The 107,302-nt window shown below is 67.6% G+C and carries 94 protein-coding genes, 1 tRNA gene and 1 pseudogene; 29 read left to right on the top strand and 67 right to left on the bottom strand.

Annotated elements, in window-relative coordinates:
- Positions 1-157: 157 nt before the first annotated feature.
- Positions 158-919, top strand: a complete 762-nt coding sequence (locus QCD75_RS09300) for a DUF4191 domain-containing protein (protein WP_301227859.1) — start codon at positions 158-160, stop codon at positions 917-919.
- Positions 920-1,036: 117 nt separating this feature from the next.
- On the top strand, positions 1,037-1,411 hold the full coding sequence (locus QCD75_RS09295) for a DUF3817 domain-containing protein (protein ID WP_301227857.1): 375 nt from the start codon (positions 1,037-1,039) through the stop codon (positions 1,409-1,411).
- A 412-nt stretch (positions 1,412-1,823) separates the two neighbouring features.
- Here the strand turns inward: QCD75_RS09295 and QCD75_RS09290 are convergent, their stop codons facing one another.
- A complete protein-coding gene (locus tag QCD75_RS09290) occupies positions 1,824-2,261 on the bottom strand; it encodes an RDD family protein (RefSeq protein WP_301227856.1) in 438 nt (145 codons plus the stop codon).
- Between the two features lie 298 nt (positions 2,262-2,559).
- Here QCD75_RS09290 and glnA (QCD75_RS09285) point away from each other — a divergent pair, with 298 nt between their 5' ends.
- On the top strand, positions 2,560-3,984 hold the full coding sequence (gene glnA / locus QCD75_RS09285) for a type I glutamate--ammonia ligase (RefSeq protein ID WP_226759752.1): 1,425 nt from the start codon (positions 2,560-2,562) through the stop codon (positions 3,982-3,984).
- A gap of 256 nt (positions 3,985-4,240) precedes the next feature.
- Here the strand turns inward: glnA (QCD75_RS09285) and QCD75_RS09280 are convergent, their stop codons facing one another.
- From QCD75_RS09280 to glnA (QCD75_RS09265), 4 genes are all read right to left on the bottom strand, one after another.
- On the bottom strand, positions 4,241-4,756 hold the full coding sequence (locus QCD75_RS09280) for a GNAT family N-acetyltransferase (RefSeq protein WP_301227853.1): 516 nt from the start codon (positions 4,754-4,756) through the stop codon (positions 4,241-4,243).
- A gap of 56 nt (positions 4,757-4,812) precedes the next feature.
- On the bottom strand, positions 4,813-5,229 hold the full coding sequence (locus tag QCD75_RS09275; RefSeq protein ID WP_301227851.1) for a VOC family protein: 417 nt from the start codon (positions 5,227-5,229) through the stop codon (positions 4,813-4,815).
- Positions 5,230-5,311: 82 nt separating this feature from the next.
- Positions 5,312-8,323: a bifunctional [glutamine synthetase] adenylyltransferase/[glutamine synthetase]-adenylyl-L-tyrosine phosphorylase gene (locus tag QCD75_RS09270; protein ID WP_301227849.1), complete on the bottom strand. Its 3,012-nt coding sequence runs from the start codon at positions 8,321-8,323 to the stop codon at positions 5,312-5,314.
- 9 nt (positions 8,324-8,332) lie between these two features.
- Positions 8,333-9,673, bottom strand: a complete 1,341-nt coding sequence (gene glnA, locus QCD75_RS09265) for a type I glutamate--ammonia ligase (protein ID WP_069951320.1) — start codon at positions 9,671-9,673, stop codon at positions 8,333-8,335.
- A gap of 264 nt (positions 9,674-9,937) precedes the next feature.
- Here glnA (QCD75_RS09265) and panB point away from each other — a divergent pair, with 264 nt between their 5' ends.
- The 4 genes from panB to QCD75_RS09245 all read left to right on the top strand — a co-directional run bounded on the left by panB (position 9,938) and on the right by QCD75_RS09245 (position 12,683).
- Positions 9,938-10,843, top strand: coding sequence for a 3-methyl-2-oxobutanoate hydroxymethyltransferase (gene panB, locus QCD75_RS09260; RefSeq protein WP_301227845.1), 906 nt, complete (start codon positions 9,938-9,940; stop codon positions 10,841-10,843).
- 245 nt (positions 10,844-11,088) lie between these two features.
- Entirely contained in the window at positions 11,089-11,484 is a 396-nt protein-coding gene (locus QCD75_RS09255) for an SHOCT domain-containing protein (RefSeq protein WP_301227843.1), read from the top strand.
- A 109-nt stretch (positions 11,485-11,593) separates the two neighbouring features.
- A complete protein-coding gene (locus tag QCD75_RS09250; protein ID WP_301227841.1) occupies positions 11,594-11,911 on the top strand; it encodes a carboxymuconolactone decarboxylase in 318 nt (105 codons plus the stop codon).
- A gap of 13 nt (positions 11,912-11,924) precedes the next feature.
- Positions 11,925-12,683 (top strand): MBL fold metallo-hydrolase, encoded by a 759-nt coding sequence (locus QCD75_RS09245; protein WP_301227838.1) that lies wholly within the window; start codon positions 11,925-11,927, stop codon positions 12,681-12,683.
- Between the two features lie 52 nt (positions 12,684-12,735).
- Here the strand turns inward: QCD75_RS09245 and QCD75_RS09240 are convergent, their stop codons facing one another.
- Both QCD75_RS09240 and QCD75_RS09235 read right to left on the bottom strand, forming a co-directional pair.
- Positions 12,736-14,769, bottom strand: coding sequence for an alkaline phosphatase family protein (locus QCD75_RS09240; protein ID WP_301227836.1), 2,034 nt, complete (start codon positions 14,767-14,769; stop codon positions 12,736-12,738).
- Positions 14,770-14,950: 181 nt separating this feature from the next.
- Positions 14,951-15,118 (bottom strand): SPOR domain-containing protein, encoded by a 168-nt coding sequence (locus QCD75_RS09235; protein ID WP_301227834.1) that lies wholly within the window; start codon positions 15,116-15,118, stop codon positions 14,951-14,953.
- A gap of 128 nt (positions 15,119-15,246) precedes the next feature.
- On the opposite strand from QCD75_RS09235, the gene map reads away from it, so the two are divergent.
- From map to QCD75_RS09220, 3 genes are all read left to right on the top strand, one after another.
- A complete protein-coding gene (gene map, locus QCD75_RS09230; protein WP_301227832.1) occupies positions 15,247-16,125 on the top strand; it encodes a type I methionyl aminopeptidase in 879 nt (292 codons plus the stop codon).
- A 91-nt stretch (positions 16,126-16,216) separates the two neighbouring features.
- Positions 16,217-17,020: a polyphosphate--glucose phosphotransferase gene (gene ppgK / locus QCD75_RS09225; protein ID WP_226761039.1), complete on the top strand. Its 804-nt coding sequence runs from the start codon at positions 16,217-16,219 to the stop codon at positions 17,018-17,020.
- 4 nt (positions 17,021-17,024) lie between these two features.
- A complete protein-coding gene (locus QCD75_RS09220; RefSeq protein WP_301227829.1) occupies positions 17,025-17,783 on the top strand; it encodes an SDR family oxidoreductase in 759 nt (252 codons plus the stop codon).
- 124 nt (positions 17,784-17,907) lie between these two features.
- Here the strand turns inward: QCD75_RS09220 and nrdR are convergent, their stop codons facing one another.
- The 3 genes from nrdR to QCD75_RS09205 all read right to left on the bottom strand — a co-directional run bounded on the left by nrdR (position 17,908) and on the right by QCD75_RS09205 (position 20,753).
- On the bottom strand, positions 17,908-18,399 hold the full coding sequence (nrdR, locus tag QCD75_RS09215) for a transcriptional regulator NrdR (RefSeq protein ID WP_226761037.1): 492 nt from the start codon (positions 18,397-18,399) through the stop codon (positions 17,908-17,910).
- A gap of 147 nt (positions 18,400-18,546) precedes the next feature.
- Positions 18,547-19,938, bottom strand: coding sequence for a histidinol dehydrogenase (gene hisD, locus QCD75_RS09210; RefSeq protein ID WP_301227827.1), 1,392 nt, complete (start codon positions 19,936-19,938; stop codon positions 18,547-18,549).
- Positions 19,939-19,991: 53 nt separating this feature from the next.
- A complete protein-coding gene (locus QCD75_RS09205; protein WP_301227825.1) occupies positions 19,992-20,753 on the bottom strand; it encodes a hypothetical protein in 762 nt (253 codons plus the stop codon).
- A 211-nt stretch (positions 20,754-20,964) separates the two neighbouring features.
- Here QCD75_RS09205 and QCD75_RS09200 point away from each other — a divergent pair, with 211 nt between their 5' ends.
- Positions 20,965-21,423: a flavin reductase family protein gene (locus QCD75_RS09200; protein ID WP_301227874.1), complete on the top strand. Its 459-nt coding sequence runs from the start codon at positions 20,965-20,967 to the stop codon at positions 21,421-21,423.
- A 181-nt stretch (positions 21,424-21,604) separates the two neighbouring features.
- Here the strand turns inward: QCD75_RS09200 and dnaE are convergent, their stop codons facing one another.
- The 23 genes from dnaE to dinB form a co-directional block, all read right to left on the bottom strand.
- Complete coding sequence (gene dnaE / locus QCD75_RS09195; protein ID WP_301227823.1) at positions 21,605-25,162, bottom strand: DNA polymerase III subunit alpha; 3,558 nt, start codon at positions 25,160-25,162, stop codon at positions 21,605-21,607.
- Between the two features lie 111 nt (positions 25,163-25,273).
- Complete coding sequence (locus QCD75_RS09190) at positions 25,274-26,368, bottom strand: RluA family pseudouridine synthase (protein ID WP_301227822.1); 1,095 nt, start codon at positions 26,366-26,368, stop codon at positions 25,274-25,276.
- Positions 26,358-26,942 carry a signal peptidase II gene (gene lspA, locus QCD75_RS09185; protein ID WP_301227820.1) on the bottom strand — a complete coding sequence of 195 codons (585 nt, stop codon included), beginning with the start codon at positions 26,940-26,942 and terminating at the stop codon, positions 26,358-26,360. Before lspA ends, QCD75_RS09190 begins: the two co-directional genes overlap by 11 nt.
- A 138-nt stretch (positions 26,943-27,080) precedes the next feature.
- Positions 27,081-27,779, bottom strand: a complete 699-nt coding sequence (locus QCD75_RS09180) for a DivIVA domain-containing protein (protein ID WP_301227819.1) — start codon at positions 27,777-27,779, stop codon at positions 27,081-27,083.
- 149 nt (positions 27,780-27,928) lie between these two features.
- Positions 27,929-28,237, bottom strand: a complete 309-nt coding sequence (locus tag QCD75_RS09175; protein WP_301227817.1) for a YggT family protein — start codon at positions 28,235-28,237, stop codon at positions 27,929-27,931.
- Between the two features lie 138 nt (positions 28,238-28,375).
- Positions 28,376-28,906 (bottom strand): cell division protein SepF, encoded by a 531-nt coding sequence (locus tag QCD75_RS09170; RefSeq protein WP_024366221.1) that lies wholly within the window; start codon positions 28,904-28,906, stop codon positions 28,376-28,378.
- Positions 28,907-28,993: 87 nt separating this feature from the next.
- Complete coding sequence (locus tag QCD75_RS09165) at positions 28,994-29,740, bottom strand: YggS family pyridoxal phosphate-dependent enzyme (protein ID WP_301227872.1); 747 nt, start codon at positions 29,738-29,740, stop codon at positions 28,994-28,996.
- Positions 29,741-29,811: 71 nt separating this feature from the next.
- Positions 29,812-30,588 carry a polyphenol oxidase family protein gene (locus tag QCD75_RS09160; protein WP_301227815.1) on the bottom strand — a complete coding sequence of 259 codons (777 nt, stop codon included), beginning with the start codon at positions 30,586-30,588 and terminating at the stop codon, positions 29,812-29,814.
- 91 nt (positions 30,589-30,679) lie between these two features.
- On the bottom strand, positions 30,680-31,906 hold the full coding sequence (ftsZ, locus tag QCD75_RS09155) for a cell division protein FtsZ (protein ID WP_226761027.1): 1,227 nt from the start codon (positions 31,904-31,906) through the stop codon (positions 30,680-30,682).
- A gap of 331 nt (positions 31,907-32,237) precedes the next feature.
- Complete coding sequence (locus tag QCD75_RS09150; RefSeq protein ID WP_301227813.1) at positions 32,238-33,128, bottom strand: cell division protein FtsQ/DivIB; 891 nt, start codon at positions 33,126-33,128, stop codon at positions 32,238-32,240.
- Positions 33,121-34,536 carry a UDP-N-acetylmuramate--L-alanine ligase gene (gene murC, locus QCD75_RS09145; RefSeq protein WP_301227811.1) on the bottom strand — a complete coding sequence of 472 codons (1,416 nt, stop codon included), beginning with the start codon at positions 34,534-34,536 and terminating at the stop codon, positions 33,121-33,123. Before murC ends, QCD75_RS09150 begins: the two co-directional genes overlap by 8 nt.
- A 4-nt stretch (positions 34,537-34,540) precedes the next feature.
- Positions 34,541-35,680, bottom strand: coding sequence for an undecaprenyldiphospho-muramoylpentapeptide beta-N-acetylglucosaminyltransferase (gene murG / locus QCD75_RS09140; RefSeq protein ID WP_301227810.1), 1,140 nt, complete (start codon positions 35,678-35,680; stop codon positions 34,541-34,543).
- A 6-nt stretch (positions 35,681-35,686) separates the two neighbouring features.
- Positions 35,687-37,162, bottom strand: a complete 1,476-nt coding sequence (ftsW, locus tag QCD75_RS09135) for a putative lipid II flippase FtsW (RefSeq protein WP_301227809.1) — start codon at positions 37,160-37,162, stop codon at positions 35,687-35,689.
- 2 nt (positions 37,163-37,164) lie between these two features.
- Positions 37,165-38,766 (bottom strand): UDP-N-acetylmuramoyl-L-alanine--D-glutamate ligase, encoded by a 1,602-nt coding sequence (gene murD, locus QCD75_RS09130; protein ID WP_301227807.1) that lies wholly within the window; start codon positions 38,764-38,766, stop codon positions 37,165-37,167.
- On the bottom strand, positions 38,748-39,857 hold the full coding sequence (gene mraY / locus QCD75_RS09125; protein WP_226761021.1) for a phospho-N-acetylmuramoyl-pentapeptide-transferase: 1,110 nt from the start codon (positions 39,855-39,857) through the stop codon (positions 38,748-38,750). Before mraY ends, murD begins: the two co-directional genes overlap by 19 nt.
- Positions 39,854-41,422, bottom strand: coding sequence for a UDP-N-acetylmuramoyl-tripeptide--D-alanyl-D-alanine ligase (locus QCD75_RS09120; protein ID WP_301227804.1), 1,569 nt, complete (start codon positions 41,420-41,422; stop codon positions 39,854-39,856). Before QCD75_RS09120 ends, mraY begins: the two co-directional genes overlap by 4 nt.
- A gap of 6 nt (positions 41,423-41,428) precedes the next feature.
- Complete coding sequence (locus QCD75_RS09115) at positions 41,429-43,087, bottom strand: UDP-N-acetylmuramoyl-L-alanyl-D-glutamate--2,6-diaminopimelate ligase (protein ID WP_301227802.1); 1,659 nt, start codon at positions 43,085-43,087, stop codon at positions 41,429-41,431.
- 116 nt (positions 43,088-43,203) lie between these two features.
- Positions 43,204-45,000 carry a peptidoglycan D,D-transpeptidase FtsI family protein gene (locus tag QCD75_RS09110; protein ID WP_301227800.1) on the bottom strand — a complete coding sequence of 599 codons (1,797 nt, stop codon included), beginning with the start codon at positions 44,998-45,000 and terminating at the stop codon, positions 43,204-43,206.
- Between the two features lie 42 nt (positions 45,001-45,042).
- Positions 45,043-45,702, bottom strand: coding sequence for a hypothetical protein (locus QCD75_RS09105; RefSeq protein WP_301227798.1), 660 nt, complete (start codon positions 45,700-45,702; stop codon positions 45,043-45,045).
- Complete coding sequence (gene rsmH, locus QCD75_RS09100; RefSeq protein WP_301227796.1) at positions 45,699-46,697, bottom strand: 16S rRNA (cytosine(1402)-N(4))-methyltransferase RsmH; 999 nt, start codon at positions 46,695-46,697, stop codon at positions 45,699-45,701. The genes QCD75_RS09105 and rsmH overlap by 4 nt, the downstream gene beginning before the upstream one ends.
- 197 nt (positions 46,698-46,894) lie before the next feature.
- Entirely contained in the window at positions 46,895-47,323 is a 429-nt protein-coding gene (gene mraZ, locus QCD75_RS09095) for a division/cell wall cluster transcriptional repressor MraZ (protein ID WP_226761014.1), read from the bottom strand.
- Between the two features lie 481 nt (positions 47,324-47,804).
- Entirely contained in the window at positions 47,805-48,179 is a 375-nt protein-coding gene (locus QCD75_RS09090) for a DUF3040 domain-containing protein (protein ID WP_301227794.1), read from the bottom strand.
- A 277-nt stretch (positions 48,180-48,456) separates the two neighbouring features.
- Positions 48,457-49,617: a DNA polymerase IV gene (gene dinB / locus QCD75_RS09085; protein WP_226761049.1), complete on the bottom strand. Its 1,161-nt coding sequence runs from the start codon at positions 49,615-49,617 to the stop codon at positions 48,457-48,459.
- Positions 49,618-49,793: 176 nt separating this feature from the next.
- Here dinB and QCD75_RS09080 point away from each other — a divergent pair, with 176 nt between their 5' ends.
- Together QCD75_RS09080 and QCD75_RS09075 are read left to right on the top strand one after the other, a co-directional pair.
- Complete coding sequence (locus QCD75_RS09080; RefSeq protein ID WP_301227792.1) at positions 49,794-50,327, top strand: hypothetical protein; 534 nt, start codon at positions 49,794-49,796, stop codon at positions 50,325-50,327.
- Entirely contained in the window at positions 50,324-51,418 is a 1,095-nt protein-coding gene (locus QCD75_RS09075) for a polyprenyl synthetase family protein (protein WP_301227790.1), read from the top strand. The genes QCD75_RS09080 and QCD75_RS09075 overlap by 4 nt, the downstream gene beginning before the upstream one ends.
- Before the next feature lie 145 nt (positions 51,419-51,563).
- On the opposite strand, the gene QCD75_RS09070 is transcribed toward QCD75_RS09075, so the two are convergent.
- Positions 51,564-51,917, bottom strand: a complete 354-nt coding sequence (locus QCD75_RS09070; protein ID WP_226761685.1) for an Rv2175c family DNA-binding protein — start codon at positions 51,915-51,917, stop codon at positions 51,564-51,566.
- Between the two features lie 306 nt (positions 51,918-52,223).
- Between QCD75_RS09070 and QCD75_RS09065 the strand changes: the two genes are divergently transcribed.
- On the top strand, positions 52,224-53,609 hold the full coding sequence (locus QCD75_RS09065) for a lytic transglycosylase domain-containing protein (RefSeq protein ID WP_301227789.1): 1,386 nt from the start codon (positions 52,224-52,226) through the stop codon (positions 53,607-53,609).
- Between the two features lie 120 nt (positions 53,610-53,729).
- Entirely contained in the window at positions 53,730-55,868 is a 2,139-nt protein-coding gene (locus QCD75_RS09060; RefSeq protein WP_301227869.1) for a Stk1 family PASTA domain-containing Ser/Thr kinase, read from the top strand.
- Between the two features lie 166 nt (positions 55,869-56,034).
- Here QCD75_RS09060 and QCD75_RS09055 read toward each other — a convergent pair whose 3' ends face one another.
- The gene (locus tag QCD75_RS09055) at positions 56,035-57,456 is read right to left on the bottom strand and encodes a class II 3-deoxy-7-phosphoheptulonate synthase (RefSeq protein ID WP_441005457.1); all 1,422 of its coding nucleotides are present in this window, start codon (positions 57,454-57,456) and stop codon (positions 56,035-56,037) included.
- Positions 57,457-57,535: 79 nt separating this feature from the next.
- Positions 57,536-58,279: a lysophospholipid acyltransferase family protein gene (locus QCD75_RS09050; protein ID WP_301227787.1), complete on the bottom strand. Its 744-nt coding sequence runs from the start codon at positions 58,277-58,279 to the stop codon at positions 57,536-57,538.
- 111 nt (positions 58,280-58,390) lie between these two features.
- Here QCD75_RS09050 and QCD75_RS09045 point away from each other — a divergent pair, with 111 nt between their 5' ends.
- Genes QCD75_RS09045 through QCD75_RS09035 form a run of 3 tightly spaced genes read left to right on the top strand, consistent with a single transcriptional unit; the run spans position 58,391 to position 60,640 of the window.
- Positions 58,391-59,215 (top strand): alpha/beta hydrolase, encoded by an 825-nt coding sequence (locus QCD75_RS09045; protein WP_301227785.1) that lies wholly within the window; start codon positions 58,391-58,393, stop codon positions 59,213-59,215.
- Entirely contained in the window at positions 59,212-60,015 is an 804-nt protein-coding gene (locus tag QCD75_RS09040) for an alpha/beta hydrolase (protein WP_301227783.1), read from the top strand. The genes QCD75_RS09045 and QCD75_RS09040 overlap by 4 nt, the downstream gene beginning before the upstream one ends.
- Complete coding sequence (locus tag QCD75_RS09035) at positions 60,008-60,640, top strand: hypothetical protein (protein WP_301227781.1); 633 nt, start codon at positions 60,008-60,010, stop codon at positions 60,638-60,640. The genes QCD75_RS09040 and QCD75_RS09035 overlap by 8 nt, the downstream gene beginning before the upstream one ends.
- A 99-nt stretch (positions 60,641-60,739) precedes the next feature.
- Here QCD75_RS09035 and QCD75_RS09030 read toward each other — a convergent pair whose 3' ends face one another.
- Positions 60,740-61,831, bottom strand: coding sequence for an ROK family glucokinase (locus tag QCD75_RS09030; RefSeq protein WP_301227779.1), 1,092 nt, complete (start codon positions 61,829-61,831; stop codon positions 60,740-60,742).
- Between the two features lie 242 nt (positions 61,832-62,073).
- Here QCD75_RS09030 and QCD75_RS09025 point away from each other — a divergent pair, with 242 nt between their 5' ends.
- Positions 62,074-63,894 carry an AMP-dependent synthetase/ligase gene (locus QCD75_RS09025; RefSeq protein WP_301227777.1) on the top strand — a complete coding sequence of 607 codons (1,821 nt, stop codon included), beginning with the start codon at positions 62,074-62,076 and terminating at the stop codon, positions 63,892-63,894.
- Between the two features lie 212 nt (positions 63,895-64,106).
- Here the strand turns inward: QCD75_RS09025 and QCD75_RS09020 are convergent, their stop codons facing one another.
- Positions 64,107-67,502: a pyruvate carboxylase gene (locus QCD75_RS09020; protein WP_301227775.1), complete on the bottom strand. Its 3,396-nt coding sequence runs from the start codon at positions 67,500-67,502 to the stop codon at positions 64,107-64,109.
- A 335-nt stretch (positions 67,503-67,837) separates the two neighbouring features.
- On the opposite strand from QCD75_RS09020, the gene QCD75_RS09015 reads away from it, so the two are divergent.
- The gene (locus QCD75_RS09015) at positions 67,838-68,686 is read left to right on the top strand and encodes a ParA family protein (protein ID WP_301227773.1); all 849 of its coding nucleotides are present in this window, start codon (positions 67,838-67,840) and stop codon (positions 68,684-68,686) included.
- 149 nt (positions 68,687-68,835) lie between these two features.
- Here QCD75_RS09015 and QCD75_RS09010 read toward each other — a convergent pair whose 3' ends face one another.
- The 5 genes from QCD75_RS09010 to gcvH form a co-directional block, all read right to left on the bottom strand.
- Positions 68,836-69,432, bottom strand: coding sequence for a MerR family transcriptional regulator (locus QCD75_RS09010; RefSeq protein WP_301227771.1), 597 nt, complete (start codon positions 69,430-69,432; stop codon positions 68,836-68,838).
- 261 nt (positions 69,433-69,693) lie between these two features.
- Positions 69,694-70,197, bottom strand: coding sequence for a bifunctional nuclease family protein (locus tag QCD75_RS09005; protein ID WP_226762347.1), 504 nt, complete (start codon positions 70,195-70,197; stop codon positions 69,694-69,696).
- A complete protein-coding gene (gene ftsR / locus QCD75_RS09000) occupies positions 70,197-70,913 on the bottom strand; it encodes a transcriptional regulator FtsR (protein WP_226762348.1) in 717 nt (238 codons plus the stop codon). Before ftsR ends, QCD75_RS09005 begins: the two co-directional genes overlap by 1 nt.
- Positions 70,914-70,936: 23 nt before the next feature.
- A complete protein-coding gene (locus QCD75_RS08995; protein WP_301227768.1) occupies positions 70,937-71,413 on the bottom strand; it encodes an FHA domain-containing protein in 477 nt (158 codons plus the stop codon).
- A 152-nt stretch (positions 71,414-71,565) separates the two neighbouring features.
- A complete protein-coding gene (gcvH, locus tag QCD75_RS08990; protein ID WP_301227766.1) occupies positions 71,566-71,952 on the bottom strand; it encodes a glycine cleavage system protein GcvH in 387 nt (128 codons plus the stop codon).
- Positions 71,953-72,098: 146 nt separating this feature from the next.
- On the opposite strand from gcvH, the gene QCD75_RS08985 reads away from it, so the two are divergent.
- Complete coding sequence (locus tag QCD75_RS08985) at positions 72,099-72,968, top strand: Fpg/Nei family DNA glycosylase (RefSeq protein ID WP_301227764.1); 870 nt, start codon at positions 72,099-72,101, stop codon at positions 72,966-72,968.
- A 157-nt stretch (positions 72,969-73,125) separates the two neighbouring features.
- On the opposite strand, the gene QCD75_RS08980 is transcribed toward QCD75_RS08985, so the two are convergent.
- From QCD75_RS08980 to QCD75_RS08935, 10 genes are all read right to left on the bottom strand, one after another.
- Positions 73,126-73,202: transfer RNA gene (locus tag QCD75_RS08980), tRNA-Pro, on the bottom strand.
- A gap of 151 nt (positions 73,203-73,353) precedes the next feature.
- Positions 73,354-74,904, bottom strand: a complete 1,551-nt coding sequence (gene der / locus QCD75_RS08975; RefSeq protein WP_301227762.1) for a ribosome biogenesis GTPase Der — start codon at positions 74,902-74,904, stop codon at positions 73,354-73,356.
- Entirely contained in the window at positions 74,901-75,626 is a 726-nt protein-coding gene (locus tag QCD75_RS08970; RefSeq protein ID WP_301227865.1) for a lysophospholipid acyltransferase family protein, read from the bottom strand. The genes der and QCD75_RS08970 overlap by 4 nt, the downstream gene beginning before the upstream one ends.
- A gap of 28 nt (positions 75,627-75,654) precedes the next feature.
- Positions 75,655-76,383 carry a (d)CMP kinase gene (gene cmk, locus QCD75_RS08965; protein ID WP_301227760.1) on the bottom strand — a complete coding sequence of 243 codons (729 nt, stop codon included), beginning with the start codon at positions 76,381-76,383 and terminating at the stop codon, positions 75,655-75,657.
- On the bottom strand, positions 76,383-77,492 hold the full coding sequence (locus tag QCD75_RS08960; protein ID WP_301227758.1) for a prephenate dehydrogenase: 1,110 nt from the start codon (positions 77,490-77,492) through the stop codon (positions 76,383-76,385). Before QCD75_RS08960 ends, cmk begins: the two co-directional genes overlap by 1 nt.
- Positions 77,493-77,494: 2 nt before the next feature.
- The gene (locus QCD75_RS08955) at positions 77,495-78,784 is read right to left on the bottom strand and encodes a pseudouridine synthase (protein WP_301227756.1); all 1,290 of its coding nucleotides are present in this window, start codon (positions 78,782-78,784) and stop codon (positions 77,495-77,497) included.
- A gap of 111 nt (positions 78,785-78,895) precedes the next feature.
- Complete coding sequence (gene scpB / locus QCD75_RS08950; protein WP_301227755.1) at positions 78,896-79,597, bottom strand: SMC-Scp complex subunit ScpB; 702 nt, start codon at positions 79,595-79,597, stop codon at positions 78,896-78,898.
- The gene (locus tag QCD75_RS08945; protein WP_301227753.1) at positions 79,594-80,445 is read right to left on the bottom strand and encodes a segregation and condensation protein A; all 852 of its coding nucleotides are present in this window, start codon (positions 80,443-80,445) and stop codon (positions 79,594-79,596) included. Before QCD75_RS08945 ends, scpB begins: the two co-directional genes overlap by 4 nt.
- Positions 80,446-80,453: 8 nt before the next feature.
- On the bottom strand, positions 80,454-81,353 hold the full coding sequence (locus tag QCD75_RS08940; RefSeq protein WP_301227750.1) for a ParA family protein: 900 nt from the start codon (positions 81,351-81,353) through the stop codon (positions 80,454-80,456).
- 252 nt (positions 81,354-81,605) lie between these two features.
- On the bottom strand, positions 81,606-82,961 hold the full coding sequence (locus QCD75_RS08935; RefSeq protein WP_301227748.1) for a cation:dicarboxylate symporter family transporter: 1,356 nt from the start codon (positions 82,959-82,961) through the stop codon (positions 81,606-81,608).
- A 138-nt stretch (positions 82,962-83,099) separates the two neighbouring features.
- On the opposite strand from QCD75_RS08935, the gene QCD75_RS08930 reads away from it, so the two are divergent.
- Both QCD75_RS08930 and QCD75_RS08925 read left to right on the top strand, forming a co-directional pair.
- The gene (locus tag QCD75_RS08930; RefSeq protein ID WP_301227746.1) at positions 83,100-84,824 is read left to right on the top strand and encodes a sensor histidine kinase; all 1,725 of its coding nucleotides are present in this window, start codon (positions 83,100-83,102) and stop codon (positions 84,822-84,824) included.
- Positions 84,821-85,540 carry a response regulator gene (locus QCD75_RS08925; RefSeq protein WP_301227744.1) on the top strand — a complete coding sequence of 240 codons (720 nt, stop codon included), beginning with the start codon at positions 84,821-84,823 and terminating at the stop codon, positions 85,538-85,540. Before QCD75_RS08930 ends, QCD75_RS08925 begins: the two co-directional genes overlap by 4 nt.
- 6 nt (positions 85,541-85,546) lie before the next feature.
- On the opposite strand, the gene QCD75_RS08920 is transcribed toward QCD75_RS08925, so the two are convergent.
- On the bottom strand, positions 85,547-87,445 hold the full coding sequence (locus QCD75_RS08920) for a propionyl-CoA synthetase (protein WP_301227864.1): 1,899 nt from the start codon (positions 87,443-87,445) through the stop codon (positions 85,547-85,549).
- Positions 87,446-87,631: 186 nt separating this feature from the next.
- On the opposite strand from QCD75_RS08920, the gene QCD75_RS08915 reads away from it, so the two are divergent.
- The 4 genes from QCD75_RS08915 (at position 87,632) to QCD75_RS08900 (ending at position 91,912) form a co-directional block, all read left to right on the top strand.
- A complete protein-coding gene (locus QCD75_RS08915; protein WP_301227742.1) occupies positions 87,632-88,273 on the top strand; it encodes a GntR family transcriptional regulator in 642 nt (213 codons plus the stop codon).
- A gap of 12 nt (positions 88,274-88,285) precedes the next feature.
- Complete coding sequence (locus QCD75_RS08910; RefSeq protein ID WP_301227740.1) at positions 88,286-89,806, top strand: MmgE/PrpD family protein; 1,521 nt, start codon at positions 88,286-88,288, stop codon at positions 89,804-89,806.
- A complete protein-coding gene (gene prpB, locus QCD75_RS08905) occupies positions 89,806-90,708 on the top strand; it encodes a methylisocitrate lyase (RefSeq protein WP_301227738.1) in 903 nt (300 codons plus the stop codon). Before QCD75_RS08910 ends, prpB begins: the two co-directional genes overlap by 1 nt.
- A 64-nt stretch (positions 90,709-90,772) precedes the next feature.
- A complete protein-coding gene (locus QCD75_RS08900; RefSeq protein ID WP_301227736.1) occupies positions 90,773-91,912 on the top strand; it encodes a bifunctional 2-methylcitrate synthase/citrate synthase in 1,140 nt (379 codons plus the stop codon).
- A gap of 92 nt (positions 91,913-92,004) precedes the next feature.
- Here QCD75_RS08900 and QCD75_RS08895 read toward each other — a convergent pair whose 3' ends face one another.
- From QCD75_RS08895 to QCD75_RS08885, 3 genes are all read right to left on the bottom strand, one after another.
- Positions 92,005-93,489 carry a hypothetical protein gene (locus QCD75_RS08895; RefSeq protein ID WP_301227734.1) on the bottom strand — a complete coding sequence of 495 codons (1,485 nt, stop codon included), beginning with the start codon at positions 93,487-93,489 and terminating at the stop codon, positions 92,005-92,007.
- A gap of 1 nt (position 93,490) precedes the next feature.
- Positions 93,491-94,015, bottom strand: a complete 525-nt coding sequence (locus QCD75_RS08890) for an RNA polymerase sigma factor (RefSeq protein WP_301227732.1) — start codon at positions 94,013-94,015, stop codon at positions 93,491-93,493.
- Positions 94,016-94,085: 70 nt separating this feature from the next.
- Complete coding sequence (locus tag QCD75_RS08885; RefSeq protein WP_301227730.1) at positions 94,086-94,574, bottom strand: 8-oxo-dGTP diphosphatase; 489 nt, start codon at positions 94,572-94,574, stop codon at positions 94,086-94,088.
- Positions 94,575-94,608: 34 nt separating this feature from the next.
- On the opposite strand from QCD75_RS08885, the gene QCD75_RS22190 reads away from it, so the two are divergent.
- A complete protein-coding gene (locus QCD75_RS22190) occupies positions 94,609-95,187 on the top strand; it encodes a GNAT family N-acetyltransferase (protein ID WP_367400642.1) in 579 nt (192 codons plus the stop codon).
- 342 nt (positions 95,188-95,529) lie between these two features.
- On the opposite strand, the pseudogene QCD75_RS08875 reads toward QCD75_RS22190, so the two are convergent.
- From QCD75_RS08875 to QCD75_RS08830, 10 genes and pseudogenes are all read right to left on the bottom strand, one after another.
- A pseudogene (locus QCD75_RS08875) lies at positions 95,530-97,110 on the bottom strand (DUF222 domain-containing protein); the annotation flags it as partial.
- A gap of 160 nt (positions 97,111-97,270) precedes the next feature.
- Positions 97,271-98,329: a site-specific tyrosine recombinase XerD gene (gene xerD, locus QCD75_RS08870; protein ID WP_441005456.1), complete on the bottom strand. Its 1,059-nt coding sequence runs from the start codon at positions 98,327-98,329 to the stop codon at positions 97,271-97,273.
- Entirely contained in the window at positions 98,329-98,991 is a 663-nt protein-coding gene (locus QCD75_RS08865) for an NUDIX domain-containing protein (RefSeq protein WP_301227728.1), read from the bottom strand. The genes xerD and QCD75_RS08865 overlap by 1 nt, the downstream gene beginning before the upstream one ends.
- A gap of 27 nt (positions 98,992-99,018) precedes the next feature.
- On the bottom strand, positions 99,019-100,830 hold the full coding sequence (locus QCD75_RS08860) for a CTP synthase (protein WP_301227726.1): 1,812 nt from the start codon (positions 100,828-100,830) through the stop codon (positions 99,019-99,021).
- 76 nt (positions 100,831-100,906) lie between these two features.
- Entirely contained in the window at positions 100,907-102,646 is a 1,740-nt protein-coding gene (gene recN, locus QCD75_RS08855) for a DNA repair protein RecN (protein WP_301227724.1), read from the bottom strand.
- Between the two features lie 3 nt (positions 102,647-102,649).
- The gene (locus QCD75_RS08850; protein WP_301227722.1) at positions 102,650-103,690 is read right to left on the bottom strand and encodes an NAD kinase; all 1,041 of its coding nucleotides are present in this window, start codon (positions 103,688-103,690) and stop codon (positions 102,650-102,652) included.
- 22 nt (positions 103,691-103,712) lie between these two features.
- Positions 103,713-104,525: a TlyA family RNA methyltransferase gene (locus QCD75_RS08845; protein WP_301227720.1), complete on the bottom strand. Its 813-nt coding sequence runs from the start codon at positions 104,523-104,525 to the stop codon at positions 103,713-103,715.
- Positions 104,512-104,862: a hypothetical protein gene (locus QCD75_RS08840; protein ID WP_301227718.1), complete on the bottom strand. Its 351-nt coding sequence runs from the start codon at positions 104,860-104,862 to the stop codon at positions 104,512-104,514. Before QCD75_RS08840 ends, QCD75_RS08845 begins: the two co-directional genes overlap by 14 nt.
- Before the next feature lie 10 nt (positions 104,863-104,872).
- Entirely contained in the window at positions 104,873-105,862 is a 990-nt protein-coding gene (locus tag QCD75_RS08835) for an HAD-IIA family hydrolase (RefSeq protein ID WP_301227716.1), read from the bottom strand.
- Between the two features lie 6 nt (positions 105,863-105,868).
- Positions 105,869-106,822: a hypothetical protein gene (locus tag QCD75_RS08830; protein WP_301227713.1), complete on the bottom strand. Its 954-nt coding sequence runs from the start codon at positions 106,820-106,822 to the stop codon at positions 105,869-105,871.
- On the opposite strand from QCD75_RS08830, the gene QCD75_RS08825 reads away from it, so the two are divergent.
- A partial coding sequence (locus QCD75_RS08825; RefSeq protein WP_301227711.1) for a hypothetical protein occupies positions 106,811-107,302 on the top strand: 492 nt, incomplete at its 3' end. The two genes, QCD75_RS08830 and QCD75_RS08825, sit on opposite strands and share 12 nt — an antisense overlap.

The following is a 107,302-nucleotide window of genomic DNA, read 5'->3' as shown; positions in this document are numbered from 1 at the left end:
TCGCCCACATCGAGTCCTCCGGCACCACCCGCCAGGAAGCCAGCTCACTCCTCGCGGCGCACTCCTGAACCCAGTAGTAACGATCGCGGCGAAGGGCCGGCACCGGAGGAATTCGGCGTCCGGCCCTTCGCCGTCGATCACGTAGAATTAAGGCACTATGGCGAATTCCCCTGATTCCAGCAACTCCACTCCGGCTTCTGAAGCTCCGAAGCGTGGCCTCTTTTCCCGTAAGCCCAAGGTGGCCAAGGTCAAGAAGCCGAGCCGTCTGAAGCAGATTGGCGAGGTCTTCCAGATGACCCGCCAGCATGATCCGATGGTCACGTGGCTCATGCTGCTGGCGTTCGTTGGCGTTGTCGCTGTCAGCTTCGTCGTCGGATTCCTGCTGGACAACTGGATCACCGGCCTGATCATCGGCATCCCGCTGGGCCTCCTGGCGGCCACCCTGATCCTGTCCCGCCGTGCCGAGCGAGCAGCATTTGCGCGGATTGAAAACCAGCCCGGCGCCTCAGGCGCTGCGCTGGGGACACTCAAGCGCGGCTGGATCGTCGAAGAGCAGCCCGTCGCCGTGAACCCCCGGACCCAGGACGCGGTGTTCCGCGCCATCGGCCGTCCCGGCGTTGTCCTCGTCAGCGAGGGCCCCAGCCACCGGGTCAAGCCGCTGCTCGACGCCGAACGCAAGCGCCTCGCCCGCATCCTTCCTAACGTCACCATCCACGTGATCGAAAGCGGCCGCGGCGAGGGCCAGGTGCCGATCAGTCAGATCGCCAAGAAGATGACGAAACTGAAGAACGAACTCACCAAGCTTGAGGTCAGCACGGTCTCCAAGCGCATCTCCTCGCTGGGAAGCCGCCTGCCCATTCCCAAGGGCATCGATCCCTACAAGGCCCGCCCGGACCGCAAGGCAGCCCGCGGACGCTAGGCCAGACACGCCAGACCACAGGGACGCCCCGGTAACCGCCTTTTCCAGGCCGGCAGCCGGGGCGTTTCCTTTGCTCACCCCCTTCGTCCCGTCGGGACAGAATCCGGAGACTCCGCCATGAAACTGCCCTCCACGCCTGCCGTGATCCGAATCTTCAAGGTGCTCGCCGTCGCCGAGGCTTTCAGTTGGGCCGCCCTGCTGGTGGGTATGTTCCTCAAATGGGTCACCAGGACCACGGCGCTCGGGGTGGAGATCGCGGGCCCGATTCACGGGGCGTTTTTCATCGGCTACGGGGTCTCAGCTTTGACCTTGTGGAGTCTGCAGCGCTGGCCGTTCCGGGTGGCCTTGTTGGCAGGGCTTTCCGCGGTCTTCCCGTTCGCCACGGTCTGGTTCGAGCACTGGGCCGGCCGTCACGGCCACCTGACGGTCAAGGCCGGACAGGATTCTTCCCATCCGGCTCAGGACCCCGCCAGCGAAACGGCCATCGTATAAGTCCGTCTGGTCCGTTCGAGGGTTCCGGTCCGCGGGACTTCGGAATACGCGAGCCGAGTCCACGGCCATTTGACGCAAATGGCCGCTACGAGCACCACTCCCGCGTCCAGTTGACGCAAATGGCCGCTATATGTGGCGGTTTAGCGGCCATTCCTGGCAAATGGGCGGCACCACGACCACGCCCGCGACCCGTTGACGCAAATGGCGCTACGAGCACCACCTCGACGTCCAGTTGACGCAAATGGCCGCTACGAGCGCCACCTCGACGTCCAGCTGACGCATATGGCCGCTACGAGGGGCGGTTTAGCGGCCATTCCAGGCAAGTCGCGGAGCCCGGACGGAGCCGTCGAGCCGTTCGATGCCGGATGCCGGATGCCGGATGCCGGATGCCGGATGCCGGATGCTGCCGAGGCTACATCCGGACGAGGACCGTGTTCATGGCCTTGTCATGCAGTCCGCGGTGGTCGGGGTCGAAGATGACGGCTGGGATCACCAGACACACCAGGAGGCTGCGGACCAGGGCCGGGACCGGTCCGGCGGGGCCGCCGCCGAGCCGGATGACGTGGATCCCCACGATGCGGTGGCCGATGCTGTAACCGAGGGTGCCGACCAGGAGCGCCTGCTCGACGGCGAACACGGCGAGGGTGGCCCAGGAATCCCCGGCGAACGCGTAGTTGCTGATCAGCAGCGCGATTGCCCAGTCAATGCAGATGGCGGCTATGCGCCGCCCGGCCCGGGCAATGGACCCGGGCCCGGATTCGGGCAGGCCAAGCCGCTCCCCCGGATACTTCGAGATGCCGGATGTGTCCGGCCCGCTGAGCCATGAGCCTATGTCTTTGCGATCAACCACCATCCAAGACTATCGGCAATGGACGCCTCCCCGGATCTGTTCAGAGTGTGGACGCCGAGGGGTCACACTCTGGTCACGGATAGGCCACGTTGTGGACAGCGACTACCGTTTACCTGTCAGGGCATTCTGTAACCTGCCGGAAACAAAGCGGACACCATGGGGAAATCCCGTGTCCTTAGGGTGGTAACAGTTGCTAGCGGCATAGGAGCGGGGTAGACGTTTGCGTTTTTCCCGCTGTCGGACTGCGCTGGACCACACGGCCTGACGGCCGAATCTTTCACATGCATAAGGAGCATAGATGTTCAAGACTGCGGACGAAGTCCTCAAGTTCATCAAAGACGAAGACGTAAAATTCGTCGATATTCGCTTCACCGACCTCCCTGGCGTTCAGCAGCACTTCAACGTGCCCGCCAAGAGCGTTGACGCGGACTTCTTCGTCAACGGCCAGCTCTTCGACGGATCTTCGATCCGCGGCTTCCAGGGCATCGCCGAGTCGGACATGCAGCTCATCCCGGACGTTACTACCGCGTTCCTCGACACGTTCCGCATTGAGAAGACCCTCGCGTTGAACTTCTCGATCGTGAACCCGCGCACCGGTGACCCCTACCACCGCGATCCCCGCGGCGTAGCGGAGAAGGCAGAGGCCTACCTGGCCTCCACCGGCATCGCCGACACTGCATTCTTTGCACCCGAGGCCGAGTTCTTCGTCTTCGACAACGTGCAGTACCAGTCCTCCCCGCAGGGCAGCTTCTACAAGATCGACTCCGAGGAAGCACACTGGAACACCGGGCGCGAGGAAGAGGGCGGCAACCTCGGCTACAAGACCCCGATCAAGGGCGGCTACTTCCCGGTCTCCCCCACCGACAAGCAGGCCGACCTCCGCGACGCCATGTGCATCGCCCTGGACGAAGCCGGCCTTGAGGTCGAGCGCAGCCACCACGAGGTCGGTTCCGCCGGCCAGGCTGAGATCAACTACAAGTTCACCACCCTGACCCACGCGGCCGATGACCTGCAGAAGTTCAAGTACGTCATCAAGAACACCGCCGACGCCTGGGGCAAGTCGGTCACCTTCATGCCGAAGCCGGTCTTCGGTGACAACGGCTCGGGCATGCACTGCCACCAGTCACTGTGGAACGGCGGCGAGCCGCTCTTCTACGACGAAAAGGGCTACGCAGGCCTCTCGGACATGGCCCGCTGGTACATCGGCGGCCTGCTGAAGCACTCCTCAGCCGTGTTGGCCTTCACCAACCCGACGGTGAACTCCTACCGGCGCCTGGTCAAGGGCTTCGAAGCTCCGGTCAACATGGTCTACTCGCAGGGCAACCGCTCCGCCGGTATCCGTATCCCGATCACGGGCTCCAACCCGAAGGCCAAGCGCATCGAGTTCCGCGCTCCGGACCCCTCCTCCAACCCGTACCTGGCCTTCGCTGCCCAGCTGATGGCCGGCATTGACGGCATCCGCAACCGCATCGAACCGCCGGCTCCGATCGACAAGGACCTCTACGAGCTCCCCGCCGAGGAAGCCAAGGACATCCCCAAGGCCCCCGGCACGCTCGAAGAGGCCCTGGATGCCCTGGCCGAGGACAACGAATTCCTCCAGGCCGGCGGCGTCTTCACCCAGGACCTGATCGACACCTGGATCGAGTACAAGTACGAGAACGAGATCCGTCCGCTCTCACTGCGCCCGAACCCGTACGAGTTCGAGCTGTACTACGGCGTCTAGCTAGAGGCTTTCCGCAAGGGATGCACGACGGCGGCCCCCACCTCCCGGTGGGGGCCGCTGCTTTTAAGCCGCTGCTTTTAAACCATCACTGAAACAGTTGCTTCCCTGGCGGAGTCCGCGCCTGCAGCACCGGCGCCGGCCGCCACGGCGAGACCGTCGCCGTGGCCTCGTCCGGGCCTTCCGTCCGCTGCGCGCCTCGGTGGCACGGATTGCGGGTCCGAAAGACCTCTAGGTCCCGCGGGGACCGGTCAGCGGATCAGAACGGCCGGTACAGGGTCCGCTGCGGGCCCGCACCGCCGCCAAGGTACCGGCCCCGGTCCTGGAAGCCGGCCTTGCGGTACGCGGCCCGTCCGGCCGGGTTCTCCTCGTTGACAGAGAGCACCACGCCGGCCTGGCCGCCGCCGAGGGCTGCCGTCAGTTTCGCCGCCTCCCGGACCGCAGCGTCCGCTGCCAGCGTGCCCAGGCCCCTGCCCTGCTGCCGGCGGTCGATCAGGAAGCCACGGAGCAGCCAGACCGAGTCGTCGTCCTCCCATCCGGCCAGGGTGGCGGCTCCGGTCTGCAGCGTCAGGACCCCTGCTGCGGATCCGTTGGAGTCAATCGCAAAGGGGTGCCGGGAATCCTCCTCCAGCGCGATGAGCATCATGCGCAGCGGCTCACCGACAAACCTCCGCTGGTCTTCGGTGACCTCGAGCCCGGCGATCTCGCCGAGCTTGATGGCGCGGGCGTCGTCGTCGAGGTCCTTCAGCGGCATCAGCCACACGTTTTCAGGCATGACAGAAGCGTACCGAAGCCGCCGGGGTGCCTCCGCCGCCGGATCCGCCGCTCAGCTCAGAGCGCTGCGTCCTTTGGCGGCCCTGCGGGGTCCATCCAGAAGACTTCCCACAGGTGGCCGTCCGGGTCCTGGAAGCTGTGGGTGTACATGAAGCCGTAGTCCTGGGCTTCCTGGGACGGTGCGCCGCCGGAGGTGAGCGCCGTCCGGACGAGTTCGTCGACCGCCTCGCGGCTGTCCAGGGAAAAGGACATGATGACCTCGGCAGCACCTGCGGTATCCGCGGCAGTCTTGGATGTGAAGGTTTTGAAGTACGCCTCGACGAGGAGCATGACGAACGCGTCGTCATTGACGATCATGCAGGTGGCGTTCTCATCGGTGAAGTCGGGATTAAAGGAGAAACCCAGAGCGGTGAAGAACTCCACCGTCGTGTCGAGATCCTTTACGGGGAGGTTCACAAAGAGTTGTCTGGCCATGCCGCTAAAATAGCACTGCGCCTGCGGGGTGTCAGCCCCCGGAGCTCTCAGACCGGCTCCCGGCGGCCGCACCGCAAGCCGGTCACTGGCCGTAGAAGACCCGGTCGAACACGCTCCGGGCCCGCCGGCTCAGCCTCAGATAGTCCTCCTCGAGCTTGGCGGCGTGGCCCTGCCCGTAGCCGCACCAGCGCGCCACCGCTTCCAGATCGCGGCGGGAAGAGGGCAGCACGTCGGAGGCCCGCCCGGTCCAGATCACGTTGGCCGATCTGATCCGGCTCGCCAGACGCCAGGCCCGCAGCAGGATCTCCGCTTCCCCCGCTTCGAGGAGCCCGACGCCGGCCGCAGCCTCGAGTGCCTCCACCGTGGAGGTGGTCCGCAGCTCGGGGTGCTTTCCGGCGTGCTGCAGCTGGAGCAGCTGGGCCAGCCATTCGACGTCGCTGAGTCCGCCGCGTCCGAGCTTCAGGTGCCGGGCCGGATCCGCGCCGCGGGGCAGCCGTTCCGCCTCGACCCGCGCCTTCACCCGGCGCACTTCCCGCGCGTCCTGCTCGGAGAGGGACTCGGGGTAGCGGACGGTGTCGATCAGCGCCACGAAGTCGGCCGCCAGCCCATCGTCGCCGGCCATTGGGCGGGCACGCAGCAGCGCCTGCGCCTCCCAGACGAGCGACCACCGGCGGTAGTACTCGGCGTAGGAATCCAGCGACCGCACCATGGGCCCGCTCTTGCCCTCGGGACGGAGGTCAGCGTCAACCATCAGGACACGTTCGGCCAGGATAGCGGGCTTCAGCGGCTGGGTGAGCAGGCTGGAGAGCCGGCTGACGATCTGCAGGGCCTGCTGCTGGGCCTCTTCCTCCGGGACTCCGGGAAGGCCGCGGTGGACGTAAATAACGTCCGCGTCGGAGCCGTAGCCGATCTCCCGGCCGCCCTGCCGTCCCATCGCGACCACCAGCACATGCGTCTTGAGCGGCTCCTCGGCCGTGACCATCGTTTCCGCGACGCGCAGGGCCCCCAGGACCGCGGCCCGGTCCGTGTCGGCCAGTGCCGCGCCCACCTGGTCCTGGTCCAGCAGTCCCGCGCTGTCCGCGATCGCAATCCGCAGGATCTCGCGGCGCCGGATCAAGCGGATCAGGCGCATCGCGCTTTCCGGCTCGGCATGCCGGGACATCTTGGAGGCGATCTCGAGCCACTGCGCCTCGAACGTCAACGGCACCAGTTCCTTGTCCGCGCCGAGCCAGGCCACGGATTCGGGCGAGACCTCCAGCAGGTCGGCGATCAGCCGGGAGTTGGACAGCACGTGGCAGAGCCGCTCGGCCGCCGCCGTCGAATCCCGCAGCATGCCGAGATACCAGTGGGTGGTGCCGAGCGCCTCACTGACCCGGCGGAAGGCCAGCAGGCCGCCGTCGGGGTCCACGCCCTCCGCGAGCCAGCCAAGCAGGATCGGCAGGAGCTGGCGCTGGAGTGCGGCGCGGCGGCTGACTCCGCCGGTGAGCGCTTCGATGTGGCGCATGGCGCCGCCGGGATCGAGGTAGCCCAGGGCGGCGAGGCGCCCCTGCGCGGCTTCCGGGCTGAGCTTGGCTTCCTCGCTGCTGAGCGCCGCCGCGGTATTAAGCAGCGGGCGGTAGAAGATGCGTTCATGCAGCTCGCGGACGGAGCGTTTGGTCTTGCGCCAGGCCGCAACCAGGGCGTCAGGTTTGGGCCGTTCGCTGGAGAAGGGTCCGAGCACGGCTTTGGCGAGTGCCCGCAGCGAGGCTTCCTTGACCGGCATGAGGTGGGTGCGGCGCAGCTGGAAGAGCTGGATCCGGTGCTCCAGGAGCCGGAGGTAGCGGTAGTCGCGGTCGAACTCGGCGGCATCGGAACGGCCGATATAGCCGCCGGCGGACAGGGCCGCGATGGCCGAGGTGGTGTCGCGGCAGCGCAGGGTCTCGTCGGACTTGCCGTGCACCAGCTGCAGCAGCTGGACGGTGAATTCGACGTCGCGGAGGCCGCCGCGGCCCAGCTTGATCTGCCGCTGCTCCTCGTCGGCGGGGATGTGTTCGGTGACCCGGCGGCGCATGGACCGGACGGACTCCACGAAGCCTTCCCGGCCGGCGGAGGACCAGATCAGCGGTGCGACGGCGGCTTCGTAACGGGCCCCGAGCTCGGTGTCCCCGGCGATGGTCCGGGCCTTGAGCAGGGCCTGGAACTCCCAGCTCTCGGCCCAGCGCGCGTAGTAGCTTTCGTGCGAGGCCAGGGTCCTGACCAGCGGTCCGGACTTGCCTTCGGGACGCAGGTTGGCGTCGACTTCCCACAGCCCGGGTTCGCGGCCGACTGACATGATGGCGCGGGAAATACCGGAGGCCAGGGCCGTACCGATCGTGTTGGCGCGCGAGTCGTCGAGCTCTCCGGACTCGATCACGTAGATGACGTCGACGTCGGAGATGTAGTTGAGTTCGCGGGCCCCGCATTTGCCCATGCCGATGACGGCCAGCCCGACGTCGGCCACCTCGGTGGCGCTGAAATGTTCGGCGGCCTCGGCCCGGGAAACGGCCAGGGCAGCCTCGATCGCGGCTCCGGCCAGGTCCGCCAGTTCGGCCCCGGCGGCGGGCATAAAGTCCAGCGGGTCCGCGGCGCAGAGGTCTTTGACGGCGAGCTCGACGAGGCCGCGCCGGTACTCCGTGCGGAGCGCCACGTAGCCTTCCTGCCCGGTCAGCGCCGCGACCGGGCGGGCGGATTTCGGATCGGCCCGCACGGAATGGAGCAGCCGGGCGCGCAACTCCGCGGCGTCCGCAGCCCGTGGTTCCGGGCTGGCAGTCACCTCAAAGGCATCAAGATGCTCCGGGTGGCGGATCAGGAACTCACCAAGCGCCTCGGAGGCGCCCAGCACCCGGTACATGGGTTCGCTGCGCTCGGGGTCGGCGACCGCCAGCTTCCGCAGGTCCGGGTGCTTTTCGATCAGCCGGACCAGCGACTGCAGTGCCGTGTCCGGGTTGGCGGCCAGCTGCAGCCCGGCGAAGAGGAGGTCCTGGTCCAGGCCCTCCAGCTCCCGGGCGGCAAGCCACCGCTCGCCGTTTTCCAGATCGCTGAAACCGGCGGCAATCAGGCGTCGTGCCAGGCTCACCCGGGCCGCCTAAAGGATGCCGAGGTTGCGCTGCAGCTCGTAGGGCGTGACCTGCAGACGGTAGTCCTGCCACTCGGCACGCTTGTTGCGCAGGAAGTGTTCGAACACCTGCTCACCGAGGATCTGCGGCATGAGTTCGGAGTCCTCCATCGAGCGGATGGCGTCGTGCAGGCTGGCCGGCAGCGGATCGTGGCCCATGGCGCGGCGCTCGGCCGAGCTCAACGACCAGATGTCGTCCTCGGCAGCAGCGGGGAGCTGGTAACCCTCCTCGATGCCCTTGAGCCCGGCGCCCAGCAGCACGGCGTAGGCAAGGTAGGGGTTGGCCGCCGAGTCAATGCCGCGGTATTCGATCCGCGCGGACTGGCCCTTGCCGGGCTTGTACAGCGGGACGCGGACCAGTGCGGAGCGGTTGTTGTGGCCCCAGCTGAGGTAGCTGGGCGCTTCTCCCCCGCCCCAGAGCCGCTTGTAGGAGTTCACGAACTGGTTGGTCACCGCGGTGAACTCCGGAGCGTGCTTGAGGATGCCGGCGATAAACTGCCGGGCCGTCTCGGAGAGCTGGAACTCCGCGCCCGCCTCGTAGAAAGCATTCGTGTCACCTTCGAAGAGCGAGAAGTGGGTGTGCATGCCGGAACCCGGGTGGGCCGTGAACGGCTTCGGCATGAAGGTCGCATAGGTGCCCTGCTGGAGCGCGACCTCCTTGATCACCGTGCGGAACGTCATGATGTTGTCCGCGGTCTGCAGGGCATCCGCGTAGCGCAAGTCGATCTCGTTCTGGCCGGGGCCGGCCTCGTGGTGGCTGAACTCGACCGAGATGCCCACCGATTCCAGCATGGTCACGGCCGTGCGGCGGAAGTCCTGTGCCACCCCGCCCGGAACGTGGTCGAAGTAGCCGCCCTCGTCCACGGGAACGGGGGAACCGTCCGGGCCGGGCTGCTGGGACTTGAGCAGGTAAAACTCGATCTCGGGGTGGGTGTAGCAGGTGAAGCCCATGTCCGCGGCCTTGGCCAGGTTGCGCTTGAGGACGTTGCGGGGATCAGCCGCGGAGGGTTCGCCGTCGGGAGTCAGAATGTCGCAGAACATCCGCGATGTCGCCTCCGTCTCACCGCGCCACGGCAGGATCTGGAAGGTGGCGGGGTCCGGCTGGGCCAGCATGTCGGACTCGAAAACGCGGGCGAGGCCCTCAATGGAGGAGCCGTCAAAGCCCAGGCCCTCCTCAAACGCGCCTTCCACTTCGGCCGGGGCCAACGCCACGGACTTCAGCGATCCCACGACGTCGGTGAACCACAGCCGCACGAACCGCACGTCGCGCTCTTCGATCGTCCGCAGGACAAACTCTTGCTGGCGGTCCATACTGGCCTCTTTCCGGTTCTTTCGTCCGTGCCCCAGGCCCGTCGTGCATGGGTCCCGCAGCTGCTCACGATTCACTTTACTAATCATTGCCACCGATTGCTGAAGCGGCTGCCCCGCGTAACACAGCATTAACACGAGGAACCCGAAATTCGCGGCCCAAGGCGGCTGCCGGGACGACCGGCTGGTGCCGGTGTGATGTGATTCACGCGCCCACAGTTTAGAGACCGGTAGCTTGGACACGCCGTATCGCACTACGCTCGTGCCATGGCCACAAGCACCAGCCCCGATTCCAGCATGCCCGCAGAGCTAGCCGCCCCCTATGGCAATGGCCCGGCGGCGTCGGCCCCTGGCCCGGACGCCGGCGCCCGGAAGCCGGTGGCGAAGATCCGCACCCACCACCTGCACCAGGCGAAGCTCAAGGGTGAGCGCTTCGCCATGCTGACCGCCTATGACCAGTACACGGCGGAAATCTTCGACCAGGCCGGCATCGAGGTCCTCCTCGTGGGCGACTCCGCCTCCAACAACGTCTTCGGCAACGAAACCAGCCTGCCCGTCACCGTGGACGAACTGCTCCCGCTGTGCCGCGCCGTCACCCGTTCGGCCAAGCGTGCCCTCGTCGTGGCGGACCTGCCCTTCGGCAGCTATGAGGTGTCCGCCCAGCAGGCGGTGGCCACCGGCGTCCGGTTCCTGAAGGAAGGTCTCGCCCACGCGGTCAAGATCGAGGGCGGGAAATTCTATGCGGAGACTGTCCGGGCGATGGTCCAGGCCGGCATCCCGGTGATGGCGCACATCGGCTTCACCCCGCAAAGCGAGCACGCCCTCGGCGGCTACCGGGTCCAGGGCCGCGGCGATGACGCCCAGCGGCTGGTCGATGATGCCGTCGCCCTGGCCGACGCCGGTGCGTTCTGCGTCCTGATGGAGATGGTTCCGGCGTCGACGGCGGCGGCCGTGGACGCCGCCGTCGAGGTCCCCACCATCGGCATTGGCGCGGGCAACGCGACCACCGGCCAGGTGCTGGTGTGGCAGGACATGGCGGGGCTCCGCGGCGGCAGGATGGCCAAGTTCGTCAAGCAGTACGCGGACCTGCGCACCTCACTCAGCGACGCAGCGAAGGCCTACGGCGAGGACGTGCGCTCCGGCCAGTTCCCTGGCCCCGAGCACTCCTTCTAGGACTGCATCGGCCTCCTCTTCCTCGGCCTCCTCCTCCTGGTTACTGCTGCGGCCTCCTCCTCCTGGCCGCTCCCGCGGGTTTTCGGGGCCACCTCATCCTTCACGAACGATGTGGTGACCCGCGAGTCCGGGCAGGCTGGCCATTGAGGGCCTGCATCGGGCCCCGGCAGATGTTCCGCCGTCCCGGCCTCGTTCGTTTGCGAAGCGATGGGCGGACACCGGCGGACACTAGTGGAGGAGTAGCCATGAACTCAATTTCGACTGACTTCTGGGACGTCCTGCTGTGGAGTTTCTGGTTCTTCATCTGGATCTCCGCACTCATGGTGTGGTTCCGTTGCCTGTTTGACATGTTCGGCGACAGCACCCTGAGCGGTTGGGGCAAGGCCGGCTGGGCGATATTGCTGGTCTTCCTGCCCTGGATCGGAGCACTCATCTATCTGATCGCCCGGGGCCGCAGCATGGCCGATCGGCAGATGGCGGAAGTGGCCCGGCAGCAGGCCGCCCAGCAGGAATACATCCAGCAGGTCGCAGGCAAGTCAGCCAGCCCGGCAAGCCAGATCGCCGACGCCAAGGCCCTGCTCGACTCCGGAGCCATCAGCCAGACCGAGTTTGAGTCCCTCAAGACAAAGGCCATGGCCTGAGCTGAGCAGACGGTCTGTACCCGCGGAATCCGGCGTGCGTACTTTCCCGCTGACGATTGACGGCCCGCCCGGGAGATGCCAGGCAACCCCAAGTGAAGGAGATTGACTTATGTCCACTGAGAGTGAAAACCCGGTTCTTGAGACCATAGGCGCGATCACCAACGCGTCCCTGGGGCGCTCTGACCTGCCGGCCGACGCGCTGCTGATGATTCGCATTGCTGCCCTGGCCGCCGTCGATGCCCGGCCCATTTCCTACCTTGCCCATGTGGGCCCCTCGATCGAGTCCGGCGTTACGGCCAAAGACGTCCAGAACGTGCTCGTCGCCGTGGCCCCCATCATCGGAACAGCCCGGACGATGTCGGCTGCGATTAACATCTCCGAGGCGCTGGGATTCGCCATCGCCGTCATGGAGGACGAGGCCGAATAGCACCGGTCCCGGCATGAGAGTCACCTGGCTGGGCCACTCCTCGGTGGTCCTGGATCTCGACGGGGTTCGGATCCTGACGGATCCGCTGCTTCGTCCTCATGCCGGGCTGCTGCGGCGCCTCGCACCCCGGCCGGACCCCGCATCCTGGAGCCGGACCGACGTCGTCCTCCTCTCCCACCTGCACCACGACCACGCCGAGCTGCGCTCCCTGCGTATGCTGCCCGCAGCGGCCCTGATGAGTGCCCCGGCCAACGTCGCCTGGTTACGTCGCCGCGCACTGCTGAACACGGTCCCGCTCGGGGACGGCTGGACCCCGGCAGGCCGCGGGGTGGAGATACGCCAGGTGCCGGCAGAGCATCGTCACCGCCCCATGCCGCACCGTCCAAATGACGCCCACGGCCAACTGGTCCGCGGCCCGTCGGGCGTCGTCTGGGTCGCCGGTGACACGGGGTTGTATCCGGAAATGGCCGCGCTGCCCGCCATGGCGGGCGGCTCCATCGATGTCGCGCTGGTGCCGGTCTGGGGGTGGGGACCGAGGCTCTCGGCGGGACATCTGTCCCCCGAGACTGCTGCCCAGGCTGTCGCACTGAGCGGGGCGCGGTTCGCCCTGCCGGTGCACTGGGGAACGCTGCACCCTCCCTTGGTCAGGCACTTTGCCCGGAGCTGGCTCGAGCTGCCCGGGCGCCGGTTTGCTGACGCCGTGGCGGAGCAGGCTCCTGGCTGCACGGCCGTCGTGCTTTCCCCGGGCCAGTCATGGGTCCGGCCGCTTTGAACCAGCCCCCTGAAGTGGCCCGGCAGACAAGCCAACTGCAATGTCCAGCCACTCAACGCCGGAACGCCGTTGACGCGCGCTGGCCGCAGGACTCAAGCATGGCCACCAGCACCCGGTGAAGCTCATCGGCACCCTCTATCCGCTCCGGAAGTCCCGCCATAAGATCGGCAGGCCCGAGCAGCACCGCGCGGTCCTGCCAACCGCCGAGTCCCCCGTGCGAACCGACCAGGCCCTCAAAGGCCGCGACGTCATTGGTCACCGGATCGACAGCACTGTTGACATAGAGATCCGGCGCCTCGGGGTCCATCAGCGCACGCTGGAGCACCCGCGCCGCATGGGACCCGAACGGAACCAACGGGTCGGTTCCCTCCACCGCGCCGCTGGCGAGGTTGAGGCGCCCGCGGCTCCCGATAGCCCAGGCCCTGCCGTCTTCATCGATGCCGGCGACGAACCCGACGCCGGGATGGCCTGACAGTCCGGGGACCAGGGCCGGCCACTCCCGGGCCAGGGCCTGAAGCGTCCAGCGCCGCTCACCCCGCACGTAGACCAGGCCCAGGTTCCCCGAGCCCAGCACGACGACCGGCTCCTCGGCGGCGCCCCCTGGAACCGAAGTCCGCTGCGCCTTGGTCAGTCCTTTGTCGGCACGGACGGCGAGTTTTCCGGCCATCCCACCATTCGCGACGTCTCCGGTCAGGGAGCCCGCCCGCCCCAGCCCTTCGACCAAGGCGTCCACGGCCTGTACCTGTTCGTGCATGAGTTCCGCACAGAGGTCGCCGAGCGTCTGGCCATACCGGTCAGCGAATGGGGCGCCCTGGGACTGGCCGTGGTCCGAGAGCACGACCAGCCGGTAGCGGCGGGGGGCGGACGCGGCGAGCTGCGCCAAAGATCCCAGCGTGCGGTCCAAGCCGTCCAGGGCGGCAAGCGACTCGGGCCGGAACACCCCGGCATGGTGGGCTATCTCGTCATAGTCAACGTAGTCGACGTAGATGCTCTTCGTCCCACGACGCAGCTCCTCGGCGACCAGGACCGTATTGAGGTCACGCAGGAGGCTGTTGGTCACGGCCCGCAGCAGGGCGAATATCCAGTCCCGGTGCACACGCGGGTCGAGATCACGCTTGACCTGGCGTCGGGCCTGCCACCGTTCCTTGAGGACCTCCCCGACGGTCCGGGTGAGGCTGCGCATAAACCCGTTCGGCGAGCTGAAGAACCAGGCGAACGCGCGGCGGGTCTGCGTGGAGCCGCGCCGGACCTCCACCCGGCTCATGGTCAGCAGCGACCGGGGCGCGTCACCGGTGAACAGGTTCGAAATGGAGACCCCGTCGTCGCAGAGCAGGCCCCGACCGGTGCGGTGCCTCTCCTCGATCACTCTCGCGTCTGCCGGCCGGTTGGCCACCAGCACCCGGTTCAGCCCACGGTCGTACCACCGGAAGGCGGGGATCCCAGCGACGGTGCCGTGCAGTATGCCCATCTGGCTGGCCGGTGTGGTGCAGGGCAGCTGGGGAGTCCATTCGCGGACCGTGTAGTCCCCCGCTGAGAGCCAGCGCCGAATATGGGGTACTGCACCGGACTGGACCGCCCACTGCAGGACGGGGAAGGGGACACCGTCGAGCTGCACGAACAGGACGCCGTCGACCTCCGGATCGGTCACTGCTGCCCGCCGGCGCGCCCTGCCGGCCAACGAGGTGACGAGGCCGTCGTCAGTACCGGCTGTGGTGGCCCACGAGATCAGCGTGCCCACGACGGCACTGACCCAGGCTGCGGCGAGGGCGGTCCACGCCGTTGACTCGATGCCGGGGACCAGGAGGATGGCGGTGTACATAATCAAGCCTTGCCCGAGCAGGGCGGTGAGGAGCACCGCCAGCCAGCCCACCCTGGCCGAGATCTCCACCAGCGCCGGGCGGAGGACCAGGCCGACGACGCCGGCCGCTGCTGCCACGGCGGCGTAGGCCCACCAACTGGTGGCGGAGAACCCCGGCAGCAGCGCGCCGGTGACAATCAGGGCCGCGGTCGATGCAGCCCAGGCAATCGCCAGCCTTGCCAGGTCTGTGACTCGGACGCCGCGTGTGCGGGCAACGCTCGTCGGCATTTTTCAAGTATGGCCGCCCGTGGCCGCCTGGCGCTCATCCGCTTCGGGTGAGACGGCGCCGCCGCGGGGCCCACATAACTGGCCGTCCGAGTTCGCCTGCCCGCGGCGTCGGCCGCCGCGCCATCACCAGCCGCGCCATCACCATGTGGCGCTCGGAACTATCGGAACTGGAAGACTGGTCTTAGTCGTTCTCGTCGCCCTTTTCCCAGGATTCGTTGCGGGCCTTCACCTTCTCCAGCGCGTGTTCAGCCTCTTCCCGCGTCTTGTACGGGCCGATCAGCTGGCTCCAGTCGGACATGGCGTCCTCTTCAACCTCGTGCGTGTTGACGTTGTACCAGTACTCAGGCATTGATGCTCCTCAGCTCTCAGGGGTGGCGCCCCGGCAGGGGCGGGACGACGCCGAACGCGGCCGCGACTTCCACGGGATCTTTCCGCTTCTGTTTCCTGGCGTTCGGCCGGGCCTTATATGATCAATGTATGCCTTCTCTAGCCTCGACTGCACCCATCGGCACCCTGGTCCCGGGAGCAGTCAGTCAACAGCTTCCCGTTCCGGCATCGATCCCGCGCCCTGAATATGTGGGAAAGCCCGGACCGGCCAAGTTCACCGGCTCGGAGGTCAAGTCGGCGGAGACCATCGAGAAGATCCGCATCGCCTCGCGGATTGCCGCGCAGGCCATTGTGGAGGTCGGCAGGCATATCCAGCCCGGCGTCACCACCGACCAGCTGGACCGGGTGGGCCACGAATTCCTGCTCGACCACAACGCGTATCCGTCCACCCTCGGCTACCGCGGCTTTCCCAAGTCCCTGTGCTCGTCATTAAACGAAGTGATCTGCCACGGCATACCGGACAGCACCGTCGTCCAGGACGGGGACATCCTCAACATCGACATCACGGCCTACATCGGCGGCGTACACGGCGACACCAATTACACCTTCCTGGCCGGCGACGTTGACGAGGAGTCCCGGCTGCTCGTCGAGCGCACGCAGGAGTCCCTGAACCGCGCCATCCGAGCCGTGGCCCCCGGCCGCGAAATCAACGTGATCGGCCGCACCATCGAGTCCTACGCCAAACGGTTCGGCTACGGTGTCGTCCGCGACTTCACCGGCCACGGCGTGGGCGAAGCCTTCCACACCGGCCTGATCATTCCGCACTACGATGCAGCCCCGGCGTACAACACGGTCATGGAGGCTGGCATGGTCTTCACGATCGAGCCCATGCTGACGCTCGGTACGGTCGAGTGGGACATGTGGCCTGACGAGTGGACGGTCGTGACCCGTGACCACAAACGCACGGCGCAGTTCGAGCACACCCTGCTCGTAACGGAATCCGGCGCGGAAGTCCTGACTCTCCCCTGATTCCTGCTCCACCTGAAGATCCCGCTCTTCGCCCGTCGGCCCTGGGCCGCACCCCTCCTATGCTCCGCCCCCTGCCACGAACGGAACCACATTGGCCAAGAAGGACGAGAAGTTGAAGAAGAACGCCCCGCTGATCGGTATTGACATCGGCGGCACCGGGATCAAGGGCGGGATCGTGGACCTGAAGAAGGGCAAGCTGGTCGGTGACCGCGTGCGCATGCCCACCCCGCAGCCCTCCACCCCCGAATCCGTGGCCGAGGTCGTGGCCCAGGTGGTGGCCGAACTGTCCGCCCGGCCCGATGCTCCGGCCCCGGACTCCCCGGTCGGCGTCACCTTTCCCGGCATCATCCAGCACGGCGTGGTCCACTCCGCCGCCAACGTGGACAAGTCCTGGCTGGAAATGGACATCGACGCAATGCTGACCGCCCGCCTGGGCCGGCCCGTGGAGGTCATCAATGACGCTGACGCCGCCGGCCTCGCGGAGGCCCGCTTCGGCGCCGGCGAATTCGTGGAGGGCACCGTGCTGGTCATCACGCTCGGCACCGGCATTGGTTCCGCGTTCATCTTCGACGGCAAGCTTGTTCCCAACGCCGAACTCGGACACCTGGAGATTGACGGGTTCGACGCTGAAAGCAAGGCCTCGGCCGTGGCCCGCGAACGGGACGGCCTGAGCTGGGAGGAGTACAGCGTGCTGCTGCAGCGCTATCTGTCCCACGTGGAGTTCCTCTTTTCCCCCGAACTGTTCATCATCGGCGGCGGCATCTCCAAGCGCGCCGACGAATACCTGCCGCGGCTGCAGCTGCGCACCCCGATTGTCCCCGCGGAACTGAAGAACGACGCCGGCATCGTCGGTGCCGCCCTTGAGATCGCCCTGAAGCACAAACTGGCCAAGTAGCGCCATGGCGGAGCCCCGGCCCGAGGTCCTCATCGTCACCGGCGCGAGCCGGGGCATCGGCGCCGCGGTGGCGTTCCGCGCCGCCCGGGCCGGTTACGCCGTCGCCGTGAACTATGCCGCCGACGCCGGCGGGGCCAATTCCGTAGTGGACGGCATCACCGACGACGGTGGGGCTGCGGTGGCCGTCCAGGCGGACGTCAGCGACCCGGCTGCCGTCGCCCGGCTCTTCGACGCCGCCGCAGCGCTTGGCGCCCTGACCGGCGTGGTGAACAACGCCGGCATCACCGGAAACCTGATCGGCCCCCTCCTGGATGTTCCTGCCGAGACCATCCGGCGGGTGCTTGACGTCAACGTCGCCGGGGTTCTGTACGTCTGCCAGGAGGCCGTCAGGAGGCTCAGCACGGACCGGGGCGGCCGCGGCGGATCCATCATCAACATCTCCTCAACCGCCACGAAGGCAGGCTCCCCCGGCACCTGGGTGCACTATGCGGCGTCCAAAGGTGCCGTGGATGTGCTGACGGTGGGGCTCGCCGCCGAGGTCGCGGCGCAGGGTATCCGGGTGAATTGTGTGGCTCCCGGCAGCACCAATACCGGGCTGCATGCGGCGGCAGGCATGCCGGACCGGGTGGAGAGGCTCAGGCCCTCGATTCCTTTGGGCCGCGGCGCTGAGCCGGACGAAGTAGCCGCGGCGGTGCTCTGGCTGCTCTCCGGCGAGGCCGGGTACATCACCGGCGCCGTGCTGCCGGTCTCCGGCGGCCGCTGACGGGAAGTTGCCGGCCGCCTGGGCCGGCCCTCGGGAGGTGCCGGAAAAGTGGTGCCGGTGGTGGCCGCGGCTTCCCCTCCGCTGCCACCACCGGAGTCTGTGAGCCGGCGCTCCTGGCCAGAGCCTAGAGCGGGCTGGTCTGCTGGCTTGTGCCTTCGCGTCCCTTGGTCTCGGCCTCATGGCGGAGCAGGGAAATGGCAGCTTCGAAATCCTCGAGGGATTCGAAGGCCTGGTAGACGCTCGCGAAGCGCAGATAGGCAACCTCGTCGAGCCGCTGGAGCGGGTTGAGGATGGCAAGGCCGACTTCGTGCGCATCGATCTCGGCGGCGCCGGAGGCCCGGATGGTCTCTTCGACTTCCTGGGCGAGCATGGCGAGGTCGTCCTCGGTCACGGGACGGCCCTGGCAGGCCTTGCGGACCCCGTTGATGACCTTGCTGCGGCTGAACGGCTCGCCGACACCGGACCGCTTGATCACGGTGAGGCTGGTGGTCTCGACGGTGGTGAAGCGGCGGCCGCACTCGGGGCACTGCCGGCGGCGCCGGATGGCTGAACCGTCGTCCGCGATCCGGCTGTCCACCACGCGCGAATCAGGGTTGCGGCAAAACGGGCAATACATGTCGTTTCCTCCCCTGCCGCAAGCTGATGGCAGACCGCGGGAGTAGACCCGCGATTCGCCGGAGCGGTTGGCTCCAAAATCAGTTTACGACTAGATGTAGCCGAATAACAACCCTGTAATTACTACATGTTGTGGTCCGGAGTGTGCTCAGGAGTGCTCGGCGAACCGGGCGGTGACTGCCTCGCCGTGCGCCGGAAGGTCCTCGGCCCCGGACAGGCTTACGATGTGCCCGCTGACCTCCTTCAGAGCGGCGCGCGTGTAGTTGATGACCTGGATGGCGCGCAGGAACGTCGTCACGTTAAGCCCCGACGAGAACGCCGCGGTGCCGCTGGTCGGCAGCACGTGGTTGGAGCCGGCGCAGTAGTCGCCCAGGCTCACGGGGCTGTAGTCACCCACGAAGATCGCGCCGGCGCTGCGGATCCGGGTCGCCACCCCGGGCGCGTCCGCGGTCATGATCTCCAGGTGCTCGGCTGCGTAGGCGTTGCATGCCGCGATGCCCTGTTCCAGGTTGTCCACCAGGACGACGCCGGACTGCGGCCCGGAGAGCGCCTCGCGGACGCGGGCACCGTGCTTGGTCGCTGCCGCCAGGCGGTCCAGTTCCACCCGAACGGCGGCGGTGAGGTCCTCGGAGTCCGTGATCAGCACGGACGCGGCCTTGGGGTCGTGTTCGGCCTGGCTGATCAGGTCAGCCGCCACCAGACGGGGTTGGGCGGTGGCGTCGGCCAGGATCGCAATCTCGGTGGTGCCGGCCTCGGAATCAATGCCGACGTCACCCTTGACGAGACGCTTCGCCGTGGCGACGAAGACGTTGCCGGGTCCGGTGACGACGTCCACCGGGTCGATTCCGGCCCTTCCCGGCGCGGCGGGGATGCCGTAGGCGAAGGCTGCGATTGCCTGGGCGCCGCCGATCGCGTAGACCTCCTCGATGCCGAGCAGGCACGCGGCGGCAAGGATCGTGGGGTGCGGGAGTCCGCCGAAGCCCTTCTGCGGCGGGGATGCCAGCGCGATGGATTCGACGCCGGCCGCCAGGGCCGGGACGACGTTCATGATCACGGACGACGGGTAGACGGCCAGGCCGCCGGGAACGTAAAGGCCCACTCGCGCCACGGGGACCCAGTTCTGGCTGACGACCGCACCCTCGCCGAACTCGACGTCGGTGTCCGCCGGGCGCTGGGCGTCGGCAAAGCGCCGGGCGCGCCTGATGGACTCTTCCAGTGCCGCCCGCACAGCCGGATCGAGCGCGGCCAGGGCGCCCGTCAGCGCTTCGGCGGGGACCCGCGGGTGTGACTGCTCCACGCCGTCGAAGGTCCGGGCCAGCTCGCTCAGTGCCACGAAGCCCCGGGTGCGGACGGCATCGATGATATCCAGGACCTTCTGCTCGGCATCGGCCATGGCGCCGGCCTGCGCCCGGGGCACCGCGGCGCGGAGACCGGCCAGGGTCAGCCGCTGGCCGCGCAGGTCAACGGTGCGGAAGTGTAGAGCGGCGGGAACCGGGGGCGCAGTTACGGCGGGCACGGAGCTGTCAGCTGAAAGGGTCACGCCTTCATTTTACGTGCCCCGCCGGGGACACCCGTGCCTGTTACTTCGGGCCGTTACTTCGACGTCTGCCCGACGGCGCCGGGGTGGGATCCGGGCCCGGCTTCCGGCTGCTGTGTGGTGAAGAGGGTGTTGAGCAAGATGGTCAGTGCGGTGCAGGCCGGCCAGATGGCCAGCACTGCCAGGGACCGCAGCGAAAAGGCGCTACTGGCGCCGGCCGAAGTGACCTCCGGCGTTCCCCACCACAGGCCGCACATGACGCCGGTGCCCCAGGTAGCGAGAGCGCCCAGCGCCCCGGCACCCACCGCGAGAAGAACGTCCCGGCCGGACGGCCCGTCGTGCTTGCTGCCGGAGGCCAGCGCACCTGCAATGCAGCCGGCGAGCAGAAACAGGCCCGCCAGCACCAGGTCCCGCGGCAGCCAGCCTTCCGTGTTGGCGCCGCTCCGCAGCTCCGGATTTCCCGAGAGCAGATTCAGCCCGGAGGGGGCCAGTAGCCACCAGAGCAACCCCACCGGGACGCCGGCGGCGGCGATGACAGCTGCCTTCCGCCAGGACACGGCGCGGCTTTCGGCCTCTCGTACCGGCCGCCCGGACGCGGACTCCGGCCCGTAACCCCGGCCCGTCCGCCGGGGGGTGTCCCCCGGGACGTCCTGGTGGGCGTCCTGGTGGGTGTCCCGCGGGACGTCCTGGTGGGTGTCCCGCGGGACGTCCTGGTGGGTGTCCCCCGGGACGTCCTGGTGGGCGTCCTGATGGGCGTCCTGGTGGGTGTCCCGCGGGACGTCCTTCGGGGGCTGGCCGTGCACTGCGGGCTGTGTCATGCAACAAACCTTAACAAGCTTTCCGCCGGACGGGCACAGGACGCCGCGCGTTCCCCGGATGACGATTCACATGACGCCGCCGGGTAAACAAGTACCGCGGCCGATCGCTGGCGCAATACGCTGGGCAGGGTAGGAACATCACAGACGTGCAGCAGGGAGTTGGATCGCAGTGGCCACAGAGGACCAAGCCTTCGAAGGAACCTTCAGGGAAATGTTCCGCCGGCACGCGGCCGGCGTGGCCATCATCACCGCCAACTTCAACGGCGTCCCCTTCGGCTTCACAGCGACGTCCGTGGCGTCGCTTTCGGCCAAGCCGCCCCGGTTCACGTTCAATATGGCCCGCACGTCCAGCTCCTGGCCGGCCGTAGCCAACACCACCTACATCGGCGTCCACATGCTGGGGCTGGACAACCAGGCGCTGGCCGACCGTTTCGCCAGGACCGCCAACCGCTTCGAGGGCGATCACTGGGAGCTCGGCCCCTTTGAGGTGCCGATCCTCAACGACGTGGCCGGCTGGCTGATCGGCAAGGTCCAGATGCGGCTCTCCTTCGAGAACAACGCCGTGGTGGTGGTCGAGGTCGTCGAAGGTGAAGTGGGCTCAGACGGCGCCCCGCTCCTCTACCACTCCGGCGCCTACGGCCAGCCCGTCCCGCTGGACTACGAGATCTGACCGGCTGCCAAGGCGCCGGCCGCCAGGAGGATCCGGCGTGCCGCGCGCCTTCGCCGCGCGAGGTGACACTTAGTGCCCATGTCCTTGAACGGCATGGGCATTAACTGTCACCCCGGCGGGTGTCGAGCCTGGCCCGGGACCCGGAACCCTTGGATGTCAGCTGTTCAGGCAGGTGGGGATATCAGCTGTCCAGGCAGGTCGGGCCCAGGAGCACCTTCAGGTCCCCGAACAGCGAGGGGCTGGGATTGACCCGCAGATGGACGGGCAGACCCATGATCTCCACCCGGGAGTCCCCCTGCAGGTGCAGCCGGACCTCGGACTTGCCCCGGTGGGTGCGCAGCACGTCACCGAGCTCGGTCACGACGGCTTCGGTCGCCTTATGGGTCTGCATGGTGATCACCAGCGGGCCGTTCAGGCCCTCGCTGAGGTCCGGAACCGACAGTTCCATGCAGTTCAGCGCGACAGCACCGTCATCACGGCGCTGCAGCCGCCCCTTGACCACCACGATCAGGTCTTCCGCCAGCACCGAGGCGATGGGGCCGTAGACCTGGCCGAAGAACATGACCTCGACGGAACCGCCCAGGTCCTCGATCTCCGCGCGGGCATAGGCGTTGCCGCTGGCCTTCGCGATCCGCCGGCTCAGTGAGGTGATCATGCCGGCGATGGTGACGATGGCGCCGTCGTGCGGGCCGTCCTCGGCGATGATCGAGGTGATGGACTGGTCGGCGTGCTGGCTAAGGAGCCCCTCAAGCCCCTGCAGCGGGTGGTCCGAGACGTACAGGCCCAGCATGTCGCGTTCGAAGGAGAGTTTGTCCTTCTTCTCCCATTCGGGCAGGTCCGGGATTTCGATGCTCAGCGATGCCTCCGATTCGGCCTCATCGAAACCGGCGAAGAGGTCGAACTGGCCGATCGCCTCATTGCGCTTGAGCGTGATGACGGAGTCGATGGCTTCTTCATGGATCATCGCCAGGGCTCGGCGGTGGTGGTTCAGGGAATCGAAGGCCCCGGCCTTGATCAGGGACTCGATCGTGCGCTTGTTGCACACCACGGCCGGGACCTTCACCAGGTAGTCCTTGAAGGACGTGTAGGCGCCCTCTTTTTCGCGCGCCGCCACCATGGCGTCGACGACGTTGACTCCGACGTTGCGGATGGCTCCCATGCCGAAGCGGATGTCGGTTCCGACCGGGGTGAAGTTCAGCGCTGACTCATTGACGTCCGGGGGCAGCACCGTGATTCCCATGCGCCGGCATTCGTTGAGGTAGATCGCCGACTTGTCCTTGTCGTCGCCGACCGAGGTCAGCAGGGCGGCCATGTATTCCGGCGCGTAGTGGGCCTTGAGGTAGGCGGTCCAGTAGGAGATCACGCCGTAGGCCGCTGAGTGCGCCTTGTTGAAGGCGTAGTCGGAGAACGGCAGCAGGATGTCCCACAGGGTCTTGACCGCCGCCATGGAGTAGCCGTTGTCCTGCATGCCCTGGGAGAATCCGGCGAACTGCTTGTCCAGCTCGGATTTCTTCTTTTTGCCCATGGCGCGGCGCAGGATGTCGGCCTGGCCCAGGGTGTAGCCGGCGAGCTTCTGCGCCACGGCCATCACCTGCTCCTGGTACACGATCAGACCGTAGGTGCCGCCAAGGATCTCGGAGAGCGGTTCCTCCAGCTCCGGGTGGATCGGGATGACCTCCTGGATCCCGTTCTTGCGCAGGGCGTAGTCGGTGTGCGCGTTGGCGCCCATGGGTCCGGGCCGGTAGAGGGCCAGCACCGCGGAGATGTCTTCGAAGTTGTCAGGCTTCATGAGCTTGAGCAGGGACCGCATCGGGCCGCCGTCGAGCTGGAAGACGCCCAGGGTGTCGCCGCGGGCGAGCAGTTCGTAGGACGCCACGTCGTCCAGTTCCAGGGACTCCAGGTCGAGGTCGATCCCGCGGTTCATCTTGATGTTTTCCAGGGCGTCGGAAATGATCGTGAGGTTCCGCAGGCCCAGGAAGTCCATCTTGATCAGGCCGAGGCCCTCGGACGTCGGGTAATCGAACTGGGTGATGACCTGGCCGTCCTGGAAGCGGCGCATCACCGGAATCACGTCAATGATGGGGTCCGAGGACATGATAACGCCGGCCGCGTGGACACCCCACTGGCGTTTCAGGCCCTCGATGCCGAGGGCCGTTTCGAACACTTTTGCGGCTTCCGGGTCCGTGGCGATCAGCTGCCGGAAGTCCGCGGCCTCGCTGTAACGCTTGGAATCCTTGTTCTGGATATCCGCCAGCGGGATGTCCTTGGCCATCACGGCCGGCGGCAGCGCCTTGGTCAGCTGCTCGCCCATGCTGAAGGGGTAGCCCAGAACGCGCGAGGAGTCCTTGAGTGCCTGTTTGGTCTTGATGGTGCCGTAAGTGACGATCATCGCGACGCGTTCGTCGCCGTATTTGCGTGTGACGTAGTCAATGACCTCCGAGCGGCGCCGGTCATCGAAGTCGACGTCGAAGTCAGGCATGGAGACGCGGTCCGGGTTGAGGAAGCGCTCGAAGATCAGTCCGTGGTGCAGCGGATCGAGGTCGGTGATGCGCATGGCATAGGCCACCATGGATCCCGCGCCCGATCCACGTCCGGGACCCACCCGGATGCCGTTGTTCTTGGCCCAGTTGATGAAGTCGGCCACCACCAGGAAGTAGCCGGGGAAACCCATGGACGTGATGACGCCGAGTTCGTAGTCGGCCTGGGTGCGCACCTTGTCCGGGATGCCCTGGGGATAGCGGTACTGGAGTCCCTTGTCGACTTCCTTGACCAGCCAGGACGTTTCGTCCTCCCCCTCGGGGCAGGGGAAGCGCGGCATGTAGTTGGCGCCGGTATTGAACGAGACTTCGCAGCGCTCGGCGATCAGGAGCGTGTTGTCGCACGCCTCCGGGTGGTCGCGGAACAGCTCGCGCATTTCCTGCGGTGACTTCAGGTAGTACCCGCTGCCGGAGAAGGCGAAGCGCGAGCCGCCGTTGTCGTACGTGGGCTCCAGGAGGGTGGACCCGGACTGGATGGCCAGCAGGGCCTCGTGGGCCTTGGCGTCGTGCTCGTGGGTGTAGTGCAGGTCGTTCGTGGCCACCAGCGGCAGGTTCAGTTCCTTGGCCAGGCGCAGCAGGTCACTGGTGACGCGCCGCTCGATGTCCAGGCCATGGTCCATGAGTTCGCAGAAGTAGTTCTCGGCGCCGAAGATGTCGCGGAATTCGGCGGCCGCCTCGACGGCTTCGCGGTACTGGCCGAGCCGGAGCCGGGTCTGGACCTCACCGGAGGGGCAACCCGTGGTGGCGATCAGGCCTTCGGAGTAGGTGTTCAGCAGCTGCCGGTCCAGCCGGGGCCATTTGCCGAAGACCGAATCCAAGGAGGCGATCGATGAGGCACGGAACAAGTTCCGCATGCCCACGTTGTTGTAGCTGAGCAGCGTCATGTGCGTGTAGGCGCCGCCGCCGGAAATGTCGTCCTTGCGCTGGTTTTCCTCGCCCCAGCGGACGCGGGTCTTATCTGTGCGCGCGGTCCCGGGCGTGACGTAGGCTTCGACGCCGATGATCGGTTTGATGCCCTGGTCCGTGGCCCTCTTCCAGAAGTCGAAGGCTCCGAAGAGATAGCCGTGGTCCGTGGTGGCCAGGGCGGGCATGCCCAGCCGCTCGGTTTCGTCGAACAGCTCCCCGAGCCGGGCGGCACCGTCCAACATGGAGTATTCGGTGTGGTTGTGGAGATGCACGAACGAGTTGTTGCTGGAAGTCACCGAATCATTCTAGTGCCGTGGGCCGACCTTTCAGCGCGGCACCCCGCGCGCCGCCGGATTGGACAGCTCCAATCCGGTGGCCGGCCGGACCAATGTGGCCGGCCGGACCAATCAGGCCTGGCCGGACTCCAGGACTTCCAGCGCGTAGCGCAGGTCCTGCGGGTATTCGCTGGTGACCGTGACCCGCTCGCCGGTCCGGGGGTGGTCGAAGGACAGCTGCCGGGCGTGCAGCCACTGCCGGGTGAGGCCCAGGGTGGCGGCGAGCCGCGGGTCCGCCCCGTACGTGAGGTCGCCGGCGCAGGGGTGCCGCAGTGCAGAGAAGTGGACCCGAATCTGGTGCGTTCGGCCGGTCTCGAGGTGGACCTCGACGAGTGAGGCCTTCCCGAAGGCCTCGAGGACCTCGTAGTGCGTGATCGAGTCCCTGCCGTCCTCGATGACGGCGAAACGCCAGTCGTGGCCCGGGTGGCGGCCGATCGGCGCGTCGATGGTGCCGGCCAGCGGATCCGGCAGGCCCTGGACGACGGCGTGGTACACCTTGTCCACAGTGCGTTCCTTGAAGGCCCGCTTGAGCGCGTTGTACGCGTTCTCCGTCTTGGCGACCACCATCACGCCTGAGGTACCGACGTCGAGCCGGTGGACGATGCCCGCGCGCTCCGGGCCGCCGGAGGTGGAAATCCGGTAGCCGAGGCCGGCGAGACCGCCGACGACAGTGGGTCCGACCCAGCCGGGCGAGGGGTGCGCGGCCACACCGACCGGTTTGTCGATGACGACGAACTCGTCATCGTCCAGCAGGATGTTCAGGCCTTCCACTACTTCCTCCACAATTTCCAGGGGGTCCCGGCGTTCCGGGACTACGACGTCGAGCACGGCGCCGGGGGCAAGCTTTAGCGACTTCCCAACCGCTTTGTCCTTGCTGGTGACGTTGCCCTCGCCGATCAGGGTGGCGGCCTGCGACCGGGAAATGTCCATGAGCTTCGCGAGTCCGGCGTCCACCCGGGTCCCCGCGAGATCGTCCGGGACCACAAAGCGGAACGATGACGCAGGGGTGGCCTCCTCTTCCGCATCGTCAATCTCGTCAGAAAGAATGTCGTCAGGAAGAGTGTCTTCCGGCAGCCCGCCGGCCGGCGTCAGGTCTTCCGGGGTCAGGTCCTCCGGCAACGTGTGTTCGGGCACCGCGTGGTCAGGCACCGCGTCCCTAGGAGTCATGTTTCACTGTGTCCTTTGTCAGGTGCGAGCCGTCCAGGGAGATCCCGCGCAGGGTGAGCAGGCAGATGATGACCACGGAGGATACGACGGCCGAGTCGGCGATGTTGAAGATTGCGAAGTTGGGGAGCTGGATGAAGTCCACCACATGGCCCATGGCGAAGGAGGGTTCGCGGAACAGCCGGTCGGTGAGATTGCCGAGCGCACCGCCGAGCAGCAGCCCGAGCGCCAGGGCCCACCAGAGCGACCCCAGTTTCCGGAGCTGCAGCAGAATGGCGACGGCGACGGCGGTCATGATGATGGTGAACACCCAGGTGACGTTTTCGCCGATGGAGAATGCAGCACCGGAGTTGCGGATGTAGTACCAGTGCAGCAGCGGGGGGAGCACCGGGATTCTCTCCCCCTCGGTCATGTTGGCCGTCACCCAGAGTTTGGTCAGCTGGTCAAAGATGTAAGCGAACACCGCCAGGCCGAAGAAGACGGAGAGCAGCAGGACCCGCCGCGGCCGCGGCTTCGTGGGCGCTGCCTCGGCAGGCTCAGCAGGCTGCGTGGCGTCGGGTAAGGGTGCGTCAGTCATAAGGCTTTCGTTCACGGGCCAGTGCGGGCACTGGGAGCGGGGTTCTTGGTCACGGCCGCCGGCGTAGCTGCGGTTAATGACAAAAGCCGGCGGCCGAGGAATCCTCAGCCACCGGCTTTCAGAATACTTGCTTAATGCCTAGCTGGTGGCTTCGACCTCAGGGGCCGCCACGGAGCCGCGGGCATCAAGATCGCGCAGCTGGCCTTCGATGTAGGCCTTCAGGCGTGAACGGTAGTCGCGCTCGAAGCCGCGGAGCTGCTCGACCTTGCGTTCCAGCACGGAGCGCTGCTGCTCGAGGGCGCCGAGGATCTTGCGGGACTTCTCCTGGGCGTCGTTGACGAGGCTGCTGGCCTCGATCTGCGCTTCGGCGATGATCTTGTCACGCTGCTGCTCGCCGTCGGCGATGTGCTTGTCGTGCATCTGCTGCGCCATAGCGAGCAGGCCTGCAGCGGACTCGGATGCCGGGGTCACGGCGGTGCGTGCCGGGGCAGCTGCCTGCTCGGCTTCCTTCTTCTTGGCAGCGTCAGCAGCCTTGGCGGCTTCAGCGGCCTTGGCCTCGGCCTGGGCTGCGGCTTCTGCCTTGGCGCGGTCTTCCTTCTCGACCTTGACGGGTGCCGGAACCTTTTCCACGACGGGGGCCGCGGCGGCGGAGCTGGCAGGCGTGCCGGCGCCCAGTTCGGCGAGCTTCTTGCGCAGCTCGTCGTTCTCCTGGTTCAGGCGTCGCAGTTCAACGACGATCTCGTCCAGGAAGTCATCTACTTCATCCTGGTCGTAGCCTTCGCGGAACTTGGTCGGCTGAAAGCGCTTGTTGACAACGTCTTCTGGCGTCAAAGCCATCTGGTCACCTCGTTGGTCTAGTTAGTCAGAGGCCTTCCGGCCGTCAAAACTACGGTACCTAAATATGGTCTGGTTCCTCTAATTCAACACCGCAGTGTCAAACCGGAGTTTCTATCTGTTTCGGGCCGCGGACCGGGTCCGCCGTCCAACTACGCTGCGATCGGCTGGGAAAAAACCAGAAACTTGGCAACTCCCATGGCGATGGTGACCGCCACGAACAGCAGCAGGAAGCCTAGGTCCAGTGACACTCCGCCGAGCCGCAGGGGCGGAATGAGCCGCCGGAGCAGTTTGAGCGGCTTGTCTGTGACCGAATACACAGCGTGCGCTGTGACGAGGGCCGCGCCGCGCGGCCGCCAGCCGCGGGCGAACATCTGCACCCAGTCAAAGATCAGCCGGATGATGAGGGCAACAAAGAACAAAAGCAAAGCGATATAGACAAGTCCGAAAACAATTCCCATGAGCTAACTCATATCTCCATGTTCATTCCGGATACCGCAGTGTCCTCTTGATAGTTACGCCTCTATTTCAACACGGATAATTCAGCAAGGATGCCAGACAGGGTCTCCCCTGCCTGGCATCCTCTGCAAAATCTTGGGCTAGCTCTGGTTGAAGAAGCTCGCCTGGGTCTCGCTGACCTTCTTGTCATCGCCGATGACTTCAACGTACGACGGCGACAGCAGGAACACCTTGTTTGTGACCCTCTCGATGCTGCCACGAAGTCCGAAGACCAGCCCGGCCGAGAAGTCGACGAGCCGCTTCGCGTCCGCCTCACCCATGTCCGTGACGTTCATGATGACGGGAATGCCGTCACGGAAGCTTTCGCCAATGAGCTTGGCGTCGTTGTAGGACCGCGGGTGGATCGTGGTGATCTGGCGGAGTCCGGTGTGCTCTTCGCGGCTCGATGCCGCTCGCTTGATGGGTGTCACAGGTGCGCGGTATTCCTCTTCAGCGGCGTAGGGCTCTTCCCTGGGGGCCTCGCGGACGGGCGCCGGTGCACGGCGTTCCTCGCGGTCATGCTCCATGGAATCGTCCTCATCCTTGTGCGATGTTTGGTGCTCGGACTCGTAGTGTTCGTCGCCATCGGCGAGCCCAAGATAGATCATTGTCTTGCGCAGAGCGCCGGCCATGGTCGACTCCTAATCGTGTCCGTCAGCGGGCCGATCAGTGACTTAGCAGCCTTGGAATCCCCGCCATTACCTTCCAATACGTTGAACCTACCGCAACGCCGGACGCGGACCGAGAATATCGGAGCCAATGCGAAGGTGTGTCGCCCCGAACCGGATGGCCTGTTCCAGGTCCTGGCTCATGCCCGCGGAAATGGCTGTGGCGCCGGGATGGTCGGCGGTCAGGCGTGCGGACAGCTCCGCGAGCTTCTCGAACGCCGGGGCCGGATCGGCCCCGAAGGGCGCGACCGCCATCACCCCCGCCAGGCGGAGCCCCGCGTGGCCGGCCAATTCCTCGGCCAGCGCCGGGACGTCGGCCGGAAGGGCACCGCCGCGGCGGCCGCCGGCGTCGTCGTCGAGGCTGACCTGGATGAAGCAGTCCATAGGCGCCCTGCCGGTGCGCTCCTGTTCGGTCGCCATGGCCTTGGCCAGGGCCCGGGCCAGCTGCAGCCGGTCGACGGAGTGCACGGCATGGGCGTACTTGACGACGGACTTTGCCTTGTTGCTCTGGAGCTGGCCGATAAAGTGCCAACGGAGCTCCAGCCCGGCCAGCTCGGCAGCCTTTTCCTCGGCTTCCTGGTCCCGGTTCTCCCCGACGTCCCTGATGCCGAGGAGGGCGAGCCTCCGCACGTCCTCGGCGGGATGAAATTTGGTGACCACGATCAGCCGGGGCGGCCGTTCCTGCCGGCTGGCGGCTGCGACGGCGCCATCGATGCGGCGCCGGACGGCGGCGAGCCGATCCCGGAGCTCTTCCAGCCGGGGATCGGATTCCGTGTTCGCCGGCTCCTGCGCCTTCATCGGCTCATTCGCGTGTCGATTCACCGCGTCGTTCACCCGGTCGTTCACCGCGTCGTTGTTCACCTGGTCGTTCACCGGGTCGTCCCTCTGGGGGCCGTCCCGGCATTTGCCCACACCAGACCGGCGAACCGTCCGGTGTGCCGGTCGCGGCGGTAGGAGAACAGGCGTTGATCTTCCAGGGTGCAGTTGCCGGAGTATTCGACCCGGACACCTGCGTCCTGCAGCTGGCTGCGGACGGCGGCCGGCAGATCCAGGCCCGGGGTGCCCCAGGAGGTGGTGCACCGGGCTGCGGGCACCCGGGCGGCCACCTCGTCACGCATGGCCTCGGGCACCTCATAGCACCCTCCGCAGACGGACGGGCCAATCCAGGCGCTAAGCCCGGCGGCGCCGAGTTCGCGCATGCGGGCCGTGGCCGCCGGTACGACGCCGGACGCGACGCCCGGGCGCCCGGCGTGAACGACGGCCAGTACGGGGCTTTCGCCGCCGGGGGTCTCCCCCACCAGGACGACCGGCACACAATCGGCGACCATCACGGCCAGGGGTTCCCCCAGGGACACCATGGCGTCAGCAGTCGGGGCGCCAGGGGCCGGGGCGGCAGAGGCGTCGGCAGCCGGGGCACCAGGACCGTAGCCGGCGGTCGCGGCGCCAATGCTGGCCACCCCGTTGCCGTGGACCTGGTTCATGTACTGGAAGTTCCGGCCGCCGAGTCCCAGGGCCGCCTCCAGCCCGCGACGCCGGCGCAGGACTTCCGCCGGATCGTCACCGACATGGAGCGCCAGGTTACCGGCGGCAGCGTCGGTAAAAGCCACCCAGACGCCGGGCCGGACTTCCGCCCGCCACGAGAACACTCAGAACACCGCCAAACTTGTTTGCAGAGCTTCGATCCTACGAGAAAGCACCATGGCACTGCCAACCGGCAGTGCCATGGCGCTTCAGGACCTACTTGAGGAAGTCAGGGACATCCAGGTCGTCGGAGTGGCGGCCGGACAGGTCCGGCTCCACAACGGACGGCAGGTCCACGTCGAAGCCCGAGTCGGCCGGAACGGCGGACGGGCGCTGCTGGCCCCAGCCACCGTACCCGGAAGCGCCGACCGTGGCGTGCAGCGGCTGGACCTGTGCCGAGGACGGAGCCTGTGCCGGGGCGGGGGCTGCGGCAGGCGCTGCCGGACGCTGCGGTGCCGACTGCGGAAGCGACTGGTCCATAGAGGGCGAGGTGGCCTTGACGTCGTCGAAGCCGGCCGCGATGACCGTGACGCGGGCCTCGTCGCCGAGGGCATCGTCGATGACGGCACCGAAGATAATGTTGGCCTCGGGGTGGGCGACTTCCTGGACCAGGCGGGCCGCCTCATTGATTTCGAAGAGCCCAAGGTCCGAGCCGCCCTGGATGGACAGAAGGACGCCGTGGGCGCCGTCGATCGATGCTTCCAGCAGCGGGGAGGCAATGGCGAGCTCGGCGGCCTTGACGGCGCGGTCTTCGCCGCGTGCCGAGCCGATGCCCATCAGCGCGGAGCCTGCGCCCTGCATGACGGACTTGACGTCGGCAAAGTCGAGGTTGATCAGGCCCGGGGTGGTGATCAGGTCGGTGATGCCCTGGACACCGGACAGGAGCACCTGGTCGGCGGAGCGGAATGCGTCCAGGACGGAGACGTTGCGGTCGCTGATGGACAGCAGACGGTCATTGGGGATGACGATCAGCGTGTCGACTTCGTCGCGGAGGGCGTCGATGCCGGCCTCCGCAGAGCCTGCACGGCGGCGGCCCTCGAAGGTGAAGGGCCGGGTGACGACGCCGATGGTCAGCGCCCCGAGCGAACGGGCGATCCGGGCGACGACGGGCGCGCCGCCGGTACCGGTGCCGCCGCCTTCGCCGGCGGTGACGAAGACCATGTCAGCGCCGCGCATGACCTCTTCGATCTCCTCGGCGTGGTCCTCGGCGGCCTGCCTGCCGACGTCAGGGTTCGCACCGGCACCCAGGCCGCGCGTCAGCTCACGCCCGATGTCGAGCTTGACGTCTGCATCGGACATCAACAATGCCTGCGCATCGGTGTTGACTGCGATGAATTCGACGCCGCGAAGACCGACCTCGATCATGCGGTTGACTGCGTTCACGCCACCGCCGCCGATGCCGACGACCTTGATGACGGCCAAGTAATTCTGCGGAGCTGCCACGTTACGTGTCCCTTGTTCGTGTTCTATTGCGAAAACTGATGGAGTCGGACTTGAACCTTTGAACCTTAACCTTCGAGTTGAAGGTTATAGTTATGTCAAGTAACTCATGCTGTGACGCTATTTCCTATGTAGATGACATTCAATAACCGGCCCCGCGTGTCGCAGTAATACCGGCGAAATAGCTTCCTTTGGTGCTGTGTCGGTGCCGGGTTGGTGCTGGCCGGGTGCCCGGTCGCTGCTGTTTCCTGGTGCCGCGCAGTCCGCTGCGGCCGGCACCCGGGCCGGACCGCGGTGCACGCCACCGCCGGCCTCCCGGACAAGTGATTGGCGGCTACCGGGTGACCGGGTGCCGGGGCACACTCACGTCATAGATCCGGACCGGGTTCTTCGGGTCCGCGGGGGCTTTCAGCAGGGCCTCCAGGACCTTTGCCTTGAGCTCCCTCTCCCCCGCATTGCCCCAGACGATCGTCTGGCCGTCCACGAGCTTGAGTTCAACGGCGTCGACCGACTTGGCCGAGGCTTCAGAGAGCCGGGCTAGCACATCAGCCGGCAGCGCCCCCAGGACGCCGGTGATGGCGTGGAACAGGTCCTTGGGCAGCGTGCCGCTTCCGCCGTCGATGACCGGCAGCGGAATGGAGTCCGGGTCGGCGCTGTCATTGAGCTTCACACCGTCGACGTCGACCAGCTGGTAGGCCTGGCCCTGCTTGACCAGGGCCACCGGGACGCGTTCGGTCACCTTGACCAGCAGCGTCGAGGGCGGCAGCGCCTGGGCGGTGACTTCCTTGACCTGGACCAGCGGCTGCAGCAGGGCGGTGACGTCGCCGTCGCTGATCTGCGGCAGCGGCTTGCCGTGCAGCGGTTCAAGGGCCGTCTGGACCTGCTCCGCGCTCAGCAGTTTGGTGCCCTGGACAGTGACCGTCTGCAACGCCAGGACGGGCGAGTACACCGCCGCGGCGATGACCGCCGCGACCAGCACGGCCAGGGAACCAATGATGCCCTGGCGGATGCGCCTGCGCCGCTTGGCCTTGGGTTCGGGAAAGGACAGCACATTGTCCCGGGCCGGCGGCGCCTCCTGTTTGCTTCCGGCGGCGGGGGCAGCTGCGGTGGTGGCCGCGCCGCCGTCCTTGGACGCCGAGATGACATCGGACGACGCCGGGTCCCCGGGCGCCGACGCCGGCCGGCGTGCACCGGTACGGTAGCTGGGACGTCGGGTGCTAGGCACGGGGGGCTCCGCTGTTCAGGGCTGCGACGATCAGTGGCCCGTAGGCCGTGACGTCGCCAGCTCCGACCGTGAGCACGATGTCCCCGGGCGCGGCGGCGGCCACCACTGCCTGCACGGCCTCATCGCCCGGTCCGACGAGCCGACCGCCCGATCCCAGGTGGGCGGCGATCAGCTGGCTGGTGACGCCCGGGATCGGGTCCTCGCGGGCCGGATAGATGTCCAGGACCAAGGCGGTGTCGGCGGCGTTGAGCGCCGTGGCGAACTCTTCGGCGAATTCCCGGGTCCGCGAAAACAGGTGCGGCTGGAAGAGGACGTGCAGCTTGTGCCCACCGGCCACCGACCGCGCCGCGGACAGGGCTGCGCGCACCTCCGTGGGGTGGTGGGCGTAATCGTCGTAGACCCGGACGCCGCGGCCCTCCCCCTTGAATTCGAAGCGCCGGGACGCTCCGGTGAAGTGGGCCAGGGCGCCGGCGGCAACGGCGGCGTCGACGCCCAGTTCCAGGGCGACAGCGAAGGCCGCGGCGGCGTTGAGGGCATTGTGCCGCCCGGGAACGTGCAGATCGAGCCTGAAGCGTCCTGCGGGGGTGGAGATGGACACCTCCCCCGGGCCGCCGTCGTGCAGCACAATCTGGGCGTCATCGCTGGTGCCGTAGAGCACGACGCGCGTGTTGCCACGCTCGAGGGTCCGCGTTGCCAGGGCCCTGGCTCCGGCGTCATCCGCGCAGGCCACGAGCACACCGTCGGGCGGGAGCAGCGCGGTGAACCGGTCGAAGGAGGCGTAGACGGCCTCGGCGGTGCCGTAGTAGTCGAGGTGGTCCGGTTCGACATTGGTGACGACGGCGATCTGCGGGCTGTAGTTCAGGAAGGACCCGTCGGATTCGTCGGCTTCCGCCACGAAGATCGGCGTGCTGCCGCTGGCGGCGTTGACGCCCAGAGCCGGGACGTTGGCGCCGATGGCGAAGGAGGGGTCCAGGCCGGCGCCCTGCAGGAGGACGGTGATCATCGACGTCGTGGTGGACTTGCCGTGCGTGCCGGCCACGGTCACGGCGGTGTCCTGCGCCATGGCGGCCGCGAGTGCCTCCGAGCGGTGGAAGACGGGCAGTCCGGCGGCCATGGCCGCAGCCAGCTCGGGATTGTCCGGGCGGATGGCGGAGCCGGCGACCACGCTCTGGGCGTCACCCAGGTTGGCGGCGGTGTAGCCAACGCAGATCCGCGCCCCGGCCGCTGCCAGATCGGCCATGACCGGCAGGTCCTTAGCGTCGGAGCCGCTGACCGGCAAGCCGCGGGCCACCAGGATGCGGGCCACGGCGGACATTCCCACGCCGCCGATGCCGATGAAGTGCACCCGGCCGAGGGACTTCGCGGTGCGGGCCGTCCGGGAGGTGTGCTGGTGTTCGGGCTGGGTCATTCCACTACCGCTTCCTGCTGTGCTTTACGGGTTTTGCCTTCGCGGACGCCACCGCTTCAAGGACGAGACTGGACATGCGCCGGTCGGCGTCCCTGATGCCGAGCCGTTCCGCGCTGGCCGCCATCCGGGCGAGCCGGTCCGTGTCCTGCAGCAGTGGGACGATGTGCCCGCGGACCCACTCCGGCGAAAAGGTGCTGTCGTCCACCACCAGGGCGCCGCCAGCCGCGACGAGCCCGGCGGCGTTGAGCGCCTGCTCGCCGTTGCCGATCGGCAGCGGAACGAAGACGGCAGGAAGGCCGACGGCGGCGACCTCGCAGACCGTGGCGGCGCCGGCGCGCGCCAGCAGCAGGTCCGCCGCAGCGTACACCGTTTCCATTCCGTCAACGTACTCGCGTTGCTGGTAGCCGGGGGCCGCGAGCGGCTTGCCGTCGGCGTCGTGGACTGCCTTGCCGCGTCCCGTGAGGTGCAGGGTCTGGATGCCGGCCTCTGCAAGGAGGCCGACCGACGCCGCGATGGTGCGGTTGATGCTCTGGGCGCCCGAGGAGCCCCCGGTGACAATCAGGGCCGGACGCTGCGGGTCGAGGCCGAGGGCTGCCCGGGCTTCGGTCCGGGCGGCGCTCCGGTCGAGACCGGAGATTTCCGTCCGCATCGGCATGCCAACGTGGCGGGAGGCGCCCAGCCGGGTTGCGGCGAAGGCCACGGCAACGTGTCCGCCGAGCCGGGCCCCCACCCGGTTCGCCAGACCCGGGCGGGTGTTCGCCTCGTGGATGACAATGGGGATCTTCCGGCGCCAGGCGGCGAGGTACAGCGGGGTACAGACATACCCCCCGACACCGACCAGGACGTCGGCTTTGGCCTCGTCGAGGATGTCGCCGGCCTGTTTCACGGCGTGGAGCAGCCGGCCGGGGAGCCGCAGCAGGTCCAGCGACGGCCGGCGCGGGAACGGCACCCTGCTGATCGTGGCGAGGTCCAGGCCTGCGGCCGGAACCAGCCGGGCTTCCATCCCGGCGGGCGTGCCGACGGCCAGGAGCCGGACGCCGGGGCGGGCCTCCCGGAGTGCGTTCGCGATGGCCAGGAGCGGGCTGATATGCCCGGCTGTTCCGCCGCCGGCGAGGACGACGGACAATGACTGCTCGGTGTTCATGGAGGCCTATTTACGCTTTCGTGCAGGTGTTCTGGGGGCAGGGGTCCCGGCGGCGGGAGTTCGTGTGGCCGGTGTTCGGCGGGCTTTGGCCCCGGCGGCCGGGTTCCTTGCCTCGTTCCGGGCTGCGCCGCGTGCGGCGCTCCGCTTCCGCAGGGTTGCTGCGAGCCCGGCTGGGCCGAACCGGAACAGCCGCTTGGGCTGCAGGCCGGGCGCCATTTGGGCCCGGGCCAGGGACAAGACTACGCCGATCGCGCACAGCGACATCAGCAGCGCCGAGCCGCCGTAGGAGATGAACGGGAGCGGGATGCCAATCACGGGGGCCAGGCCGGTGACCACGGCCATGTTGACCGTCGCCTGGCCGAGCAGCCAGACCATGATGGTGCCCGCCAGGACGCGATGGAACATGTCCTTCTGTGCGACGACAACCCGGTAGATGGCGGTGCCGAGGATGGCGAAGAGGATCAGGACCACGAAGGTTCCCACCAGTCCGAGTTCCTCGCCGATGATGGCGAAAATGAAGTCATTGTGGGCTTCCGGGATCCAGCTGTACTTCTGCCGGCTCTGGCCCAGTCCCACGCCGAACCATCCGCCGGAAGCGAGGCCATACAGGCCGTTGGTGGACTGGTAGTTCACGTCGGAGCCGTCGGCGCAGGTCTGCCCGGTCCAGGACAGGATGCGGCAGACCCGGTTGGGGCTGGTGATGGCCAGGACGATCGTGCCCGCGGCGAGGACGACCCCGGCGATGCCGAACAGGTACAGCCGCACCCCGGCAAAGAACAGGGCGGCCGCCGTGATCATCATGACGATCATGGCGGTGCCGAGGTCGTTGCCCAAGAGGATGAGTCCGATCACTCCGGCGGCGCCGGGGATCACCACCGGGATCAGGGCGTGCTTGGTCTGGGACAGCAGCTTGGCCTTGCGGTCCAGCACCGTGGCCATCCACAGGGCAAGCGCCAGTTTGGCCGCCTCGGAAGGCTGGAAGGTGAAGGGGCCGACGTCGATCCAGTTCTGGTTGCCGAGGGCGCTGCGGCCGACGAGGAGGACCAGCACCAGCAGCACGAACGCCGCGATGATGGCGATCCACGCTCCGCGCTTGAGCCACACCACATTGACCCGCGAGAGCAGGAACATGCAGAAGAGGCCGATTCCGGCGAACATCCCCTGTTTGAGGGCGGCGGTGTAGGGCGATTCTCCGGCGGCGATGGCCTCGACGCTGGAGGCGGAAAGCACCATGAGGATGCCGATTGCCGTCAGTGCGATCGTGGAGCCCAGGATCAGGTAGTACGTGGAGCCGTTGCGGGACTTGCCCGAGCCTTCCAGCGCGGACCAGAATCCCCGGTACCAGTCCCGGATCCTGCGGCCGGCCCGTTGCGGGCCGTTCTGGGCCGTGGCCCCTGATGCTTTTGCTGCCGGCGCCTTCGCGGTGTGCGGCTTTGCCGCGGCCGGTGTGGCCGCGGGGTTACGTGTGGGCGTGCTGACCATTGTTACTCCTCGCTGGTCTGAGCCTGCCCTTCCACGAGCTCGCGGACAGCTTCGATGAAGGCGTCGCCACGGTGAGCGTAGGAAGAGAACTGATCCATGGACGCAGCCGCCGGGGCCAGGAGCACAGTGTCCCCGGAGGCGGCCAGCTGCGCCGCCGACGCAACGGCCTGGGCCATCACAGTTTCGCTGAAAATCGGCGAGGGGCCTGCTACGGCGCGGGCCGTCCCGGCAGTCTGCACCTCTTCAGTTTCGCCCTTCCCCTCCCCGATCACTGGGACATCGGGCGCGTGTCGCCGCAGCGCGGAAAGGAGATCTCTGGAGTCTGCCCCGATCAGGACGACGGCCTTGAGCCGGCGGGCGTGCTCGTGGACAAGCGCGTCATAGCTCACGCCTTTGGACAGTCCCCCGGCGATCCAGACAACGTTCTCGAAGGCGGAAAGGGACGCCGAGGCGGCATGCGGGTTGGTGGCTTTGGAGTCATCGACCCAGAGGACACCGTTGTGGCGGGCCACGAGCTGGATGCGGTGGTCCCCCGGAAGATAGTTCAGCAGGCCCTTGCGGACCGCAGCCGGCTCCACGCCGTAGGCGCGGACCAGGGCTGCCGCGGCGAGGGCGTTGGCCACCATGTGGCGCGGGGCCACGGTCCCGAGGTCCGAAACGGAAGCCAGTTCGGCGGCGCTGTCCTTGCGTTCGGCGATGAAGGCGCGGTCCACGAGGAGTCCTTCGACGACGCCGAGCATGCTGATGGCCGGCGTGACGGTGGTGAAGGCGACTGCCCGGCAGCCCTCGACGACGTCGGCGTCCTCCACCATGCGTTCGGTTTCGATCTGCTCCGCGTTGTAAATGCACGCCTTTTGGGTGTGCTCGTAGACCTTTGCCTTGTCCGCCAGGTAGGAGGCGTAGGAGCCGTGCCAGTCGACATGGTCCTCGGCGACGTTCAGGCAGACACTCGCCACCGGCGAAACGGAGTGGGACCAGTGCAGCTGGAAGCTGGAGAGCTCGACGGCGAAGACGTCGTAGTCCACCGGATCGCGCAGGGCATCAAGGATGGGTGTGCCGACGTTGCCGACGGCGATGGCCTTCAGTCCTGCGGCCTGCAGCATCGATTCGGTCATCCCGACGGTGGTGGTCTTCCCGTTGGTGCCGGTAATGGTGAGCCAGTCCGCGGTCTTGCGTCCTTTGCGTTCGCGGACCCGCCACGCGAGTTCGACATCGCCCCAGACCGGGATGTGGGCCCTCGCCGCGGCGGCGAGCAGGGCCTGGTCCGGCCGCCACCCCGGGGAGGTGACAATCAGGTCCGGCTTGGCGCCGTCGAATTTGGGAACGGTTTCCACGGCGTCCTCGCCGAGCAGGACCCCTGCGGCCCCGACGATCCGCAGCGTATCCGCCTGGGCCTCGGCCGTGGGGCCGGTGGCGGCGTCCACCACGACCACGCGGGCGCCGAGTTCGATCAGCGTGTCAGCGGCGGCGAACCCGGAAACCCCGATTCCGGTGACGACGACCCGCAGGCCGGCCCAGTCGGAGTCCCAGCTGACAAGGTTTTCCAGCCGGGGTGAGGTGGTGAGGGGCGCGGGAATTGGACCGGTCACAGCAGTACCACCCATTCGGCGTAGAAGATGCCCAGTCCGGCGGCGACGAAGAGTCCGCACAGGATCCAGAACCGGACGACGACGGTGACCTCTGCCCAGCCTTTGAGTTCAAAGTGGTGCTGGAGCGGGGCCATTTTGAAGAATCGTTTGCCCTTGGTGATCTTGAAGTAGCCGACCTGGATGATCACCGAGAGGGTGATCAGGACGAAGAGGCCGCCGATGAAGGCGAGGAGCAGTTCGGTCCGGGACAGGATGGCGAAGCCGGCGACGGCGCCGCCGATCGCAAGTGAGCCGGTGTCGCCCATGAAGATCTTGGCAGGTGAGGTGTTCCACCACAGGAAGCCGACCAGCGCCGCGCTGAGGATGGCGGCGAGCAGGGCCAGGTCCAGGGGGTCGCGGACGGTGTAGCAGCCGGCGCCGGCCTGCCGCGGCGAACCGCAGGACTGGTTGCTCTGCCAGATCCCCATCAGGGTGTAGGCGCCGAAGACCATGATGGAGGCACCGGCGGCCAGGCCGTCGAGGCCGTCGGTGAGGTTCACTCCGTTGGTGGCGGCGGTGATGATCAGGTTCGACCAGAGCACGAAGAGGATGGCGCCGATGACGGTGCCGGCGAAGGCCAGGTTCAACCACGGGATGTCGCGGACCAGGGAGATCTGGTAGGAGGCGGGCGTCACGCCGTTCTCGTCCGGGAAATAGAGGGCGAGGACCGCGAAGATGATGCCGACGGCGGCCTGCAGGATCAGCTTGGCTTTGGCGTTCAGGCCCAGGCTTCGTTGCTTGGAAATCTTGATGAAGTCATCCAGGAAGCCGACGAGCCCCATCCCGACCATCAGGAACAGGAGCAGCAGGGCCGAGGCGGACGGGCCCGGCGACTCCGGGTTCATCAGCCACATGACGAGATGCGTGATGGCGTAGCTGGCGAGCACCGCCAGGACCACGACCGTGCCGCCCATCGTGGGGGTGCCGCGCTTGGTGTGGTGCGATGTGGGTCCGTCATCCCGGATGAATTGGCCGTAGCTCTTGCGGACCAGGAAACGGATGAAGAGCGGAGTGCCCAGGAAGGAAAACAGCAGGGCCAGTCCGGCGCCCATCAGCAGTGCAATCACAGCAACGCACTCCCTTCAGTGGCGGTTCCTTCAGTGGCGGTTCCAGCGGCGCTCCCGGCAGCCCTTCCCTCGTCGGGGCCGGCGGCGGTCCCGGGGGCCTGTGGGGGTAATGCTATCCGATCGCCCAGATGGCGCAGCCCGATGCTGTTGGACGACTTGAATAGCACGAGGTCGCCGGGTTCAAGCTCGGCCCGCAACAGTTCGTAGGCCTCCTCCGCTGTCTCGGCGAAGACGCACTCGTTGCCCCAGGACCCCTCGTTGACGGCGGAGACGTAGAGCGACCGGGCCTCGCGGCCCACCACGACAAGCCGGGAGATGTTGAGCCGGACCACCTGGGTGCCAACAGCCATGTGCTCGCGGATGGAGTCCGGGCCAAGTTCGAGCATGGCCCCGAGCACGGCCCAGGTCCGGCGGCCCCTGCCCAGGTCGGCGAGGGTCCGCAGGGCGGCGCGCATCGATTCCGGGTTGGCGTTGTACGCATCGTTGATGACCGTGACGCCGTCGGCCCGTTCGGTGCGTTCCATCCGCCAGCGGCTGGCGGCCGTCTGGGTGCTGAGGGAGGCTGCGATCCGGTCGGCGGGGACGCCGGCGGCGTGCGCCGCCGCCGCTGCTGCCAGCAGGTTGGCGATGTGGTGGGCGCCGATCAGCTTGGCTGCGACGTGGTACCCGGCACTCCCGCCCGGCAGGAAAAGTTCGAATTCGGGGTGGCCGTCGGCGTTGAGCTCGACGCCCTCGGCCCGGACCCGCTCTGCACCGGCTGTGGTAGCTACGACTTCGTCGTCCAGGCCGCCGCGGGCGGGCAGGGCAGAATAGCCCAGCACCGTGGCCCGCGTACGCGCGGCCATCGCCGCGACGCGGGCGTCGTCCAGGTTGAGTACGGCGGTGCCGGCGGCAGGCAGGGCTTCGACGAGCTCGCCCTTGGCCCGGGCGATGTTCTCCACGCCGCCAAATTCGCCGGCGTGGGCCGTGCCGACCCCCAGAACAACTCCGATGTCGGGGCGCACCATCTCCGCGAGGTAGCTGATGTGGCCCACGCCCGTGGCGCCCATCTCAATCACGAGGTAACGGGTGTCGGCGTCGGCCTTGAAGACGGTGAGCGGGACCCCGACTTCGCCGTTGTAGGAACCCTGCGGGGCAACGGTCCGGCCTTCGCCGGCCAGGATCCCGGCCAGCAGGTCCTTGGTGGTGGTCTTGCCGGCGGAGCCGGTAATGCCGATCACGGTCAGTGGCTCGCCGGCGGCCGCGCGGCTGGCGCGGATCCGCCGGACGGCTTCGGCGGCCAGTGCGCCCATCGCGAGGACCGAGTCCTGGACAACGACGGCGGGGTAGGTTCGCCCGGCGCCGTCCGCGACGTCGTGCTCGACCAGTGCCAGCACTGCTCCGCGTTCGAAGGCCGCGCCCACGAAGTCGTGGCCGTCGGCCGTCTCCCCCGGCTTGGCCACGTAGAGGGAACCCGGTGTGGCTTCCCGGGAGTCGGTGACCACGGAGCCGGGGATAATCCCCGGCTCGGCGGCCAGCCGGCCGCTGGTTAGATCGGCGATTTCCGCCGCGGTAAATGCAATCATCTCGGTTTAGGACTCTATCCGCTGGTCTTCGAGAACGGTGAATCCCCGAGCTGTCAAGGCAGAGCGGAGCTCCACCCTGTCGTCAAGGGCGAGGTTGACACCCTTGACTTCCTGCCAAATTTCGTGGCCCCGTCCTGCGACGAGGATGGTGTCGGCCGGGCCCGCGAGTTCCACGGCCTCCCGGATGGCGGCATCGCGGGGGAAGACTTCGATGATGCGGCAGCCCAGGCCCCCGCGTTCCTTGGCCTCCACCGCGCCCGCCAGGACGCCTGCCCGGATCCCCGCGGCGTCCTCGTCGTGCGGGTCGTCGTCGGTGACAATGACGGTGTCGGCCAGGCGCGCGGCGATGGCACCCATGGCGGGCCGCTTGCCCTGGTCGCGCTGTCCGGTGGCGCCGAAGACGATGATCACCCGGGATCCGGGCTCCGGGGAGCGCACGGCTTCGAGGGCACGGGCCAGGGCGTCCGGGTTGTGGGCAAAGTCGACCACCGCCGCGGGGGCTGTCGAGACGAGCTGCATCCGGCCGGGGACCGCAACGGTGAAGGGGTCGCCGGCGTCGAGGGCGGCCTGGACAGCGGCGGCCTCGTGCCCGCCCGCGAGCACCATGACGGTGGCCAGCGCGGCGTTCGCCACGTTGAAGCTGCCGGGCAGGCCGGTGTGGACACGCAGTTCCGCGCCGTCGCGGTGGCGGAGCACGAAATCCGTGCCGAGGCCGCGCGGGACGGGGCGGACAACGGTCCAGTCCGCTCCGGAGGCCGCACCGTTTCCCGCGCCGGCCGGCTGGGCAGTGGCCAGAGTCGTCACGGGAATCTCCGCCGCCGCGGCAAGCTTCACACCCCAGTCGTCGTCCACCGTCACGACGGCGCTGCGGGCCCGCCCGGGGGTGAAGAGCCTCGCCTTGGTCCGGAAGTACTCCTCCATGGAACCGTGCAGGTCGAGGTGGTCCTGGGTCAGGTTGGTGAAGCCGGCGACGTCGAACGCGACCCCGTCCACCCGGTGGAACGAGACGGCGTGCGAGGAGACCTCCATGGAGGCAGCGTCGAGGCCGCGTTCGCGCATCAGGGCCAGCAGGGCGTGGACATCGGTGGATTCAGGGGTCGTGAGGAGGCTGGGAATCGGTTCTCCGCCGGCCAGGATCTCGATGGTGCCGATCAGCCCGGTCCGCTTCCCGAGGGCCTGCAGGAGGGCGTTGATGAAGTACGTGGTCGTGGTCTTGCCGTTGGTGCCCGTTACGCCGTACAGGACCGGAGCGGGTGCGTCGTCCGGCCGGCTCCGGTAGATCAGGGCGGCCAGTCCGCCCACGAGGGCGCGGGGTTCCCGGGCCAGCAGCACGGGGACCGGAATGTCGTGGGAGAACGCCAGCAGGCGCGCGCCGGCGTCGTCCGTCAGCACAGCGGCCGCGCCCGCCTCCACTGCCTGGGAGGTGAAGTCGGCCCCGTGGCGGGTGGCGCCGGGCAAGGCAACGTACAGGTCCCCCGGCTGGACCGTCCGGGAATTCAGGGAGATCCCCGTTACGGCAACGGAGCCGGACGCCCCTGGAACGACGACGCCGATCGACTCACCGATGGTTGCCAGCGGCACTGCGGCAACCGCAGTGGGCCGGAAGCCCTGGGTGGAGTCCTGGCCGGACGGCGCGGAAGCGCCGGGGGCGTTGAGCTCTGACAAGTGGGTCTCCGTTGTGGTGCTAGTGGATCTTGCGCTGCGCACGGAGGCGTGCTCCGGCCCGCAGGCACTGTGGTTTGGCACTGGTTCGTGACGCCGGGTGCTGGGTGGAACGGGTGCTATTTGACGTACTGCGGCAGCCGGACGGGCTCACCGGTGGAAGGCTCGACGTTAAACGTGCGCAGCGTCTGGCTCATCACCGAACGGAACACCGGACCATTGGTGATTCCGTAGATGCTGCCCTTGGGCCGTTGCAGGACCACTTCAACAATAAACCGCGGATCGTCCATCGGCGCCATTCCCACCATGGAAGCGGTGTAGCCGCAGAAGCCGGACTTGCCGTCGTCGCAGGGCGATTCTGATGTTCCGGTCTTCGCCCCTACCCGGTAGCCGTCTATCGCGGCGTCCTTGATTTCGCCCTCGGTCACGGCGCTCTCCAGGATGTCGCGGACCTGTTGGGCAGTGTCCTTGGTGACAATCTGCCGGGGCGCCTGGGCCGGGACCTTCTCCTCGGTGCCGTCCGGGTTGATGTAGCTGTCAATCAGCCTCGGCTGGAGCATGACGCCGCCGTTGGCGATGCTCTGGTAGGCGCGGACAGTCTGGAGGGTCGACTGGGCCACGCCCTGGCCGAAGAGGACGGTGTACTGCTGCCGGCCGTCCCATTGATCGGCCGGCGTCAGGATGCCGGGGGATTCTGCGGGCAGCCCGATGTCCGGCGCCTCGCCGATGCCGAACTTCTGCAGCCAGTCGTGACGCTTCTCCTTGCTGAGCCGCTCGCCCACCATTACGGTGCCGGTGTTCATGGAGTAGCCGATGATGCCGGCCAGGGTCCGTTCCTCGGTGCCGTGGACAAAAGCATCGGTGAAGGTCTGGCCGTCGACGGTGTAGGTCGGCGGAACGGTGATGTGATCCAGCGGGTGGGCGGTGCCTTCTTCGATCGCGGCTGCGGCGGTGATCATTTTCTCCACCGAACCGGGCTCGTAGGCTGCTGTGACGGCGCGGACGCCGCGGTCCTTGGGGTCGGACTTGCCCGGGTCGTTGGGGTCCGGGGAGTTGGTGTCCGCCATGGCGATGATGTTGCCGGTCTTGACATCGGAGACGACTATGACGCCCCATTCGGCGCTGAGCTTGTCTTTCTGGCTCTGGATCGCCTGCTGGGCGAAGTACTGCAGGTCCGAGTTGAGGGTGAGCTTGAGGTCCTTGCCATTGACGGCGGGGGTCAACTGGTCCACTCCGACCGGGATGCGCAGCCCGTCGGCGCCGATTTCGAAGAGCCGTTTGCCGGGGGTGCCCCGGAGGATCTCGTCCTGGGTCTGCTCAAGGCCGGCCTGTCCGGTGGTGCCGTCCTTCAGGAAGCCGACAATCCCGCCGGCCACCGAGCCGTTGGGGTAGACCCGCTTAGTGGTGCCCACGGTGACGATGCCGGGGATCTGCAGTTTGGAGATGCGGTCCTCGACGTCAGGCTTGAGGTCCTTGGCCACGATGTAGTACGGCTTGTCCCCGGTGAGTGCCTCCTTGACCGCGGCCATGTCCATACCCAGCAGCGTGGCAAGCTCGGAGATGCCCTGGTCGCGGGAGACTTTGACCAGCTCATCCTTGCCCTCATCGAACCGGCGGAACGACTCGGTTTTGGTGTTGACTCTCTGGTCCACCACAACGTTGTAGCGGATCACACTGCTGGCCAGGACGGCGCCGTTGGCATCGAGGATGCTGCCGCGCTCGGCCGGGAGTTCGACGGGGGTGAGCCTGTTCTGGAGTGCGGCTTCGGCCATGCCCCCGACGTCTAGGCCCTGGACCAAAAACAGCTTTCCGCCGACGACGAGCAGGAGCGCCAGCATGACGCCGAGGCCCAGCCGCAGCCGCAGGGTCGCGCTTGGCGCTTTCGCCTTGCGTGCCCTGCCGGTGTTCTTTGCCACGATGTGTCCTTGCTGCTTGCCTGGCTGGTGGTCCGTCCTGCGTTACTTTCCCGGGACCTTCTGCGCGGGGGCCGGGACCGAGCCCCCGTGGAGTTCGACAGCCGGCGGAACCGGCACGGCGGCGGGTACGGCTGCTGCCGCGGCCGGCGCGGTGGCTGCCTCGGCGGCGGGCTTGCGGTTCGCGAGCGGCTCATTGACGGTCGCGGGCGGAACGACGACGAGTTGTCCGGCCACAGCCGGTGCGGCGATGACGGCGCCCGGGGCGTCGCCCTTCACCGCGGGCTTTGCCTTGCCGCTGACCTTCAGGGTGGAGAGGTCGATCTGGCCCTTGGCCGTGGAAGCCACCATGCCCAGTTCGGTGGCCTTGGCGGCCAGGTTCTGCGGGGCGTCGAAGTTCTGCACCTGCTGGGTCAGGTCCTGGTTCTGCTTCGTCAGCGTGGACTGCTCGCTCCGCAGCTGCACCAGCTGGTATTGCGCCGTGGAGACGGAGATGTTGAGGACCAGCACCGCCATCAGTGCTACGGCGAGGAGGCCGAAACAGAGCACGACGAACGGGGCGCGGCGTTTGCGCGGGGCTGAGCGCACCAGCGAGAGCGGGGTGCGCGCCTTCCGGTCGGGGCCGGTGCCGGGGGTGATCCCGGGCAGGGCGCGGGCCGTCGCTTCTGTGGCAACGGGGAATCTGCTGACAGCTGCGGTGCTCATGCGGCCCTCCTGGCTTTGATGCGTTCCACGGCGCGGAGCCGGGCGGATGCGGCGCGTGGGTTCTCGGCGATTTCGGCGGCGGTGGGCACCTCGGTGCCCTTCGTCAGGGATTTCAGCTCCGCCTTGTGCTCTTCCAGTTCCACCGGGAAACCCAGTGGTGCGGAGGATTTGGATCCGGCCTGAAAGAAGCCCTTGACGATCTTGTCCTCCAGCGAGTGGTAGGACATCACGACCACGCGGCCGCCGACGGCGATCGCGTTGATGGCCGCGGGGATGGCACGTTCCAGGACGTCCAGCTCTTCGTTGACCTCGATCCGGAGCGCCTGGAAAGTGCGCTTTGCGGGGTGTCCCCCGGTTTTTGCCGCGCCGGCGGGTACCACTCCGCGGATCTGTTCCACGAGCTCACCCGTGGTGGTGAAGGGCTTCGCGGAGCGTGCGGTGACGATCCGGTTGGCGATGCGGCCGGCAAACTTCTCTTCGCCCCATTTCCGGATGATCCGGACCAGATCCTCTTCGCTGTAGTTGTTGACGACGTCGGCGGCGGTCTGGCCGCGGCTCGTGTCCATCCGCATGTCCAGCGGCGCGTCGAAGGAGTAGGCGAAACCCCGCTCCCGTTCGTCCAGCTGGAGCGAGGAGACTCCGAGGTCCATCAGGACTCCGTGGACTTCGTCGAAACCGAGGTCCGCCAGGACCTCGGGGATTTCGTCGTACACGGCGTGAACGAGGTCGATCCGGTTGGCGTAGGGCTGGAGACGCTCCCCGGCGAGGGCCAGGGCTTCCTCATCACGGTCGATGCCGATCAGGTGCAGATCCGGGAAGCGCTGCAGCATCGCCTCGGCGTGGCCGCCCATGCCCAGGGTTGCGTCAATGGCCACGGGGGTCTCGCCCCGGCTGCGCGCCGCTTCGAACCCAGGTGCCAACAAATTGATGCACCGGTCCTTGAGGACCGGTACATGGCGTTCGGACGTAGGCTTCGACTGGTCAGGGTCCGTCATGCCTGCGTCCTTTCATTGTCCGGCTGATTCGTTGGAGTGCGGCTGCTCGCTGCGCGTGCCGCTTCTTAATCCAGATCCCCATCCGCGCCTATCCTGCGTCAGCCTGGCTCCGGGGAAGTGAGCCAGGAAAACAGCCGGATGGGCGGCTGGAGATCTCAATCAAGAATCGTGCAGTGCTGCTTGGTGCGTGTGGGGCTTCAGAAGATCCCCGGTATTGCGTCGTCGGTCTCCGAGAAGGCCGTTTCCTTCTCAGCGAGGTACTCGTTCCAGGCCTGGGCGTCCCAGATCTCGGCACGGGTTCCTGCACCAATGACGGCCAGTTCCCTTCCGAGCCCTGCGTACTCCCGGAGCGCCGGCGGAATCGTCACGCGCCCCTGCTTGTCAGGTACTTCATCGGAGGCTCCCGAGAGGAAGACCCGGATATAGTCGCGAGCTTGCTTGCTGGAGAGTGGAGCCTCCCGCATTTGCTCGTGAACCCGGCCGAACTCCGCCTCACTGAAGACGTAGATGCAGCGTTCCTGGCCCCTTGTGAGCACCAGGCCGCCGGCAAGCTCCTCTCGGAACTTCGCGGGAAGGATGATTCGACCTTTTTCGTCCAGGCGCGGCGAATGTGTGCCGAGAAACACGGCCCACCGCCCGTCTGTTCGCAGGAAGCCCAACGTCCCCCGTGCTGCCACTACCCTCTTACGTCCTCCACATTACTCCACATCCCTCCACAGTCAACGACACGCCGAACGTTTCTGCGTCAATTTGTGCTGCAAGCCGGGCCCGGCTCCCTGCAATGGCGGGGAACCAGGCCTGGTGGCGCGCAGTGGAGGGATCGCCGGGGACCGCGGCGGGCGGGCTGCGCGCGGGGGCCCGGAAGGGGCCGGCGGGTCCGGGCAGGGCCCGGGGAGGGCCCGGGGAGGGCCCGGGGAGGGCCCGGGGAGGGCATTGGAGGAGGGCGCTGCGGCGCCCTGTCCGGCGAAGAACGCGTGTTCTGCCGTCGTTAACGGCAAAAGACCCGCCGAAGCGGGTCTTTTGTGCCACGTGGGTCCAGCCGTGGTGGAAAGTGGGGCGCGGGGGCTGGAGGTCGGGTTCTGGAGCGCGGGTGCGCCGGCCGGGCGGTCAGGACTCCCCGCGGTGCCTCTCGTCCCAGCGTTCCTCGAGATTGCTCATGAACGAACTCCTGGGCTTCCCGGACTTCCGGGCTGCCCCTGCGGCTTTGGCTTTGCCCGCGGCCGCACCACGCATGGTTGCGTAGTACACGCCCGCGCCCATCACGACGAAGCCCAGGACTCCTACGAAGATGCTCTGGATCGTCACGCCAAAGAGCAGTAGCACGACGCCGGCGAGGGTGGCCAGGACGCCGATCACCAGATGGCGGGTTGAGAATGAACGTCCCGCGTCCGAGCCCATGGTGCTGGCGAACTTGGGATCGTCTTCATGCAGCTGCTTCTCAAGTTGCTCCAGCAACTTCTGTTCGTGCTCCGAGAGCGGCATCACGACCTCCTTAAGTAGGCCAACGTCCAGACTGACGCGGCCAGTGTCACTAAACCCACAACGTGCGGGATTCCCGTGTGGTTCCCAATGGCCGTCGTTGGTCGAATTTGGGATTCCACAACCCCTTCCGGGGCGATCAGCTGGTCATGCATTAGTCCGAACGCTCGATCCAGTCGTACTAAATCTACGTATAAATAAGGATAGTTTGTCGCGCCCTGTTCTGAAAGATGCCTAACGTCCTCTTGACTTCATCCAGGAGTGAGCGGGAACCCCGGGGTCAGCCCGGGTTGCCCCCGGGGTCCAGCAGCCGGGCCGGAAGCACCGATTTGGTGCCAAATTTGCGGGTCACCTGGTCCAGGACCTGCTCGGCGGCGCGCCAGTTGTCATCCCTGCGGTCAAGGCTCAGCTGCAGCGGCGCCTGGGCGGCCTCCTCGAGCTGTTCGGCCCTGATCCCCACCAGACGGACGGTCATGGGGCGGTCGCCGACTGATTCGAGCAGCTGGACGGCGACGGCGTACAGCAGTTGGGCGCTGTCGATCGGGGTGCTGACCGTCCGGCTGCGGGTGATCGTGGAGAAATCCGCATAGCGCAGCTTAAGGGCGACGGTCCGGGCGTGCATGCCGGCGCTGCGGAGCCGCTCCGCCGTCCGGTGCGAGAGGCGCAGCAGTTCCCGGTGCAGCAGCGCCTCGTCCGCGGTGTCCACCGCGAAGGTCTCTTCCGCGCCGATGCTTTTCTCCAGCCGGACCGGGGTTACCGGGCGGGGGTCAATCCCCCACGACAGGCGGTAAACGTGTTCCCCGGAAGCGCCGAGCACCTTCCGAAGTGACGGCAGCGGGGAGGCCGCGACGTCCGCGACGGTCCGGATGCCCATCCGTGAGAGCACCTCGACGGTCTTGGCCCCGACACCCCAGAGGGCACTGACCGGCAGGCTGTGCAGGTACGGGACCGTCTCTTCCGGGCCGATGAGCAGGAGCCCGTTCGGCTTGCACCGGGTGGAAGCAATCTTCGCCACGAACTTGCTGGCGGCAATCCCCACGGAGGCGGTGATGCCCAGCTCGCTGCGGACACGGGTGCGGATGAGTTCACCGATCCGGCGGGGCGGACCCAGCCGCCGGATCGCTCCCCCGACGTCGAGGAAGGCCTCGTCCACGCTGAGGGGCTCCACGAGTTCGGTAATCGAACCGAAGATGTCCATGATCTGGCCTGAAACCTCGTAGTAAAGCTTGTGCCGGGGCTCGATCACGACGGCGGAGGGACACATCCGCATGGCAACCACCATCGGCATGGCGGACTTGACGCCAAAGCGCCGCGCTTCGTAGGAGGCGGACAGTACGACGGAACGGTCGGCGGGGTAACCCACGATGACGGGTTTGCCGACGAGTGCCGGACGGCTGCGCAGTTCCACGGAGACAAAGAATGCATCCATGTCCACGTGCATGATGCTGCTTCGCCGGAGCTCGCGCAAGTGGGCCTCGCTGGGCCGCCTGGCTGCGTCCTGGGGAGGCTGCTCCCGCTGCTGTTTATCCTGGTCCGGCCGCACGACTTCAATCCTATGCCCCGGGACTGACTAAACTGGAGGCTGAATCCGGCGTCAACCCCAGGAGGAAAGTCCCTGTGAAGGTATTTGGACCGAGCAAACGTGCTGCGGCAGCTGTTCTGGCGGCGGGCACGCTGATGGCCCTGGCCGCATGTACGCCCGCCAACCCCGGGACCGCTTCCTCGGGCTCCCCGTCGGCTTCGGCTGCGCCAACCGCGGCCCAGCCTTCGACTACGGCGCCGGCCAGCCCCTCCGCCGAACCCGGCACGTCGGCCACCGTCGGCGCCATGGTGCCCGGTTTTCCGGAGAAGCTACTGCCGGTGATGCCGGGGGCAAAGGTTGTTTCCAGCAGCTTTGACAAGACCACGGCACCCGCGACCGTGGCGCTGGTGGGCAGCATCTCCGCTCCCGCGGCCGAGGTGCTCGCCTTTTATACAAAGGAACTTGTTGCCCAGGGCTTTACGGCGGTTCCGGGGGAAACGGTGGGAGCGGTGCCGTCCAAGGACTTCCTCCGCGGTGACAACGAAACGGTCAACATCTCGGTGGTGGAATCCGCCGGCGTATCCACCTTCACCATCGGGGCGAACGTTGCCGCCGAGTCCGTCAAGTGACGCTCGCGGAGCAGTTGCGCCTGGAGCAGGCTGCGTTCGTTGCCGCCGTCGCCGGAAAGCTCACAGATTTCCTGACGACGCGCCAGTCTGTGATGTCCTCGATCTCCCCGGACATTGATCCGCTGATGGGATCCATCTCGAACCTGGTCACGGGCGGAAAACGGATGCGGGCCCTCATGTGCTACTGGGGCTGGCGGGGCGCGGGCGGCGAGGCGGGAGCGAACGAGGTGGTGACCGCAGGTTCTGCGCTGGAACTCTTCCAGGCCGCGGCCCTGATCCACGACGACATCATCGACCGCTCTGACACCCGCAGGGGCGGCCCCAGCGTGCACCGGCGCTTCAGCGAGCTGCACGAGACGCAGGGCTGGGCGCTGGACAGCGAACGGTTCGGCCACGCTGCCGCTATTCTCACCGGCGACCTGTGCCTGTCCTTCAGCGAGGAGTCGTTTACCGAAATCGGGGAGAGTGCAGCTTCCGGGAGCCGGGCACGGCTCATCTTCAACCTGATGCGCGCCGAGGTCATGGCGGGTCAGTATCTCGACATCCTCGAGGAAGTCGCCGGGCCCAAACGGGACCGCGCCGGAGCGGTCAGCCGCGCCCAGTCCATCATCCGTTTCAAGTCCGCCAAGTACTCCACGGAACATCCGCTGGCTTTGGGCGGCGCCCTGGCCGGCGCCCATGACGAGCTGCTGCGCGGATACTCGGCGTTCGCCCTCCCGCTGGGCGAGGCCTTCCAGCTCCGCGACGACGTTCTGGGAGTATTCGGCGATCCGGTGACCACCGGCAAACCGGCGGGGGACGATCTCCGTGAAGGAAAGCGGACCGTGCTGATCGCCTTCGCCCTGGACCTGGCCAGCCCTGCCGAGTCGGCCTTCATCGACGCGAAGCTGGGCAGCCCCGGGCTGGTGGATGCCGACGTAGACGAGATCCGCCGGATCATCTCCGATTGCGGCGCACTCCAGGCGACCGAAGTACTGATCGAGGACTTCGGCCGCGCAGCCTTCGCCGCCCTGGATCTCCTGCCGCTGGACGAACTGCCCAAGACGGCGCTCCGGAAGCTGGCCGAGGCCACGGTCAGCCGCGCGGCCTGAGCCGCCCGCAACCCGGCTGCACCCCAAAACCCGCCGCGCCCTAAACCTGCCGCACCGACAACGCAGGCCCCGCACCGGTATTCACGGTACGGGGCCTGCGTAAATCAAGGACCGCGCCAGCAAGGAACTGTTAGGTCGCCGGCGGCTACCAGGCCAGGGACTGCGCCCGGCGCCGGATTTCCGTTTTGCGCCCCTCACGCAGGGCATCGATCGGACGGCCGCGCAGGGATTCATCCGCGGTAAACAGCCAGGTGATGAGTTCCTCGTCGGAATAGCCGGCGTCCGCGAGAACAACGATCGTCCCCTTAAGGCTGTCGACGGGATGGCCGTCCTGGATGAAGTCGGCGGGAACGCAGCGGATCCGGCGCTCACCGACCCGCAATGCCGCCAGCGCACGTTCGTCAAGGAGCGCATGGACCTTTGTAATCGAAACGTTCAGAAGCTGTGCGACATCGGGCAAGGGCAGCCATTCGCCCACAAGGCTTTCTACATTACTCACGGATCAAGATTGCCATGCCGGGAGCCTCACCGCCTAGTCGGCACCCACCCGGCAAAGGGAGCCCGGCGCCCGCCCGTATCAATGCAGACCCTCCGGGCGCCGCTTTCCGGCCGCGTCGCCGGCTGCTCACCCCGACACTCCAGCAACCCCTCTTTGCGGAATGTCAAACAGTTCTTGTGCTAATTCCCAATTCATGAGAGATTCACATAGACCACATTTGTAACAGTAATCACTTGAGTCACACTGTTAACACGAGTAATGCCGGCCAGACCCGCAGCGTTCGCCGCTGAGAAGAGGACCTTTCCCATGACGACGTCACGTTCGCCAAAGCCCACTGCGAGGCACAGCCTGCCGATGATAGCGGCTACGACGGCGGCCCTTCCCGCCGTCGTTCTTTCTTCTTTGGCGATCGCGCAGCCGGCTGCCGCGGAGTCCCGGCCCCGGGTCATCCCCGCCACGCTGGCTGCAGCCATGCAGGCCCAGGCCCAGTCCCAGTCGGCCCGCCCGCTCGCTTCGGCCCTGATTCCGGCCGGCTCCGTCCCGTCGGCCGTCCCCTCCGCCTTCCGTCCCGCCCAGGTCGCTGCCCCGGCCGAGTACACAGTCGCCCGCGGTGACACCATCAGCGGGATTGCCGGCAAGTTCGGTCTGGACACCTACGCCGTCCTGGCGTTGAACGAGCTGCAGGCCAACACGATCATCTACCCCGGGCAGAAGATCAGGCTCGGCGCCCCGGGCGCAGCGCCGGAACCGCAGGCCCCGGCTGCACCGGCCCCGACGGCGGCCGCTGCCGGCGGCAGCGTCTACACCGTAAAATCGGGCGACACCCTCGGCGCCATCGCGGCTCGCCTTGGCGTCAAGCTCTCCGAGGTCTTCGGCTGGAACGGGCTCAACCTGGGTTCCATCATCTACCCCGGCCAGCAGATCAAGATCGGCGGCAGCACTGCAGCGCCCGCGCCGTCAGCCCCGGCCGCCCCCGCCCCGGTGGCGCCAGCCTCGACCCCGGCCGCCCCCGCCCCGGGTTCCTACACCATCAAGTCCGGCGACACGCTCTCCGGCATTGCGGCCAGGAACGGCGTCAAGCTCGCCGATGTCCTCTCCGCCAACCGGCTGACGATGAGCAGCATCATCTACCCCGGCCAGAAGCTCGCGCTTCCGGGAACGTCCATTGCCCCGGCTTCCACCCCGCCCGCGGCCACGGTGACGCCGCTCGTCCCGAGCACCTTCCTCGGCTTCACCTACCCGGCCGCCGTGGTCAACTCGGCCAACGAGAACAAGGCCCTGCTGAACGCCTCACCGGTGCCCAGCCGGGAGGAAATGAAGGCGATCGTGGCGGACACCGCCCGCCGCATGGGCGTCGATCCGTCCCTGGCCCTGGCCTTCGCCTACCAGGAATCGGGCTTCAACCACCGTTCGGTCTCCCCCGCCAACGCCATCGGCACCATGCAGGTCATCCCGTCCTCGGGTGAGTGGGCTTCAGACCTCGTGGGGCGCCCGCTGAACCTGCTGGACCCGTACGACAACGTCACTGCCGGCGTCGCGATCATCCGCCAGCTGGTGCGCACCAGCGAGGACCTGGACACGGCCATCGCGGGCTACTACCAGGGCCAGTACTCGGTCAGCAAGTACGGCATGTATGACGACACCAAGCTCTACGTGGCGTCCATCAAGGCTCACCAGAAGACCTTCAGCTAGGGAGCCCCGGACAGCCGCCGCCGCGGCGACCACCCGCGCCGGCCAGGCGCTGGAGCATAACGATACGGGCCCGGATCGCTTGTCGATTCGGGCCCGTATCCGTGCAGCGATTAGGATCGTATAGTGCAGGATTACTCGTCGGACCCTCTCGTTGGCACTCTGGTGGATGGCCGGTACCTGATTCAGTCCAGGCTCGCCCGCGGCGGGATGTCCACTGTCTATGTGGCCACCGACCGCCGGCTGGAGCGCGATGTGGCACTGAAGGTGCTGCACCCCCACATGGCCGGAGACCCGCAGTTCCTTGACCGCCTGGGCCGCGAGGCCAAGGCCGCCGCCCGGCTGTCGCACCCCCATGTCGTGGGGGTGCTGGACCAGGGCGAGGATGACCGGGTGGCCTACCTGGTGATGGAGTACATCAGGGGCCACACCCTGCGCGATGTCCTCAAGGACAAGGGCGCGCTCCCGCCGCGCCTGGCCCTGGCGCTCATTGATCCGGTCGTAGAGGGGCTTGGAGCGGCCCACGACGCCGGCCTCATTCACCGCGACATCAAGCCTGAAAATGTGCTGATCGCCGACGACGGGCGGATCAAGCTCGGCGACTTCGGACTCGCCCGGGCCATCTCGACGACGACCAGCACCGGGGCCCTGATTGGCACCGTGGCGTACCTGTCCCCCGAACTGGTGCTGGGCCGGCAGGCCGACGCCCGCAGTGACATCTACTCGGTGGGGATCATGCTCTACGAGATGATCACCGGCCGGCAGCCGTTCGACGGCGAGGTTCCCATCCAGGTCGCCTACCAGCACGTCAACTCAACCGTCGGCGCACCCTCGGCGCTGGTTCCGGGACTTGCCGGCGAAATCGACGAACTCGTCCAGTGGTGCACCGCCAATGACCCCGACAAACGCCCCGTCGACGGCAACGCCCTCCTCTCCGAGCTCCGGCACATCCGGACGAACCTGAGCGACGCCGAACTCGACCTGCAGCCGCCCGGCGCGCGTCCGGCACTGCCGGTTGTTCCGCCCGCCCCCAGTCCGCCGGCCCGGCGCCCCGGGGCGGCCCCTGATCCGCGCACCGTCGAGGGCGCCACCGAAGTCATCGGCGCCCGGCAGCAGCCCACGGAGTTCATTTCCCGAGGCAGCAACCCGACCACCGTCATGTCCGCGGCCCCGCGCCACCCCGGCTACGGCCCGCTGTCCGCCCCGGACGAGGCACCGTACCCCGGCGGGCAGTTTGACCAGGGGCAGTTCCACCAGGGGCCGGGATCCGCAGTTCCTGCCAGCAAGCGGGCACAGCGCAAGCAGGACCGTGACGAGGAGAAGGCACGCCAGAAGGCCGCGGCCACGCCGGTCCGGAGCCTGCGCGACGGGAGCCCGCGGCGCCGCGGCCTGCTCTGGATCCTCGTGCTGGTCGTCGCGGCGCTGCTGGCCGGCGGCGCGGGCTGGTTCTTCGGCATGGGTCCGGGCTCCCCCGGCACGATCCCGGAACTCGCGAACAAGACAGTGGCAGAGGCCCAGCAGCTCCTCCGCACGGCCGGCTTCCAGTCCACCACCAAGGACGTCTTCGACGACGGCGTCGCCCCCGGGCTGGTGGTCGGATCCGAACCTGCGGCCGGGGAGGTCATCCGGAAGTTCCAGCCGGTCTCCCTGGCGGTCTCCAAGGGCCCCGAGCTGTTTCCGCTGCCGGAACTGACCGGGAAGTCCCTGGACGAGGCGAAGACGGCCCTCAACGGCGCGGGCATGGCCCTGGGGCAGATCGCAGAAACTTTTGATGAGTCCGCCCCCGCCGGCACCGTCCTGGCCCAGGCCCCGCGCAGGGGCAACCCGGTCCGGCACGGCACCCCCGTGGACCTCACCGTGTCCAAGGGCCCGCAACCCATCCCGGTCCCGGACGTGCGCGGCCAGGAGCAGGGTGACGCGGTCAAGGCCATCGACGCCGCCGGCCTGAAAGCCGTGGTCGCTCCCGAGACCGTCTTCGACCGCACGGTGCCCAAGGGCTCCGTGGTGGCGCAGGACCCGGCTTCCGGCAATCTGACCAAGGGCGGTACCGTGACCCTGACCGTTTCCAAGGGCCCGAAGCTCGTCCAGGTGCCAAGTTTCATCGGGAAACAGGCTTCGGAGGCCCAGAAAGCCTTGGAGCAACTCGGCTTCAAGGTCAAGATCGATGACATCCTGGGCGGATTCTTTGGAACGGTCCGCGCCCAGGATCCGGTGAACAAGAGCGTCCCCGAGGGTTCGACGATCACGCTGACCGTGGTTTAACCCTGGCCTGACGTTGGCCAGGGGCTCGTCCGGCTCCGGCGGCCCGGAAGCCGGCTCGGGAGCCGTCCCCCGGCCCCGTCTCCCGCTCAGCGCGGGCCCGGTCCACAGAAAAGCTCCGCCCGGCTGAACCAGCCGGGCGGAGCTTTTTTGTTGCGGGGCTCTTCGTTTAGTGCTTGGAGAGTGCCCCGGCCACCAGGAACGCCATCTCGAGGGACTGCATGTGGTTCAGACGGGGATCGCAGACCGATTCGTACCGGTCCAGGAAGGACTCCTGGTCCACCGGATCGGCACCGCCCAGGCACTCGGCGACGTCGTCGCCGGTCATCTCAACGTGCAGGCCGCCCGGGACCGTGCCGAGCGCGTGGTGGACCTCGAAGAAGCCGCGCACCTCATCAATGACGTCGTCGAAGTTGCGGGTCTTGTAGCCGTTCGGCGAGGTGACCGTATTGCCGTGCATGGGGTCGGTGACCCACAGGACCTGGGCGCCGGATGCGGTGACCCGTTCCACGATCGGGGGCAGCTTCTCACGGATGTTGCCGGCACCCATCCGCGTGATGAAGGTCAGGCGGCCGGGTTCGCGGTCCGGATCCAGCTTGTCGATCAGGCGCAGCGCATCGTCGCCGCTGGTGCCCGGGCCAAGCTTGACACCGATCGGGTTGCGCACCCGCGAGAGGAAGTCGACATGGGCGTGGTCCAGTTCCCGGGTCCGCTCGCCGATCCAGAGGAAGTGCGCGGAGGTGTCGTACGGGAAGCCCGTCCGCGAGTCGATGCGGGTCAGGGCGCGTTCGTAGTCCAGCAGCAGCGCCTCGTGGCTGGCATAGAACTCGACACGCTTGAGCGCCTCGAAGTCCGCTCCGCAGGACGCCATGAACTTGATGGCACGGTCGATGTCCCGGGCCAGGGACTCGTACCGTGCGTGGGCGGGGTTCTCAGTGAAGCCCTTGTTCCACTGGTGCACCAGCCGCAGGTCCGCGAAACCGCCCTGGGTGAACGCGCGGATCAGGTTCAGGGTGGAGGCGGAGGTGTGGTAGGCCTTGAGCATCCGGCTGGCGTCATGCGCGCGGGATTCCGGCGTGAAGTCGTAGCCGTTGACGATGTCGCCGCGGTAGGCCGGGAGTGTGACGCCGTCGCGGGTCTCGTCGTTGGACGAGCGCGGCTTGGCGAACTGCCCTGCCATCCGGCCCATCTTGATGACCGGCATGGCGGCGCCGTAGGTCAGGACGACGGCCATCTGGAGGATGGTCCGGACGCGGGCGCTGATCTTGTCCGCCGTGGCTGCCTCGAATGTTTCCGCGCAGTCGCCGCCCTGGAGCAGGAATGCCTTGCCCTGCGCCGCGGCAGCGAGCCGTTCGCGCAGGATGTCCACTTCGCCGGCGAAGACGAGGGGCGGGAGCACGGAAAGTTCCTTGACGGACGCCTCGAAAACGGCCTTGTCCGACCAGCTCGGCTGCTGGGAGGCCGGCAGCTCCCGCCAGTGGTCCAGGCCGGGATAGTTGGCGGCACCGCTCTGGGCGGTGCTGGTCAGGGCGGAGCCCGCCAGAGGCGAGCCATTCAGGGGGAGGGCCGCAGCCGCAGATAGCTCAGTCACCCTCTAAGGATAGTTGCCTCCGTGGCGATCGTCGGACCCGGGCCGTCATTGACTGGGCCGGTGCCGTCACACGGTCCGTTCACATACTTCCGGGTGCTGCCGGGTCCGTGCCGGCGGGGCCGTCCTCCGGGACCCCGGTGGCTTTCCCGGCGAGGCGGAGCTTGACGACGGCGGCGTACTCGTCGACGTATTCCTGGCCGGAGAGGCGCATCAGTTCATACATGATCTCGTCGGTCACGGACCGCTGGATCATCCGGTCGTTCTCCATGCCGTAGTAGCGGCTGAAGTCCAGCGGCTCACCGAAGATCATCCCGATGCGCCGGATGTTGGGCATCCGCTTGCCGATCGGCTGGACCTTGTCCGTGCCGATCATCGCGACCGGGATCACGGGGACCCGCGCCTGCAGGGCCAGCCGCGCCACCCCCACCTTGCCGCGGTACAGCCTGGAGTCCGGGCTGCGTGTGCCTTCGGGGTAGATGCCCAGGAGCGAACCGTTTTTCAGCACGTCCATGCCGGCATAGAGCGAGCGGGCGGACGCGGCACCGCCGGAGCGGTCCATCGGAAGCTGGTTGGTGAGCCGGAAGAAGGTGGCCGTCAGCCTGCCCTTAATCCCCTTGCCGGTGAAGTACTCGGATTTCGCGAGGAACACGACGGGCCGGGGCACCATGAGCGGCATGAAGATGGAGTCGGAGAAGGAGAGATGGTTGGAGGCAAGAATGGCGGCGCCTTCGGCGGGGACGTTGTCCAGGCCCTTGACCCAGGGCCTGAAAAGCGTCTTCAGGACAGGTCCGAGAACGAACGTCTTCATGAACCAATAAAACACGTGGTGTACCTCTCCGGAAGGCGTCTGGCGGGCCCCGCATCGGACCCGGCCAGCACTTCAATGACACCCTACTCTAGTGAGTTTTGTCCGGAAGAGTGACACGATGGGCTCATGACCGGAAGCAGCACTCCCCTGGCGCCCGCGGCGTTCAATTATCGGGGCCACGGCGGCAACGCGGGCATCGGCGTGGCCATCTGCCACGGCTTCACCGGCAGCCCCCTGAGCGTCCTGCCCTGGGCTGAGCATCTGGCCCGGCAGGGCTTCGCGGTGTCGGTCCCTCTGCTGCCGGGGCACGGCACCGACTGGCGCGACCTGACCCGTTTCGGCTGGCAGGACTGGTGCCGGGCCTTCGAGACGTCCTACCTTGAACTCGCCGCCGGAACCCGGGAATGCTACGTGGCAGGACTGTCCATGGGCGGCACCATCGCCCTGCGCACCGCGGCCCGCCAAGACGTTGCCGGGGTCGCCGTCGTCAATCCGGGGCTGAGCTTCTACGACCGCCGGGTGCGCTATATCGGCCTGTTGAAGCACTTCCAGCGCACCACCGTTCCGGCCCAGGAAGCCAATCCAACGGCGGCGGCCACCGAGGACGGCGACTACTCACTCACCCCGCTGGAAGCCGTCCACCAGCTGAGCCGGCTCTTCCGGGCGACGCTGCGGGAACTGCCCGCCGTCGCCGCTCCGGCGCTCGTGTTCAAGTCCGCGACGGACAGCGTGGTGCCCCCCTCCTCGGTCGAACTGCTGCGGAACCGTCTGGGGTCGCGCGAGCTTGAGGTGGTCAGTTTGCCGGACAGCGGGCATGTGGCCACGCTCGACGTCGACGCCCCCCTGATCTTCGAACTGTCCGCCCGGTTCTTCCTGCACCATGCGGCCGCCGCGCGCCAGCCCGCGTCGCCACCAGAGAAGCCCGCCCCTTCAGCCCCGGAGACCCCATGACCATGCCCCTGGACCACACGCCGTTCAGCAGCCCGTTCACCGGAACCGGGCCCCGCACCGGAGTCCTGGTCTCGCACGGTTTCACCGGCAGCCCGCACGGCGTGCGGGACTGGGCCAGGTCGCTGGCCGACGCCGGCTACGCTGTGCGGATGCCGCTCTTGCCGGGGCACGGCACCAGTTGGCAGGAACTGTCCCGGACGCGCTGGCAGGAATGGCACTCGGCGCTCGACGCCGCCTACCACGACCTGGCCGGGGACTGTGAGCAGGTCGTTGTGGCCGGGCTGTCCATGGGCGGGGCGCTGGCGCTGCGGCTTGCCGCCACCCGCCCGGTGGCGGGGGCCGTGCTGGTCAACCCCGGCCTCGTCATCGACGATCCCCGCGCCCCGCTGGCCGGCATCCTGAAGTTCGTGCTCAAGAGCACCCCCGCGATCGCCAACGACATCCTCAAGGAGGGCATCGACGAGGGGGCCTACTCCCGGACGCCGGTTGCCGCGGCGCACGAACTGAACAAAATGTTCAAGGACACCCTGCGGCTGCTCCCGCGGATCACCGCTCCCGTGCGCGTGTACCGCTCGGCGGTGGACCACGTGGTCTCCGACTCAAGCATGGTGGCCCTGCGCCGCGGCCTGACCCACGCCCCGCTGGAGGTGATCCGGCTGGAAAACAGCTACCACGTGGCTACGATGGACAACGATGCGCCCCTGATCTTCCGCGGCTCGGCCGAATTCATCCGGTCGCTGGTTACGGGAGGCACTCCGGACACCGCCCACGCCAGCCAAAAGGACACGTCAGATGACTAGACCGGACCCCAACGCTCCGGACCCGGATTCCAGCGCCAACCAGGAAGACGCCGTCTGGCTGGATCTGGTCGCCAGGCTGGAGGGCAGGGACCAGCGCACAAACCCGGGCACCGCGGAAGCCCGTGAGGCCGCGGACGGCCAGGAGCTGCCGAAGGTGCCCGTCACGGACGGCGCAGGGGCCGACAGTGCCGCAGTGCCCCGGCCGTTCAGCGACTTCGATCCGCTGGGGCTCGCCGCCGGGGTGCCGATTGAACTCTCCGCCGACGAGCGGCTGGCACGCGGCCAGGCCGCCGTGGGCGCCTCAGAGGGTCCGGCCGCCGCCGGCGCCCAGGACGGTGCACCGGGCCCGCGGGACTTCGAAGCCGCGGATGACGACCCGTTCGGGCCGGGTGAGTTCGTGCCGGAGGAACCTCCCAGCCTCGCCGGAACCGACCCTCTGACCGTGCTGGCCTGGCTCGGTGCCGTCGGTGGTCCCGTGGCCCTGCTGCTGTCTGCGATGTTCTGGCGCTCCGCACCGCTGATGGCCATCCTCGGAATGGTCGCCGCCTTCGCAGCCTCGCTGGTGTTCCTGATCATGAAACTGCCGGGCGAAAAGGACGAGCACGACGACGGCGCCCGCATCTAACTGATTCCATCGCGTTCCGTCGCGTCCGAGCGCCACCCGGGCCGACCGCTGGGGCGCCCGCTTTCGGCCGGCGCCCCGTTTCCTGCCGGTGGCGCGCTGCTAGCTGTGCATGCGGCTGCTGACCCGGGACAGGTCCGCGGCGCCGATCAGGCCGGCGTTCGGGCCGAGTGCCGCGAGCTCGATTTCCGCCGCGGGCCGGAAGCCGCGGCCGGTCAGGTTCCGGGCGAAGGCCTTCCGGGCCGGTCCGACCAACAGTTCGCCGGCGTCGCAGAGTCCGCCGCCGATCACGAACTTGCCCGGATCCAGCGCGGCGGCAAGGTTCGCGAGGCCCAGGCCGAGCCATTCCCCGACGTCTTCGAGCAGCTCCCGCGAGGTCGCGTCCCCGGCCTTGGCCAGCTCGGTGACAATCACGCCGGTGATGCGATCCACGTGGCCGTCGACCGCTTTGAGCAGTTCCTGGGCCACCGGGGAGTTCGCGGCGGCGAGTTCCCGGGCCTCCCGCCCAAGCGCGTTGCCGGACGCATACTGTTCCCAACAGCCCCGGTTGCCGCACTCGCAGCGGTGGCCGCCGGGCATGATGATCTGGTGGCCGAACTCCCCCGCCACGCCAAAGCGCCCGCGTTCCAGCCGGCCGTCCATCACCATGGCGCCGCCGATGCCGGTTCCGAGGGTGATGCAGACCAGGCGGCTCTGGCCCTGCCCGGCGCCGAAGCGCCACTCCGCCCAGCCGGCCGCATCGGCGTCGTTGGTCAGCAGCACCGGCCGGCGAAGCAGCCGCTGCAGGTTGTCGCGAAGGGGCTCATTGCGCCAGGCCAGATGGGGGCTGAAGAGCACAGTGCCGCCGTCGAGGTCCATCCAGCCGGCCGCGCCGATCCCGACCGACCAAATCCGGTGGCCCTCGCCCAGCTCCTCGACCAGCTCCACGATCACCTGTTCCACCGCACGGGGGTCGTTGCCCGGAGTGGACCGCTTGGCCTGGGCCAGGATCCGTCCCTCCGCGTCGACCACACCGGCCGCCACCTTGGTGCCGCCGATGTCCACGCCAATGGCGAGGCCCTTGCGGCCCAGCCGCAGGTGCTCACGGAAACCCTGGCCGGCCGGTCCGGCGGGGGCGCCCGCCAGCGTCCTGCGCCGCCAGGCGGCCGTCCTGCGGTACGGGCCGGGCTGCTGTCCAGGTATAGGTGTGTGCATGATTCACTATCCTATTCGCCGGAACGGCCGGGCACGGGCCGCATCACCGGACAGCCCGGCGATCGCCTCCGGACCGGAGCCCCGCCGCCAGCCATTGCCTGATAGTCCTCTCCGGCCGCCGAGCCGGGGTTACCAAACTGTAAGGTTACTCGCCGGTAGGTGTTGTGGAACACACATGCCTGGAACCGCATACTAGTGTTAGTCGTACCCCTCGCGGGTCCATGGATATCAAAGGAGCTAACGTGCGAGAAATCAGTGTCCCGGCCTTGGTGAACGTCCCCCGGGAAATGAACGTCACGGATCTGGTCCTGCGCCAGGCGGCCAAGGCCTCGAACCCGGCACTGTTCTCGAAACTTGACGCCGCAGGAGCGTGGCAGGACATCCGGGCCACCGACTTCCTGGCCGATGCGTCGCTGCTCGCCAAGGGCCTGATGGCCAGCGGCGTCGCCGCCGGCGACCGGGTCGGCATCATGTCCCGCACCCGGTACGAATGGGCCCTCATTGACTTCGCCATCTGGTTCGCGGGTGCGGTCTCCGTGCCGATCTATGAGACCTCCTCCCCCTCCCAGGTGGCCTGGAACCTGGGCGACTCCGGCGCCGTCGCCGCTTTCGGCGAGTCCGCGCACCACGAGGACATCATCCGGCAGGCCGCGACCTCCGAGGGCCTCGCGGACCTGGCCCACGTCTGGCAGCTCGAAGGAACCGGCCTCGACGAGGTCCGCGCCGCCGGTGCGACGGTCAGCAACGAGGAGCTTGAGGCCCGGCGCAGCCTGGCCACCCTCGACGACCTCGCCACGATCATCTACACCTCCGGCACCACCGGCCGGCCCAAGGGCTGCGAACTGACCCACGGCAACTTCGTGGAACTCTCCGAGAACGCGCTGGCCACCTCGCTGAACAAGATCGTCCACGAACAGGCCCGGACCATCATGTTCCTGCCGCTCGCCCACGTGTTCGCACGCTTTATTTCGGTGCTCGCCGTCGCCGCGGGTGTCACGGTGGCACACACGCCGGACATCAAGAACCTCCTGCCGGACCTGCAGAGCTACAAGCCGACCTTCATCCTCGCGGTGCCGCGGGTCTTCGAGAAGGTCTACAACTCGGCGCTCACCAAAGCCGAGGACGGCGGCAAGGGCGCCATCTTCCATCGGGCGGCCGACACCGCCATCGAATTCTCCCGCGCGCGCCAGGCCGGCAAGATCGGCCTGGGCCTCAAGCTCCGGCACACCGTTTTCGACAAGCTCGTCTACGGCAAGCTCCGCGCCGCCATGGGCGGCGAGGTGGCGCACGCCGTGTCCGGCGGCGGACCGCTGGGCGAGCGGCTGGGGCACTTCTTCCAGGGCATCGGCATGCAGATCCTGGAAGGCTACGGGCTGACCGAGACGACGGCCCCGGTTACCGTGAACACGCCGGACCTGATCAAGATTGGTACCGTCGGCGCCCCGATTCCCGGCAATGCCGTGAAGATCGCCGACGACGGCGAGATCCTCGCCAAGGGCGTGTGCGTCATGCGCGGCTACTACAAGCGCGAGGACCTCTCCGCTGAGTCCTTTGTCGACGGCTGGTTCCGCACCGGCGACATCGGACAGCTCGATGAGCAGGGATTCCTGACCATCACCGGGCGCAAGAAGGAAATCATCGTCACGGCGAGCGGCAAGAACGTCGTGCCGGCCCTGCTGGAGGACCAGATCCGGGCCGACGCGCTGGTCTCCCAGGTGCTGGTGGTCGGTGACAACCGGCCGTTCATCGGTGCGCTGGTCACCCTCGACGAGGAGGCCCTGCCGGGCTGGCTGCACCGCCACGGGCTGCCCGCGTCCACGACCGTTGCCGAAGCCACCGACAACGCGGCGGTCAAGGCCGCGGTGCAGGAACTCATCAACGGCGCCAACCAGTCGGTCTCCCAGGCCGAGGCGATCAAGTCCTTCCGGATCGTGCCGGCCGACTTCACGGAGGCCTCCGGGCACCTGACGCCGTCGATGAAGGTCAAGCGGGCCCAGGTGATGAAGGACTTCGAGAACGTCATCGAGGAAATGTACGGCGCCCCGCGTCCCAGCCAGGTCTAGGCACCCCGCCCCACCCCACCCGCAAACAAAGCGCACCCCAGACAAAGCGCACCCCAGCAACGCGGGGTCAGATACGGCCCATCCACACGCCGCGGACGGGCCGTATCTGACCCCGCGTTGTTGTGCGGCGTTGCTGTTTGTGGTTCGGGTACGACGAAGGGTCCTTCCAGCTTTGGCCGGAAGGACCCTTCGTCATAGTCGCTGCGCTGCGGTTATTCGACGACCAGCAACAGGTCCCCGCCCTGGACCTGCTCGATCGCGCCGACGGCGAGGCGCGAGACGGTGCCGGCCACCGGCGTCGTGATGGACGCCTCCATCTTCATGGCTTCGATCGTGGCGACAGTGTCGCCGGCCTTGACCGACTCGCCGGCCTTGACGGTCAGGGTGACGGCACCGGCGAACGGTGCGGCCACCTGGCCCGGCTGGGAGGTGTCGGCGCGCTCTGCGGCCTTGACGTTGCTGACCACGGAACGGTCCCGGACCACGACCGGGCGGGACTGGCCGTTGAGCGTGCACATGACGGTGCGCATGCCCTTCTCGTCCGGTTCGGAGACCGCCTCGAGCGAGGCGATCAGGCGGACGCCCTTCTCCAGCTCGATCTCGTGCTCGGCGCCGCGCTGCAGCCCGAACAGGTAGTCGCGGGTGTCCAGCACCGAGAGGTTGCCGTAGGACTCCACGCTCTTCTGGTAGTCCTTGGTGGGACCTGCGAAGAGGAGCCGGTTGAGCGTCTGCTGCACGGTCTTGGAGTCGGACTTGAGCGCGGCGCTGTCCTCGGCGCTGAGCTCAACGTCGCGGACCTTGACCGTGCGGCCCTGCAGCGCCTTGGTGCGGAACGGTTCCGGCCAGCCTCCGGGAGGATCGCCCAGTTCACCGGACAGGAAGCCGATCACAGAATCCGGGATGTCGTATTTCTGCGGGTTCTCATTGAAGTCGGCGGGATCGGCGTTGAGGCCCACGAGGTGCAGGGCCAGGTCGCCGACGACCTTGGAGGACGGGGTGACCTTCACGAGCCGGCCGAGGATGCGGTCGGCGGCGGTGTACATGTCCTCGATGGCCTCGAAACGCTCCCCGAGGCCCAGCGCGATCGCCTGCTGGCGCAAGTTGGAGAGCTGGCCGCCGGGGATCTCGTGCTGGTAGACGCGGCCGGTGGGGCCCGGAAGGCCCGACTCGAAGGGTGCGTATACGCGGCGGACTGCTTCCCAGTAGGGCTCCAGGGCACAGACGTTCGCCAGGCTCAACCCGGTGTCCCGCGGTGTGTGGGCCAGTGCTGCCACCAGGGCGGAGGCCGAGGGCTGGCTGGTGGTTCCGGCGAGCGAGGCGGAGGCGACGTCCACGGCGTCGACTCCGGCGTCGACGGCAGCCAGCAGCGTGGCCAGCTGCCCGCCGGCGGTGTCGTGCGTGTGCAGGTGGACCGGGAGGTCAAAGCGTTCACGAAGGGCCGCGACGAGCCGTGCAGCCGCGGCGGGACGCAGCAGGCCCGCCATGTCCTTGATCGCCAGGATGTGTGCCCCGGCATCGACGATCTTCTGCGCCAGCTCCAGGTAGTAATCCAGGGTGTACAGCGTCTCATCCGGGTCCAGCATGTCCGCGGTATAGCAGAGTGCGACCTCCGCGACGGCGGTGCCCGTCTCACGTACGGCGCGGATCGCCGGCGCCATCTGGTTGACGTCGTTGAGCGCATCGAAGATACGGAAGATGTCGATGCCGGTGGCGGCGGCCTCGTTGACGAACGCGACCGTGACCTCTTCCGGGTACGGGGTGTAGCCGACCGTGTTGCGGCCGCGCAGGAGCATCTGCAGGCAGACGTTCGGCAGCGCCTTGCGCAGCGCGGCGAGCCGGTGCCAGGGGTCCTCACCGAGGAAGCGCAGGGCCACGTCGTAGGTGGCACCGCCCCACGCCTCGACGGAGAGCAGTTCCGGGAGGAGTTTGGAGACCGCCGGGCCGGCTGCCACGAGGTCGCGGGTGCGGACCCTGGTGGCGAGCAGCGACTGGTGGGCGTCGCGGAACGTGGTGTCCGTGACGGCGACCGCGTTCTGCTCGCGGAGGGCCTTCGCGAAGCCTTCCGGGCCAAGCTCCAGCAGCCGCTGCCGGGAGCCGGGCGCGGCGGCGTCGTCGTTAAGGGCGGGGAGCTTGGCGGCGGGATCACTGTGGACCGTGAGCTCGCCGTTGGGCTTGTTCACAGTCACTTCGGCGAGCCAGGTCAGCAGCTTGGTGCCGCGGTCGGCGGAGACCCGGGCCTTGAGCAGCTGGGGGCGTTCGTCGATGAACGAGGTGGCCACGTTGCCCGCGATGAAGTCGGCGTCGTCCAGGACAGCCTGTAGGAAGGAAATGTTGGTCGAGACGCCGCGGATGCGGAACTCGGCGAGGGCACGGCGGGCCCGAGCCACTGCGGCCGGGTAGTCACGGCCGCGGCAGGTCAGCTTGACCAGCATCGAGTCGAAGTGCGGGCTGATCTCGGCTCCGGAGTAGACGGTGCCGCCGTCCAGCCGGACGCCGGCGCCGCCGGCGGAACGGTAGCCGGTGATCTTGCCGACGTCGGGCCGGAAGCCGTTGGCCGGGTCCTCCGTGGTGATGCGGCACTGCAGGGCGGCGCCCTTGAGCTGGACCGTCTCCTGGGAGAGGCCCAGGTCGGCGAGGGTCTCGCCGGCGGCGATGCGCAGCTGTGCCTGGACCAGGTCGACGTCGGTGACTTCTTCGGTGACGGTGTGCTCGACCTGGATGCGCGGGTTCATTTCGATGAAGACGTGCTGGCCGGCCCGCTCCCCGACGGTGTCGACGAGGAATTCGACCGTGCCGGCGTTGACGTAGTTCAGCGCCTTGGCGAACTTCACGGCGTCCCGGTACAGCGCCTGCCGGATGCCTTCGTCCAGGTTCGGCGCCGGGGCGATTTCGATGACCTTCTGGTGGCGGCGCTGGATGGAGCAGTCACGTTCGAAGAGGTGCATCACGTTGCCCTCCGCGTCGGCCAGTATCTGGACCTCGATGTGGCGGGGGCGCAGCACGGCCTGTTCCAGGAACATGGTCGGATCGCCGAAGGCCGCGTCCGCCTCGCGCATGGCGGCCTGCAGGGCTTCGGGCAGGGCGTCGCGGGTGTCGACGCGGCGCATGCCGCGCCCGCCGCCGCCGGCGACGGCCTTGGCGAAGATGGGGAACCCGATGACGTCGGCGGCCGCGATGAGCTCGTCGACGTCTTTGGAGGGCTGGGAGGATCTGAGCACGGGGACGCCGGCTTTGCGGGCCGCCTCAAGGGCCGCGACCTTGTTGCCGGCCAGTTCCAGGACCTCAGCCGGCGGTCCCACGAAGGTGATGCCTGCTTCCGCGGCGGCCCGGGCCAGGCGCGGATTCTCGGAGAGAAAGCCGTAGCCCGGGTAGATGGCGTCGGCGCCGGATTCCTTGGCCACGCGCACCACCTCGTCGACGTCGAGGTAGGCCCGGACGGGATGGCCCTCCTCACCGATCAGGTATGCCTCATCGGCCTTCTGGCGGTGGATTGAGTTGCGGTCCTCGTTCGGGAAGACAGCTACGGTCTTGGCACCAAGTTCGTAGCCGGCGCGGAAGGCACGGATCGCGATTTCGCCGCGATTGGCCACCAGAATCTTCGAAAACATGCTTCTCCTGCATCATCGCGGGTGTATCGGTAAGTGGTCACAGTGTCTAAGACCCGGACGGGCAAACACAAATTATTGTGGCGACTGTCACAACAGCGCGCGTCACGTATGCCGGATTAGGCAAGTAGATCACGCAACGCCGGATCCCGGCCCCGATTGCAGCATATCCATGATCTGCCGCACCGGCACGCGACGGGGCAGACGATGAGGCAGGTTTCGGCGGGACGGCAACATATGATGAGGAGGTGGGTGGCGCATGCTCGCCCCGGTTCCGGAGAACGCAGGAGCCGGCAGGACCCCGAACCGGCAACCGGCGTTAGGTATTGGTTTTTCAAGTGCAAGTAGTCAGCATCAGCAGCCTCAAAGGCGGTGTCGGCAAGACATCGGTGACCACCGGACTGGCGTCCGCGGCATTGGCCGCCGGCATCCCCACCCTCGTCGTCGACCTTGATCCCCACGCGGATGCCAGTACGGCCCTCGGAGTCCGGCCGGGCGACCAGCTGGACATCGGCCGGATGCTCAAGTCCCCCCGGCGGGCCCGGCTGGCCGAGAACGTGGTCCCTAGCGGCTGGGTGGACCGCGCATCCGCCAACGGCGGCGCTGCCGCCGGCCGAACAGCCGTCCTCGATGTGGCTGTTGGCTCCGCCTACACCGGCATCTACGACCGCCCCGACCTGGGCCGCCGCGACCTGCGCAGACTCTCCGCAGTGCTCGCCGGCGCGGAGAAGTACGAACTGGTCCTCGTGGACTGCCCGCCGTCCCTGAACGGGCTCACCAGGATGGCCTGGTCCGCCAGCGACAAGGTAACCCTCGTGGCCGAGCCCGGCCTCTTCTCCGTCGCGGGCACGGAACGCACCATGCGGGCCATCCAGCTGTTCCGGCAGGAATTCGCCCCGAACCTCTCCCCCGCCGGCATCGTCGCCAACCGGGTGCGCACCGGGTCCGCCGAACACACCTTCCGGCTCGCCGAGATGGACTCCATGTTCGGCGAGCTGCTGCTCTCCCCGCACATCCCGGAGCAGGCCAACTGGCAGCAGATCCAGGGCGCCGCGCACTCCATCCACCATTGGCCAGGGGATTCGGCCAAGAATGCCGCCGCCCTGTTCGACACCCTGCTGGCGAACCTGCTGAAGGCAGACGGCCGGCAGTCCGGCGCCCCGGTCCGGGACCGCGTCCGGCGCTGAGCCAAGGTCGCCCCACCCGAGGTAACCCCAAGACAACAGCAACGCGGGGTCACTTAGCGCCTGCCCGGCCTGCCGTAACGGGCGCTAAGTGACCCCGCGTCGCTGTGTGGCGGGGATGCTGTGTGGGGGTGTTGGTGTCGGTGGGCGGGTCAGCCGATCTTGCGGGCGGCCCTGCGCTTGCCGAGCTCGTCGCCGGGGAACGACTGGTCGCTGGCGTGTTCGCTGGGAAGGGCTGCGAGGCTGCCTTCCACTTCCCGCCAGACGCGGCCGACGGCGATGCCAAAGACGCCCTGGCCGCCCTGGACGAGATCGATCACTTCGTCGGCTGAGGTGCACTCGTACACGCTGGCGCCGTCACTCATGAGGGTGATCTGGGCAAGATCCTCCACGCCGCGTTCCCGGAGGTGCTCGACGGCGGTGCGGATCTGCTGCAGGGACACGCCGGTGTCGAGGAGTCGCTTGACGACTTTGAGGACCAGGATGTCGCGGAAACCGTAGAGCCGCTGGGAGCCTGAACCGGCGGCGCCGCGGACGGCGGGTTCCACCAGCCCGGTGCGTGCCCAGTAGTCCAGCTGGCGGTAGGTGATGCCGGCCGCCTTGCAGGCGGTGGGACCGCGATAGCCCGCGTCCTCGTCCAGGACAGGGAGATCCTCGGTGAACAGCAGGCCCTGGGCACCGCTAGCGGGCACGGCTACACCAGCCGTCGAGGGCTGCATGAGCTCGCCCGCTTCGCCTTTCGGACTCACGTGGATCCTCCTTGTCTTGGCTCCCCTGCGGAAAATGCAGCAACAGCCAGTTGTCACTAGCTAAACAAAACACGGGTGGATAAAATTCATCCGTGTAATTCTGCCGGGGCTGCACCTTCCAGTGTGACCTGAGCGGCTGTTGCGTGCAATGGGAACTCGTACTTCTGACGTTAGGCCCGCCGGGGCCCAAGGTCAAAGACGTTCGGGGTATTGCCGGGGCGTGTCGAAACTTTCATCCTCGACTTTAACCTTGGCGCGGGTTCAACCGGCGAAATCCTCGGGTTCGACGTCGTCGAGGAACTCGCGGAAGCGGCGGAGCTCGCCCTCCTCGTCCACGGCGGGACCCGGGTGGGTGTCCTCGCCCTCATCGTGTTCGGTGATCCGGACGCCGGCCTCTTCCATCACGGCGTCGGCGCACCAGATGCGGCACTTCGCGCGGAGGGCCAGGGCCAGGGCATCGGAGGCCCGGGAACTGACTGTGGTCCCGTTCTCGAACTGCAGCTGCCCATAGAAGATGTTGTCCTCCACGGCCACAATATTGACGCTGACGATCGAGTGGCCGAGGGTTTCGACGACGTCGATCAGCAGGTCGTGGGTCATCGGGCGCGGCGGCACGACCCCCTGCTGGGCCAGGGCGATGGCGCTGGCCTCGGGGGTGCCGATCCAGATCGGCACGTGCCGCTCCCCGTGGATCTCCTTGAGCAGGACGAGCGGCTGGTTGGACGGCAGTTCAATCCGCACGCCTACGATTTCGACCTCAATCATCAGATGTCCATCCTCGAGATGCGGTCCTGGACCAGGGCCCGGTGCAGCGTGAGGCACAGCTCGCTGATCTCCCGGGCAGCCTCGGCGGCACGGGCGTGGGAAGCGGCGTCCTTGCGCGAGGTCAGCGTCGCCACGGCACGCTCCACCAGCCCGAACTCGCGTTCGGCGGCAGCCTGGAACGGCCGCAGGTGCCGCGGTTCCAGTCCATGGCCCTCCAGCTGGACGCAGGCGCGTGCAACCTGAAGGGCGTGCTCATCGAATTTTCCATTGACATGGCCGATCAGGCCGAAACTCAGCAGTGATTCGACCAGCGGCACGCTCGCGCCGGACTCGGCGCGGAGTTGTTCCTCGGAGAGCCGGCGGACCCGGTTCTGCAGCTCGGACGCCAGCTCCTCGGAGACGATCCGCGGCGAGACCGTGACCCCGGGCGGCAGATTGTCCGGGCGTTCCCCGCGGTCGATCGCATCGAGGTAGTCCTTGATGACCTTCAACGGCAGGTACTGGTCGCGCTGGAGGGACAGCACAAAGCGCAGCCTCTCGACGTCGCTCTCGGAGTACTGCCGGTACCCGGCAGGGGTCCGCTGGGGGTTGATCAGTCCCTTTTCCTCCAGGAACCGGATTTTTGACGCCGTCATGCTGGGGAAGTCGTCGCTCAGCTGAGCCAGGACTTCCCCGATGTTCAGAACCTGGGGTCCGCGCCGTTCCGCTTGTGCCATGGCCACAGGCAGCTACCCCGGAATCAGACGTTGCCTGCTGCGCGGGCAGGGCTCAGGTAGAAGGTGAGGCGGAACTTCCCGATCTGCACTTCGTTGCCGGACTTCAGCTCCACGCTGTCGACGCGGTCGTGGTTCACGTAGGTGCCGTTCAGGCTTCCGGTGTCCACGACTTCGAAGCTGCGAGCCGTGCGGCGGAACTCGACGTGCCGACGGGAAACCGTGACGTCATCGAGGAAGATGTCGGCGTCCGGGTGCCGGCCCGCCGTCGTGATGTCCGAATCCAGCAGGAACCGGGCGCCGGTGTTGGGGCCGCTGTGCGCAACCAGCAGGGCAGAGCCGTACGGGAGTGCCTCAACCGCGGACCGCTCCTCAGCCGAGAGCTTCGGGGCGATGGTCGGTTCATCGCGGATCGGGGTGAGGTTGATCGACGTGGTCTCCGAAGCTTTCACTCCACCCGTGCCAGAACCGTCACCGGTGTCGTTGCGTTCGTGCCCAAACATTGATTCCTCCATTCGCTGCAGGTGTCCCCCCTGCAAACAACGCATGCCGTCCGGAAAAGCCTGGCAAATCCGGGATACAGCCCTTCGCCGGGCGCTGTTTCGCCGGTTTCCCGACGGTTGTTCCAACGACCCGGCCCGAAAAGGGCTTTGCTTTAGCCTACCTGTTGTTCGTACTCCGATGCACTGAGGAGCGACTCGACAGCGTCGGCCTCCGCGAGCTTGATTTCCATCAGCCAGCCCTCACCATACGGATCCGAATTGATCAGGGCGGAATCCGTGTCCAGGGCCTCGTTGCGGGAGACCACTTCACCGGCAACCGGGGCGTAGATGTCGCTGACGCTCTTGGTGGACTCGACCTCGCCGATGACCTCGTTGGCCTTGATTGTGGTGCCAACCTCCGGCATCTGGGCATACACGACGTCCCCAAGCGCATCCTGGGCAAAATCGGTGATGCCCACGCGCACCACGCCGTCGGCGTTCGGGGCAGAGACCCACTCGTGTTCCGCGGTGTAGGACAGCTCTTCGGGAATAATGCTCATGACGGGCCTTTCATCGGGTCAATCACCAATGTCGACGGCGGTCAGCTGAACTGTCCGCCGCTGAAAGTATAGGCATATCCGGCCTGCCCCGGGGAGGACTCTGACATGATGGGGCGATGACAGATCAAGCCGGTATCGGCTAGACAATGCCCGAGCTTCCGGAAGTCGCGGCCCTGGCGGAATTCCTCGCCGGGAAGCTGCGTGGTGCGGTTGTCACAAGGATCCAGCCTGTCTCGTTCGCGGTCCTGAAAACGGCGGATCCGCCCGTGTCCGCGCTCGAGGGCAAGACCGTGACGGCGGTCCGCCGCTTCGGTAAATTCGTCAGCGTGGAGGCCGGCGGCCTGTATTTCATCTTCCACCTGGCCAGGGCGGGCTGGGTCCGTATCACCGACAAGCCCACTGATGTCCCGCTGAAGATGGGCAAGGGCCATATTGCGGTGCGGCTGTTGTTTTCCGGTGGCTCCGGCCCGCTGGGCATCGACCTGACCGAGGCCGGCACGAAGAAGAGCCTGGCGGTCTACCTGGTCCGGGATCCGCACGACGTGCCGGGAATCGCCGCGCTGGGACCCGATCCGTTCAGTCCCGGGTTCGACGTCGATGCCCTGGCGGAGATCCTGGCGGCCAGTTCCCAGCAAATCAAGGGGGTCCTGCGGAGCCAAAGCGTGATTGCCGGCATCGGGAACGCCTACAGCGACGAGATCCTGCACGCGGCCGGCATGTCACCCTTCGCCCTGGCGAAGTCCCTGGACCGCGAGGCGGTCCGGGGACTCTACGACGCCATCCACAGCATTCTGGGGACAGCGCTGCGGGAGGCGGCCGGCAAGCCGCCCTCTGAGCTCAAGGACGCCAAGCGGAGCCACATGAGGGTCCACGGCCGGACCGGCGAGGCGTGCCCGGTGTGCGGTGACACCGTCCGCGAGGTGTCCTTTGCGGACACGGCCCTGCAGTACTGCCCGGGCTGCCAGACGAAGGGAAAGATCCTGGCCGACCGCCGCACCTCGCGCTTCCTGAAATAGGCGGTGCGGGGCCGGCCGCCCCGTCAGCCGCGGGGCGCGGGCGTCCGGCCAACAGCGCCGGCGCAGGGGCCGCCGGAACCGTGCCCGGAACAAAACAGTGCGGGTTAAACAGAAAACCCCGCCGTTCCCTCATCGGGAACGGCGGGGTACTTTCTGTTGGTCGGGCTGACAGGATTTGAACCTGCGACCCCTTGACCCCCAGTCAAGTGCGCTACCAAGCTGCGCTACAGCCCGTTAGTTCCGCCGTTCTCCGCTCCGGACAAATTTCTCTTGAATTTCCAAAAGATTTCATCTGAGCAGTCCGGCCGAACCACCTCCAAAAGCTTACACGATTCCGGAGGGTGCCCGTGACACTTTCTGCATGTCACGGCAAGGTGTGTCGGAATTAACGCTTCTTGCCGCGCTTTTCCCGCACACGCATGTTGACCTCGATCGGCGTGCCCTCGAACCCGAAGGTTTCGCGGAGCCGGCGGGTGATGAAGCGGCGGTACCCCGGGTCCAGGAACCCGGTGGTGAAGAGCACGAACTTCGGCGGGCGGCTGGAGGCCTGGGTGCCGAAGAGGATGCGGGGCTGCTTTCCGCCGCGGACCGGGTGCGGGTGCGCGGCAACCAGCTCACCCAGGAAGGCGTTGAGCCGGCCGGTGGAAATGCGCTTGTCCCAGCTTTCCAGGGCGGTGTCGAGGGCCGGGACCAGCTTGTCCTTGTGCCACCCGGTCAGCGCCGAGATGTTGACGCGCGGCGCCCACGCCACGTGGGCCAGGTCCTGCTCGATTTCACGTTCCAGGTAGCTGCGGCGTTCGTCATCGAGCAGATCCCACTTGTTGAAGGCGAGGACCAGGGCACGGCCGGATTCGATGGCGAGCTGCAGGATGCGGACGTCCTGCTCGCTGAGGACTTCGTCCACCGCGAGGAGCACGACGGCGACCTCCGCCTTCTCGAGGGCGCTCTGCGTGCGCAGGGAGGCGTAGAAGTCGGCGCCCTGTGCCATGTGCTGGCGGCGGCGGATACCGGCGGTGTCCACGAAGCGCCAGGTGCGGCCGCCGAGTTCGATGAACTCATCGACCGGGTCACGCGTGGTGCCGGCAGTGTTGTCCACGACAACGCGCTCGGAGCCGGCCAGCTTGTTCAGCAGCGAGGACTTGCCGACGTTCGGACGCCCGATCAGCGCGATGCGGCGCGGACCGCCGGAGCGTTCCAGGCCTTCGATCGTGGAGAACTCGGGCAGGGTGTCCATCACGTGGTCCAGGAGGTCGGCGACGCCCCGGCCGTGCAGTGCCGAAACCGGGTACGGTTCGCCGAAGCCAAGGCCCCAGAGCCGTGCCGAGTCGGCTTCCTGCGCGAAGTCGTCCACCTTGTTGGCCACCATGATGACCGGCTTCTTGGACTTGCGCAGCATCTTCACGACGGCTTCGTCCGTGGCGGTGGCGCCGACGGCGGAGTCCACGACGAACAGCACGGCGTCGGCGAGCTCCACGGCCATCTCGGCCTGTTCGGCGACGCGGGCGTGGATGCCGCGGGCATCGTGCTCCCAGCCGCCGGTGTCGACGACCGTGAAGTTCCGGCCATTCCAGGTGGCCGAGTACATTACCCGGTCGCGGGTGACGCCGGGGGTGTCCTCCACCACGGCTTCGCGGCGGCCGAGGATCCGGTTCACCAGCGTGGACTTGCCCACGTTGGGCCGGCCGATGATGGCCAGGACCGGATCCAGCTTGACCGGGCCGTCGAAGTCCTCGTCCTCGTACTCGCCGCTCAGGAGGGCGGCGTCCTCTTCATCCAGCTCGTAGTCGTCCAGGCCGGCCCGGAGGGAGGCCGCGCGGACCTCTGCTTCCTCCTCGTCCAGGGCGGCGAGGTGCTCGGCCACCTGGTCCGTGCCGGTGGGCGTGTATTCGTCTTCGCCGGCGCCAAATTGGCCGGAGGTTTGAGTCGTATCGCTCATTGCACTTTCCTTATGGGGTGATCTGCCGGCGTCCCGGCTACTGCTTCATGACGTTCTTGCGGGGAATCCGCGTCGGGCAAGGGCTGCCCGGTTCTTTGGATCGAGTCCTGGACATGGCGGGCCAGCGCGGCGCGGATCTCGGTTCCGGCCCTGTCCATTGAAACACGCCCGGTCTCGCCGGGCCTGCGGCTGACGTTGAGGGCTCCGCCGAAGCTGACGTGCAGCTTGCGGCGCAGCCGGGGAACGGCGTCGAGGTGCTCGCCGCCTTTGCGGGTACCGAGGATGGCCACGGGGACCACGGTCGCGCCGGAGTTCAGCGCGAGCCAGGCGACCCCGTTGTTGATGGCGGAGGCTTCGCCGCTGCCGCGTGTGCCTTCGGGAAGGATCCCGACGCACCGCCCGGCGTCGAGCACGCCCTTGGCCGTGAGGAGGGCCGCCCGGTCGCCCGCGCGGTCCACCGCCAGCTGGCCGGAGGCCTGGAGCACGCGGCCGAGGACGCCGGTGAACATTTCCTTCTTGACCAGGATGTGCATGGCACGCGGCGATGCCCCGAACATCACCGGTCCGTCCAGGAAGCTGATGTGGTTGCCGGCGAAGATCACCGGACCGGTGGCCGGGACGTTTGACCGCCCCGTGACCGAGGTCCGGTAGAGGACATGGTCCAGCAGCCAGCCCACGGGCCGGCTCCACAGGGTGGTCCACCGGGCCGGGACCTGCGCCATGGCCGGCGCCTTGGCCGGCTGCCTCGCGTCAGTCACGGTTGAGCGCCTGGTGGTTGACAATGCCGGTCACGATGCTGAGCGCGGCATCGACGGTCCCGGCGAAGTCGAGCTCCGAGGAGTCCAGCGTCACCACGCCGTCGGCGGCCCGGGTGAAGTTCACCACGGTCGAGTCCTTCGCATCCCGTTCCGTGACCTGGGCCGCGAGCTGTTCGGCGTTCTGGCTGCCACCGAGCTGGATGCCCCGGCGGCGCAGGCGCGCCTCTTCGCTCGCGGTGAGCAGCATCCGCACTTCGGCATGGGGCGCGACGACGGTGGTGATGTCCCGTCCTTCGACCACCATGCGGCGGTGGTGCTTGTCGATCAGCTCGCGCTGCCGGCGGATCAGTTCGGTGCGGGCACCGAGGGTGGTGGCGACGGCGCTGACAGCGGCGGAGATCGACGGCTCGCGGATCGCGAGCGTGACATCGGCGCCGCCGACCCGTACGTATTCCTCCAGCGGGCTCGTGCTGATTTCCAGCGGCAGGCTCTTGGAGGCAGCCTCGACGGAGGCGCCGTCGTCCAGGTCCGTGCCGTTGTCCAGACAGAACCAGGTCAGGGCACGGTACATGGCACCGGTGTCGAGGTAGGCCAGCTTGAGCCGGCGTGCCACCTCTTTGCTGACGCTGGACTTGCCCGATCCGGACGGCCCGTCGATGGCTACTACAAGGCTTTTTCCGGGGCGGAGGACGTCCACGGTTTCAATAAGTTCCTGGGTCATTACTGGAGTACCCGCCATCCACGGTCGTTGAGGGCTTCGATTAACAGTTCGTGCTTGTTCGGCAGCACGGAGATTTCCACCATGCCCACGTTCTGTCCCGAGGAGTGGTCCAGCCGGAGGTCCTCGAGGTTGACGCCGATCTCGCCGATCTCCGTCAGGAGCCTGGCGATCTGCCCCGGGGTGTCATCGACCAGGACCGTCAGCCAGGAGTACGCCTGCGGGGGTCCGCCGTGCTTGCCGGGAATGCGGGACTGGCCGGCGTTGCCTTCGCTGATCAGCTGGGCAAGATCGAGCCGGGCACCGGGCGCTGTCGGGTTCTCGAGCGTACCGATGACCCGGTTGAGGTCCTCGCGGACGCCGTGCAGGATCTCCACGACCTTCTCCGCGTTGGCGCCGAGGATCTGCACCCAGAGGGTTGGATCACTCGCCGCGATCCGGGTGACGTCCCGCAGTCCGTTGCCGGCGAGGGACAGCGCATGCAGGGGGGTGCCCTGCAGCCGGCTGGCCACGAGCGAGGACACGACCTGGGGCACGTGCGAGACGAGCGCCACCGCCTCGTCGTGTTCCTCGGCCCCGAATTCGGACACGACGGCGCCGAGGTCCACAGCCAGCGCGCGCGCTGCCTGCAAAGCCTGGGGCTGTGTCTCCCCGGAGGGGCAAAGGACCCACGGCATGGAGGTGAAGAGCTCGCCGCGGGCAGCGACGGGGCCCGACTTTTCCCGGCCCGCCATCGGGTGGGTGCCCACGTAGCGGTGAAGGTCGGCGCCGCGGGTGCGGAGCTCGGCCTGGATGCCGGCCTTCACGCTGGCGATGTCCACGACGGTGGCCTTGGGGTAGTCCGCGAGGGCGCGTTCGACCACATCCGCCGTCACATCCGGCGGTGCGGCGACGACCACGAGTTCCGGCTGTTCGCCGTCAAGGCGCGCCAGGGGAAGGCCTGCGCCGATGTCGACGGCGACGGCCTGGTTGGTGGGCGAAGGGTCGGAGAGGAAGACTGCCACTCCGCGGCCCCGCAGCCCCAGCCCGATGCTGGTGCCCAGGAGCCCGGTCCCCACGACCACCACCGGACCGTTGAGGTGGCCGCGGCCGTGGGTGCGAAAGGCGGACATGCCTACAGCCCTACGGATGCCAGCAGGTGGCCGACTTCCTGCCTGCCGAGGTTGCGGATGCTGCCCTGGCGCTGGTCGCCCAGGCCGATGGGACCGACCTTTACGCGGACCAGGCGAAGAACCGGGAAACCGACGGCGTCGAAGAGACGGCGGACGATCCGGTTCTTGCCCGAGTGCAGTACGACCTCGATCAGCACGTGGCCCGGGGTGGAATCCACAAGCTTGAAGGAGTCCACCGACGCAATGCCGTCCTCGAGTTCGACGCCGGCCTTGAGCTCGGCGCCGATGCCCTGCGGGAACGGCCCGCGGACCTGCACGAGGTAGGTCTTGGGCACTTCGTAGGAGGGGTGCGTCAGGCGGTTGGCGAGTTCGCCGTCATTGGTCAGCAGCAGCAGCCCCTCGGTGGCGACGTCGAGGCGTCCGACGTGGAACAGGCGTTCGCCGTGGCTGTTGCGCACGAAGTCGCTGATGCACGGACGGCCGTCCGGGTCTTCCATAGTGGAGACAACGCCCTTGGGCTTGTTGAACACCATGTAGACCATGTTCTCGTCCAGCTGGATGCGGAGGCCGTCGACGTGGATCACGGCGGTCTTCGGGTCGACGCGGACGCCGAGCTCGGTGACGACCTGGCCGTCGACTTCAACCCGGCCCTCGGCGATCATTTCTTCGCAGACACGCCGTGAGGCGACGCCGGCCGAGGCCATGACCTTCTGCAGGCGGATGCCGTCCTGGTCGTGCACCTCGGACTGGGGCACCTCGGCGCGGGGTCCGCGCTTGCGGGCCGGCTTGCGCACGGGTCCGAGGTTCTGGCCGAAGCGTTCGCTGCCGAAGGCACGTGCGCCGGCGGTCTTCGGGGCGCCGGTGCGCGGCTTGGGCTTGAGTGCTCCCGGAGTACCGGGGGCCTTGCCGAAGCCGGGCTTGCGGGCGGCAGCCTTACGGGCTGCCTCCTTGCCGGAGGGCGCCTTGGACTTCCAGTCACCGGACGCGGGCTTGCCGGCGGGCACGCCGTCGGGTCCCTGCAGGTCCGGATCGATAAAGGCTTCTTCGCGGGGCTTGGGCCGCTTGAACGGGCGGTCTGCGCCGCCCTTGAAGCCCGCTCCCCCGCTGCGGCTTCCTGCGCCCTGCGCGCCGCGGGCTGAGCCGCCCTTGTAGTCGGCTCCGCCGCTGCGGCCTGCGCCGCCCTGTGCGCCGCGGCCGGAGCCCTGACCTCTGCTTTGTCCGGCACTGCTTTGTTCGGCACTGTTACGTCCCGAACTGTTACGTGGTGAACCCTGGCGTCCCGCCTGTGTCATGACCCGTCCTTCGTTTGTTGGCCAACGGCCGCTGTCTCCCGACAACCCCCGCCGGCTGGGGCAAAAAGCCTCTGCCCTCGTTGATATCCGTGCGCAGGCAGTTGTACCTGCCTACATTCTTCCTGCGTCATAGAACTCTTCGATGCCTTCCAGCCCCGGAAGATGGGGTGAAAGTTGCGGTAATTCCGCGACCGAGCCGATTCCCATTCGCTCCAGGAAATACGACGTCGTGCGGTACAGGATGGCCCCGGACTCGGGATCAGTTCCCGAGTCCTCGATCAGCCCCCGCTGCGTCAGCGTCCGCACGACAGAGTCAACATTGACTCCTCGAATTGCAGACACCCGCGCCCTTGATACGGGCTGGCGGTAAGCGATGACGGCGAGCGTTTCGAGCGCCGCCTGCGTCAGCCTGGCTGTCTGTCCCTCCAGCACGAAGCCGCCGACGATGTCGGCGAACTCAGTGCGCGAATAGATCCGCCAGCCTCCGGCGATATTCCGCAATTCAAAACCCCGGGGGGTGGCACTGAAGCCGTTGAAACTGGCATCGTCCACATCCGGGGCATTAACAGTATAGCCGTTATACTCCCGCTGCAGTTCCACGAGCATCCCCTCGACGACGCCGACGGTCAGGTTCAGGCCGGAGGCGAGCTCGGTGGCCGTCGCTGGCTGGTCGATCACCATCAGGACGGCCTCGAGGGCGGCGCGGGCACCCCCGGGGAGGCTGCCGACATCGGGGCCATCGTCGTTTTCGGCTGCCGCCTGTGCCTCAGGGGCCGGGTGTCCGGCTGCATCCCCGTTCCGGGTGTGATTCACTGCTGCTCCTCATATTCTTCACTCAGGTTCCCGCTGCTCCAGCCCTCGACTCCGGCGGTCCAGCGGACGGTCAGGTCCCCCAGCGGGAGCAGCTGCTCGAAGGCCACGGCCTTATCCCGGAACAGCTCCAGCAGCGCCAGGAAGCGTGCCACCACCACGAGGGTGGACTCGGCGTCGGCGATCAGCGCACGGAAGGTGAGCGGCGCGCCCAGCCGCAGCCGGTGGCCCAGCAGTTCGGCCTGTTCCTTGACGCTGACGGGGGTGCCGTGGAGGTGGGCGAGGCCGACCTCGGTGGGTGCGGCTTCCCTGGGCTTGAGTGCGGCCTCGGCCAGGCCGGCGAATTGCTGCGGGGTGTGCCGCCAGAGGAGCTCCGGCAGCAGCGCGGCAAAGTGGCCCTCCAGCGCGACCTGCCGCGGATACCGGCGGGCCTCCAGCTCGAGGGTGGCACCCATCATGCCGGCCACGTGCTTGAACGCCTTGTACTGCAGGAGCCGGGCGAAGAGCAGGTCGCGGGCTTCGAGCAGGGCAATGTCTTCCTCGTCCTCCACCTCGCCGGCAGGCAGCAGCCGGGCCGCCTTGAGGTCCAGCAGCGTGGCGGCGATGACGAGGAATTCGCTGGCCTCGTCCAGGGCCCACTCCTCGCCCAGGTTCTGCAGGCGCTTGATGTACTTGATGAACTCATCGGTGACGGTGGACAGCGCCACTTCGGTGATGTCCAGCTGGTGCTTGGAAATCAGTCCGAGCAGGAGGTCGAACGGGCCGGTGAAGTTGGCGAGCCGGACCTCGAAGCCGGGCTTTTTCCCGGCCGGCGCTTCCGGCCCCGCTGCGGGAGCACCCGAATCTGCCACGGCCCTGACTAGGGCGCGCCGCCGCGCGAAATGAGTTCCTTGGCCAGGTTCCGGTACGCGTCGGCGCCGATGTGGTTGCCGGCGTAGCTGGTGATGGGCTCGGCCGCGACGGTGGCGTCCGCAAATTTGATGGAGCGCTTGATGACGGTCTCGAAGACCTTGTCGCCGAAGGCCTCCACCAGCCGGGAAATGACCTCGCGGCTGTGCAGCGTGCGGGCGTCGTACATGGTGGCGAGGACACCGTCGACCTGGAGCCGCGGGTTCAGGCGGTCCTGGACCTTGTCGATGGTCTCCACCAGCAGCGCCACGGCGCGCAGCGCGAAGAACTCGCAGATCAGCGGGATGATCACGCCGTGGGAGGCGGTCAGTGCGTTCACGGTGAGCAGTCCCAGCGACGGCTGGCAGTCGATCAGGACGACGTCGTAGTCGTCCTCAACCTTCTTCAGGGCCCGGTCCAGCACCTGCTCGCGGGCCACCTCGTTGACGAGCTGGACCTCCGCGGCGGAGAGGTCGATGTTGGCCGGGAGCAGGTCCAGGTTTTCCACGCCGGTCTGGTGGATGGCGTCGCGGATGTCGACCTTGCGGTCCATCAGCACGTTGTAGACCGTGAGATCCAGTTCGTGCGGGTTGATGCCTAGGCCTGCGGAAAGGGCACCCTGCGGGTCGAAGTCCACGACGAGCACGCGGCGGCCGAATTCCGCCAGCGCGGCCGCAAGGTTGATGGTGGAGGTGGTTTTGCCCACTCCGCCCTTCTGGTTGACCATGGCGATGACCCGCGCCGGACCGTGGGATGACAGCGGAGCGGGCTCCGGAAAGTCGCGTTGCGGGCGCCCGGTGGGGCCCATGACGGCGTCTTCCAGATCGAGTTCGGTGCCTTCCAGAGTTGCTGAACCCTGTTCGCTGCTCACGTATCTATCCACACTTTCGATGACGGTGATGGTCGTGCCTGGTATTGCTGCCGCTGGAGTCCCAGGGCCGATCCTATTCCTCCCAAGGTTACAGCGCCCGACACGGTATTCCGTGGACCTTGACAGCGGCCGTTGTTTGAGCCTCAACCCTCTGGTAGAAGTCGAAGGTTGCCGTCGTGGGACAAAAAACCGCCCGGACGCTGGCAGGCGTCCGGGCGGTTTTGGCCAGTCACTGGCGGGGGCTGGCACAGCTCAGGCGTTGGCCAGAACGGGCTTTTCCGGGGCCGCTTCCTCCGCGTGTGCATCGTGTGCGGCGATCATGGTCTGTTCGTTGAAGGGCTCGTTGCCGGAGAGGACACGCTCGACCTGTCCGCCGTCGATCTCCTTGACCCAGGTGCCGATCAGCACGGTGGCCACGGCGTTGCCGGTGAAGTTGGTCAGCGCCCGGGCCTCGGACATAAAGCGGTCGATGCCGACGATCATGCCCACGCCGCCGAGAAGCTGCGGCGCATGCGCCTGGAGTCCGGCAGCCAGCGTGGCCAGGCCGGCACCGGTGACGCCTGCGGCACCCTTGGAGGCAATGATCATGAAGATCAGCAGCGACACCTGGGCGCCCAGGTCCAGCGGAGTGCCCATGGCGTTGGCCACGAACAGCGAAGCCATGGTCAGGTAGATGGCCGTGCCGTCGAGGTTGAAGGAGTAGCCGGTGGGGACCGTGACGCCAACGACCGGCTTGGACACCCCGAGGTGTTCCATTTTCGCGATCAGCCGGGGCAGCGCGGCTTCGGAGGATGAGGTGGAGAAGATGAGCAGGTATTCGCGGCCGAGGTACTTCATCAGCCGGAAGATGCTGACGCCGGCGACGATCTTGAGCAGGCCGCCGAGGATCACGACGATGAACAGGGCGCAGGTGATGTAGAAGGCGACCATCAGGGTGGCCATGCCGAAGATGGCCTGCACGCCGGTGGCACCGACGACGGCGGCGATCGCGCCGAACGCTCCGAGCGGGGCCAGCCACATGATCATGACGAGGATACGGAACACGAGGGCCTGGCCGTAGCCGACGGCCCTGAGGATGGGGGTTCCCTGTGCGCCCATCCGCTGCAGGGCGAAGCCGACCAGGATCGCGGCGAGAAGGGTCGGCAGGACCGGGATGTCGCCCGGGATGATGCCGAGCAGGAAGTCGACCGTGCTGTCCGCGGCTGCCTTCTTGTTCGGGTCGTAGGGGGCGAGCTTGAGGCCCTCTCCCGGGTGGATCAGGTTACCGACGACCAGGCCGATGGCCAGCGCGAAGGTGGACATCACCATGAAGTAGCCCAGGGCCAGGCCGCCGACCTTGCCGACCGTGGCCGCCTTGGCGATGGAACCGATGCCGAGGACGATGGTGCAGAAGATGACCGGGCCGATCATCATTTTGATGAGCTTGATGAAACCGTCGCCCAGCGGCTTCAGGGACTTGCCGACCTCGGGGAACATCAGCCCGACGAGGGCGCCGAGGACGACGGCCACGATGACCGCGATGTAGAGATAATGGGACTTGTCGAGACCCTTGCGCTTCTTGACCGGCGTCGCGGCGGGTGCCGCCGACTCTCCTCTTTGAGAGGTCATGGTGTTCTCCTTGGATAGGCTGGACGTCGGTGCGGCACAGGCTGTGGGCCCATCGCGTCCGTTCTGCGTGTTCCACCATCATTGGGGATTCAGTGACGCGCATCACCGTTGCGTTCATATTGGTCATGGAAGGTGTGGATGATTCACCGCTGGAGCATTGCCCGACGGCTGTTTGTGGCCCATCTGCTGTTCATCCTGAGCCTGACGGCCGTCGTCGGCACCGCCACGTTCGTTGACGCACGCGACCACGCCTATGACGAGGCGGGCCGGCGGATGGCCGCCGTCGCGACCGCCGTGGCCGACAGCCCCCTCGTGCTGGACGCGGCGGGCGCGCCGGATCCCTCCGCGCTGCTGCAGCCCTACGCGATGAAAGTCATGGCGGACGCGAACGCGGATTTCATCACGATCATGGCGCCGGACCGCACCCGGTGGACCCACCCCCGGAACGAGGAACTGGGCAAGCCCTACATCGGTTCGATCGATGCGGCCCTGGACGGCAAGGTCTTCACCGAGATCACGGCCGGCACGCTCGGCCCCTCCGTCCGCACCATCGCGCCGGTCAAGGACGCGGACGGCACCGTGCGGGCACTGGTCGCCGCCGGCGTCACCGTCCGCACCGTGGACATCGCCGTCTCCGGCAGACTGCCCGCGCTCTTAGCCATCGGGCTGGCCCTGCTGGCGGGCGGATCGCTGGCGTCCTGGCTGCTGGGGCGGTACCTGCGGCGGGTGACGCGCGGCTGGGGTCCGGAGCAGCTCGCCCAGCTCTTCGCCTACTACGAATCGGTCCTCCACTCGGTCCGCGAGGGCGTCATCCTGGTCGATCCGAAGGGCAAAGTCGTGATGTACAACGACCAGGCCGCCGAACTGCTGGGGCTCACACCGCTCTCATCCGACGGCGCAGGAACGCCTGCCGGCGGCGCAGGGGCATCAGCCGGCGGCGGACAGCAGGAGGCCCTGTCACTCGGGTCGCTCCCGCTGGCCCCCAGCCTGCGGGAACTGTTCGAATCGGGCCGCACCGCGCTCGACGAGATCCACCTGACCGGCCCGCGGGTCCTTGTGGTGAACCAGGGACCGGCCGTCGGGCCCGGTTCCGGCGGCGGCCGCACGAATACGGCCGTGTACGGCACCGTGGCCACCATCCGCGACCGCACCGAAATCGAGTCGCTCGGCAGCGAGCTGGAGACCATGCGCACGCTCTCCGACGCCCTGCGCGCCCAGACCCACGAGCATGCCAACCGGCTGCACACCATCGTTTCCCTGATGGAACTCGGACGCGGCACTGAAGCCCTGGACTTCGCCACCCAGGACCTTGAGCTCAGCCAGCGGCTGACCGATGACCTCGTCAGCTCCATCGACGAGCCCGTCCTCGGGGCCCTCATCATGGGCAAGGCCGCGGAGGCGCACGAACGGGGTGTCGAACTGACCCTCAACACCCCGGGGGACGGGCACGGCCCGACCGCGGTAACCGGGTTGGCCGTGCAGGACCTGGTGGCCATCCTCGGCAACCTCCTGGACAACGCCATCGACGCCGCCGCCGAGGCGCCGGCCCCGAAACTTGTGGAGCTCACGGTGGCAGCGTCCGCCGGGACCCTTGAAATCACCGTGGAGGACAGCGGTCCCGGGATCGATCCGCAGGCTGTGGAGGACATCTTCCGGCACGGCTTCAGCACCAAGACACCGGGGCCGTTCGGGCGGGGCCTCGGCCTGGCCCTGGTCCGCCAGGCGGTGCAGCGGCTCGGCGGTACCATGACAATCACGAGCCCCGCCGGGGCGCTGTTCCGCGTCACGCTGCCAACTGCTTCGCCGACAATACAACCGGCAGTATCGCCGGCGGCATCACTGACCACCGAGGGACAGCAATGAGCACCATCCGTGTACTCGTCGTCGAGGACGAGCCCATCGCAGCGGCAGCCCACGCCGCCTATGTCGGCCGGCTGGAGGGATTCACGCTGGCCGGATCGGCCCCGGACGGACAGTCCGCGCTGCGGCTGCTGACGGAATTCGCGGCTGCGGGCACCCCGGTGGACCTGGTGCTGCTGGACATGAACCTGCCGGACCTGCACGGCCTGGACATCGCGCGGCGCATGCGTGCCGCCGGGCTGTTCGCGGACATCATCGCCATCACCGCGGTCCGGGAACTGAACATTGTCCGCAGCGCGGTGGCCACGGGCGTGGTCCAGTACCTGATCAAGCCCTTCACCTTTGCCACGTTCGCGGACAAGCTCGGCAGCTACCGGCAGTTCCGGGAGCAGCTGGCCTCCCCCGCGGCCGGACATGCCGGTCCCGGGGCGTCGCAGAGCGAGGTGGACCAGGCCTTCGCCAGCCTGCGGGCCCCCTCGGAGCTGCCGCTGCCCAAAGGGCTGGCCGCGTCCACGCTGGAGGCGGTGCAGGACTTCATGAAGCTGCAGTCCGGGGCCGTGTCGGCGAGCGAAGTGATGGAAGCGCTCGGCATGTCACGGGTGACCGCCCGGCGCTACCTGGAATACCTCGCCGACGCCGGAACGGTCACCCGGACGGCGCGCTACGGCGCCCCCGGCCGGCCGGAGAACGAATACCGCTGGGTCCGGCCGGCGTCCTAGGAGCCGCTACTCCCCGGCGGCGGGGCGCAGGGTTCCGATGAGCTGGTCGATCACACCGGCGTCCTCAATCGTCGAGGGCACCACGTAGTCGTCGCCGTCGGCGATCTGGCGCATGGTCTTGCGCAGGATCTTTCCGGAGCGGGTCTTGGGCAGGGCCTCCACCACGGTGACGTGCTTGAAGTCAGCCACGGCCCCGATATCCCGCCGGACCAGCGCGATCAGGTCCTTGACCAGGATCTCCTCGGGCACGTCGACGCCTGACTTCAGCACCACGTAACCGCTGGGACGCTGGCCCTTCAACGGGTCCGCGAGCCCGATCACGGCGCACTCGGCCACGGCGGGGTGCTGGCCGATCACCTGTTCCATGGCCCCGGTGGAGAGCCGGTGGCCGGCGACGTTGATGATGTCGTCGGTGCGGCCCATCACGAAGAGATAGCCGTCCTCATCCCGGTAGCCGGAATCGCCGGTGGCGTAGTAGCCCTCGAACGCCTGCAGGTAGGAGGAGATGTAGCGCTCGTCGTCGCCCCAGAGCGTCGTCAGCGTTCCCGGCGGCAGCGGCAGCGCCAGGACGATGTTGCCCTCCGTCCCCGCCTCGACGTCCTCGCCCGATCCGTCGACGATGTTCAGCTTGAAGCCGGGCATCGGCACACTGGGCGAGCCTGCCTTGATCGGCAGCCCGTCCAGCCCGCGGGGGTTGGCGCAGATGGCCCAGCCGGTCTCGGTCTGCCACCAGTGGTCCACCACCGGGACGCCCAGGGTCCGCGAGGCCCAGTGGAAGGTGTCGGTGTCCAGCCGCTCGCCCGCGGCAAACAGCGTGCGCAGGCTGGAGATGTCGTACTGCTCAAGCAGTTTCGCCTCGGGGTCCGCCTTCCGGATGGCCCGCAGGGCGGTCGGCGCGGTGAAGAGCACGTTGACCTTGTGGTCCTGGATCACCCGCCAGAACGCGCCGGCGTCGGGTGTGCCCACGGGCTTGCCTTCGTAGATGACGGTCGTGGCCCCGGCCAGCAGCGGCCCGTACACGATGTAGGAGTGCCCCACGACCCAGCCGACGTCGGAGGCGGTCCACATCACGTCGCCGGGGCCGACGTCGTAGATGTTCTCCAGGGTCCAGCTGAGTGCCACGGCGTGGCCGCCGTTGTCCCGCACGACGCCCTTGGGGGCGCCGGTGGTTCCCGAGGTGTAGAGGATGTAGAGCGGATCGGTGGCCTTGACGTCAACCGGCGCGGCAGGCGCGGCGGTGGCCATCTCGGTGTCCCAGTCCAGCCAGCCGGTGTGGTCGGCCACCGAGGAGGCGAAGCCTTCGCGCGCCTTCACCAGGACGGGTGTCTCCGGCACGCCGGCCAGGCCGAGGGCTTCCGCGACGGCGGGGAGGTATTCGATCCGGCGCGAGGGTTCGATGCCGCCGGAGGCCGTGACCACCGCGGCGGGCTTGGCGTCGCGGATGCGGGCGGCGAGTTCCTTGGGGGCGAAGCCGCCGAAGACAACGGAGTGCACGGCGCCGAGCCGGGCCGTGGCAAGCATGGCGATGGCGGCCTCGGGGATCATCGGCATGTAGATCACGACGCGGTCGCCCTTGCCCACGCCCTGGCTGCGCAGGACCCCGGCGAACCGGGCGACGAGGTCCGTCAGCTCCGCATAGCTGTAGCGCTGCTGCGTGCCGAGCATGGCGGAATCGTAGATCAGGGCGTCCTGCCCGCCCCGGCCCGCCGCCACATGGCGGTCCAGCGCGTTGTAGCACGTGTTGAGGACGCCGTCAGGGAACCAGTCGTACAACGGCGCCCTGCTGGAATCGAGGGCACGCTGCGGCGGTGCAGACCACGAGACCTTCCCGGCGGCTTCCAGCCAGAATTCTTCGGGTTTCGCCAGGCTGCGTTCGTAGCTGTCCTGGTAATTCTTCGTAACCATGAAAATGAGTCCCGTCCACGACGATGTGATGGAGCTCATGGTAGCCCCGACCGGGTGCCCGGCACAAGGCTTGTGTATACACAGATGCCATCATTGGGGCGTTCATGCCGGGGATCTCCCACAAATGCTGGGCAAATATGACTTCCGTGTATACACTGGACAGCGTCAGCCAATGAAGGAGGCAGGATGCGCGCCAGCGATAGGGCCTATGCCGCCCTGCGGGACGACATCATCGAATGGCGTCTGCTCCCCGGGACGGTGCTCGCGGAAGTGGAGCAGTCCGAGCGGCTCGGCGTCTCGCGCACCCCGCTGCGGGAGGCCCTCAGCCGGCTCACCGCGGAGGGCCTGACGACGACGGCGGGCGGCCGCGGCGTCGTCGTCACCGACATCTCGCTGGAGGACATCGACGAACTCTTCGAACTCCGCGAAACCCTCGAGGGCAAGGCCGCGGCACTGGCCGCCGAACGCGGCGATGCGGCGACCTTCGAACAGCTACACCACGAACTGTGCCGTGCCCCGGAACTGATCAGCGGCGAGGATCCCGCCCGGCACGACTACTACGGACTGGTCGGACGGCTGGACGGGGCCATCGACGCCGCCATCCACAATTCCTACCTCGCCCAGGCGATGCGCAGCCTGCGCGTCCACTTGGTCAGGGTCCGCCGGCTGGCGGCCGACGACGCCGAACGGCTTACCGCCGCCGCCGCGGAGCACGCCGCCATCGCCGAGGCGATTGCGGCCGGCAACCCCCGGCTGGCCGAGGCCGCCACCACGCTTCACCTGCACCGCAGTCTGTCCCATGTCAAAGCCACGCACAAACCCCACTAACAGAGGAACACCATGGTCAAGGAACACCACGTCCGCGTTTACAAGAGCGAGGAAAACCTGCCCCGCGAAGACCAGCTCGCGTTCAAGATTGCGACAGTGGCCGCCGATCCCGTCGCCGTCTCCGCGGAGGTCACCGACATGGTCATCAACCGGGTGATCGACAACGCCTCGGTGGCGATTGCCTCGCTGAACCGCGCCCCGATCGTCGCGGCCCGCGCCCAGGCGCTGACCCACGGCCCCACGACGGGCGGAAAGGGCTCGAAGGTCTTTGGCATCGAGGAGCGCGTGGCCCCCGAATGGGCGGCCTGGGCCAACGGCGTCGCTGTCCGTGAACTCGACTACCACGACACCTTCCTCGCGGCGGAGTACTCCCACCCGGGCGACAACATCCCGCCGATCCTCGCCGTGGCCCAGCACGTGGGCTCCAGCGGCCAGGACCTGATCCGGGGCATCGCCACCGGCTATGAAATCCAGGTCAACCTGGTCAAGGCCATCTGCCTGCACAAGCACAAGATCGACCATGTCGCCCACCTCGGCCCCTCCGCCGCCGCCGGCATCGGCACCCTGCTGGGACTCGACGTCGAGACGATCTTCCAGTCCATCGGCCAGGCGCTGCACACCACCACCGCCACGCGGCAGTCCCGCAAGGGCGAGATCTCCACCTGGAAGGCCCACGCCCCGGCGTTCGCCGGCAAGATGGCCGTCGAGTCAGCGGACCGTGCCATGCGCGGCCAGACATCGCCGGTGCCGATCTACGAAGGCGAGGACGGCGTCATCGCCTGGATGCTGGACGGCCCCGACGCCTCCTACACCGTGCCGCTGCCGACCCCGGGCGAGCCCAAGCGCGCCATCATGGACACCTACACCAAGGAGCACTCGGCCGAGTACCAGGCCCAGGCGTGGATCGACCTGGCGCGCAAGCTCCACGGCGAACACCCGGAGGTTACCGACCCGGCCAACGTGGCGTCCGTACTGATCAAGACCAGCCACCATACGCACTTCGTGATCGGCTCCGGCGCCAACGATCCGCAGAAGTACAGCCCCACGGCCAGCCGCGAAACGCTGGACCACTCCATCCCGTACATCTTCACGGTCGCCCTGCAGGACGGCTCCTGGCACCACGTCGATTCCTACGCCCCGGAACGCGCGGCACGCCCGGACACCGTGGAACTCTGGCACAAGGTCACCACGGTTGAGGATCCCGAGTGGACCCGCCGGTACCACTCCCTCGACATCGCCGAGAAGGCCTTCGGCGGAACCGTGGTCATCACGCTCACGGACGGCGCGGTCATCACCGAGTCGATCGCCGTTGCCGACGCGCACCCGCTGGGCGCCCGGCCGTTCGCCCGCGAACAGTACGTGAACAAGTTCCGCACCCTCGCCGCCGGCCTCGTCGCCGACGAGGAAATCGAACGCTTCCTCGCCGCCGCCGCACGCCTGCCCGAACTGTCCGCCGGCGAGCTGGACCAGCTCAACATCCAGGCCGCCGACGGCGTGATCGATCTGGCCGCCGCACCGAAGGGACTCTTCTAATGCTGTACTCGAAGGTGACGCCGGAGCAGAAGCGCCTCCGCTTCCGCGAGCTCCTGGCCTCCGGGACCATCCAGCAGTTCCCGGGTGCGTTCAACCCGCTTTCGGCGCGGCTGATCGAGGAAAAGGGCTTCGCCGGGGTCTACATCTCCGGCGCCGTCCTCGCCAACGACCTGGGACTGCCGGACATCGGCCTGACCACGCTCACCGAGGTGGCCACCCGGGCCGGGCAGATCGCCCGGATGACAGACCTGCCCTGCATTGTCGACGCCGACACCGGCTTCGGCGAGCCGATGAACGTGGCCCGCTCGGTCCAGGAAATCGAGAACGCCGGCCTCGCCGGCCTGCATATCGAGGACCAGTTCAACCCGAAGCGCTGCGGCCACCTCGACGGCAAGAATGTCGTGGACCTGGACACCGCAACCAAGCGGATCCGGGCGGCAGCCGATGCCCGACGCGACCCGAACTTCCTGATCATGGCACGGACCGACATCCGGGCCACGGATGGCCTCAAGGCCACGCAGGACCGCGCGAAGGCACTCGTAGAGGCCGGGGCTGACGCCATCTTCCCGGAGGCCATGAAGGACCTGGGCGAGTTCCAGGCGATCCGCGACGCCGTCGACGTGCCGATCCTGGCCAATATGACCGAGTTCGGCCAGAGCGCGCTGTTCACCGTGGAGCAGCTCGCCGGCGTCGGGGTCAACATGATCATCTACCCGGTGACCCTCCTCCGTAGTGCCATGGGCGCTGCGGAGCGTACGCTGGAATCGATTAAGGCTGACGGTACCCAGGAGGCCCAGGTCGGGAACATGCTGACCCGGGCGCGTTTGTATGACCTCGTGGACTACGAGGCCTACAACAGCTTCGATACCGGGGTTTTCAATTTCCAGATCCCGGGTCAGTAAGCCCCGCATCGGACTTCCGGCTCCGGCCGGTTTCAACAGGCGACAGGAACGAAGGAGTTTCAGCATGGCTGAACAAGAGATTAAAAAGGGCCTCGCCGGCGTCGTGGTGGATTACACCGCGGTGTCCAAGGTGAACCCGGACACCAACTCGCTGCTCTACCGCGGCTACCCCGTGCAGGAGCTGGCTGCCAAGTGCAGCTTCGAGGAAGTCGCCTACCTGCTGTGGAACGGCGAACTGCCGGATGCGGAGCAGCTGGCGGAGTTCACTGCGCGGGAACGCGCCGGGCGTGCGCTGGATCCCGTCGTCAAGCAGGTCATCGACGCACTGCCGACCACGTCGCATCCGATGGACGTCTGCCGCACGGCGGCTTCCGTGATGGGCGCCCGGCACCCGCTCGCCGAGGACTCCTCGCGCGAGGCCAACATGGCCAAGGCTGCGGACCTGTTCGCTGCGATGCCGGCGGTGGTGTCCTACGACCAGCGCCGCCGTCACGGCCAGGACGTGGTGGAGCCCCGCGAGGACCTGGGCTACTCGGCCAACTTCCTCTGGATGGCCTTCGGCGAGGAGCCGGTCCAGGAGGTCGTCGAGGCCTTCAACGTCTCGATGATCCTGTACGCCGAGCACTCCTTCAACGCCTCCACCTTCACGGCCCGCGTGATCACCTCGACCCTCTCGGACCTGCATTCGGCCGTGACCGGGGCGATCGGCGCGCTCAAGGGCCCGCTGCACGGCGGGGCGAACGAGGCAGTGATGCACACCTTCGACGAGATCGGCATCCGTCCGGAGGAGTCGCTGGATGAGGCCGCCACCCGCGCGAAGGCGTGGATGGAGGATGCCCTGGCGCAGAAGAAGAAGGTCATGGGCTTCGGCCACCGTGTCTACAAGCACGGCGATTCCCGGGTGCCCACCATGAAGGCCGCCCTGGACAAGATGATCGCCCACTACGGCCGGCCGGAGCTTCTGGGGCTGTACAACGGTCTGGAGTCGGCGATGGACGAGGCGAAGGCGATCAAGCCGAACCTCGACTACCCGGCCGGCCCCACGTACCACCTGATGGGCTTCGACACCCCGACCTTCACTCCGCTGTTCGTTGCCAGCCGCATCACCGGCTGGACCGCGCACATCATGGAGCAGCTGGCCTCGAACTCGCTGATCCGACCGCTGAGCGAATACAACGGCGTCGAAGAACGGCACGTGGCCTAGTTTCGAGCACGTACGACGGCGGGCCGGTCACCTCTAGGAGGTGGCCGGCCCGCTTTTCTGTCGTTGGGAGCTGTCTGCTGGGGCGCTGTCTGCTAGCCCGCGTTGATCTTCAGTGACAGCACAATGCGTTTGAGCGTCGCGAACTCGGCCGTTTCCATGTACTTACGTGCCTCCTCGAGGGACTGGAACTGCAGGTCCGACGCGTCGCCCGTGTTGTAGTTCTGGGCGAAGAAGTATTCGCCTGAGGGCAGGCCGCTCACGACGTTCTGCGGATCGCAGGTGGTGCCGTTCACTCCCCAGCTTTCATCCGCAATGCCCAGGTTCCCGGCAAACGGAACCGATGGCTGGCCCAGCTGGCGGACGTCCCACACCCGGAAGATAAACTGGGGAGCGATGGCCCGCTCGCCCTGCCTGTCGGAGGGGAAAGTCATGGCAGTGCTGTCCAGCACCGTGAACGGGGTGCACGGGGAAATGATGTTCGGGCGGTTGCGTGTCTGGTTGAAGCCCAGGGTCAGCAGCACGCGGCCCGATTCGTTGGTCACGTCGGAGTAGCGGCCGCCTTCGCGGCTGGTCACGGACCAGTTGTCCGGGTAGTCGAAACTGCCCAGCCCGTTGGCGCTGGTGTACCTGGTCCACGCCGTTGGCTTCCGGACGGATTTTAGTTCCAGCGAAACCAGCATCCGCTTGATGTCCCGGTATTCCTGCGAGGCCATGTAGGCCTTCGCCTCGGCTAAAGACGTGAACTTCAGCTGCGTGTCGCTGCCGTCGGCAGTCAGGATCTGGCCGGAACCGAAGGTGATGGCCGGCACGCCGTCCGGGGTGCGGATCGAGGACAGCAGTTGGCTGGCGGTTCCCGACGCCGGCATGCCGCTCGAATCGATCGTCAAGGCGCCGAACACCGCCGCTCCTTCCAGTACGCGGAACTTGAACCGGGTCGGCCCGGACGGTGCGCCCGCGGTGGCCTGGGGGATGTCCAGGGTCACGGCGTCGAGGGTCTGGTACGGCACTGCCGGCACTGAAGCTCCGGATGCCTGCGGGATGGCTCGCAGCATGGCGAGCTGTTTCCCGGTCGCGTCCGTGACGGTGATGTCGCTGGTCCACTTCTCCAGCCCGGCCGCCGCCGCTCCCGGGGTCTCGGTGACTGTCCAGTCCGCCGGGTGTTGGAAGGTCGCTTGGCCGGTGGAGTCGGTGAAAGCGGTCCAGGCCACCGGGGGCGCGGGCGTGGCACTCGGCGTGGTGCTCGGAGTCGCGGTCGGCGTCGCAGAGGGACTGGCGGGGGCCGTGGTTTCCGTTGCCGCCACGCTGCTCGCCGGTTCCGGCGCCGTCGTGAGCGCACCAAGGTTGGTGGCAACCAGGACGCCTGCAGCCACGGCCGCCACAGCGATCGTCAGGGCCCCGGCGAGCCGTGCACGGCGGCGGCGGCGGACTTCGTCCAGGGACGCCACATCGGCCAGGCCGGTGTCAGTGAAGGCCACAGGCCCGGAGAACATCCGGCGCAGGGCCGCTTCGCCATCGGGCACGGACGGATCCAGGTGCACGGGGTCCGTAGCGGAAATTCTGTCTTTGATCGGATCCATTTCAGGCACCCATCTTCTGTGTGGTCGCTTCAGCCGTGATCGATTCGGCGCCGGACGTCATGTGCTTTCGGAACGCAGCCCGTGCCCGGTGCAGGCGGACCTTGGCGGCGGATTCGCTGCATTGCAGGACGCCGGCGATTTCGGCGGTGCTCAATTCGTCCCAGTACGCGAGCTGGAGAATGTCGCGGTCCTTGTCGCGCAATTGCGCCATGGCATCCTGGACGGCGACATTCCCGGAGTCTTCGCCGCCCCTGACAACGGCGGCGGCCCTGAGCTTTTCCTGCAGCGCCTGCTGGCGGTCCCGGCTCCGGTACGCGTTGCCAACCAGGTTGCGCGCCACTGTCAGGAGCCACGCCAGGTCCGACCGGGGCTCGTCTCCCCACTTCTGCCACACCACCCGGAAGACGTCCGCGGCAAGCTCCTCCGCGATATCGGCCGATTCCACCCGCCGTCGGACAAAGCGGTAGACCCGCGGATAACTGTCTTTGTGAATGGCGATAAACGCCAGTTCGCGCTCGGAAAGCACGATCTCCCCCTGGAAAGTAGTGTCCTGAAACTGCAGGCTAACTGTTTTGTTTCCGGCTGGCCCGTCCGGGTTACATTTCCCCGGAGAGTTTTTCCACAGATGCCACAGTCTCGTTGTCCTCGTTCAGGACAACCACGACGTCGAGCACCTCGCCGGCCAAGGCGGACGGCAGCCAGTGCTCCGCGTCCTGCCACATCAGGTGCAGCGGCAGCGCCCCGATATGGAACCATTCGGGCGTTATCTCCGAGCTCTCCGCCGGCTCGCCCTCCCAGCGGCGGGTGGTGAAGAGCCTGCAGTACATGTTCCACTCCGGGCGGCTGGGGAAGAGGAACTCGACGACGCCGGCATGGGCCAGGTCCTCCTGCCGGACGATGACTCCGGCTTCTTCCCAGACTTCACGGACGACGGCTTCGGCGTCGCTCTCCCCCACTTCGACGTGGCCGCCAAGGCCCACGATCTTGCCCGTGCCGAACCCGGTCCGCTTCAGCCCCAGCAGCACTTCGGTGCCGTTGTCCGCGTCGCGGAGCAGGAAGCAAAGAGTGACTGGAGTGGGCTTCATATGCTCCACCCTATAGCTGCCGCCGGGTTCCGAAATGATCCGGATGACGTTGGCCGTGGTGCACATACACGGGCGCGCAGAAAGGTCGCCAGCCCGAGGATTCTGGCAGGATGTGGTGATGTTGTTTACGCTGCGCGAGCCCGCGCTCCCCGACGCGCCGCAGATCGCTGAACTGCACGTGGCCACTTGGCGGGAAGCGTATTCTCAGCTGCTCCCTCAGGACTTCTTCAGCGACGAGCACGTCCAGGGCCGCCACCGGATGTGGAATCACGTTCTCGGGAACCCGCGGGAGGAATGGAGCATAAGAATCGCGGAGAGCGGAGGAAAGATCATCGGCTTCGCGTTCTTCGGCCCCAGCGTCGGCCCGGAAGGCCAGGAACTCCCGCGTGATCGTCAGTTGTTCAGCATTTACGTAGCGGCAGAGCGCTATGGCACCGGGGTGGGACAGGCGTTGCTTGATGCCACAGCGGGTGATGGACCCGCCATGCTGTGGGTCGCGAAGAACAATCCCCGGGCGGTGGCGTTCTATCTTCGCAACGGGTTCGAATTCGATGGCGCGGAGCAGACCGACCCCGGAGCTGCAAAGATTGTCGACGCCCGCATGGTGAGGTAGGGAACATCTGTTGGATCGTCCGGGTATTCCGGATCTTCCGGATCCTCCGGATCTGGTTCGGGCCATGGATGTGCGGCTGTGAAGAGGTGCCAGTCCGGGAAGGGGTCCGCGGGGAGTTCCTGGTCGGGATCCGGGCCGGGGTCCAGGCCGAAGGGCCCGCCGGGGGCCCTGGTTCAGGCCAGCGTCCGTGTCCCTCTCCGTATCCCTGTCCGTATCCCTGTCCGTGCCAGCGTCCGTGTCCACGTCCGTGCCAGCGTCCTTATCCACGTCCGTGCCCGCATCCATCTCCGTGAACGTGTCCGTAAATGTATCCGTCTTCGCGTCTGTGGCCAGCAGGCCGGGTGGCCAGTGGGGTGGTTCCCAGTCCTGTTCTTCGCTGGGGTAGTACCGGCCCGAGGGTGAGGTCCATCCGGGTGGTTTGTCTTTGCTGGCCCCGGTGGGTGTCCACGCGGAGCCGTGTTTGAGGCGGTGGTGTCTGGGGCAGGGCTGGCCGAGGTTGGAGATGCCGGTGGTCCCGCCGTCGGCCCAGGCCAGGAGATGGTCCGCGTCGTTATCCAGCGAGGCGTTGTTGCAGCCCGGGAACGGGCACTTCCCGTCGCGCAGGCGCAACCACCGCCGCTGGGCTTTCGTGAGGCGGTAGCGGGTCCGGCCGATTTCCAGCGGCGCCCCGTCCCGCGGGTCGGTCAGGACCCGGTAAAACGATCCGGCACCGTCGGCGATGAGGCGCCGGGCCATCGAGGGCGGGATCGGCCCGTACCCGTCCAGGACCGCCGGTTCCCCGGCCACGCCAAGCAGGGACAGGATCGGGACGGTGATGAGGACCTGCGCCCGCGGCGACGGCACATCCCCGCACCCGGCCATCCCCGTCCCGGCCGTTCCCCCGGCGCACTCGGCCATCCCTGTGCCGGTGCTTGCGGTTCCCGCGGCGCCGGTGTTGCCGGTGTTGCCGGTGTTGCCGGTGAGAAGCAAGGTGGCGGCGATGTCGGCGCGGAGCTGGGCCAGCGTGCGGGCCTCGTCGGGGTCCTGCAGGGCCCGGGCGGCGGCGGTGGTCCGGTCCCAGATCCCCGCGGCGGTACCGGCCGGCAGGTACGCCGAGAACCAGGCCATCCCGTCCCGGTCCGGGAGGAACTCCACCCGCCGGTCCGAGGCACACTTGGTGTGACGTTGTTCGATGCTGGCGGGGTGGTGGCGTTCCCGCCAAACACGGGCTTTGGTCCGGAACCGTCCCGGGACGAGGTCCCCGGCCGGACACCCCCGGGCCGCGTCCGGTGCGTGGGGGTCCAGGAAGTGCGCTTCCAGCCCGGCCGCGGCGGCCCGGTCCAGGTCGGTGGTTTCATCGACCATGATCCGGGCGTGCTGCCAGGAAATTGTTCCGGCCTGCAGCGCCGCCAGGGTCAGCGGCAGCGACGTGGTCAGTGCCTGGCAGTCGCACAGGAACCCGTCCGCGGTCCGCTCGCTGACGGTCAGGACACACGCGACCTCCGCGGTCATGGCCATCTCCTGACAGGAGTCCCGCAACGACCCCGGGGCCGCCAGGGCCCTGGTGGCGTGCAGGTATTCCGCGGCCAGCCGCACCTTCAACGCCGCCGTCCTCGCCTCCAGCCGCGCCAGCCCGGCCAAAGCGTCCAGGCAATCATCGGCCAGGTCCCGCAACGGATCGATCCCCCGGAACGGGTCCGTGTCCCGGACGGCGGCCGTATCCCGCAGGGAAACCGCATCCCGCAGCAGGGCGCCGGCACCGGGCAGGGAGTCCGCGTTCCGCAGCGGATCGGCACCGGGCGCATCCGGGTGGTCCGCATCGGCGCCGGGCAGTTCCGTGAGGGCCGGGCCCGTGCCGATGAAAGCAGCAAGCGCACCCGTGGACGCGGCGACGGCCGCCAGGGCCTCCCTGCTCTCCAGACCGAACACTGCTCCGCTGTCCACCCTCAAAGAACATAAGCGGCCGCCGACAATAACTGGCCGGCTACCGCGCCAACCTGGAACGACCGACAACCGGAGGAGATCCTGCTCCAACAGAGTGCTGCCCGGGCGCTGATCCTCCCACACCCGGGCCAGCGGGACGAAAGCAAGGCGGGTGCTGGCTTTAGCCCAGGGCCCGGGGATGCGCAGCGGCGTAGATCTCGCGCAGGGTGTCCGCCGTGACAAGGGTATAGACCTGTGTGGTGGTGACCGAGGCATGGCCCAGCAGCTCCTGGACCACCCGGACGTCGGCCCCGCCCTCGAGCAGGTGCGTGGCGAAGGAGTGCCGCAGGGTGTGCGGCGAGACGTCCTTGGTGATGTTGGCCTTCTCGGCGGCGGACTTGAGGATGGTCCAGGCGCTCTGCCGGCTGATCCGCCCCCCGCGGGCGTTCAGGAACAGCGCAGGGGTCCCCTTGCCCTTGGCGGATAGCAGCGGGCGGCCCCGGACGAGGTAGGCGTCAAGGGCGCGGGCACCGAAGGAGCCGAGCGGGACCAGCCGCTCTTTGGAACCCTTGCCGAACAGCCGGACGATTGCCGGACCGGTGTCCCCGGCCTCGCCGCTGTGCAGGGAGATATCATCGACCTCGAGACCCACCGCTTCGCTGATCCGGGCGCCGGTGGAATAGAGGAACTCCAGCAGGGCCCGGTCGCGCAGCCCCGTGGCGGTGTCGGTTCGGACCGCTTCCAGGATCCTGGTGACTTCGTCGACGCTGATGGCTTTGGGCAGCCGCTTGCCGGGCATGGGCGGGTGGACGTCGCTGGCCGGGTCAGTGGGAGTGACACCCTCAAGTGCCCAGAACTTATGCAGACCGCGCACCGCCACCACTGTCCGGGCCGCGGACCGGATGCCCAGGGCCGAGCCGCCGTCGGACCCGTCGGAGAGCGCCTGCACGAAGCCTGTGACGTCGTGCCGAGTGATTTCGTCGGGGCGTTGGCGGCCTGCATGGGCCAAGTGCCGGGCGTAGCGGGCCAGGTCCCGCCGGTAGGCGGATAGCGTGTTGGCCGCAAGCCCCCGTTCCACCCCCATGTGCTGCAGGTAGTCCGCCATGGCGCGGTCGATTGCTGTCAGCGGCCTGGCCGGGGGCTGTGCGGGGGCGGGCGACTGCCCGGACGCGGGCTGTGCCGGGGCGGGTGCCGGGAGTTGCGCAAGTGCCGGGGACTCGGCGGTCAGCGGTTCCACCATCACCGCTGGCTGGGATGCGCGGGCCACGGCGCGTCACCGGGGCGGAGGCCCTTGAAGTTGTCAGCCCGGGCGGCCGCAGCGGCGAGGATTCCGACGACGGCGGACGGGTTGTGGAGGCGCCCCTCCAGCACGGCCAGCACGGCTGCATCCAAAGGGATCCAGTGCAGTTCGATTTCGGCCTCTTCGTCGGTGCGGACGTGGAGTTCGTGGCCGGGCACATCGCTCAGGTCCCTGGCGAGGTAGATGCGGATGGCTTCGCTGGAGGACCCGGGGGAATTGAAGAAGTCGGCCAGGACATTCCACTGGCCGGCAATGAGGTCGGCTTCCTCGGCGAGTTCACGTGCCGCTCCGGCCACGAAGTCCTCACCCTGAACATCGAGGAGTCCGGCCGGGATCTCCCAGAGGTCCATGCCGACGGGGTGCCGGTACTGCTTGATCAAGAGCACCTCGCCGTCATCGTTCATCGGGAGGACCGCCACCGCACCCGGGTGTTCGATGTAGTCGCGGACGAGCGGATCGCCGTCGTCGTTGAGCTGGAAACTGTCACTGACCACGTCCCAGATCCGGCCCTCGTAGACCGTCCGGGACGACAAAAGACGGCGCGGGCTCGGTTCATCCGAAACCAGCCGTGCAGCATGGGGGGTCTCAGGGGTACCGGGCATCGCGCCGTCCTTTGATTCAGTTGATGGTTACTTCGACACTACCGGGGCAGACTTGGCGGCCGAGGGATCGCCCGCGGCTGTGTCTGCCTTTGGCGTGCCTGCAGTGGCATTTGCGGCCGCGTTTGCGGCTTTGCTGCCGTTGCCCTTCTGGTGCTCCAGGGCGGCCTTCACCAGTCCCGAGAACAGTGCGTGCGGCCTGGTCGGGCGTGAGCTGAGCTCAGGGTGCGCCTGCGTGGCCACATAGTACGGGTGGACTTCGCGGGGAAGCTCCACGTACTCCACGAGCTTGCCGTCGGGCGACGTTCCGGAGAACACCAATCCGTGGGCGGCGATCTGCTCGCGGTATTTGTTGTTGACCTCGTAGCGGTGGCGGTGCCGTTCACTGACCTTGGTGGTGCCGTAGGTCTCGGCGACCACGGACCCTTCGTCCAGCCGAGCCTCGTACAGGCCCAGGCGCATGGTGCCGCCCAGGTCGCCCTTGCCGTCGACGATGTCCAGCTGCTCTTCCATCGTGGCAATCACCGGGTACTTGGAATCCGGCTCGAACTCCGACGAGGAAGCGCCCTCGAGGCCGACCACGTTGCGGGCGTACTCGATCACCATGCACTGCAAGCCCAGGCAGAGGCCCAGGACCGGGAGCTTGGTTTCGCGGGCATACTTCAGCGCGCCGAGCTTGCCTTCGAGTCCGCGGATGCCGAAGCCGCCAGGGACACAGATCGCGTCGACGCCGTCGAGGGACTTGACCGCGCCCTCGTGGGTTTCGCATTCGTCCGAGGGGACCCAGCGGATCTTGACCTTGGTGTCGTTGGCGAAACCGCCGGCACGCAGCGCCTCGGTCACGGACAGGTAGGCGTCCGGCAGGTCGATGTACTTGCCGACCAAGGCGATCTCAACCTCGTGCTTGGGGTTGTGGACCGCGTCGAGGAGCCTGTCCCAGCTGGTCCAGTCGACGTCCTTGAACGGAAGGTCGAGGGCGCGGACGATGTAGGAGTCCAGGCCCTGGGAGTGCAGGGTCTTCGGGATGTCATAGATGCTCGGCGCATCCGGGCAGCCGATGACGGCGTCGATGTCGACGTCGCACATGCGGCCGATCTTGTCGCGCATGGGCTGCGGGACTTCGCGGTCCGAGCGGATCACGATCGCCTCGGGCTGGATGCCGATGGAACGCAGCGCGGCAACGGAGTGCTGCGTCGGCTTGGTCTTCAGCTCCTGCGACGGGCCGATGTACGGCACGAGGGAGACGTGCAGGAAGAACACATTTCCGCGGCCAATATCCTGGCGGACCTGGCGGGCGGATTCGAGGAACGGCTGCGACTCGATGTCGCCCACGGTGCCGCCGATTTCGGTGATGATCACGTCGGGCGCGTGCTTGCCCTCGGCGGGAAGCCGCATGCGCCGCTTGATCTCGTCGGTGATGTGCGGGATGACCTGGACGGTGTCGCCGAGGTATTCGCCGCGGCGTTCCTTGGCGATGACCGTGGAGTAGACCTGGCCGGTCGTGACGTTGGCCGAGCCTTCGAGGTTCTCATCGAGGAAGCGCTCGTAGTGGCCGATGTCGAGGTCCGTTTCGGCACCGTCGTCAGTCACGAAGACTTCGCCGTGCTGGAAGGGGTTCATCGTGCCCGGATCCACGTTCAGATAGGGATCGAGCTTTTGCATTGTTACAGACAAGCCGCGTGCCCGCAGGAGGTGACCGAGGCTCGAAGCCGTCAGTCCCTTACCGAGCGAGGACGCCACACCACCGGTGACGAAGATGTGTTTGGTCGTCTTGGACGAGCCCGGAAACCGGGAATTTACACGGGAATTTGATCGCTGCACCACGGAGTTCGAGCCTATCATCAATTCAGCCTTTCAAGGGTCTGTTCGAGGCAAAGCACTGTGATTGTCGTCCCGTCCCGGCCTGCCTTGGACAGGCTCAGGCCTGCTGCGGCAGGAGTCTGGCGTCGTCGAGCAGCTCCTGGGCGTGGGCCTGCGCGGATTCGGAATCCTCCTGGCCCGCGAGCATCCGGGCCAGTTCCCGGACGCGCTCCGCCTCGTCGAGAAGCCGGACGTCACTGGAGGTGAAGCCGGTTGCCGTGGCGCCGTCGCTGCCGCGCACGGAGGTCTTGATGACCCGGATGTGCTGGTCGGCGAACGCTGCCACCTGCGGCAGGTGGGTCACCACCAGCACCTGGACGTGCCGGGCCAGCATCGCCAGCCGCCGGCCGATCTCGACAGCGGCACGGCCGCCCACGCCCGCGTCGACCTCGTCGAAGACGAACGTCGGGACCGGGTCGACGGCGGCCAGCACCACTTCGATGGCAAGCATCACGCGGGACAGTTCACCGCCGGAGGCACCCTTGCCCAGCGGGCGGCCCGGGGCGCCGGAGTGCGGCTGGAGCAGGAAGGAGATCTCGTCCGCGCCGAACGGGCCCGGCTGCCCGCCGGACTCGACGGTGATGACCAGGGTGGCATCCGCCATCGCCAGGGCCTTGAGTTCCGCACTGACGCGGGCGGAGAGTTCCTTGGCGGCCTTCTTCCGCAACTTGCTGATCCCCGCGGCCTGTTTGACCAGTTCGTCCCCGGCGCGGCCCACCTCGGCCTCCAGTGCCTCGATCCGGGTGGAGTCGTCCTGCAGCTCCAGGAACCGGGTCCGGGCCTGCTCGGCCCAGACCAGCACCTCGTCGATGCTTGGGGCGTACTTGCGCACCAGCGTCGCCAGGGCGCCCCGGCGGTTCTCGATCTCGGCGAGCCGTTCCGGGCCCTCGGAGTCGAGGGCGGCCTGGTAGCTGGCGAGTTCCGTGGCGATGTCGTTGAGCAGGAAGCCCACCTCGGCGAGCCTGGCGGCCGCGGACCCGAGTTCCTCGTCGTGTTCGGCGACGTGTTCCAGGGTGCGTTTGGCGGCGTCGACCAGGGTGGTGGCGTCGGCATCGTCGCCGAAGTCCTCGGCGGTGAGCGCCTGGTGGGCCGTGGTGGCCGCGATCCTGAGTTCCTCGACGTTGGCGAGCTTGACGGCTTCGGCTTTGAGCGATTCGTCCTCCCCCGGCTGCGGGTCGACGGCGTCGATTTCGGCCAGGGCAGCTTCCAGGGATTCGGCCTCGCGGAGCCGTTCCCGGGCGGCGCTGCGGAGCTCATCCAGCTGGGCCTGGCTGGACTTCCAGTGCGCGTGCAGCTGCTGGTAGGTGCCGAGCGTCGCCGCGAGGCTCCCCCCCGCGAATTTGTCGAGGGCCTCCCGTTGCGCGACCGGGCTTTTGAGCCGGATCTGACCGGACTGGCCGTGGACCACGACGAGGGTTTCGCCGATTTCCCCGAGCACGCCCACGGGGGCGGCGCGTCCGCCGAGGTAGGCACGGCTTCGGCCGTCCGCGCCCACGCTGCGGGCGAGCAGCAGCTCGGCGCCGCCGTCGAACTCCTCGACCTCGGCCCCTGCCTCACGGGCGCGCGCCACGGCCGGGTGACCGGCGTCGAGCCTCACGGTGGCCTCGGCGGAGGCACTCTTCGCGCCGCTGCGCACGGCTCCGGCGTCGGACCGTGCACCGAGCAGCAGCCCGAGGGCGGTCACCACCATGGTCTTGCCGGCTCCGGTTTCACCGGTCACTACGCTCAGGCCCGGGCCGAGGGGCAGCGTGGCGTCGGTGATGACACCCAGGTCGCGGATTCTCAGTTCTTCAAGCATGGTTCACTTCGCAGTCGATGGATCAGGGGTCTCGCCCGGCCCTGCATACGGCGACCGAGCCTGCGGCGGAACGGGAAGCGGGGGCATCGGCCGGGGCGTGCGGATCACCGGCACCGGGCCGGTATGGACCGCCGCGGCCTGCGGCATGGGTCCGCGCCAGCCCTGGATGGGCAGTTCGAACTTGCGCACCAGGCGGCCGGAGAAAGGCGTCTGGTGGGTGCGGGCAAGCCGCACAGGCGTGGCGGATCGCGTCACTTCCACGCGCGCTCCGGGCGGGAGGTCGACAGAGCGGCGGCCGTCGCACCAGAGCACGCCCTGCGCGTCGGTACGGTTCAGGATTTCGACCGCGAGCCGGGAACGGGGCGAGACGACCAGCGGCTTGGCGAAGAGCGCGTGGGCGCTGATCGGCACGATCAGGAGGGCCTCAACCTCGGGCCACACCACCGGTCCGCCGGCGGAGAACGCGTAGGCGGTGGAGCCGGTGGGGGTGGCCAGGACGACGCCGTCGCAGCCGAAGGACGTCAGGGGCCGTTCGTCGACCTCGGTGACCACTTCGAGCATCCGTTCCCGGTTGCCCTTTTCAATCGCGGCCTCGTTGAGGGCCCAGGTGTGCCAGATTTTCTGCCCGCGCACCCAGACCTGGACGTCGATGGTCATCCGCTCTTCCACGGTGTATTCGCGGCTCGCGATCCATTCGACGGTCTGGGCGAGGTCGGCCCGCTCGCTCTCGGCCAGGAATCCGACGTGGCCGAGGTTGACACCGAGCAGCGGCACATCGACCTCGCGCACCAGTTCCGCGGCGCGGAGGATCGTGCCGTCGCCGCCGAGCACCATCACGAGCTCGACGTCGGGCAGCATCACGTGGTCATGGAGGATCTCGACAGGCTGGTCGAGTCGTCCGAAGAAGCGGACCATGTCGCCGAGCTCGGATTTCAGCATGACCGGAACGATGCCGGAGTCGTGGAGCTGGGCGCATGCCTCCCAGGCAGCCTTGAGGGACTCCTCACGGCCGGTGTGGGCAAGGATGAGGACACGCCTGCTCATCGGGTTCCGCCTTCTAGTGCTTCTAGTACTTGGGCCAGATTGTTCCGAGTAACGCAGCAACGGCTGCGTCCCGCTCTTCGATCTTAGGCAGGTCTGTTCCAATCCCGCGCTTTATCCACAGGAAGTACTCCACGTTTCCGTCCTGGCCGGGCAGCGGGCTGCTGGCGAGGCCTTTGAGTTCCAGCCCGGAATCCATGGCTTCTGCCGCGACTTTGCCCACGGCGAGGCGGCGCTCCCACTCCGAGGTGACGACGCCGGTGCGGCCCAGCCGGTCCTTGCCGATCTCGAACTGCGGCTTGACCATCAGGACCAGGTCCCCGCCGGGTTCCGTGCACGCCGCGAGGGAGGCCAGGACGAGGGTAAGGGAGATGAAGGACAAGTCCGCCACCGTCAGCGCCACCGGACCGCCGATCTCATCCGGCTTCATATAGCGGACGTTGAGGCCTTCGTGGACGGACACGCGGGGGTCATTGCGGATCACGGGGACCAGCTGGTCGTGACCGACATCAACGGCCACGACGTGGTCCGCCCCGCGGCGCAGGAGCACCTCGGTGAATCCGCCGGTGGAGGCACCGGCGTCGAGACACCGCTTGCCTTCGACCTCTACGGCGGGAAAGGCGTCCAGCGCGCCGGCCAGTTTGTGTCCGGCGCGGCTGACGTAGTTGTCCTCATCGGCGGCGGCGACGTCCAGGACCATGTCGTCCTGGACCTGGAGCGAGGCCTTTGCCAGCACTTCCCCGTTGGAGCTGACCTTGCCTTCGGCGACGAGGCGGGCGGCATGGGTTCGGGACCTCGCGAGCCCCCGGCTGACGAGGGCCTGGTCAAGCCTGCTCATGCGTGGTGTCCCCTGTTTCAGTGGTGGTTCCGGGTGTATTTCGTCCTCCGGCGGGCTGTCCCCCGGCGGGTCCTGCGACGTCCTCATTCAGGGAGGCCAGCAGGTCGTCGTGCAGCCCGGCGTAGACCTCCCCGTGCAGCGCCACCGGCAGTTCCGGCAAATCACCGAGACGGTCCAGGAGCGCCACGACGGCGGGGTCCCCGGCCGCGTTCCGGGGAGCGCTCCCGGTGGCTTCGTCCGGTTCTGCCGGACCCGCCGGCCAGATGACCTGCGCGTCTTCCCCGGCAGCGTCCGTCCCGGTGGTGTCCGTCCCGGTGGTGTCGTTGGGCTCGGTCATGGTGCCCAGTCTAGTGATCCAGCCATTCGAGGACCGGCGCCAGGGCGGTGGCGGTCTCCGGATTGGCTGTCCACCAGGCCGCACAGGCGGCCCGCCAGGCGTCAAGGTCGCCGGGGTCGCCGGTAACCCGGACCGTCTGCCCGTGCACGACGGCGGAGGCCTCGCCGCAGCGGTGCTGCCCGGCGTCGAGCTCAATTGCCGGGTAGGGCCGGTAGAGGTCCGTGAGGTCGTTGATCAGGTAGTCGGGGCGTTCCTGGGTGCGGGCGGCGAGGATCGACTCCCTGCTGTCGACGCCTGTCAGGACGGCGACCGTGGCGAAGCCGGCGTTGTTGCCGCCGAGGATGTCGGTGTCCAGGCGGTCGCCGACGACAAGCGGCCGGTCCGCAGCCAGCCGCTTCGCGGCAGCATGGAACAAGGGAGCTTCCGGTTTGCCCGCGACGAGGGGCTGCTGCCCGGTGGCGGCAGCCACCGCGGCTACCAGCGTCCCGTTGCCCGGCGCCATGCCCCGGGCCTGGGGAATGGACATGTCCGTGTTGGTGGCCACCCACAGGGCCCCGCCCGCAACGACGTACGCGGCCTCCGCGAGATCCTTCCACCCGATGTCCGGATGGAACCCCTGCACGACCGCGACAGGCTGCTCGGCTTCGCTGCTGACCGGCACCAGCCCCGCGAGTTCAATCTCCTGGGCCAGGGACGCCCCGCCGGTGATAAGAACGCGGGATCCCGCCGGCAGCAGCGAAGCCAGCAACTCCCCCGCGGCCTGCGAGGAGCTGACGACCTGGTGGTCCTCCGCCGGGGCACCCAGGTCGCGCAGATGCTGCGCCACCTCCGCGGGCGTCCGGGAGGCATTGTTGGTGACATAGCCGAGGCCGACGCCGATCCCGGCGAGCCGGCGCAGGGACTCCACGGCCCCCGGTATCGCGTGGGGTCCCGCGTAAACCACCCCGTCGAGATCGGCGAGCAGGGCGTCGAAGGTCGAGATCAGTTCCGGTGCAGCCATTCCCGATCAGCCCTCGGCGCGTTCCGGCTCGCGGGAACCGTCGTGGGAACCGTCGTTGGACCCGTCGTGGGAACCGTCGTTGGACCCGTCGTGTCCGGTTTCGCCGGTGTCTTCACCGGTCAGAACCTCGGAGCGGTCCAGGGCGTCCTTTTCCACGGAGTCGTCATCGGACTCGGCGTCGTCGGACTCCCAGAAGTCCGATTCGGCGTCGTCGGATCCGTCGTCAAGGGCGTTCGTTGCCGCCTCGGCCGTTTCGGGGAGACCTGCAACGGCCGCTGCGCTGGCGACACGCGGCGTCTGCTCCTGGTCAGCCGGGGCGGACCGCTGGGCGGCCTGGTCGTTGAGGAGGCGGCGCTGCTGCGCTTCCTCGCGGGCTTCCTCTTCCTCGTCCCAGCCGAGGTCAATGATGTCCGGGTCTTCCGAGACATCGAGGCCGAGTGCGTTCTCTGCCACGGCTGCCTGGCGCTGCCATTTTTCCGCTTCGGCCGTGCGGCCCACCGCGGTCAGAGCATCGGCGTAGGCGCGGAACAGGCGCGGGCTGTAGGAGAAGGCCCGGTTGATGTCCAGCTGGGCGATTTCCAGTTCGGAGACGGCGGCGTCGAGCTGGCCCAGGTCGGTCCTGGCTCCGGCGGCCACGATGGCCAGTTCCGCCTTGCCGGGAGCGTCGAGGTCCTTGGCTTCTTCGGAGCGTGCCATTTCCAGGGCGCGGTCGGGCCGGCCGAGACCACGTTCGCAGTCAGCCATAACAGGCAGATGCATGTTGGAGCCGCTGATGCGCCGGTACGTACGGAACTCGCGCAGGGCTTCGCCGTAGTGGCCGGCGGCGTAGGCCGTGAGGCCCACGGCTTCACGGACGGCGGCGAGGCGGCCGCCGCGGCGGCTGGCTGCGAGGGCGTGCTGGAAGGCCAGCTCCGGTTCGTCGTCGATCAGGCGTCCGGCCATCACGAGGTGGCGGGCCACCCACTCCGCGCTGTTTTCCTCCAGGGTCTTGATCTGGTGCTGCGTTGCGCGGTCCAGTTCCTTGCCCGTAACGTCATCGTCGATCTGCGGCGAACGTTCGCGGTCGGGACGGTTGGCGCTGCGGAGATCCCGGGCATTGGGAACGCGGACCGGGCGGTCCTCGGCGCGGTCGCGGCCGAACTGGCGGGGACCGGCGTCGCCGCGGTCAAAGCTGCGCGCAGGACGGTCATCGCGGTCAAAGCTCCGCGCAGGACGGTCATCGCGGCTGCCGAACGGCTTTCGGCTGTCGCCGCCACTGTACGGCTTACGGTCACGGTCACCGCCACCACCAAAGCTGGGACGCTGTCCCCCGCCCTCACGCGGAGCACGATCACCATACGGCTTACGCTCAGCACCACCGCCACTGTACGGCTTACGGTCACGGTCACCACCAAAGCTGGGACGCTGTCCCCCGCCCTCACGCGGAGCACGATCACCATA

Origin of the sequence: Arthrobacter sp. PsM3 (assembly GCF_030433895.1) — a bacterium.
Taxonomy (GTDB): Bacteria; Actinomycetota; Actinomycetes; order Actinomycetales; family Micrococcaceae; genus Arthrobacter.
This window is presented reverse-complemented; position numbering and strand designations above follow the sequence as displayed.

What these genes read in the sequence shown, in the direction of transcription:
- QCD75_RS09300 (WP_301227859.1), top strand. Translation starts at nt 158, where the DNA reads ATGGCGAATTCCCCTGATTCCAGCAACTCCACTCCGGCTTCTGAAGCT.
- QCD75_RS09295 (WP_301227857.1), top strand. Translation starts at nt 1,037, where the DNA reads ATGAAACTGCCCTCCACGCCTGCCGTGATCCGAATCTTCAAGGTGCTC.
- glnA (WP_226759752.1), top strand. Translation starts at nt 2,560, where the DNA reads ATGTTCAAGACTGCGGACGAAGTCCTCAAGTTCATCAAAGACGAAGAC.
- QCD75_RS09280 (WP_301227853.1), bottom strand. Translation starts at nt 4,756, where the DNA reads ATGCCTGAAAACGTGTGGCTGATGCCGCTGAAGGACCTCGACGACGAC.
- QCD75_RS09275 (WP_301227851.1), bottom strand. Translation starts at nt 5,229, where the DNA reads ATGGCCAGACAACTCTTTGTGAACCTCCCCGTAAAGGATCTCGACACG.
- glnA (WP_069951320.1), bottom strand. Translation starts at nt 9,673, where the DNA reads ATGGACCGCCAGCAAGAGTTTGTCCTGCGGACGATCGAAGAGCGCGAC.
- panB (WP_301227845.1), top strand. Translation starts at nt 9,938, where the DNA reads ATGGCCACAAGCACCAGCCCCGATTCCAGCATGCCCGCAGAGCTAGCC.
- QCD75_RS09255 (WP_301227843.1), top strand. Translation starts at nt 11,089, where the DNA reads ATGAACTCAATTTCGACTGACTTCTGGGACGTCCTGCTGTGGAGTTTC.
- QCD75_RS09250 (WP_301227841.1), top strand. Translation starts at nt 11,594, where the DNA reads ATGTCCACTGAGAGTGAAAACCCGGTTCTTGAGACCATAGGCGCGATC.
- QCD75_RS09245 (WP_301227838.1), top strand. Translation starts at nt 11,925, where the DNA reads ATGAGAGTCACCTGGCTGGGCCACTCCTCGGTGGTCCTGGATCTCGAC.
- QCD75_RS09240 (WP_301227836.1), bottom strand. Translation starts at nt 14,769, where the DNA reads ATGCCGACGAGCGTTGCCCGCACACGCGGCGTCCGAGTCACAGACCTG.
- QCD75_RS09235 (WP_301227834.1), bottom strand. Translation starts at nt 15,118, where the DNA reads ATGCCTGAGTACTGGTACAACGTCAACACGCACGAGGTTGAAGAGGAC.
- map (WP_301227832.1), top strand. Translation starts at nt 15,247, where the DNA reads ATGCCTTCTCTAGCCTCGACTGCACCCATCGGCACCCTGGTCCCGGGA.
- QCD75_RS09220 (WP_301227829.1), top strand. Translation starts at nt 17,025, where the DNA reads ATGGCGGAGCCCCGGCCCGAGGTCCTCATCGTCACCGGCGCGAGCCGG.
- nrdR (WP_226761037.1), bottom strand. Translation starts at nt 18,399, where the DNA reads ATGTATTGCCCGTTTTGCCGCAACCCTGATTCGCGCGTGGTGGACAGC.
- QCD75_RS09205 (WP_301227825.1), bottom strand. Translation starts at nt 20,753, where the DNA reads ATGACACAGCCCGCAGTGCACGGCCAGCCCCCGAAGGACGTCCCGCGG.
- QCD75_RS09200 (WP_301227874.1), top strand. Translation starts at nt 20,965, where the DNA reads ATGTTCCGCCGGCACGCGGCCGGCGTGGCCATCATCACCGCCAACTTC.
- QCD75_RS09190 (WP_301227822.1), bottom strand. Translation starts at nt 26,368, where the DNA reads ATGACTCCTAGGGACGCGGTGCCTGACCACGCGGTGCCCGAACACACG.
- lspA (WP_301227820.1), bottom strand. Translation starts at nt 26,942, where the DNA reads ATGACTGACGCACCCTTACCCGACGCCACGCAGCCTGCTGAGCCTGCC.
- QCD75_RS09180 (WP_301227819.1), bottom strand. Translation starts at nt 27,779, where the DNA reads ATGGCTTTGACGCCAGAAGACGTTGTCAACAAGCGCTTTCAGCCGACC.
- QCD75_RS09175 (WP_301227817.1), bottom strand. Translation starts at nt 28,237, where the DNA reads ATGGGAATTGTTTTCGGACTTGTCTATATCGCTTTGCTTTTGTTCTTT.
- QCD75_RS09170 (WP_024366221.1), bottom strand. Translation starts at nt 28,906, where the DNA reads ATGGCCGGCGCTCTGCGCAAGACAATGATCTATCTTGGGCTCGCCGAT.
- QCD75_RS09165 (WP_301227872.1), bottom strand. Translation starts at nt 29,740, where the DNA reads ATGAAGGCGCAGGAGCCGGCGAACACGGAATCCGATCCCCGGCTGGAA.
- murC (WP_301227811.1), bottom strand. Translation starts at nt 34,536, where the DNA reads ATGACCCAGCCCGAACACCAGCACACCTCCCGGACGGCCCGCACCGCG.
- murG (WP_301227810.1), bottom strand. Translation starts at nt 35,680, where the DNA reads ATGAACACCGAGCAGTCATTGTCCGTCGTCCTCGCCGGCGGCGGAACA.
- ftsW (WP_301227809.1), bottom strand. Translation starts at nt 37,162, where the DNA reads ATGGTCAGCACGCCCACACGTAACCCCGCGGCCACACCGGCCGCGGCA.
- murD (WP_301227807.1), bottom strand. Translation starts at nt 38,766, where the DNA reads ATGGGTGGTACTGCTGTGACCGGTCCAATTCCCGCGCCCCTCACCACC.
- QCD75_RS09120 (WP_301227804.1), bottom strand. Translation starts at nt 41,422, where the DNA reads ATGATTGCATTTACCGCGGCGGAAATCGCCGATCTAACCAGCGGCCGG.
- QCD75_RS09105 (WP_301227798.1), bottom strand. Translation starts at nt 45,702, where the DNA reads ATGAGCACCGCAGCTGTCAGCAGATTCCCCGTTGCCACAGAAGCGACG.
- rsmH (WP_301227796.1), bottom strand. Translation starts at nt 46,697, where the DNA reads ATGACGGACCCTGACCAGTCGAAGCCTACGTCCGAACGCCATGTACCG.
- QCD75_RS09090 (WP_301227794.1), bottom strand. Translation starts at nt 48,179, where the DNA reads ATGCCGCTCTCGGAGCACGAACAGAAGTTGCTGGAGCAACTTGAGAAG.
- dinB (WP_226761049.1), bottom strand. Translation starts at nt 49,617, where the DNA reads ATGCACGTGGACATGGATGCATTCTTTGTCTCCGTGGAACTGCGCAGC.
- QCD75_RS09065 (WP_301227789.1), top strand. Translation starts at nt 52,224, where the DNA reads ATGACGACGTCACGTTCGCCAAAGCCCACTGCGAGGCACAGCCTGCCG.
- QCD75_RS09045 (WP_301227785.1), top strand. Translation starts at nt 58,391, where the DNA reads ATGACCGGAAGCAGCACTCCCCTGGCGCCCGCGGCGTTCAATTATCGG.
- QCD75_RS09040 (WP_301227783.1), top strand. Translation starts at nt 59,212, where the DNA reads ATGACCATGCCCCTGGACCACACGCCGTTCAGCAGCCCGTTCACCGGA.
- QCD75_RS09035 (WP_301227781.1), top strand. Translation starts at nt 60,008, where the DNA reads ATGACTAGACCGGACCCCAACGCTCCGGACCCGGATTCCAGCGCCAAC.
- QCD75_RS09030 (WP_301227779.1), bottom strand. Translation starts at nt 61,831, where the DNA reads ATGCACACACCTATACCTGGACAGCAGCCCGGCCCGTACCGCAGGACG.
- QCD75_RS09020 (WP_301227775.1), bottom strand. Translation starts at nt 67,502, where the DNA reads ATGTTTTCGAAGATTCTGGTGGCCAATCGCGGCGAAATCGCGATCCGT.
- QCD75_RS09005 (WP_226762347.1), bottom strand. Translation starts at nt 70,197, where the DNA reads ATGATTGAGGTCGAAATCGTAGGCGTGCGGATTGAACTGCCGTCCAAC.
- ftsR (WP_226762348.1), bottom strand. Translation starts at nt 70,913, where the DNA reads ATGGCACAAGCGGAACGGCGCGGACCCCAGGTTCTGAACATCGGGGAA.
- QCD75_RS08995 (WP_301227768.1), bottom strand. Translation starts at nt 71,413, where the DNA reads ATGTTTGGGCACGAACGCAACGACACCGGTGACGGTTCTGGCACGGGT.
- gcvH (WP_301227766.1), bottom strand. Translation starts at nt 71,952, where the DNA reads ATGAGCATTATTCCCGAAGAGCTGTCCTACACCGCGGAACACGAGTGG.
- QCD75_RS08985 (WP_301227764.1), top strand. Translation starts at nt 72,099, where the DNA reads ATGCCCGAGCTTCCGGAAGTCGCGGCCCTGGCGGAATTCCTCGCCGGG.
- der (WP_301227762.1), bottom strand. Translation starts at nt 74,904, where the DNA reads ATGAGCGATACGACTCAAACCTCCGGCCAATTTGGCGCCGGCGAAGAC.
- QCD75_RS08970 (WP_301227865.1), bottom strand. Translation starts at nt 75,626, where the DNA reads ATGGCGCAGGTCCCGGCCCGGTGGACCACCCTGTGGAGCCGGCCCGTG.
- cmk (WP_301227760.1), bottom strand. Translation starts at nt 76,383, where the DNA reads ATGACCCAGGAACTTATTGAAACCGTGGACGTCCTCCGCCCCGGAAAA.
- QCD75_RS08960 (WP_301227758.1), bottom strand. Translation starts at nt 77,492, where the DNA reads ATGTCCGCCTTTCGCACCCACGGCCGCGGCCACCTCAACGGTCCGGTG.
- QCD75_RS08955 (WP_301227756.1), bottom strand. Translation starts at nt 78,784, where the DNA reads ATGACACAGGCGGGACGCCAGGGTTCACCACGTAACAGTTCGGGACGT.
- QCD75_RS08935 (WP_301227748.1), bottom strand. Translation starts at nt 82,961, where the DNA reads ATGACCTCTCAAAGAGGAGAGTCGGCGGCACCCGCCGCGACGCCGGTC.
- QCD75_RS08930 (WP_301227746.1), top strand. Translation starts at nt 83,100, where the DNA reads ATGATTCACCGCTGGAGCATTGCCCGACGGCTGTTTGTGGCCCATCTG.
- QCD75_RS08925 (WP_301227744.1), top strand. Translation starts at nt 84,821, where the DNA reads ATGAGCACCATCCGTGTACTCGTCGTCGAGGACGAGCCCATCGCAGCG.
- QCD75_RS08920 (WP_301227864.1), bottom strand. Translation starts at nt 87,445, where the DNA reads ATGGTTACGAAGAATTACCAGGACAGCTACGAACGCAGCCTGGCGAAA.
- QCD75_RS08915 (WP_301227742.1), top strand. Translation starts at nt 87,632, where the DNA reads ATGCGCGCCAGCGATAGGGCCTATGCCGCCCTGCGGGACGACATCATC.
- QCD75_RS08910 (WP_301227740.1), top strand. Translation starts at nt 88,286, where the DNA reads ATGGTCAAGGAACACCACGTCCGCGTTTACAAGAGCGAGGAAAACCTG.
- prpB (WP_301227738.1), top strand. Translation starts at nt 89,806, where the DNA reads ATGCTGTACTCGAAGGTGACGCCGGAGCAGAAGCGCCTCCGCTTCCGC.
- QCD75_RS08900 (WP_301227736.1), top strand. Translation starts at nt 90,773, where the DNA reads ATGGCTGAACAAGAGATTAAAAAGGGCCTCGCCGGCGTCGTGGTGGAT.
- QCD75_RS08895 (WP_301227734.1), bottom strand. Translation starts at nt 93,489, where the DNA reads ATGGATCCGATCAAAGACAGAATTTCCGCTACGGACCCCGTGCACCTG.
- QCD75_RS08885 (WP_301227730.1), bottom strand. Translation starts at nt 94,574, where the DNA reads ATGAAGCCCACTCCAGTCACTCTTTGCTTCCTGCTCCGCGACGCGGAC.
- QCD75_RS22190 (WP_367400642.1), top strand. Translation starts at nt 94,609, where the DNA reads ATGATCCGGATGACGTTGGCCGTGGTGCACATACACGGGCGCGCAGAA.
- xerD (WP_441005456.1), bottom strand. Translation starts at nt 98,329, where the DNA reads ATGGTGGAACCGCTGACCGCCGAGTCCCCGGCACTTGCGCAACTCCCG.
- QCD75_RS08865 (WP_301227728.1), bottom strand. Translation starts at nt 98,991, where the DNA reads ATGCCCGGTACCCCTGAGACCCCCCATGCTGCACGGCTGGTTTCGGAT.
- QCD75_RS08860 (WP_301227726.1), bottom strand. Translation starts at nt 100,830, where the DNA reads ATGATAGGCTCGAACTCCGTGGTGCAGCGATCAAATTCCCGTGTAAAT.
- recN (WP_301227724.1), bottom strand. Translation starts at nt 102,646, where the DNA reads ATGCTTGAAGAACTGAGAATCCGCGACCTGGGTGTCATCACCGACGCC.
- QCD75_RS08850 (WP_301227722.1), bottom strand. Translation starts at nt 103,690, where the DNA reads ATGAGCAGGCGTGTCCTCATCCTTGCCCACACCGGCCGTGAGGAGTCC.
- QCD75_RS08845 (WP_301227720.1), bottom strand. Translation starts at nt 104,525, where the DNA reads ATGAGCAGGCTTGACCAGGCCCTCGTCAGCCGGGGGCTCGCGAGGTCC.
- QCD75_RS08840 (WP_301227718.1), bottom strand. Translation starts at nt 104,862, where the DNA reads ATGACCGAGCCCAACGACACCACCGGGACGGACACCACCGGGACGGAC.
- QCD75_RS08835 (WP_301227716.1), bottom strand. Translation starts at nt 105,862, where the DNA reads ATGGCTGCACCGGAACTGATCTCGACCTTCGACGCCCTGCTCGCCGAT.